General features: G+C 69.4%; 94 protein-coding genes and 3 pseudogenes (1 of these 97 running past the window's edge). 52 read left to right on the top strand and 45 right to left on the bottom strand.

What is annotated here, in order from left to right:
- Both AC07DC_RS00485 and AC07DC_RS00480 read left to right on the top strand, forming a co-directional pair.
- A protein-coding gene (locus AC07DC_RS00485; RefSeq protein WP_478910432.1) for a TetR/AcrR family transcriptional regulator crosses the window boundary here: on the top strand, positions 1-376 show its 3' portion. Its footprint begins 236 nt before the window's first position; the window shows 376 of its 612 coding nt (coding positions 237-612); its start codon lies off the left edge, out of view; it ends in the stop codon at positions 374-376.
- On the top strand, positions 373-720 hold the full coding sequence (locus AC07DC_RS00480) for a nuclear transport factor 2 family protein (RefSeq protein WP_478910430.1): 348 nt from the start codon (positions 373-375) through the stop codon (positions 718-720). The genes AC07DC_RS00485 and AC07DC_RS00480 overlap by 4 nt, the downstream gene beginning before the upstream one ends.
- A 68-nt stretch (positions 721-788) precedes the next feature.
- Here the strand turns inward: AC07DC_RS00480 and AC07DC_RS00475 are convergent, their stop codons facing one another.
- The 4 genes from AC07DC_RS00475 to AC07DC_RS00460 form a co-directional block, all read right to left on the bottom strand.
- On the bottom strand, positions 789-1,490 hold the full coding sequence (locus tag AC07DC_RS00475) for a tetratricopeptide repeat protein (RefSeq protein ID WP_478910428.1): 702 nt from the start codon (positions 1,488-1,490) through the stop codon (positions 789-791).
- 1,108 nt (positions 1,491-2,598) lie between these two features.
- Positions 2,599-3,096 carry a GNAT family N-acetyltransferase gene (locus AC07DC_RS00470; RefSeq protein ID WP_478912552.1) on the bottom strand — a complete coding sequence of 166 codons (498 nt, stop codon included), beginning with the start codon at positions 3,094-3,096 and terminating at the stop codon, positions 2,599-2,601.
- A gap of 154 nt (positions 3,097-3,250) precedes the next feature.
- Positions 3,251-4,741 carry an endo-1,4-beta-xylanase gene (locus AC07DC_RS00465; RefSeq protein ID WP_478910426.1) on the bottom strand — a complete coding sequence of 497 codons (1,491 nt, stop codon included), beginning with the start codon at positions 4,739-4,741 and terminating at the stop codon, positions 3,251-3,253.
- Between the two features lie 266 nt (positions 4,742-5,007).
- Positions 5,008-6,108, bottom strand: coding sequence for a LacI family DNA-binding transcriptional regulator (locus AC07DC_RS00460; protein WP_478910425.1), 1,101 nt, complete (start codon positions 6,106-6,108; stop codon positions 5,008-5,010).
- Between the two features lie 99 nt (positions 6,109-6,207).
- On the opposite strand from AC07DC_RS00460, the gene AC07DC_RS00455 reads away from it, so the two are divergent.
- The 4 genes from AC07DC_RS00455 to AC07DC_RS00440 are packed head-to-tail and all read left to right on the top strand — an operon-like array spanning position 6,208 to position 11,664.
- Positions 6,208-7,536, top strand: coding sequence for an ABC transporter substrate-binding protein (locus AC07DC_RS00455; RefSeq protein WP_478910423.1), 1,329 nt, complete (start codon positions 6,208-6,210; stop codon positions 7,534-7,536).
- A 14-nt stretch (positions 7,537-7,550) separates the two neighbouring features.
- Entirely contained in the window at positions 7,551-8,477 is a 927-nt protein-coding gene (locus AC07DC_RS00450) for a carbohydrate ABC transporter permease (RefSeq protein ID WP_478910421.1), read from the top strand.
- Entirely contained in the window at positions 8,477-9,295 is an 819-nt protein-coding gene (locus AC07DC_RS00445) for a carbohydrate ABC transporter permease (RefSeq protein ID WP_478910420.1), read from the top strand. The genes AC07DC_RS00450 and AC07DC_RS00445 overlap by 1 nt, the downstream gene beginning before the upstream one ends.
- Complete coding sequence (locus AC07DC_RS00440; RefSeq protein ID WP_478910418.1) at positions 9,292-11,664, top strand: beta-xylosidase/alpha-l-arabinosidase; 2,373 nt, start codon at positions 9,292-9,294, stop codon at positions 11,662-11,664. The genes AC07DC_RS00445 and AC07DC_RS00440 overlap by 4 nt, the downstream gene beginning before the upstream one ends.
- A 67-nt stretch (positions 11,665-11,731) precedes the next feature.
- Here AC07DC_RS00440 and AC07DC_RS00435 read toward each other — a convergent pair whose 3' ends face one another.
- Positions 11,732-12,640, bottom strand: coding sequence for a GlxA family transcriptional regulator (locus tag AC07DC_RS00435; RefSeq protein WP_478912550.1), 909 nt, complete (start codon positions 12,638-12,640; stop codon positions 11,732-11,734).
- Between the two features lie 139 nt (positions 12,641-12,779).
- Between AC07DC_RS00435 and AC07DC_RS00430 the strand changes: the two genes are divergently transcribed.
- Entirely contained in the window at positions 12,780-13,373 is a 594-nt protein-coding gene (locus AC07DC_RS00430; RefSeq protein WP_478910416.1) for an MBL fold metallo-hydrolase, read from the top strand.
- Positions 13,374-13,409: 36 nt separating this feature from the next.
- Here AC07DC_RS00430 and helR read toward each other — a convergent pair whose 3' ends face one another.
- Both helR and AC07DC_RS00420 read right to left on the bottom strand, forming a co-directional pair.
- Complete coding sequence (gene helR / locus AC07DC_RS00425; protein ID WP_478910414.1) at positions 13,410-15,566, bottom strand: RNA polymerase recycling motor ATPase HelR; 2,157 nt, start codon at positions 15,564-15,566, stop codon at positions 13,410-13,412.
- A 424-nt stretch (positions 15,567-15,990) separates the two neighbouring features.
- On the bottom strand, positions 15,991-16,638 hold the full coding sequence (locus tag AC07DC_RS00420; protein WP_478910412.1) for a TetR/AcrR family transcriptional regulator: 648 nt from the start codon (positions 16,636-16,638) through the stop codon (positions 15,991-15,993).
- A 150-nt stretch (positions 16,639-16,788) separates the two neighbouring features.
- On the opposite strand from AC07DC_RS00420, the gene AC07DC_RS00415 reads away from it, so the two are divergent.
- Together AC07DC_RS00415 and AC07DC_RS00410 are read left to right on the top strand one after the other, a co-directional pair.
- On the top strand, positions 16,789-17,820 hold the full coding sequence (locus AC07DC_RS00415) for a medium chain dehydrogenase/reductase family protein (protein WP_478910410.1): 1,032 nt from the start codon (positions 16,789-16,791) through the stop codon (positions 17,818-17,820).
- Between the two features lie 65 nt (positions 17,821-17,885).
- Positions 17,886-18,464: an ester cyclase gene (locus tag AC07DC_RS00410; RefSeq protein WP_478910408.1), complete on the top strand. Its 579-nt coding sequence runs from the start codon at positions 17,886-17,888 to the stop codon at positions 18,462-18,464.
- Between the two features lie 43 nt (positions 18,465-18,507).
- On the opposite strand, the gene AC07DC_RS00405 is transcribed toward AC07DC_RS00410, so the two are convergent.
- A complete protein-coding gene (locus AC07DC_RS00405) occupies positions 18,508-19,011 on the bottom strand; it encodes a hypothetical protein (protein ID WP_478910407.1) in 504 nt (167 codons plus the stop codon).
- 270 nt (positions 19,012-19,281) lie between these two features.
- Between AC07DC_RS00405 and AC07DC_RS00400 the strand changes: the two are divergent.
- Positions 19,282-19,530: pseudogene (locus AC07DC_RS00400) on the top strand (SLC13 family permease); the annotation flags it as partial.
- A gap of 69 nt (positions 19,531-19,599) precedes the next feature.
- Here AC07DC_RS00400 and AC07DC_RS00395 read toward each other — a convergent pair.
- Positions 19,600-20,109, bottom strand: coding sequence for an SRPBCC family protein (locus AC07DC_RS00395; protein WP_478910405.1), 510 nt, complete (start codon positions 20,107-20,109; stop codon positions 19,600-19,602).
- Positions 20,110-20,342: 233 nt separating this feature from the next.
- On the opposite strand from AC07DC_RS00395, the gene AC07DC_RS00390 reads away from it, so the two are divergent.
- Positions 20,343-21,242, top strand: a complete 900-nt coding sequence (locus AC07DC_RS00390) for an aminoglycoside phosphotransferase family protein (RefSeq protein ID WP_478910403.1) — start codon at positions 20,343-20,345, stop codon at positions 21,240-21,242.
- An 81-nt stretch (positions 21,243-21,323) separates the two neighbouring features.
- Here AC07DC_RS00390 and AC07DC_RS00385 read toward each other — a convergent pair whose 3' ends face one another.
- From AC07DC_RS00385 to AC07DC_RS00375, 3 genes are all read right to left on the bottom strand, one after another.
- Positions 21,324-21,701 carry a VOC family protein gene (locus AC07DC_RS00385; RefSeq protein ID WP_478910401.1) on the bottom strand — a complete coding sequence of 126 codons (378 nt, stop codon included), beginning with the start codon at positions 21,699-21,701 and terminating at the stop codon, positions 21,324-21,326.
- A 128-nt stretch (positions 21,702-21,829) separates the two neighbouring features.
- Positions 21,830-26,686 carry a caspase family protein gene (locus tag AC07DC_RS00380; RefSeq protein WP_478910399.1) on the bottom strand — a complete coding sequence of 1,619 codons (4,857 nt, stop codon included), beginning with the start codon at positions 26,684-26,686 and terminating at the stop codon, positions 21,830-21,832.
- Entirely contained in the window at positions 26,676-27,521 is an 846-nt protein-coding gene (locus AC07DC_RS00375; RefSeq protein WP_478910397.1) for a lipase family protein, read from the bottom strand. The genes AC07DC_RS00380 and AC07DC_RS00375 overlap by 11 nt, the downstream gene beginning before the upstream one ends.
- 290 nt (positions 27,522-27,811) lie before the next feature.
- Between AC07DC_RS00375 and AC07DC_RS00370 the strand changes: the two genes are divergently transcribed.
- From AC07DC_RS00370 to AC07DC_RS00360, 3 genes are all read left to right on the top strand, one after another.
- The gene (locus AC07DC_RS00370) at positions 27,812-28,426 is read left to right on the top strand and encodes a glyoxalase (RefSeq protein ID WP_478910396.1); all 615 of its coding nucleotides are present in this window, start codon (positions 27,812-27,814) and stop codon (positions 28,424-28,426) included.
- An 81-nt stretch (positions 28,427-28,507) separates the two neighbouring features.
- The gene (locus tag AC07DC_RS00365; RefSeq protein WP_478910394.1) at positions 28,508-29,422 is read left to right on the top strand and encodes a hypothetical protein; all 915 of its coding nucleotides are present in this window, start codon (positions 28,508-28,510) and stop codon (positions 29,420-29,422) included.
- Positions 29,423-29,838: 416 nt separating this feature from the next.
- Positions 29,839-31,611 (top strand): fatty acyl-AMP ligase, encoded by a 1,773-nt coding sequence (locus AC07DC_RS00360; RefSeq protein ID WP_478910392.1) that lies wholly within the window; start codon positions 29,839-29,841, stop codon positions 31,609-31,611.
- 106 nt (positions 31,612-31,717) lie between these two features.
- On the opposite strand, the gene pdxR is transcribed toward AC07DC_RS00360, so the two are convergent.
- Positions 31,718-33,127, bottom strand: a complete 1,410-nt coding sequence (gene pdxR, locus AC07DC_RS00355; protein ID WP_478910391.1) for a MocR-like pyridoxine biosynthesis transcription factor PdxR — start codon at positions 33,125-33,127, stop codon at positions 31,718-31,720.
- 122 nt (positions 33,128-33,249) lie between these two features.
- On the opposite strand from pdxR, the gene AC07DC_RS00350 reads away from it, so the two are divergent.
- Complete coding sequence (locus AC07DC_RS00350) at positions 33,250-34,005, top strand: metallophosphoesterase (RefSeq protein ID WP_478910389.1); 756 nt, start codon at positions 33,250-33,252, stop codon at positions 34,003-34,005.
- 88 nt (positions 34,006-34,093) lie between these two features.
- On the opposite strand, the gene AC07DC_RS00345 is transcribed toward AC07DC_RS00350, so the two are convergent.
- Complete coding sequence (locus tag AC07DC_RS00345) at positions 34,094-35,017, bottom strand: DMT family transporter (RefSeq protein WP_478910387.1); 924 nt, start codon at positions 35,015-35,017, stop codon at positions 34,094-34,096.
- A gap of 39 nt (positions 35,018-35,056) precedes the next feature.
- Here AC07DC_RS00345 and AC07DC_RS00340 point away from each other — a divergent pair, with 39 nt between their 5' ends.
- The gene (locus AC07DC_RS00340) at positions 35,057-35,566 is read left to right on the top strand and encodes a MarR family winged helix-turn-helix transcriptional regulator (RefSeq protein ID WP_478910385.1); all 510 of its coding nucleotides are present in this window, start codon (positions 35,057-35,059) and stop codon (positions 35,564-35,566) included.
- Positions 35,567-35,653: 87 nt separating this feature from the next.
- Here AC07DC_RS00340 and AC07DC_RS00335 read toward each other — a convergent pair whose 3' ends face one another.
- Positions 35,654-37,111, bottom strand: a complete 1,458-nt coding sequence (locus AC07DC_RS00335) for an MFS transporter (RefSeq protein ID WP_478910383.1) — start codon at positions 37,109-37,111, stop codon at positions 35,654-35,656.
- A 195-nt stretch (positions 37,112-37,306) separates the two neighbouring features.
- Here AC07DC_RS00335 and AC07DC_RS00330 point away from each other — a divergent pair, with 195 nt between their 5' ends.
- Positions 37,307-38,329: an Lrp/AsnC family transcriptional regulator gene (locus AC07DC_RS00330; protein WP_478910381.1), complete on the top strand. Its 1,023-nt coding sequence runs from the start codon at positions 37,307-37,309 to the stop codon at positions 38,327-38,329.
- A 518-nt stretch (positions 38,330-38,847) separates the two neighbouring features.
- On the top strand, positions 38,848-39,252 hold the full coding sequence (locus AC07DC_RS00325) for a DUF5958 family protein (RefSeq protein WP_478910380.1): 405 nt from the start codon (positions 38,848-38,850) through the stop codon (positions 39,250-39,252).
- Positions 39,253-39,266: 14 nt separating this feature from the next.
- Here the strand turns inward: AC07DC_RS00325 and AC07DC_RS00320 are convergent, their stop codons facing one another.
- Positions 39,267-39,569 carry a hypothetical protein gene (locus AC07DC_RS00320; RefSeq protein ID WP_478910378.1) on the bottom strand — a complete coding sequence of 101 codons (303 nt, stop codon included), beginning with the start codon at positions 39,567-39,569 and terminating at the stop codon, positions 39,267-39,269.
- A 134-nt stretch (positions 39,570-39,703) separates the two neighbouring features.
- Positions 39,704-40,516: a uracil-DNA glycosylase family protein gene (locus AC07DC_RS00315; protein WP_478910377.1), complete on the bottom strand. Its 813-nt coding sequence runs from the start codon at positions 40,514-40,516 to the stop codon at positions 39,704-39,706.
- A 145-nt stretch (positions 40,517-40,661) separates the two neighbouring features.
- Between AC07DC_RS00315 and AC07DC_RS00310 the strand changes: the two genes are divergently transcribed.
- The 7 genes from AC07DC_RS00310 (at position 40,662) to AC07DC_RS00280 (ending at position 48,346) form a co-directional block, all read left to right on the top strand.
- Positions 40,662-42,293 carry an amidohydrolase family protein gene (locus AC07DC_RS00310; RefSeq protein ID WP_478910375.1) on the top strand — a complete coding sequence of 544 codons (1,632 nt, stop codon included), beginning with the start codon at positions 40,662-40,664 and terminating at the stop codon, positions 42,291-42,293.
- Positions 42,294-42,632: 339 nt separating this feature from the next.
- Positions 42,633-43,082 carry a hypothetical protein gene (locus AC07DC_RS00305; protein WP_478910373.1) on the top strand — a complete coding sequence of 150 codons (450 nt, stop codon included), beginning with the start codon at positions 42,633-42,635 and terminating at the stop codon, positions 43,080-43,082.
- Positions 43,083-43,441: 359 nt separating this feature from the next.
- Positions 43,442-44,059, top strand: a complete 618-nt coding sequence (locus AC07DC_RS00300) for a hypothetical protein (protein WP_478910371.1) — start codon at positions 43,442-43,444, stop codon at positions 44,057-44,059.
- A gap of 341 nt (positions 44,060-44,400) precedes the next feature.
- Positions 44,401-45,648: a PucR family transcriptional regulator gene (locus tag AC07DC_RS00295; RefSeq protein WP_478910369.1), complete on the top strand. Its 1,248-nt coding sequence runs from the start codon at positions 44,401-44,403 to the stop codon at positions 45,646-45,648.
- Positions 45,649-45,979: 331 nt separating this feature from the next.
- Entirely contained in the window at positions 45,980-46,192 is a 213-nt protein-coding gene (locus AC07DC_RS00290; protein WP_478910368.1) for a hypothetical protein, read from the top strand.
- Entirely contained in the window at positions 46,192-47,805 is a 1,614-nt protein-coding gene (locus tag AC07DC_RS00285) for a sodium/solute symporter (protein ID WP_478910366.1), read from the top strand. The genes AC07DC_RS00290 and AC07DC_RS00285 overlap by 1 nt, the downstream gene beginning before the upstream one ends.
- A gap of 118 nt (positions 47,806-47,923) precedes the next feature.
- Positions 47,924-48,346 carry a hypothetical protein gene (locus AC07DC_RS00280; protein WP_478910364.1) on the top strand — a complete coding sequence of 141 codons (423 nt, stop codon included), beginning with the start codon at positions 47,924-47,926 and terminating at the stop codon, positions 48,344-48,346.
- Here AC07DC_RS00280 and AC07DC_RS00275 read toward each other — a convergent pair.
- The 3 genes from AC07DC_RS00275 to AC07DC_RS00265 form a co-directional block, all read right to left on the bottom strand.
- Positions 48,343-48,576, bottom strand: coding sequence for a hypothetical protein (locus tag AC07DC_RS00275; protein ID WP_478910362.1), 234 nt, complete (start codon positions 48,574-48,576; stop codon positions 48,343-48,345). The two genes, AC07DC_RS00280 and AC07DC_RS00275, sit on opposite strands and share 4 nt — an antisense overlap.
- A gap of 276 nt (positions 48,577-48,852) precedes the next feature.
- On the bottom strand, positions 48,853-49,362 hold the full coding sequence (locus AC07DC_RS00270) for a GNAT family N-acetyltransferase (protein WP_478910360.1): 510 nt from the start codon (positions 49,360-49,362) through the stop codon (positions 48,853-48,855).
- A gap of 145 nt (positions 49,363-49,507) precedes the next feature.
- Positions 49,508-49,639, bottom strand: a complete 132-nt coding sequence (locus tag AC07DC_RS00265; protein ID WP_478910358.1) for a hypothetical protein — start codon at positions 49,637-49,639, stop codon at positions 49,508-49,510.
- A gap of 281 nt (positions 49,640-49,920) precedes the next feature.
- On the opposite strand from AC07DC_RS00265, the gene AC07DC_RS00260 reads away from it, so the two are divergent.
- The gene (locus AC07DC_RS00260; protein ID WP_478910356.1) at positions 49,921-50,451 is read left to right on the top strand and encodes a GNAT family N-acetyltransferase; all 531 of its coding nucleotides are present in this window, start codon (positions 49,921-49,923) and stop codon (positions 50,449-50,451) included.
- A gap of 32 nt (positions 50,452-50,483) precedes the next feature.
- On the opposite strand, the gene AC07DC_RS00255 is transcribed toward AC07DC_RS00260, so the two are convergent.
- The 4 genes from AC07DC_RS00255 to AC07DC_RS00240 all read right to left on the bottom strand — a co-directional run bounded on the left by AC07DC_RS00255 (position 50,484) and on the right by AC07DC_RS00240 (position 57,371).
- On the bottom strand, positions 50,484-51,056 hold the full coding sequence (locus AC07DC_RS00255; protein WP_478910354.1) for a GNAT family N-acetyltransferase: 573 nt from the start codon (positions 51,054-51,056) through the stop codon (positions 50,484-50,486).
- A gap of 58 nt (positions 51,057-51,114) precedes the next feature.
- Positions 51,115-51,672, bottom strand: coding sequence for a DUF7158 domain-containing protein (locus AC07DC_RS00250; protein ID WP_478910353.1), 558 nt, complete (start codon positions 51,670-51,672; stop codon positions 51,115-51,117).
- Positions 51,669-55,916, bottom strand: a complete 4,248-nt coding sequence (locus AC07DC_RS00245; RefSeq protein ID WP_478910352.1) for a glycoside hydrolase family 38 N-terminal domain-containing protein — start codon at positions 55,914-55,916, stop codon at positions 51,669-51,671. The genes AC07DC_RS00250 and AC07DC_RS00245 overlap by 4 nt, the downstream gene beginning before the upstream one ends.
- Before the next feature lie 126 nt (positions 55,917-56,042).
- Positions 56,043-57,371 (bottom strand): ricin-type beta-trefoil lectin domain protein, encoded by a 1,329-nt coding sequence (locus AC07DC_RS00240; protein ID WP_478910350.1) that lies wholly within the window; start codon positions 57,369-57,371, stop codon positions 56,043-56,045.
- Positions 57,372-57,774: 403 nt separating this feature from the next.
- Here AC07DC_RS00240 and AC07DC_RS00235 point away from each other — a divergent pair, with 403 nt between their 5' ends.
- The 7 genes from AC07DC_RS00235 (at position 57,775) to AC07DC_RS00205 (ending at position 68,932) form a co-directional block, all read left to right on the top strand.
- Complete coding sequence (locus tag AC07DC_RS00235) at positions 57,775-58,866, top strand: LacI family DNA-binding transcriptional regulator (protein WP_478910348.1); 1,092 nt, start codon at positions 57,775-57,777, stop codon at positions 58,864-58,866.
- Positions 58,867-59,332: 466 nt separating this feature from the next.
- The gene (locus tag AC07DC_RS00230; RefSeq protein ID WP_478910346.1) at positions 59,333-60,631 is read left to right on the top strand and encodes an extracellular solute-binding protein; all 1,299 of its coding nucleotides are present in this window, start codon (positions 59,333-59,335) and stop codon (positions 60,629-60,631) included.
- 77 nt (positions 60,632-60,708) lie between these two features.
- Entirely contained in the window at positions 60,709-61,584 is an 876-nt protein-coding gene (locus AC07DC_RS00225; protein ID WP_478910344.1) for a carbohydrate ABC transporter permease, read from the top strand.
- A gap of 179 nt (positions 61,585-61,763) precedes the next feature.
- Positions 61,764-62,570, top strand: a complete 807-nt coding sequence (locus AC07DC_RS00220; protein ID WP_478912548.1) for a carbohydrate ABC transporter permease — start codon at positions 61,764-61,766, stop codon at positions 62,568-62,570.
- A 77-nt stretch (positions 62,571-62,647) separates the two neighbouring features.
- The gene (locus AC07DC_RS00215) at positions 62,648-63,970 is read left to right on the top strand and encodes a glycoside hydrolase 5 family protein (RefSeq protein WP_478910342.1); all 1,323 of its coding nucleotides are present in this window, start codon (positions 62,648-62,650) and stop codon (positions 63,968-63,970) included.
- 80 nt (positions 63,971-64,050) lie between these two features.
- On the top strand, positions 64,051-67,098 hold the full coding sequence (locus AC07DC_RS00210; RefSeq protein ID WP_478910340.1) for an alpha-mannosidase: 3,048 nt from the start codon (positions 64,051-64,053) through the stop codon (positions 67,096-67,098).
- A gap of 226 nt (positions 67,099-67,324) precedes the next feature.
- Complete coding sequence (locus AC07DC_RS00205; RefSeq protein ID WP_478910339.1) at positions 67,325-68,932, top strand: alpha-amylase family glycosyl hydrolase; 1,608 nt, start codon at positions 67,325-67,327, stop codon at positions 68,930-68,932.
- A gap of 34 nt (positions 68,933-68,966) precedes the next feature.
- Here AC07DC_RS00205 and AC07DC_RS00200 read toward each other — a convergent pair whose 3' ends face one another.
- The gene (locus tag AC07DC_RS00200; RefSeq protein WP_478910338.1) at positions 68,967-71,423 is read right to left on the bottom strand and encodes an ATP-binding protein; all 2,457 of its coding nucleotides are present in this window, start codon (positions 71,421-71,423) and stop codon (positions 68,967-68,969) included.
- Between the two features lie 181 nt (positions 71,424-71,604).
- On the opposite strand from AC07DC_RS00200, the gene AC07DC_RS00195 reads away from it, so the two are divergent.
- Together AC07DC_RS00195 and AC07DC_RS00190 are read left to right on the top strand one after the other, a co-directional pair.
- Positions 71,605-72,060, top strand: coding sequence for a carboxymuconolactone decarboxylase family protein (locus AC07DC_RS00195; RefSeq protein ID WP_478910337.1), 456 nt, complete (start codon positions 71,605-71,607; stop codon positions 72,058-72,060).
- Positions 72,061-72,208: 148 nt separating this feature from the next.
- The gene (locus AC07DC_RS00190) at positions 72,209-72,688 is read left to right on the top strand and encodes an iron chaperone (RefSeq protein ID WP_478910335.1); all 480 of its coding nucleotides are present in this window, start codon (positions 72,209-72,211) and stop codon (positions 72,686-72,688) included.
- Positions 72,689-72,787: 99 nt separating this feature from the next.
- Here the strand turns inward: AC07DC_RS00190 and AC07DC_RS00185 are convergent, their stop codons facing one another.
- Positions 72,788-73,612: a methyltransferase domain-containing protein gene (locus tag AC07DC_RS00185; RefSeq protein WP_478910334.1), complete on the bottom strand. Its 825-nt coding sequence runs from the start codon at positions 73,610-73,612 to the stop codon at positions 72,788-72,790.
- A 223-nt stretch (positions 73,613-73,835) separates the two neighbouring features.
- Between AC07DC_RS00185 and AC07DC_RS00180 the strand changes: the two genes are divergently transcribed.
- Positions 73,836-74,507 (top strand): RlpA-like double-psi beta-barrel domain-containing protein, encoded by a 672-nt coding sequence (locus AC07DC_RS00180; protein ID WP_478910333.1) that lies wholly within the window; start codon positions 73,836-73,838, stop codon positions 74,505-74,507.
- A 429-nt stretch (positions 74,508-74,936) separates the two neighbouring features.
- Positions 74,937-76,406, top strand: a complete 1,470-nt coding sequence (gene rox, locus AC07DC_RS00175) for a rifampin monooxygenase (RefSeq protein ID WP_478910331.1) — start codon at positions 74,937-74,939, stop codon at positions 76,404-76,406.
- A 124-nt stretch (positions 76,407-76,530) separates the two neighbouring features.
- Here rox and AC07DC_RS00170 read toward each other — a convergent pair whose 3' ends face one another.
- The 4 genes from AC07DC_RS00170 to AC07DC_RS00155 all read right to left on the bottom strand — a co-directional run bounded on the left by AC07DC_RS00170 (position 76,531) and on the right by AC07DC_RS00155 (position 79,430).
- Complete coding sequence (locus tag AC07DC_RS00170; RefSeq protein WP_478910329.1) at positions 76,531-77,004, bottom strand: carboxymuconolactone decarboxylase family protein; 474 nt, start codon at positions 77,002-77,004, stop codon at positions 76,531-76,533.
- A 278-nt stretch (positions 77,005-77,282) separates the two neighbouring features.
- Positions 77,283-78,215 carry an RNA polymerase sigma factor SigJ gene (sigJ, locus tag AC07DC_RS00165; protein ID WP_478910327.1) on the bottom strand — a complete coding sequence of 311 codons (933 nt, stop codon included), beginning with the start codon at positions 78,213-78,215 and terminating at the stop codon, positions 77,283-77,285.
- Positions 78,216-78,219: 4 nt separating this feature from the next.
- The gene (locus tag AC07DC_RS00160) at positions 78,220-78,972 is read right to left on the bottom strand and encodes an SDR family oxidoreductase (protein WP_478910326.1); all 753 of its coding nucleotides are present in this window, start codon (positions 78,970-78,972) and stop codon (positions 78,220-78,222) included.
- 32 nt (positions 78,973-79,004) lie between these two features.
- Entirely contained in the window at positions 79,005-79,430 is a 426-nt protein-coding gene (locus AC07DC_RS00155; RefSeq protein WP_478910324.1) for a hypothetical protein, read from the bottom strand.
- Between the two features lie 389 nt (positions 79,431-79,819).
- Between AC07DC_RS00155 and AC07DC_RS00150 the strand changes: the two genes are divergently transcribed.
- The 5 genes and pseudogenes from AC07DC_RS00150 (at position 79,820) to AC07DC_RS00130 (ending at position 83,843) form a co-directional block, all read left to right on the top strand.
- Entirely contained in the window at positions 79,820-80,479 is a 660-nt protein-coding gene (locus AC07DC_RS00150) for a DUF4360 domain-containing protein (protein WP_478910322.1), read from the top strand.
- A gap of 327 nt (positions 80,480-80,806) precedes the next feature.
- Positions 80,807-81,511, top strand: coding sequence for a VanZ family protein (locus tag AC07DC_RS00145; protein WP_478910320.1), 705 nt, complete (start codon positions 80,807-80,809; stop codon positions 81,509-81,511).
- A gap of 68 nt (positions 81,512-81,579) precedes the next feature.
- Positions 81,580-82,273, top strand: a pseudogene (locus AC07DC_RS00140) (response regulator transcription factor).
- Positions 82,266-83,363, top strand: a complete 1,098-nt coding sequence (locus AC07DC_RS00135) for a sensor histidine kinase (RefSeq protein ID WP_478910318.1) — start codon at positions 82,266-82,268, stop codon at positions 83,361-83,363. The pseudogene AC07DC_RS00140 and the gene AC07DC_RS00135 overlap by 8 nt, the downstream one beginning before the upstream one ends.
- Positions 83,364-83,666: 303 nt before the next feature.
- Positions 83,667-83,843, top strand: coding sequence for a hypothetical protein (locus AC07DC_RS00130; protein WP_478910317.1), 177 nt, complete (start codon positions 83,667-83,669; stop codon positions 83,841-83,843).
- A 34-nt stretch (positions 83,844-83,877) separates the two neighbouring features.
- On the opposite strand, the gene AC07DC_RS00125 is transcribed toward AC07DC_RS00130, so the two are convergent.
- A complete protein-coding gene (locus AC07DC_RS00125) occupies positions 83,878-84,003 on the bottom strand; it encodes a hypothetical protein (RefSeq protein ID WP_478910315.1) in 126 nt (41 codons plus the stop codon).
- 44 nt (positions 84,004-84,047) lie between these two features.
- Between AC07DC_RS00125 and AC07DC_RS00120 the strand changes: the two genes are divergently transcribed.
- Positions 84,048-85,751 (top strand): FAD-dependent monooxygenase, encoded by a 1,704-nt coding sequence (locus AC07DC_RS00120; RefSeq protein WP_478910313.1) that lies wholly within the window; start codon positions 84,048-84,050, stop codon positions 85,749-85,751.
- Positions 85,752-85,957: 206 nt separating this feature from the next.
- On the opposite strand, the gene AC07DC_RS00115 is transcribed toward AC07DC_RS00120, so the two are convergent.
- Together AC07DC_RS00115 and AC07DC_RS00110 are read right to left on the bottom strand one after the other, a co-directional pair.
- The gene (locus AC07DC_RS00115) at positions 85,958-86,692 is read right to left on the bottom strand and encodes a class F sortase (RefSeq protein WP_478910311.1); all 735 of its coding nucleotides are present in this window, start codon (positions 86,690-86,692) and stop codon (positions 85,958-85,960) included.
- Complete coding sequence (locus AC07DC_RS00110) at positions 86,689-87,516, bottom strand: hypothetical protein (RefSeq protein WP_478910310.1); 828 nt, start codon at positions 87,514-87,516, stop codon at positions 86,689-86,691. The genes AC07DC_RS00115 and AC07DC_RS00110 overlap by 4 nt, the downstream gene beginning before the upstream one ends.
- 357 nt (positions 87,517-87,873) lie before the next feature.
- Between AC07DC_RS00110 and AC07DC_RS00105 the strand changes: the two genes are divergently transcribed.
- Both AC07DC_RS00105 and AC07DC_RS00100 read left to right on the top strand, forming a co-directional pair.
- Positions 87,874-88,671 carry a transglutaminase domain-containing protein gene (locus AC07DC_RS00105; RefSeq protein WP_478910309.1) on the top strand — a complete coding sequence of 266 codons (798 nt, stop codon included), beginning with the start codon at positions 87,874-87,876 and terminating at the stop codon, positions 88,669-88,671.
- A gap of 245 nt (positions 88,672-88,916) precedes the next feature.
- On the top strand, positions 88,917-90,005 hold the full coding sequence (locus AC07DC_RS00100; RefSeq protein ID WP_478910307.1) for a PAS domain-containing protein: 1,089 nt from the start codon (positions 88,917-88,919) through the stop codon (positions 90,003-90,005).
- A gap of 7 nt (positions 90,006-90,012) precedes the next feature.
- Here the strand turns inward: AC07DC_RS00100 and AC07DC_RS00095 are convergent, their stop codons facing one another.
- From AC07DC_RS00095 to AC07DC_RS00080, 4 genes are all read right to left on the bottom strand, one after another.
- Positions 90,013-91,236: an MFS transporter gene (locus AC07DC_RS00095; RefSeq protein WP_478910305.1), complete on the bottom strand. Its 1,224-nt coding sequence runs from the start codon at positions 91,234-91,236 to the stop codon at positions 90,013-90,015.
- A gap of 165 nt (positions 91,237-91,401) precedes the next feature.
- On the bottom strand, positions 91,402-93,417 hold the full coding sequence (locus AC07DC_RS00090; protein ID WP_478910304.1) for a PEP/pyruvate-binding domain-containing protein: 2,016 nt from the start codon (positions 93,415-93,417) through the stop codon (positions 91,402-91,404).
- On the bottom strand, positions 93,414-94,787 hold the full coding sequence (locus tag AC07DC_RS00085) for an ATP-grasp domain-containing protein (RefSeq protein WP_478910302.1): 1,374 nt from the start codon (positions 94,785-94,787) through the stop codon (positions 93,414-93,416). The genes AC07DC_RS00090 and AC07DC_RS00085 overlap by 4 nt, the downstream gene beginning before the upstream one ends.
- A 374-nt stretch (positions 94,788-95,161) precedes the next feature.
- A complete protein-coding gene (locus AC07DC_RS00080; RefSeq protein WP_478910301.1) occupies positions 95,162-96,646 on the bottom strand; it encodes a cellulase family glycosylhydrolase in 1,485 nt (494 codons plus the stop codon).
- A 298-nt stretch (positions 96,647-96,944) separates the two neighbouring features.
- On the opposite strand from AC07DC_RS00080, the gene AC07DC_RS00075 reads away from it, so the two are divergent.
- Positions 96,945-99,833 (top strand): glycoside hydrolase family 48 protein, encoded by a 2,889-nt coding sequence (locus tag AC07DC_RS00075; protein ID WP_478910299.1) that lies wholly within the window; start codon positions 96,945-96,947, stop codon positions 99,831-99,833.
- A gap of 134 nt (positions 99,834-99,967) precedes the next feature.
- On the opposite strand, the gene AC07DC_RS00070 is transcribed toward AC07DC_RS00075, so the two are convergent.
- Positions 99,968-100,849, bottom strand: coding sequence for a LysR family transcriptional regulator (locus tag AC07DC_RS00070; RefSeq protein WP_478910297.1), 882 nt, complete (start codon positions 100,847-100,849; stop codon positions 99,968-99,970).
- Positions 100,850-100,981: 132 nt separating this feature from the next.
- Here AC07DC_RS00070 and AC07DC_RS00065 point away from each other — a divergent pair, with 132 nt between their 5' ends.
- Complete coding sequence (locus AC07DC_RS00065) at positions 100,982-102,355, top strand: MFS transporter (protein WP_478910295.1); 1,374 nt, start codon at positions 100,982-100,984, stop codon at positions 102,353-102,355.
- Positions 102,356-102,551: 196 nt separating this feature from the next.
- Here the strand turns inward: AC07DC_RS00065 and AC07DC_RS00060 are convergent, their stop codons facing one another.
- Positions 102,552-102,920, bottom strand: coding sequence for a nuclear transport factor 2 family protein (locus tag AC07DC_RS00060; RefSeq protein WP_478910294.1), 369 nt, complete (start codon positions 102,918-102,920; stop codon positions 102,552-102,554).
- A gap of 88 nt (positions 102,921-103,008) precedes the next feature.
- Between AC07DC_RS00060 and AC07DC_RS00055 the strand changes: the two genes are divergently transcribed.
- Positions 103,009-103,809, top strand: a complete 801-nt coding sequence (locus tag AC07DC_RS00055; protein ID WP_478910292.1) for a helix-turn-helix domain-containing protein — start codon at positions 103,009-103,011, stop codon at positions 103,807-103,809.
- Between the two features lie 239 nt (positions 103,810-104,048).
- On the opposite strand, the gene AC07DC_RS00050 is transcribed toward AC07DC_RS00055, so the two are convergent.
- From AC07DC_RS00050 to AC07DC_RS00030, 5 genes are all read right to left on the bottom strand, one after another.
- Positions 104,049-104,972 (bottom strand): carbohydrate ABC transporter permease, encoded by a 924-nt coding sequence (locus AC07DC_RS00050; RefSeq protein WP_478910290.1) that lies wholly within the window; start codon positions 104,970-104,972, stop codon positions 104,049-104,051.
- Positions 104,969-106,321: an ABC transporter permease subunit gene (locus AC07DC_RS00045; RefSeq protein WP_478910289.1), complete on the bottom strand. Its 1,353-nt coding sequence runs from the start codon at positions 106,319-106,321 to the stop codon at positions 104,969-104,971. Before AC07DC_RS00045 ends, AC07DC_RS00050 begins: the two co-directional genes overlap by 4 nt.
- Before the next feature lie 11 nt (positions 106,322-106,332).
- On the bottom strand, positions 106,333-107,655 hold the full coding sequence (locus AC07DC_RS00040) for an ABC transporter substrate-binding protein (protein WP_478910287.1): 1,323 nt from the start codon (positions 107,653-107,655) through the stop codon (positions 106,333-106,335).
- A 113-nt stretch (positions 107,656-107,768) separates the two neighbouring features.
- On the bottom strand, positions 107,769-109,448 hold the full coding sequence (locus AC07DC_RS00035) for a glycoside hydrolase family 13 protein (RefSeq protein ID WP_478910285.1): 1,680 nt from the start codon (positions 109,446-109,448) through the stop codon (positions 107,769-107,771).
- A 340-nt stretch (positions 109,449-109,788) separates the two neighbouring features.
- On the bottom strand, positions 109,789-111,069 hold the full coding sequence (locus AC07DC_RS00030; protein WP_478910283.1) for an ABC transporter substrate-binding protein: 1,281 nt from the start codon (positions 111,067-111,069) through the stop codon (positions 109,789-109,791).
- A 163-nt stretch (positions 111,070-111,232) separates the two neighbouring features.
- Here AC07DC_RS00030 and AC07DC_RS00025 point away from each other — a divergent pair, with 163 nt between their 5' ends.
- The 4 genes from AC07DC_RS00025 (at position 111,233) to AC07DC_RS00010 (ending at position 115,204) form a co-directional block, all read left to right on the top strand.
- Positions 111,233-111,739 (top strand): PadR family transcriptional regulator, encoded by a 507-nt coding sequence (locus AC07DC_RS00025; RefSeq protein ID WP_478910281.1) that lies wholly within the window; start codon positions 111,233-111,235, stop codon positions 111,737-111,739.
- A complete protein-coding gene (locus tag AC07DC_RS00020; protein ID WP_478910279.1) occupies positions 111,736-112,503 on the top strand; it encodes an ABC transporter ATP-binding protein in 768 nt (255 codons plus the stop codon). The genes AC07DC_RS00025 and AC07DC_RS00020 overlap by 4 nt, the downstream gene beginning before the upstream one ends.
- A 4-nt stretch (positions 112,504-112,507) precedes the next feature.
- Positions 112,508-114,817, top strand: coding sequence for an ABC transporter permease (locus tag AC07DC_RS00015; RefSeq protein WP_478910278.1), 2,310 nt, complete (start codon positions 112,508-112,510; stop codon positions 114,815-114,817).
- Positions 114,818-115,003: 186 nt separating this feature from the next.
- Complete coding sequence (locus AC07DC_RS00010) at positions 115,004-115,204, top strand: hypothetical protein (protein WP_478910277.1); 201 nt, start codon at positions 115,004-115,006, stop codon at positions 115,202-115,204.
- On the opposite strand, the pseudogene AC07DC_RS00005 reads toward AC07DC_RS00010, so the two are convergent.
- Positions 115,185-115,343, bottom strand: a pseudogene (locus tag AC07DC_RS00005) (ABC transporter permease); the annotation flags it as partial. The gene AC07DC_RS00010 and the pseudogene AC07DC_RS00005 overlap by 20 nt on opposite strands.

The following is a 115,343-nucleotide window of genomic DNA, read 5'->3' as shown; positions in this document are numbered from 1 at the left end:
CGACCCGGTGGCCGGCATCCGCTCGTTCTTCACCTCGGCGTTCGAGGCGCACCCCGGCCCGGAACCCGATCCGGGGTGCCTGCTCACCAACACCGCGGTGGAGTCGTTCACCGTTGTGCAGGCCTCGGCGGGCGTGCGCCGGGGGCTGGAGACGATCGAGTCCGGTTTCGCCGACGCTCTGACGCGCGCCCGCGCCCGGCAGCTGCTGCCCGCGGAACTCGATATCGAGGTGTCGGCCGCCCAGCTGCTGGCCCTCTACCAGGGGCTGCTGGTTCTCGTCCGGTCGGGGACCGCCACCACCAAACTGCACACCATCACCGACGGGGCCATGGCGTCGATCGGCGCCGAGCAAGTCAAGGAAGAGGAACAGCAATGAGTGATCAACAGCAGCTCTGGGAGAACTACGCCGCGTGCTGGTCGGCCGACCCCGCGATACGGCTCACCGCGCTCGGCGCGGTCGCGGTCGAGGACGTCACCTACCGGGACCCGGGGACCGAGGTCGGCGGCGTGGCCGAACTGGACGCCTACATGAACGGCTTCGCCGGGGCGTTCCCCGGACACTGCTTCCGCATCGACGAGGTCCTCGACCACCACGACCGGTCACTGGCCCGCTGGACCCAGGTCGGCCCGGACGGCGAGGCCTTCATGGCAGGCGTGAGCAGCGCGGTACACCGGGACGGTCTTCTCGCCGATGTGACCGGGTTCTTCCTCCCCGCCTGAGCACCACCGGCAGGCTCGCCGGACCATTCGCTGACTAGCCCACCCCTTCCCTGCGCCAGCGGCCGGCTTCATCGGATCGTCCCTGGTCGTTGAGGAGGTTCAGAAGCAGTTCCAGGACCTGTCTGCCGCCTCCCGAGGCCAGGTTCCGGCGCCACAGTTGCTCGATCTCCGCGGCGGCCCGACTGTGACAGCAGCTTCGCCAACTGATGGGTGGCATGCCATCTCGTGCTGGGGTCGCCGTGCTCCACCAGGCGTCGCCAGAGCTCCTCGCTCTCGGCGGCGCGCCGGTGGGTCTTCAGGAGGGCGGTGAGTTCTTCGGTCGCCGCCAGGTTGCCGGATGCCGCGATCGTCCGCAGCAGCGATTCCGCCTCGTCGGGTCGTCCACGCTTCAGCAGGTCTTCCACGAGGCGCCTGCGCGAAGTCCATGCCTCCTGGGATCCACGCAGGGCCGAACGCAGCAGCACGGCCTCGGCTTCGTGCGTGCGGCCCTGCTCCTCCAGGAGAATGGCCAGCCAACCGGTGCCGGTGTCGCGGGTTGTGGAGACCTCTTCGAGGATGCGTTCGGGCTCGGCGAGTCTGTCGTGCCGTTGGAGCAGGATGGTGAGGCTGCACAGCGAACCCTGTTCGGCCGCGTGGGCGCCGGCCAGCAGGACGTCGACCGCTTCGTCGATCCGGCTCTGCCTTTCGAGGACATCGGCCAGGCCGGAAGGTGAGTCGTGTTCTCCCGACGACAGTCCGTCCTGCCAGAGTCGTTCGGTCTCGGCGACCATCCGGTGCTGTTCGAGGAACCGGATGAAGGCGAACCACGCGGTGGCGTCGGCGGAGTGGGCCGGTCCGCGAGGTCGATGACCTCGGCGAGCTTGAGCACTTCGCGCTCGCGTCGGGAGAGGTTGTCGGCGTCCGCTCCTGGCTTCGCCGTGAACCGGAAGTAGTGGTCGGGCCAGACCGTATCGATGATCACCGCCCCGGACCCGCCCGCCAGCAGCGCGCGGACCGGCGCGGCCGTCAGGCCGTCGCTGAGGTAGTGCTGGAACTCATCGAGCCACACCACCGTCCGGGGAAGCCGAGGAATGATCCCGCCTGAGAGTGTGCCGTTGGTTCGGCGGCCTGGCGGGCCCTCATCGCGGAGCACGAGGCGGGAAGCATTGCCTGTGGCACCGACAACCGCGCCAGGCGCTCTGAGCGGGTCAGGACTCCTCACCCCCAAACGGCTGTCCTGGGCATGCCGAGCTACCGGTCCTTCCGTAGCGTGAGAGCGCGAGGCCGCGCCCCGAGGGGTCTCGTATGTCGCGCCTTCGTCCCGCTTCGCACGCCGACGAAGGCGTGACCCCCCCGCTCCACAGCTCGGCCCCCAACGTCTCTGCCCGTCCAGCGATCCCTGGTCGAGACCGCTGGAGGTTCCGTGATCCGTATCTTTGCGGGATGGTGTTCGGGGAAGAGCCGAAGCTCTATGTGAACCGCTGGGGCGACACGTCGAATCCGGATCCTCAGGGGTCGGGACCCTACCGTGACAGGTGCTCGTGTTTCGATCAGTACACGGCGGCGCATCCGCGTGCCCGCGTCGGTTTCCACTCCGAGCTGCAGGACACCTCCTCGGCGGGCTGGCGGCATCTGCTCGCGCTGATCGACGAGGCGGCCGCCGACGGCCGGGCTGAGTTCCGTCCGCTGGTCGAACTCAGCCCGTCAGAACGACGACAGATCGTCACCCTTCCGTCGTCCATCTCCAGGCTTGGTCATGGCGCCGATCTCGGGTGGGACCCGGACCAGGTTGCTGCCGTAGAGCTCGAAGTGCTTGACCGCCGTCAAAACAACAAAGGGCGGCCGCCGTCGGTGGGGATCGATGTGACCTTCTCCTCCAACATGACCGGGGCGCTCCCGTCACGCCGGGGCGGCATAGCAGTGCACGTTCACGGTCTGGGTCGGCGTCCACTGCTGGTCGACGGTGGCCAGCAGGCTCCAGCCCAGGCGTTCGTACAGGGCTGCTGCCGACGTGTCGGAGGCGACGACGTCGAGGACCGGATGCAGAGCACGCTCCTGCGCGTCCTGCACGGCCCGCGCCATCAGCAGAGCGCCGATCCCGTGGCCGCGAGCTGCGGGTGCGACGAACAACCGGCTGATCACAGCGGTGGTCTCGACGGGCACACCCGCGCGGCGGCTCCACAGGACCGGCGCCGCATCTCCCTCTTCGCTGCTGGACAGACCGATGTGGCCGACGACCTGCCCGTCCAGTTCCGCCACCCAGGCCGCGAGCTGCGAAGGCTGCGTCAGCCACTCACTGGGGCGATCGGGCCAGTTCACCGGATAACCGTCGCTGTCATGGACCTGGGTGAGGACCTGGACGCATCCATCGAGATCGGAGGCATCGCGCCGTCGGATGCGGCAGGTCGAAGGGTCCTCGGCGGTGGGAGAACGGTGTCGATTCACCGGAGCATGCAAGCACAACACCACCGACGACGCACGTTTGCGAAGAGCCTTCGCGACGCTCCGGATCGGCCGACGGCCAGGTCGACCGACCCGCGGGAGATCTCCGTCATCCCGTGCAGGTGACCCCGTTGAGGGTGAAGGTGGCCGGGGCCGCGGTGTTGCCGGTGTGTGTGGCCTGGAATCCGAGGTTGGTGCCGGCGCCAGCGGCCAGAGTGCCGTTGTAACTCATATTGGTAGCGGTGACGTTGCCGCTGCTGGGGCTGAATGTGGCGTTCCAGCCCGAGGTGATGGTCTGGCCGCCGGGGAGCGTGAAGGCCAGTGACCAATGGGTGAGAGCGGTGCTGCCGGTGTTGGTGATGGTGATGTTCTCGGTGAGCCCGGTGTTCCACGCGTTGGTCGTGTCGGTCACCTTGCACGAGCCGCCCGGCCCGTTCGTTCCGGTCGGGGTGGGCGTGGGGGTGGGCGTGCCGGTGGTGCCGCCGAGGGCGGTGACGGCGGCTTCGTAGGCGGGTTTGGGCTGGTAGGAGCTGTCGTACATGGTGGCAGCGCCAAATCCGGGGAACGCGGCAGGGATCCAGGAGTCGGCGTCCCCGACGCCCCATTGCGAGACGCCGACGCAGCCGGTCACCGCGAGGCAGGCCTTGACCACGGTGCTGTAGTCGGTGGCCTGCTGGGCCAGGTTGGCGCTGCCGGCGGGGAGTTGGATGCGGTCGTCCAGTTCGGTCACCGCGACGTTCACGCCCAGGGCGGTGAAGCGCTGGAGGTTGGTGGTCAGGGTGGAGGGGACCTGGCCGAGGATGAAATGGCTCTCGAAGCCCACCCCGTCGATCGGGACTCCCTGCGACTTGAGCGACTGCACAAGGCTGTACATGGCGTTGCTCTTGGCCCCGACGCCTTCGATGTTGTAGTCGTTGAGGTAGAGCTTGGCGTTCGGGTCGGCGGCGTGCGCAGTGCGCAGGGCGTCGGCGATGTAGCCGGTGCCCATGGCGGCGGTGAAGGCGTCCTGGCGCAGGGTGCCGTCCTCGTTGAACGGTTCGTTGACCACGTCCCAGGCGTAGACCTGGCCCTTGTAGTGGGTGGCCTCGGTGGTGATGTGCGCCTCCATGGCTGCCTGTACCTGACTGGTCGGCAGAGTACGCACCCAGGAGGGGAGCTGGTCGTGCCAGACCAGGTTGTGTCCGCGTACCCGCATGCCGTGGGCGGTGGCGAAGGAGACGATCCGGTCGCCGGGGCCGAAGTTGTACGTTCCGTTGGACGGCTCGGTGGTGTCCCACTTCATCTCGTTGCCCGGGGTGACCATGTCGAACTGGGCTCCGGCGACGGCGGTCAGTGTGGCGTTGCTCAGATTGTCCTGGGTCAGGGCGGTGCCGAAGTAGATGCCCTTCGCCTCGGCCAGGGTCTTGACGCTGGTTCCCGCCGCGCCGGCCTGGGAGCCGAGGCCGGCGACCAGAAGGGCGCCGGCGGCGAGTGCGGCGGTCGCGGCGAACAGGCCGTGCCGGGCATGGCGGGGGACAACCGCTCGCCCGAGATGCTGCGCGTCGCTCTGCGGCAGGGGACAGGAGGTGGTGCGGCGGATGCGGCGTAACCGGTCTGACACGGTTCTTGTCCTTTCGCTGGGGCGGGGCAGCGCGTCATGCGGGCATGGCTGACCGAGGGCACGGGTGGCGCAGCGCTGTTTGCCGGGCGCCCTGGACCCGTTCCGCAGGTGAGGTGGATCAGTACGCTGCTCAGGCCGGCGGGGTCGAAAGTTTCGATGTCTGTTCCGAATGCCAGCGGTGACCCTAGGCCGAGCTTGCCGGTCCGTCAACGGTCCCTGCGGACTTCATGTCGCGCAGAGGTGGCAAAGGACTCGCCGCCAGCGACTCACCGACTCGCGTGGGGCGGTGCGGTGCTGCTGCGTTCGATCAGGGTGGTCGCCAGGTCCACCCGCAGGGTGTTGGGGCGGTTTCCGCGGGCCAGGTCGATCACCATGCGGGTGGCGACCTCGGCCATCTCGGTGAGCGGTTGGCGCACGGTGGTGAGCGGCGGTCCGACCCAGCGGGCCAGGGGCAGATCGTCGAAGCCGACCACGCTCAACTCCTCGGGGATGCGCAGGCCGTGCTCGCGGGCCGCCTCGTACAGCCCCAGGGCCTGCAGGTCGTTCCCGGTGAACACCGCGGTCGGGCGGTCGGGTAGGCGCAGCAGTTCGAGGCCGGCGCTGTAGCCGGCCTCGTGGTGGAAGTCCCCTTCGCGGACGAGTTCGGGATCGTAGGCGATGCCGGTCATTTCCAGTGCCGCCCGGTAGCCGTCGACCCGGGCGCGGCTGCACATCATCCGGCTGGGACCGGAGATCACCGCGATCCGCCGGTGACCGAGCTCCAGCAGGTGCCGGGTCGCGGCCAGGCCACCCTGCCAGTTGGTGGCACCCACCGCGGGGACGTCCTGGCCGGGATCGCCGGCCGGATCCATCACCACGAAAGGGATCTTGCGGCTGGTGAGCTGCGCCTGCTGGTCCTTGTCCAGCCCGGAGAGCACCAGCACCACCCCGGTCGGACGGCGTGCGAGCACGCCCTCCATCCAGGACTGCCCCAGGCTCAGGCGCCCCGAGGACTCGGAGAGCACCACCGTCAGCCCTTCCTCGCGCACGACGTTCTCGACGCCGCGGATGACCTCCATCGCCCAGGAGCTCTCCAGCTCGTGGAAGACCAGCTCCAGCAACTGCGTGGACTGGTGACCGCGACGGCGCTGGTAGCCGTGTCGGCGCAGCAGCGCCTCGACCTTCTCGCGGGTCGCGGGCGCCACATCCGTCCGACCGTTCAGAACCTTCGAAACAGTCGGAGCCGACACTCCTGCCTCATGCGCGATCTCGGCCAGCGTTGCAGCCACCGTCACCGGGACCACCTCTGCCGATCGTTCCTGCGGATTCCTTGCCGCCGAAGAGTTCACGGCACGGATGGTAGCCCCTGGATCAAGGCGCCGCTCCATGAGGTGTGACCGTCCAGACCCTTGACGGCTCCAGGGGGTCTGCATAGATTCCCTCACGACATTCGAGATTATTACCGAAACTTTCGATCGAGGCAGGCCATGAGACACCATCTGTCCGCTGTTCGTAATGGCGCGTCCCGGAACAGGCTCGGCGCCATCGCCGCAGCATCCGCCCTGGTGATCGGCACCGCAGCCTGTGGTGCCGGCGGCGGCTCGTCGTCATCGGGCGACTCCGGGACCGTCCACGTGCTGGTCTACGGCGACGCCACCAACAAGGTCGAGAAGCAGCTCGTCGCGAACTTCAACAAGACCTCCGCGGTCAAGGTCGTGCTGGACACCATCCCGGGCGCGGACTACCAGACCAAGCTGCAGACGATCATCAACACGCCCCAGGCGCCGGACGTGTTCTTCAACTGGGGCGGCGGCAGTATCGCTCCGTTCGTCAAGGCCGGTCTGCTCAGGCCACTGGACGACCTCATCGCGAAGGATCCCGGGCTGAAGGCGAACTTCCTGCCCTCGGTGTTCAACACCGCGGTGATCGACGGCAAGTCCTACGGCATCCCCATGCGCGGCACCCAGCCGGTCCTGCTCTTCGACAACAAGAAGGTGCTCAGCGCCAACGGGCTGACCCCGCCGGCCACTTGGGACCAACTCCTCGCCGTCGTGCAGACCCTCAAGGCGAAGGGCGTCACCCCGATCGCACTCGGCGGCGCCGACCAGTGGCCGACCCTGATGTGGTTCGAGTACGTCTTCGACCGGGTGGCCGGTCCGGGTCTGTTCCAGAAGGCGCTGGGCGGCGACACCGGTGCCTGGGACAGCGCGGACAGCCGTAAGGCACTCGGGATGCTCAAGCAACTGATCGACGCCGGGGCGTTCGGCACCAGCTTCGACTCCGTCAAGTTCACTGACGGCGGATCCCCGGCACTGCTGGCCAAGGGCAAGGCGGCCTTCGAGCTGATGGGCTCGTGGGAATACTCCACCGAGAAGTCCAACAACCCGGACTTCGCCAAGAACGACCTGGGCTACAGCGCCTTCCCCACCATCGCAGGCGGCGCGGGCGACCCGAACGACATCGTCGGCAACACCAACAACTTCTACTCGGTGCTGAAGAAGACCAAGCACCCCGAGACCGTCGCGGCCTTCCTCAAGGTCATGTACTCGGACGAGTTCGTGAAGGCACAGCTGGACATCGGCAACCTGCCGACCACCACCAACACCCCGCAGTTCCTGGCAGCCTCCGGCGCCCCGGACTACTCCACCTTCCAGTACAACCTGGTCAAGCAGGCGCCCTCGTTCCAGCTCTCCTGGGACCAGGCATACCCGCCCTCGGCGACCACCAAGATGCACACGGCCGTGCAGGAGTTCTTCGACGGCAAGATCGACGCGGACGGCTTCATCAAGGCCATGCAGGGCCTGCCCACCTCGTGAGTTCGGACGCACACATGACCGGCAACACCACCGTCATCCCCGCCCCCCGCCGGGCGGCCCACAGCAGCATCGCGGTCGCCCGCCCGGGCATGTCCTGGGCGATACCCGCCACGCTCTTCTTCGTCCTCTTCGCCATCGTCCCGCTCGTCCTGGTCGCTGTGCTCTCCTTCACCCAGTGGAACGGGTTGGGCTCGCCGCAGTTCGCGGGACTGTCCAACTGGACAGCGCTCCTGCACGACCCCGTCATGATCAACAGCCTGTGGCTGAGCCTGGCGCTCACCAGCCTCGGCGTCCTGATCCAGACACCCCTCAGCATCCTGCTCGGGGTCTGGGCGGCGGGACAGCAGCGCAACCGGGCGATCCTGTCCGCGATCTACTTCGTGCCCCTCCTGCTCTCGGCGACCGCGGTCTCCGTGCTGTGGCGGGCACTGCTCGACCCGAACTTCGGCGTCCCGGCCCAGGCGACGTGGCTGTTCGGCGACGGCAACCTCTTCGGTTCGCAGAGCGGAGCCATCGGCGTGCTGGCCTTCGTCGGCGCATGGCAGTGGACCCCACTGCACACCCTGATCTACCAGGGCGGTGCCCGCGCGGTGCCGCAGGTTCTCTACCAGGCCGCCGCCATCGACGGCGCCGGCACGGTGCGGCAGTTCTTCCACATCACCCTGCCGCAGCTGCGCAACACCATCATCACCTCGACGATCCTGATGGTGGTCGGCGGGCTCACCACCTTCGACACCGTGCTGATCCTGACCCAGGGCGGCCCGGGAACGGACACCACCATCAGTGCCTATTACATGTACCAGCAGGCATTCAAGGGATTCGACTTCGGCGGCGCATCCGCCATCGCCCTGGTCCTCGTGGTGGCCTCCACAGTGATCTCACTCGTCATGGTCCGGCTGTCCGGCTACGACAAGATGCGCAGCACCGCGGAGGGACTCTGATGCGCAACCGCCCCAACTACCTCGCCGGTCTGGGCTCCCTGATCTGGCTCTTCCTGGTCGGCCTCCCGCTGTACGTGCTGTTGGTCTCCACTCTGCGCACCCAGTCCGACTACGCGACCGCGGGGCCGCTCGCCTTCCCCACCCACCTCACCGTCCAGAACTACCTCGACGACTTCAGCAACGGCTTCGGGCAGGACTTCGCGAACACCCTGATCGTCACCGCCTCCGTGGTCGGCATCGTGCTGCTGCTGGTACCCCCGCTGGCCTACGCCATCGTCAGAAGCCGCAACCGGACGATGGCCCTGGTCTTCCGGACCTTCCTGCTCGGTCTCGCCATACCGGCGCAGGCCGTGATCGTGCCGATGTTCTACGTCATCAGCAAGGCCGGGCTCTACGACAACCTCATCGGTGTCATCCTCCCCACCGCAGCCTTCTGCCTTCCCATCTGCACGCTCATCCTGACGGGCGCGATGCGGGACATCACCTCGGAGCTCTACGAGGCCATGGCCGTGGACGGGGCCGCCCCCTGGCGGGTCTTCCTGCAGCTGGTCCTGCCGCTGTCCCGAGGCGGGGTGTCGACCGTCGTGGTGTTCTCCGCCCTCCAGGCGTGGAACGGATTCCTCTTTCCCCTCGTCCTGACCCAGTCCGAATCAACCAAGGTGATCACCCTGGGCCTCTACAACTTCCAGACCGAGCACGGCGTCGACGTCCCCGGACTGCTCAGCGCCGTCGTGCTGTCCATGCTGCCGATCCTGGTCGTCTACCTGTGCGCCCGCCGCACCCTGGTGCAGGGGCTGATGGGGGTTGGCGGCAAGTGACGAACAACCCGAACGTGGCCGTGGACACCGATCCCGGCACTCCTGTCTGGCAGAACACCTCCATCGACGACGGCGCCCGAGCCGACGCCCTGATCCGCGCCATGACGCTGCCGGAGAAGATCGCCCAACTGGCGGGCGTGTGGGTGGGAGCCTCCAACGAGGGCGGCGACGTCGCCCCACACCAGCACGAGCTGGAGGAGAAGACCGACCTGGACGCCCTCCTGCCGCACGGACTTGGCCAGCTGACCCGGCCCTTCGGCACCGTCCCGGTCGATCCCGCGCTCGGCGCCCTGTCCCTGCTCCGCACGCAGCGCCGGATCGCGGCCGCCAACCGCTTCGGTATCCCCGCCCTGGCACACGAGGAGTGTCTGGCCGGGTTCGCCGCCTGGGGTGCCACCGCCTACCCCGTACCCCTGTCCTGGGGCGCCACCTTCAACCCCGATCTGGTGCGCTCGATGGCGGCCGCGATCGGACGGGACATGCGCTCCGTCGGCGTGCACCAAGGGCTCGCCCCCGTCCTGGACGTGGTCCGCGACGCCCGCTGGGGCCGGGTCGAGGAGACCATCGGAGAGGACCCCTATCTGGTCGGTACCGTGGCCACCGCCTACGTGCAGGGCCTGGAGGGAGCCGGGATCGTCGCCACGCTCAAACACTTCGCCGGATACTCGGCGTCCCGGGCGGGACGCAATCTCGCCCCCGTCAGCATGGGCGTGCGAGAACGGGCCGACGTGATTCTTCCGCCGTTCGAGATGGCGCTACGTGAGGGCCGACCGCGATCGGTCATGCACGCCTACACCGACACCGACGGAATCCCCTCCGCCGCGGACGAGGAACTGCTCAGCGGACTCCTGCGGGACACATGGGGCTTCAGCGGCACCGTCGTCGCCGACTACTTCGGCATCGCCTTCCTGAAAACCCTGCACGGCGTCGCCGACGACTGGTCCGGGGCTGCCGCACTGGCCCTCTCCAGCGGCGTGGATGTGGAACTGCCCACCGTGAAAACGTTCGGACAGCCACTGTTGGACGCGGTGACCTCAGGCACCGTCCCGGAGCGGCTGATCGACCGCGCGCTGCGCCGCGTCCTGCTGCAGAAGGCCCAGCTCGGACTGCTCGACCCGGACTGGGACCCGGTGCCGGCCGGTCTGGCGGGAGCCGACCTGTCGGACCCCGAAGCGCTGCGCGACAGCCTTGACCTCGATCCCCTCGCCAACCGGGAACTGGCTGCGAGCATCGCGGAGCAGGCCGTGGTGCTCCTGCGCAATGACGGCACACTGCCGCTCACCCGACCGCAACGCATTGCTCTGATCGGCCCCAACGCGGACACGGCACGCGCTCTGCTGGGCTGCTACGCGTTCCCGGTGCACGTCGGCGACCAGCACCCCGACGTACCAGTCGGCATCGAACTGCCGACGCTGGCCCAGGAGTTGGCAGCCGAGTTCCCGGACAGCGACCTGATCACCGCACTGGGAACATCGGTGGACGGGACCGACACCGCCGGTTTTGCCGAGGCCCTCGAGTTGGCGCGCGGCGCGGACGTCGTGGTCCTCGCTCTCGGGGACCGGGCCGGGCTCTTCGGCCGCGGCACGAGCGGTGAGGGATGCGATGTCGAACTGCTCCAGCTCCCGGGCGTCCAACAGCAGTTGCTCGACGACCTGCTCGGCGTCGGGACGCCGGTCGTGGTCACGCTCTTGGCCGGGCGCCCCTACGCGCTCGGTCGAGCGGTGAAGGAGGCGGCCGGCATCGTGCAGTGCTTCTTCCCGGGTGAGGCCGGCGCCCGGGCCGTCGCCGGTGTGCTCAGTGGCAGGGTGAATCCGTCGGGGAAACTGCCGGTCAGCGTGCCAAGTCGCCCGGGAGTGCAACCATCTACTTACCTGGCGGCGCGGCTGGCCCAGGCAGGCGAGGTGTCCAGCACCGATCCGACCGCGGCCTACGGATTCGGCCACGGCTTGGCCTACACCCACTTCGCCTACTCCGATCTCGACGTGGCGGAGGGCAGTACCGGTACCGATGGCGAGTTCCGGTTCGGCTTCAGCTTGAGAAACGCGGGCGACCGCGAGGGAACCGAAGTCGTCCAGATCTACCTGCACGACCCGGTCGCTTCGGTCGTGCAACCGGTGCAGCGGCTGATCGGATACCGGCGAGTCCCGCTCGCTCCGGGCCAACTGGTCCGGATTCAGGTCACCGTTCCGGCCGACCTCGCCTCCTTCACCGGTCGCGAGGGCCATCGCATCGTCGAACCCGGAGCGTTGGAGTTGCGTATCGCAGCATCCAGCACCGACACCCGGCTGAGCGTCCCGCTCACGCTCACCGGCCCGGTCCGTCCACTCGACCACACCCGTCGCCTGCATGCGACGTTCACGGTGGCCTGAGCATGAACCGGCCGCCGGCCGCGGCGTCTTCCCGCGGCCGGCGGGCCGCCGCGGCTCGCCCGGATCGCTACGGCGTGCGGGTGAAGGAGCGGCGGTAGGAGCGGGGTGGCACTCCGCGGCGGCGCACGAACTGTTCACGCAGGACGGCCGCGCTCCCGTACCCGACCCGGCGGGCGATCTCCTCGACCGGTAGGTCCGTGGTCTCCAGGAGCTCCTCGGCGCTGCTCAGTCGCAGGCTCCGCAGCCAGGCGTGCGGGGTGGTACCGGTCGCGGCGGCGAAGCGGCGGGCGAAGGACCGTTTGCTCATCATGGCGCGCCGGGCGAGTTCGGCGACGGGAAGCGGCGCGTGGAGGTGCTCGCGGGCCCAGGCGATCACCTCGGTCAGGCGCTCGTCCTGGACGTCCTCGGGAACGGGGGCGGCCAGGTACTGGGCCTGCCCGCCGTCCCGGTGGGAGGGCAGCACCATGTCGCGGGCGACGGCGTTGGCCATCGCGGCCCCGTACTCCCGCCTCAGCAGATGCAGGCACAGATCGAAGCCGGCTGCTGCTCCCGCCCCCGTGGTGATTCGCCCTTCGTCGATGTACAGGGCGTCGGGTTCGACGACGATTTCCGGGTGGCGCCGGGCCAGCAGTTCGGCGAACCGCCAGTGCGTGGTGGCCCGTCGGCCGTCGAGCAGCCCGGCGGCGGCGAGCGCGAACGTGCCGACGCAGTGGGCGGCGACCAGCGCGCCGCCCTCGTGTGCGGCCGACAGCGCGTCGAGCGCAGCGGGAGCCAGTGGCGTGCGGAAGCCGGCCCACGGCAGGGCGATCACCAGGTCGGCGGTGGCCAGCCTCTCCAGACCGTGCTCGATCATGAGCGGCACGCCGAGGTCGGTGGGCACCGGGCCGGGCCGGTCGGCGCACAGGGCGAAGTCGAAGCCGGGCAACCCCTCCCCATGCGGGCCGAACACCTCGGTGACGATGCCGAGGGCGAGCATGCCGACACCAGCCGGGACGTACGCGGCAACGGTCACAAAAGGCGGCACGGGAGCAGTCTCGCACGTCTGGCACGAAACCTGCGATCAACGGCAGAAGTGCCACTCGTGAGCGGTCCGCCCGCCCGGAAGTATTGAAGCCATGACAGACGCACCGCTCGGCCGCAGCGCCGCATACACGATTCTGACCACGGGCTACACGGGCTCCACCGGCCCCGGGGTGGCCGCCACCGTCTCCTACATATCGGACGCCGGCCTCCATGTGATCTTCGACCCGGGCATGGTGGCCGATCGCGACCGCATCCTCGGCCCGCTCGCGGAGTTGGGGCTCGGCCCGGACGACATCACCGACGTGGTGCTCAGCCACCACCACCCGGACAACACCATGAACGTGGGCCTGTTCGGACGGGCCCGGGTCCACGACCACAAGGTGGAGTACCGCGGCGACCAATGGAAGAACCGGGACGCGGAGGGGTACGAACTCACCCCGGCTCTGCGGCTGATCCGCACACCGGGGCACAGCGCCGAGGACATCACGCTGCTGGCCGGTACGGACTCGGGTGTGGTGGCGTTCGCAGGCGACCTGTGGTGGCACTCGGACGGCCCCGCGGACGACCCCGTGGCCCCGGACCGCGAGGTGCTGCGCACCTCGCGGCTCCGGGTCCTGGCCGCCGCGGATCTGATCGTGCCCGGCCACGGCGGCCCGTTCACGTCCGACGACACCGCGCCGCGCTAGGCGTTCTGCCACGGTGTCCTGGGTGACGTCAGGACGTCAGGAGCTTGTGAGGATGACGAGTTGCTGGGTCGCCCGGGTCATCGCAACATAGCGGTCGACAGCTCCTTCGATGTCCTTGCCGAACGCCTCGGGGTCGATGAGCACGACCAGATCGAACTCGAGCCCCTTCGACAGCTCCGGGGTCAGCGACCGGACGCGGGACGTCGCCCGGAACGTTGGATCGCCGATGACGCAGGCGATGCCGTCGGCATGGGCGGCGAGCCACGTGTCGAGGACCGAGTCCAGATCCGCGACGGACCCGTGGACGACGGGGATGCCGCTGCTGCGGATCGAGGTCGGTACGTTGGCGTCCGGGAGCGCTGCGCGGATGACCAGTTCGGCTTCCGCCATGACCTCCTCCGGTGTCCGGTAGTTGATGCTCAGGGAGGCCACGTCGATCCGGTCGAGACCGGCCCGCTCCAGCCGCTCCTGCCACGATTCGGTGAACCCGTGCCTGGCCTGGGCGCGGTCCCCGACGATGGTGAAGCTCCGGGACGGGCAGCGCTGCAGCAGCATCTGCCATTCGGCGTCGGTCAGTTCCTGTGCCTCGTCCACGATGACGTGGGCGAACGGGCCGGCGAGCAGGTCCGGTTCGGTGCCGGGCAGTGCGCTCTCGTCGATCAGGGTGTCCTGCAGGTCCTGTCCGTGCAGCATCCCCACCGCGCCTTCGCTCTCGTCGATGAGGACGTTCTGCAGCAGGCTGTCGATGGCGTCGGACCTGCGGGCACGTTCGGCGGCGACGGAGGCCTCGTGCCGACGCTTGCGTGCCGACGCCTCCGCGTCGCCGAGCCGTTGCCGGGCCGCGTCCAGGAGCGGCAGGTCGGACACCGTCCAGGCCTGAGGTGCGTCCTTGCGCTGCAGTTTGCGGACGTCATCCGGGCCGAGCCACGGAGCGCACCTGCGCAGGTAGGCGGGGACCGACCACAGGTCGCCGACGAGGTCGGTCGCTTCGACCATCGGCCACGCCCGGTGCAGGGCCTTGATCAGTTCCCGGTTCTGCAGCAGCGACCTCCTCAGCAGCTCGGGCGAGGCGTCGCTGTCGTCCTTGCCCGTCAGGATCGTGACCAGCTCCTCCCGGATCTGGTCATGTGCCTCGTTGTGCGGAGTGCCCGGTTCCACCGCGTCGAACGCCGTCGCCCAGTCGGCGGGGCTCAGCCAGAGATCGGACCAGTGGGTCTCGACCTCCATCCCTTCGGTGGGCGGCTCCTCATAGATGCCGATGGCCGGCTCGATCGCCTTCACCAGGTCCGCGGACGACTTCAGCAGGGCCACGTCCGGGTCGGTCTCGACCACCGCTCCGGCTCCCTCGGTGACGAGGTCGCGCAAGGTGCAGGTCTGCACGCCCTCCTCGCCGAGGCTGGGCAGGACGTCGGCGACGTAGGCCAGGTAGGGCTGGTGCGGACCGACGAACAGCACGCCGCCCCGACGGTGACCGAGGCGGGGGTCGGAGTAGAGGAGGTGGGCGGCGCGGTGCAGGGCGACGACGGTCTTGCCCGTACCCGGACCGCCGTCGACGACGAGCGTGCCGCGGGATCCCGCCCGGATGATGGCGTCCTGGTCGGACTGGATGGTGGCGAGCACGTCCCGCATCCGGGCCGACCGGTTGCCGCCGAGGCTGGCGATGAAGGCGGACTGGTCGTCGAGCGCGGCGTGCCCTTCGAGCCCGTCCGCGGTGAACACCTCGTCCCAGTAGTCGCTGATCCGGCCGCGAGCCCAGCGGTACCGGCGACGGCTCATCAGGCCCATCGGGTTGGCATGAGTCGCCGCGAAGAACGGCTCGGCGGCGGGGGAGCGCCAGTCGAGCAGCAGCCGACGACCCGTGCTGTCGGTGAGGCCGAGCCGTCCGATGTACACCGGCTCGGGGGCGTCCGCGCTGACGATGTGGCCGAGGCACAGGTCAAGACCGAAGCGGCGCAGGGTGCGCAGGCGGCTGGTCAGCCGGTGGACCTCCATGTCCCGGTCCATGCCCTGCCGGCCGATGCCACCGGGTGCCTTGAGTTCGGCATCGAGGCGGTCGGAGAGTTCGGCGATCGTCTGCTCCAGGCTCTCCGCGATGGCCGCGAAGTGCCGCTCGTCGCCGGCGATGAGCGTCGGGTCGGCCTTGGGGGCGATCTCGTCGGGGAGTTCGAACGCGCTGGTGGTCACGGGGTTCATGTCAGCGGCTCCGAACCGAGGTCGTTACTACGAAGTCCGGCGGCGCGCACACCCGCACCTCGGTGCTGAGCGCCCGCAACCGCGGTGTGAGTCCCAACAGCGGCTCGACATCACCGCACGACCCATGAATCGACAACACAAAACGCACTTCGTGAATCTCCCATTCCCGCAGCTTCTGGCCTCGGCCAGCGATTCTGCAGCACGACCGGGGCCTTGCCGCAAGCCCCCCGGTGCGCTATAAGTTGAGAGTGGCAAGGGACGGGTCTTCTCCCTTGCCTTTTTTGTGCGCTGTGGCCGGACAAGTCCTTCGCGAGACGACGTGACGTGCTGACTCACATGTGACTCCGGGCCGATGCGGCGAGCCGGTTGCCCGGGGAGGGCCGGCTCGGCCCGCCGGGTGAGGGTCGTTGGGCATCGGGTGCGGTCAGCGGGCCAGTAGGTCGTCCAGTTCGGCTGTGAAGAGCAGGCCGGGGTCGAATCCCATTCCGGTGAAGTGCCCGGCGAGCTCCAGGGACAGGACGCCGTGCAGCCGGGTCCAGAAGGTCAGGGCCCGGTGGAGGACGGCGGGCGGGGCCGGGTGGTCGTTCGCCCACTGCCGGTGGTCTTCGAGGTGCGTGTCGAACGGTGTCGCGGGGCTGTCCAGGGGCAGCGCGCCGCAGGCGTCGAGCACGGTCGTCATGGTCGCGGACGCGATCGCGGTGATGTCGTCGGGTGCGTGGTAGCCGGGGACCGGTGTGCCGTAGACGAGGAAGTACCGCTGGGAGTCCTCCAGTGCCCATCCGCGCAGGGCGAGCGCCAGCGTGGCCGCGTCGGGACCGGACTGCGACGCTGCGCGGAGCGTGTCGGCGAGGCTCTGGTATGCGTCCCTGATGAGTTCGGTGATCAGCTCGTCGCGGCCGGCGAAGTATCGGTAGAGCGCGGGTCCGCTCATGCCCAACTGCTTGGAGATCGCGTTGAGGGAGAGCGCGGTCGCGCCAGACGTGGCGATCTGCTCCCACGCGTGCTTCTTGATGTCCGCACGCACCTGGGCGCGGTAGCGCTCGCGCGGGGTCGTCGTGCCCGTTTCCGTCATGGCCTGCCATCCGTCCCGCACTGTCGCAGTTACATACTCATCGTTTAGTTAGAACCTATCACGAACGCTCTTGACTCTACCCATTCGCTTGCGTTACAACTTCTAACGAACACGAAAACATGTAACCGACGAAACGCAGTGGAGGTCGTCATGAACGCCGAAGGACTCGTCGAGGTGGTTCTGCCGGGCAAGGTGGAGCCGGAAGGGCTGCAGATCCGGCACGGAGTCGTCCCCGCCGCGGGCCCCGGCCAGGTTCTGATCCGGATGGAGGCCACCGGGGTCTCCTTCGCCGAGCAGCAGATGCGCCGCGGCCGGTACTACGACCAGCCGGCATTCCCCTTCGTGCCCGGCTACGACCTGGTCGGCACCGTCCTCGCGACCGGTGAGGGTGTCGAGGCGACCCTGATCGGCACCCGGGTGGCCGCACTGGTCAAGGTCGGCGGCTGGGCCAGCCACGTGCTCGTCGACGCGGCGGACACCGTGCCGGTGCCTGACGGAGTGGACGCGTCGCAGGCGGAGACCGTCGTGGTCAACGGCATCACCGCCTGGCAGATGCTGCACCGCAAGGCACGCATCCGTTCGGGGCAGACGATTGTGGTGCACGGCGCCAACGGCGGTGTCGGCTCGGTCCTGGTCCAACTTGCCCACGCCGCAGGCGTGAAGGTGATCGGCACGGCCTCCGCGCGCCACCACGACGCCCTGCGGGAACGCGGCGTCACCCCCATCGACTACCGCACCGAGAACGTTGCCGCACGGGTCCGCGAGCTCGCCCCCGGCGGAGTGGACGCCGTCTTCGACCACGTCGGCGGCCGAAGCGCGGTCGACTCCTGGAGCCTCCTCGCGCCCGGCGGCACGCTCGTCGCCTACGGCAGCGCCTCCACCCGGGACGACGAGGGATCCAAGCAGTTGCCGGTGCTCAAGCTGCTCGGCCGGGTGTGGCTGTGGAACGCGCTGCCCAACCGCCGCAGCGCCTACTTCTTCAACGTCTGGGCCGGGCGGGCGCTGACCAAGAACCGGTTCCGGGCCCGGCTGCGTGCCGACCTCACCGAGGTCTTCGCAGCACTCCAGCGCGGCGATGTCAGCGCCCAGATCGCCGCCCAACTGCCGCTCGCCCGCGCCGCCGACGCTCTGCGGCTGGCCGAATCCGGCAACGTCGCCGGAAAGATCGTACTGAACCCCTAGCGCATCCCGTCCGCAGCCGCTGACCACACGCCCTTGTCCCGCCACCGGAAACACGAGGACCTGCCATGACCGCCACTTCCGTCATCAAGCGCCACCGGGCGCGCCTGCTCATCCCCGCGGCGATCGCCGCCCTGGCCTTCACCGCCACGACCGCCGCCGCGGACACCTCACCGACAACAACCGTGGCCGAGCAGACAGCCGCCGACCGGCACCACGGGGCGGCCGTGAAGAAGCCGAAGGCGATGCTCGACGCATGGCTCCGCCTCTGGAACGGCGATTTCACCCAGGCGCCGCGCATCATCTCTCCCGGCCTCCGGGTCCACGCCGCCCTGCTCGACGGGGGTGACGGCAGCTCCATCCGAGGCATCGACGGCCTGGTGGCCTGGATCACCCAGACGCGCGCGGCGTTCCCGGACCTGCACTTCGCCGTGGAGGTCGACCCTCTGGTCGACGGCCGCTACGGATCCGTGCGTTGGAAGGCCACCGGCACCTACGCCGGCGGCTTCCCCGGCGCCAAGGCTGCACCTGGCACCGTTGTCACCTTCACCGGTACCGACACACTTCGCATACAGGACGGCAAGTTCGCGGAGTACTGGGTCAATACCGACACTCTGCAATGGCTCACCCAGTTGCAGGCACTCTGAACCACGCACCAGAAACGGCTGACGTCCGGATTCGCCTCCGGATTCACGCCCAGTAGGCGGACATTTTCAGTGTTTCCGCAAGGGCGAGCCACAGCGCCTTCCCGAATGCCGCATTCGGGATGTTGCAGAAATCCCCTTCGGCGCATCCCGAGGGATTGTTTTCCCAGGCACGTACGCCCATGACATGGAACCCAAATGTCTGCCAGAACGAGAAGCGAATGTGCAGTCCCTCTCCCAGGGAGTGGCCCGGTAGAGAGACGATCTGGAAGTAGTCACTCCCGACGGCCTCGACCGTGACCGGGTTGTCGCCCAGAAGCACGCATCGCTGACCCTGGTCGATGGTGCCGAGACAGTCGTTTCCGCTGACGGGGAAGAGCCAGAAGTTCGTCGCCAGCTGACTGCGGATGTCGCGCGGGGTGACGAAGGGGTGGAACCCAAGAAAGTAGCCGTATTGGTAGAGCGGTTTCCCTTCCGATGCATTCGCGGGAGCGGCTTTCCATTCCTTCGGCATCGTCGGCGCGGCCCCCACGGCGGTGCCCACCGTCATCGCGAAACAGAGGGCAAGGGTGACGGAACGTGCCGTGAACCGGGTTTCTGGAAACGCATGCGAACGCCGCCCGCGTCCGTTACGTCTGCCGGGAGGTGAGCGCCTGCGAAGAACAAATCGACCCATGGCGTGCCTCCCTGCTCAGTGCGGTGAACGGGCAGCCCGCCATGGCGGACGCCGTCACGTTCATCCTGCGTGAAGTGATCGTCCGCTGCCAGGCGGACGCCGGAGCGATGTCGGCGACCCGATGGAGTCAACGCCGCGAGTGGAAGCGCCTACCTGCTGCTGCTCGCGGTGTTCGTGCTCACCTCGACGCTCGGCCAGTTCATCAGCAACATGGCCACCACCCTGATCCGCACGCCGATCGCCGTCTCAGCAGCCCGGGACGCCGGGATCTCCGTCCAACCGATGCTGATGTGCGTGGCCGTCGCCGCAGCGGCCGCGCTGCTCACCCCGGTGGCGACCGCCGCCAATCTGATGGTCATGGGCCCGGGCGGCTACCGCTTCGGCGACTACTGAAAGTTCGGCGCCCCCATCCTGCTGTGGGGACTCGCGGTGACCCTGGCCGTGGCCGCTCGCCTGGGAGTTCTAGGCGTGGGCCGAGGTGTCCAACTCGCGCTTCAGGTTGCGCAGCGTCCTGTCGATGTTGCGGACCTGGAACGCGGCGAAGGTATGGCCGCCCGTGGCGATACGGTCGAAGGTGTTGGCCACGAAGGTGGGCCACGAGCGGCGGTCGTCCGTCCAGGTCTCCGTCACCTTGGTGCCGGTGCCCGTGTCCTCGAAGCGGTACTCCCAGGAGGCGATGGGGGCGGACAGACGGGGACGGCGCAGCCCTATCGCGTGGACGCGGAAGGCGAAGAGGCGGCCGGGATCGGAGGCGGTCACCGTGCAGCGGGTGGTCCAGCGGAAGGGACCGCGCCTGTTGTGCCCTTCGAAGACGAGACCGACACCAGCGCACTCGTCGTCGCCCGGGAGGGTCGCACCGAGGTTCTCGGGGCTCCACCGCCCCATCTGCGCGGGCCGGCTGACCTGCTCGTACACGGTCGACGCGGCGGCCTCGATCAGGATGCTGCGGGACACGGTGAACGTACGGGCCATGGGAACTCCATTCCTCGGACCACGACCCTACTAGCCAGTAGCGACAGTGTCACCGGTGCCTGGCGTGCACGTTGGGTCCGCTGAACGGAACAGGGCACGACACCCGGTCCCGGGCCTACCGAGCTGGATGTGGCAGGGGGCAGCCGGGAAATACGGTCGACAGGCGAGTCCGCGATGCACTGTGATTGCTGCAACCGCCCGCCGCACGGTGCGGGCCGACGCAGGGGCTGCTCTTGGTAACCGAGAGGACCGCGAACGCCCGTCCGGCGATCGATGTGGCCCTGGTCAGACATCTGGTCGATGCGCAGTTCCCGCAGTGGGCCGAGCTGCCTCTGAAGTTGCTCGACCCGGCCGGTTCGGACCATGCGATCTATCGGCTGGGCGAGGAGCTGTCCGTCCGGCTGCCCCGCCATGCCGGGGCCATCGGGCAGGCGGAGAAGGAGTTCGAGTGGCTGCCCCGGCTCGCCCCGCACCTGCCGCTGGCCATCCCCGTACCGGTGGGGGTGGGTGAGCCCGGCTTCGGCTATCCGTGGCCGTGGGCGGTGTCCGGCTGGTTGGACGGAGAGGTGGCGACCGTCGAGGCATTGGCCGGCTCGTCCGGAGTGGCCGTCGAGCTGGCGGAGTTTCTGACCGCCCTTCAGCAGTTCGCGCCCGCGGACTTCCCGGTCGGGGACATCCGAGAGGCCCTCACCGACCGGCCGCTTGCCGATCGGGACCGCGCGACGCGGGCCGCCATCGCGGAGGTCGACGGCGTGTTCGACGCCGCGGCCATGACCGAGCTGTGGGACGCGGCGCTGGCCGCGCCCGGATGGGATCGCCCTGCGGTCTGGTTCCACGGTGACTTCCACACCGGCAACCTGCTGACCGTCGACGGCCGTCTCAGTGCGGTCATCGACTTCGGCAGCCTCGGCATCGGCGACCCGGCCTGTGACCTGACCATCGCCTTCACCCTGATGTCGGCCGGGAGCCGGGCTGCCTTCAGGGCCGCCCTCGGCGTGGACGACGCCACCTGGGCCCGGGGCCGCGGCTGGGCCCTGACCACCGCTCTGAACGCCTACACCTCCTACGCCGCCGTCAACTCCCGGGTCGCGGCGCAGACCACCCGGCAGATCGCCGAGGCTCTCATCGGGTGAGCAGCCCGGTCGAGTGATGGACGTGTGAAGTCATGTGGCGGACAGGCTCCGGGTTGCGACAAGGAGCGGAACAAGCTCGGATCAATGACGGACCAGGCAGAACGGGTGCCCTGCCGGATCGGCATAGATGCGCCAGCTCCGCCCGTCGGAACCGTCGTCCAATATCGTCGCTCCGCAGGCCAGCACCTGCTCCTGGGCCCGGTCCAGGTCCGCAACACCGAAATCCAGATGGAACTGCTGGGGCCGGGACGGGTCGGGCCACAGCGGCGGCCGGTACTCCGCCGCGCGCTGGAAGGCGAGGACGAGACCGGACGGCGTGTGCAGCGTCGCCCATCCATCGCCAAGTGCCCACCGCTTGTCCTGCTGGTTGACGGTCCCACCGAGCACCGACTGGTAGAACGCGGCAAGTTCCGCGGGATCCGAGCAGTCCAGCACCACGCATTGCAGGTCAGCGATCATGGGCAGATCCTAAGCGGCCTCGATAGTGCCCCGGCCCTCGGTACCGAAGATCGCAGGAACGGAACCTGGTGTCGAAGCTCCAGAAGAGGAAGTACATCGTCGGCGCCTGCGCGGGAAGCAACGACCCGTCACGTGCCGGCCGGCCAGGACGACACCGCTCGGTGGCGCATTCGGCGTTCCTGAATTCTCCGGCCGGCCCGACTACCGTGACAGACCGTGCCTCTGCGCCGGTGGTGGCGGCGGAGCCGGACCGAATGAAGGCAGCAGCGATGAGCCCCGACCGTGCGAACAGGGCCACTCAGGCGGCGGCGCGCTACTACGGCACGAGTGACGTCGACGCCTTCTACGACACGGTGTGGGGCGGCGAGGACATCCACACCGGCGTCTACGCCCACGAGCACGAAGCGGTCGCCGTCGCCTCCCGCCGCACAGTGCAACTGGCCGCGGCGAAGGTCACCGGACGTGTCGGTCCCTGCTGCACGGTGCTGGACCTGGGCTCGGGATACGGCGGGCCGGCCCACTGACTGCGCCTCACCGCGGAAACCACACAGCGTGCCGAGGAACTCCGGCATCTGATCAGCCCCGATTACCTGGAGGGGCTCCTGAGCAACCTGCCGCTCTGGGTGGATGCCTGCCGTAAAGGTCTGACCAGCTGGGCATCTTTCACGGCCGTCGCGCCTGAGCTTGTCCTGATCGTTCACGCGTGGGTCCGATCCGGTCCATCGCAAGGAGGCGCTACGTCGCGGGTACGGGACGCCCCCGGCCTGCTGAGCGTCGGCCGAAGACGGCGAAGTCGCCGGCGAATGCGCAGATGAGCCACTCGGGGTCCGATACGGCCAATGCCAAGCACGGCGCCGGCACTTGGAGAGCTGCCACTTGAGCAGGTCCCAGATCCGCACGGTGTTGTCCTCGGAGCCGGTGACGGCGACGGGCCGCCCGTCCAGGATGGTGCACGCCACCGCTGTCACCGTATCCGCATGGCCGGTGAGGGGCCGACCGAGCGGTTGGCCGTTGGCCAGGTCCCAGATCCGTACGGTGCTGTCTGCGGAGCCGGTGACGGCGACGGGTCGTCCGTTCACGACGGTGCACGCCACCGCCTCCACCCATCGGGTGTGGCCGGTGAGGGGCGGGCCGATGGGTTGGCCGGCGCTCAGGTCCCAGATCCTCAGGGTGTTGTCTCCGGAGCCGGTGACGGCCAGGGGCCGCCCGTTTACGACGGTGCACGCCACCGCCTGCACCCATCGGGTGTGGCCGGTGAGGGGCCTTCCGTTGGGTTGGCCGGTGGCGAGGTCCCAGACCCGGATCGTGCGGTCGACGGAACTGGTGACGGCGACAGATCGCCCGTCCACTACGGTGCACGTCACCGCTCGCAACTCTCTGGTGTGCCCGGTGAGGGGTCGTCCGATGGGTTGGCCCGTGGCGAGGTCCCAGATCCGCACCGTGTGGTCGATGGAGCCGGTGACCGCGACAGGTCGCCCGTCCAGGACAGTGCATGCCAGCGCCCGTAGCTCTTCGGTGTGGCCGGTGAGTGGCTCGCCGATGGGTTGAGCGGTGGTCAGGTCCCAGATGCGGACGGTGCGGTCGTCGGCGCCGGTGACGGCAATGGGTCTGCCGTCCAGGGTGGTGCAGGCCAGTGCCCTCACCCAAAGGGTGTGGCCGGTGGGGGATCGGCCGTTGACCTGGGTGGTGGTGAGGTCCCAGACCCGCACGGTGCGGTCCCAGGAGCCGGTGACAGCGATGGGTTGTCCGTTCAGGACGGCGCACGCCACCGCCCCCACCCACACGGTGTGGCCGGTGAGAGGCTGACCGACGGGTTGGCCCGTGGTCAGATCCCAGACGCGCACGGTGCGGTCGTTCCCGCCACTCACGGCAACCGGCCGCCCGTCCAGAACGGTGCACGTCAGCGCGAGCAACCCGCTGGTGTGGCCGGTCAGGGGACTGCCGACAGGTTCGCCGGTGGCGAGGTCCCAGACCCGCACCGTGCAGTCGATGGAGCCGGTGACGGCGACGGGCCGTCCGTCCAGCACGGTGCACGCCACCGCCATGACCGAGTCGGAGTGGCCGGAGAGGGGACGGCCGATCGGTTGGCCCGTGGTCAGGTCCCAGATGCGCACGGTGTGGTCGTAGGAGCTGGTCACGGCGACAGGTCGCCCGTCCAGGAGGGTGCACGCCACTGCTGTGACCGTGTCGGTGTGGCCGGTGAGGGGACGGCCGACGGGTTGGCCTGTGGTCAGGTCCCAGACCCGCACCGTACGGTCCCAGGAGCCGGTGACAGCGACGGGTCGCCCGTCCAGGACGGTGCAGGCCACCGCCCACACCGTGTCGGTGTGGCCGACCAAGGCCCGGCTCAGAGGTTGGCCGGTGCTCAGGTCCCACACGCGCACGGTGCGGTCGTCGGAACCGGTCACGGCGACGGGGCGCCCGTCCAGAACGGTGCACGCCACCGCCTTGACCGTGTCGGTGTGGCCGCTGAAGGGTTGCCCGATCGGTTGACCGGTGGCCAGGTCCCAGACTCGCGCGGCGTCTCCGCAGCCGGCCACGGCGATGGGCCGTGCGTCCAGGACGGTGCACGCCACGGCCATCACCGCGTCGGTGTGATCGGTGAGTGTGTTGCGCAAGGCGGAGGAGACCGTCGTGCCGGTGGCGTGCAGGGGAATCCAGGTTCCCGCGTGGGCCCGGCTGTTGAGGGATGCGAGGAGCGCCGGGGCTCCGTAGCGGGCGGCGTCAAGGGCCAGGATCTGGCGCCGCTGTTCAGGGGAGGCATGACGGTGGGCGCCGATGGAACTGCGGTGGACGGCAGCGGTGAGTCGGGCGGGTTCGGTCTGCGCGGTGTGCAGGTGGCGGGCGAGTGCGTCGGGGTCAGCGTGGACGAGGTACTCGGCGTCGGCCAGGAGTTCGTCGAGGATCCCGCCCTCGGCGGCGTGGTCGGCCAGGTAACGCCGGGTGTAGGGGTGGGCGCGGGCCCAGTCGGGAATGCCGTCGGAGCCGTAGGGGACGTGCTCGGTGAGGGTACGGGCGATGGCGGCATGGACAGCGGCCCCGTCCGCTCCTTCCCGCAGATGCTCGACGAGGGCCTGGTGGTAGAGGCGGTAGGCGGAGCGGTCGTCCTCGACGGCCTCGACGATGTATGACCCGGCGTGTTCGCGGAGCCAGGCGATGTCCGCGTCGCCGTACGTGCGGCCGTTGATGCTGCCGGCGAGGTCCGCCCACAGGTCCTCCCAGGGCAGCCCCTGACCCTGGGCGTAGGCCAGCGGGCGCAGGAGGTCCGCGGCGCGGGCGGCGTCGGGCCCCAGGCGGGTGGCGAGGTCATTGGCCATGGCCTGGTCGGCGTGGCGCGGCAGGCTGCGGCGCCACTGCGGATCGTGCGGGTCGGGGAGGTCGGGCAGAGCGGCCAGGGTTCCGGCGGCCAGGCGGGCGACCAGGAACGAACGGCCGGCTGCTTCGGCGACCGCATCGGCCACCGCCTGGGTGAGGTGTCGGGGACAGGTGCGGTAGGGCGAGGCGGGGTGGGCCAGTAGCAGGTTGCGCACGGTGTAGGTGCGTACCGCCTCCGGGTCGGCGTAGCGCTCGTCATCGAGGTCGACCTGCTGGTCGCGGTCCAGTCCCAGGCGGGGCAGCAGGTGCGGACGGGTGCCGATGAGCAGGCGGACGCGGCCGCGGGCGTGGTCGATCAAGGGGCGCAGAACGCCGGTGCACAGGGTGTCCGGCGTGGCGGCCTCGTCCAGGCCGTCGATCAGGACGGTCAGCGGACCGGGGCGGCTGACCGGGCCGGTCAGCCCGGTCAGGAGTTCCCCGACGGTGTCGGCGCGGATCTTGGCGCGGGCGGCCAGGGCAGCCAGGACCTGCTGGTCCGTCAGGTTCTGTGCGTAGACGGCGATATCGATCAGCCGAGCCGCTTCGACCGTGGTCCGGCTCAGGCTCAGGGAGTCCGCGGGTACGGTGCGGCGCACTTCCGGGTGAGCCAGTGCGGCGAGGATGCCCAGGACGGCGGTCTTGCCGGACCCGGGCCCGGCGGTGACCGCGAGCGCGGGTCGCCCTGGCAGGGGCTCGTTTCCTTCGGTGAGCCAGGCGGTGATCTCGGTGAGAGCGGCGCGCCGCCCGGCGAACCACCAGCCCTTGCCCGGCCCGGTGTAGCCCATGGCCCGTACCAGCAGCCGCGTGTTCAACTCGATGTCGCGCCGGTCGGCCTGGAGCTGCCGGGCGGCCTCCTGCTGGACCGCCAGGTCCACATCGGTCAGCTGCGGGTCGTGGCGCAGGTTGGGGAGGAACGCCGGGGCCTGCCCGGTCAGACCGACCTGGGTCAGTCCGACGCGCTGGTGCCCGCCGGCGGCGTTCATCCGTTGGACCACGGCCTCCAGGGCCAGGGCGCGCGGCCCGTGTCCGGCGGTGGCCTCGTCGGTGACCGCCTGGCGCAGCCTCGTGGCGAAGGCCCCGGTGGCGGCCTGTTCGAGCGGCTGCGCGGAGGAGAGGATCACCAGGCCGGAGCCGGGCGATGCCCCCCAGCGCCGGCTCATGCGCTCCAGCGCGGCGGCGGTGATCTCGTTGCCGCCCTGCCCCGAGTAGCAGGTGTCCAGCATCAGCAGCAGCCGGCGAACCCGGGTGCCGGCCAGCATCTTGCGGGCCAGCACTTCGGTGGGCAGAGCGTCGGCGATGTCCTCGGGGTCGGTGTCATGGGTCAGCAGGACATGGCCCCCGCCCTGGTCCTCGTCCAGGACCTCGCCGTGGCCGGCCACGTAGACCGCGAGCAGGTCGTCCTCACGGCGCTCGGTGGACTTGCAGAACGCCCGCAGCCGCTCGGTGAGCTGTTGCTCGGTGGGGTCCAGGCCCAGTTCGCTGACGTGCTGGTAGCCGAACCTGCCGGTGAAGAGGTCGACGACCTCCTGCCGCGCCTCGACCAACCCCGGACGGTCCCAGACCGGGGCGTTCTTGTAGCGGGCGACGGCGGTGGCGATCAGAAACCGCCGCGGCTGCGCCTCAGCGCCCATCCAGACCCCCGGCGATCGCCGCCCCGGTCATCGCGTCGGTCAGATACGAGGCGGCGTCGTGCGCGTGCGCACCGTTGATCACCACCGCCGAGCGCAGCTGCGGCCCGAACAGCGGTCGCAGGTCCTCCACCAGCGCCACCACGTCACCGCGGTCCGCGACGTTGGTCCACACCAGCCCCGGCCCGCCCGGCCAGCGGCCCGGCTCGGGGACCAGCCGCTGGTGGACCATCGGTATCCCCAGTGGCGAGCCCAGGGTCACCAGCGCCCGCACCCGGTGCCCGGGCAGGGCGCACAGGGCCTCGTAAGCCACGACCGACCCCAGCGAATGCGCCACCACCACCCGGGTGTCCTCGCCGATGAGTGCGGTCACCCGCTGCATCGCGGCCTGGCGCAGGTCCGGGTCGGTGAGGTAGCGGCGGACCTGTTTCAGGTCAAACACCAGTGCCCGCAGTGCCAGGTCGGAGAAGAAGGGGAAGGCCGCCAGCGCGCGCAGCGCGGCCTGCACCGAGCGCGGGGTCCGGGCCAGGGTGTCGGCGCCCGGCGGCACCACACGATCGTCCGCCCGCGCCGCGGCCTGCCACCACGCGAACAGCAGCTCCTCCTCGAACCCCTCTTCCACGTCCTCGGCCGTGTACCGGGGATCGCCGACCGCGAGCAGGCTCCCGGCGGGTCTGAACAGGTCCCCGTAGAAGCCCATCGCCACATCACCCGCCTCCGGCACCGGACGGCCGGCGCGACGTACTCCGTCGCACAACCCCGGAAGCCAGTCCTTCAGCAGGCTGTCCTCGCCCATGGCCTGCTTGCCGACGCCATGCACCGCCACCACCAGAGCCACGGTCAACTCCCCGCCTCGCCGGGCCACTTGCCATGCCCGCCCACTCTAGGACGCCGGCGACGACTCCCACCGACCATCCGGACGATGCGCCTGACCCAAGGCCACGGCGGTGCCTCCGGCTGCTGGGCTGCGCCAAGGGAGCAGGAGGAGTGCCTCCGTCGCGGGAATGCCTGCGTAGCTCATCGGGTGATGGGCGCTGCGGCGCTCGTGCACCGTGTGGGGGAACAGGTGACCAAACCGATCAGGAATCGAGAAGCGCCGGCCACCGAGCCGGAACTAGCGTGACCACTATGTCTTCCATCGAATCAGTCACTCTCGACGTGGCCGACCCCACGGCCGCCCACCACTTCTACTCCGCCGCCTTCGGCCTGGACACCCAGGTGCGCCTGCGTGCCTCGGAGGCACCCACGACCGGATTCCGCGGGTTCACGCTCTCACTCACGGTGTCCCAGCCGGCCACCGTCAAGGGCCTCATCGACGCCGCCGTCGACGCCGGTGCCACGCCGCTGAAGCCTGTCTCGAAGTCGCTCTGGGGCCACGGCGGCGTCGTGCAGGCCCCGGACGGGACGATCTGGAAGGTCGCGACCTCCGCGAAGAAGGACACCGGCCCGGCCACCCGTGACATCGACGACATCGTGCTCCTGCTGGGAGTCGAGGACATGGTCGCGAGCAAGCGGTTCTACCTGGACCGTGGCCTCACCGTGGCGAAGAGCTTCGGCCGCAAGTACGTCGAGTTCGCCACTCCGTCCAGTCCCGTCAAACTGGCCCTTTACGGGCGCCGCGCCCTCGCCAAGGACGCCTGCGTCCCGTCCGACGGCACCGGATCGCACCGGCTCACGATCGGCACCGATGGCGGACCTTTCACCGACCCGGACGGGTTTGCATGGGAGGCCGCATCGCAGTGAGCCGGGCGGCGCAGCACACCCCACGACGTGCATCTCATTGACCGGGCGGGAGCTGCTTGTCTTCACCGCTACGTTGTTCGCATGGATCAGGATCAAGAGCAGGAGTGTGCCGGCGCTCGACAGCTCTACGAGGCGCTGCTCGACCACACCGGTCCGGACGCGCAGTCGGCGGTCGTGGATCCCTGGCTGCGTCAGGCCGAGGCCGGATACCGCTCCGAGCTGGCGGAAGCCGCTGGCAGCCTCGGCCGACCGATCCTTGACGGGTCTGCCGCGATGCGGCAGGAACTTATCTGGGAACTGTATGCACTCAGCAGGGTCAGCGACATGCTGCTGTGCGCCTTCCAGCCGCCCGCCGACACCATGGGAGACGATCCCTGGGACCCGCGCGACCACTGGCCGGCCCTGACGATGGACCAGTATCGACAGCTGTTCAGTCGTCTGGGGATGGTGCCGTTCGAAGAGACCGCGGTCTTCGACCCGTTCCTCCACGAGATCGTGGATGTCGAGCAGGCCGCAGACCCCGACGAGCCTCTGCAGGTCACCGAGGTCGTCTGGCCGGGGCTGTGGCTGGGCCCGCTGCTGTTCAGCCGCTCCGGCGTGCGGGTCCGCGCCGGGGTCCGCCACGCCGAGCGTGGCGTGGCCGATCGCTCCCCGCTCTACTGGACCTTCCGGCGCCGCCATCGGCCCACGGTCGACCAGTCCCTGGGCTGGGGCCACAACTCCCAATGGCGCACCGACTTCCGCCTCGACTGTCGCACCGCAGCGGTCCAGCATGTCCACGTGGGCGGATACGCCGACATCGACAGCACCGACGGGGAGCTCGACCCCGCCGGCGCACTGCTGACGCCGACCGAGCGGCGTGAACTCATGCGGCACCGCTGCCTGTTGCGCACACCGGTCAACTCCGACGCTCTCGCCACGATTTCCTCCTGGCAGTCGGAGCTCTACCCGTTCGAATGGCAACTGCCCGCTTCAGAGGCTGAATCCCTGGCCTGATCAATTCCTCGGCTCCGTCCGGATCAGCCCCGGTTTCGGATGGCCGTGACGTCGATGGCGCGAGTGTTCCTTCCTGGAGAGGCCTCTGCCGCACCGCGGTTTGGCACGACACCATATTCGCCCGTCGGGACTTCTGGTCAACTTTGTCACTACGCGATACATCGCTGGCAGATTCATGCCCGCACCGGGATTCTTTCAGCAGGCCACCGCCCCGGCCACGCTCCGCTTGTCGTCGCCGCAAGGGCAAGTACTCCGGTGTGTATGCGCACTCGTCGCGGCTACTCCAACGGGAGCCCGGACGACCATCGGCCGGCGGTACGCGGCCGCATCGTGAGGCGGGCGCGGCAGCAGCCTGCTGTGACCTGTCCGATCCCGCTCTTCGACCTGTCGGCTGAGGGAGCATGATGACTCATCACATGTCGCAACCGCATGGACGCCCAGTCCTGCCGGGCCCGTTGCTCACCGACTACCTGCGCCACTGGGCTCACTTCACACCGGCCGAACCGTCGTTCTCCTTCGTCCAATACGCCGATGACCACCTCCGTGGGCAGCGCCACTCCCTGACCTGGTCGCGGTTGCACCGCCATGTCCGTGCGGTGGCCGCGGTCATTGAGCAGAGCATCGGGTGCTCGGGCCCCGTCGCCATCCTGGCCCCCCAAGGGCTGCAGTACGTCGTCGGATTCCTCGCCTGCCTCTACACCGGGGCCATCGCGGTTCCGCTCTTCCCCCCGGATCTGCACGGCCATGGAGACCGGCTGGCAGCCATCCTGGACGACTGCCGGCCCAAACTCGTACTGACGACCCAGGAGTACCAGCAGCAGGTCGAGGAGCTCCTCGAACGCCGTGGGGGCACGGTTCCCCAGCTGGAGGTCATCGAGCAGGCCCCGGAGGTCAGCGCCGGCTGGTCACCGCCGCGCCCGGACCCGGGGGACCTTGCCTATCTGCAGTACACCTCCGGTTCCACCCGCGCCCCCGCCGGTGTGATGGTCAGTCATCGCAATGTGGTCGCCAACGCCAATCAGGCCATGGCTGCCTACACGGTCTCCGACGGTCCGAGCCATTCCGTCGGCTGGCTGCCGCTCTTCCAGGACATGGGCCTCGTCCTGTCCGTCGCCGCGCCCGTCGTCGCCGGCATCACCTCGGTACTCATGGACCCGGTTTCGTTCCTGGTGCAACCCGTCCGCTGGCTGCATCTGCTCGCTGAACGGCCCGGCGCCATCAGCGCCGCACCGAACTTCGCCTACGACTACTGCGTGGACGGCGTCGACTCCGAGGTCAAACGCTCCCTGCGCCTCGATCAGGTCAAAGCGCTGATCAACAGCAGCGAACTGGTGAGGCCACACACCCTGGACCGGTTCACCGCCGCGTTCGCCGAATGCGGGTTGCGCCCGGAAGTCCTGTGCCCCTCCTACGGGTTGGCCGAGGTCACTGTGCTGGTCGCGGCCGCCGACCCCAGGCGACCCCACCGCACCATCTCCGTTGACCGCACCGCGCTGACGGAGAACCGCCTGGTGTTCTCGGAGCTGCCCGACGCCCAGCGTCTGGTCTCCTGCGGTCCTCCCGTGAACCAACGCGTGCTGATCGCGGATCCCTTGCTCGGCACGGAGTGCGCACCGGGAACCGTCGGTGAGATCCGCGTCCAAGGACCCAACGTCACGTACGGCTACTGGGGGTGGGAGAAGCTGAGCCGTGCCACCCCCCATGTGGAGATCCCCACCGTGGACAGCGCCGCCGGTACCCCGCCCGGTGGAGCACCGTGGCTGAGCACCGGAGATCTCGGGTGCCTGTACGGGGGTGAGCTCGTGGTCACCGGCCGCCTCAAGGACCTCATTGTCATCGACGGCCGCAATCACTACCCACAGGATCTGGAGGAGGCCGTCCACTGCGCACATCCGGGTGTCCGCCACGACCGGGTAGCGGCCTTCACCATCGACGACCAGCGAGGCCCGTTCCTGGTCGTACTGGCCGAGCGGGAACGCACCGCACCGCCCATCGACCCGCTCATCATCGAGCACGCGGTGCGCTCCGCACTCTGGGCGCGCTTCGGCCTGTTCCTGGCCGGCTTCCGCATCGTGCCGTCGGGCCGGATTCCCCGGACTTCCAGCGGCAAGATATCCCGGCGCGCCTGCCGGAAGCTCTACCTCCTCGGCCGCTTCGGTGAGTCCGCGCAGCCGCAAGGCAGCATCTGAGTCCCTCAAGTCTTGGCGATGAGGCCATCGCGGTCATCAGCGTCCCCTGGATCACCGCTCGCGAGGCGGCTGCCGCCGTCGGCCAGGTCGGCGTTGCTCCGGGCGGTCACACGCCGACACCACGACTCGCGGCCAGGGCGGTGAACAGCGTGTCGAGGGCGGTCGGGTAGGTGTGTTCGGACGGCGCGGCGAAGCCGATCAGCAGGCCTTGGGGGCGGTCGGCGGAGTCGTGGTGGAGTTCGGTGAGCCCGCGCAGTGCGACGCCGTGGTCGGCGCAGCGGGTCAGGAGTTGGTGTTCGGTGGGGCCGTCGGAGGGGAGGGTGAGGAGGGTGTGCAGGCCGGCGGGGACGCCGTGGGGGGTGAGGCCGGGGGTGGCGGCCACCCGGTCGAGGAGGAGTTCGCGTCGGCGGCGGTAGCGCAGGCGGGTGGCGCGCACGTGGCGGTCGTAGGCGTGGGTGGTGATCAGGTCGGCCAGGACGAGTTGGCCTAGCGTCTCGGTGTACAGGTCGGCTGCCTGTTTGGCTTGCACCACGGGTGCCACGAGGTGGGGTGGTGGGACGATCCAGCCCAGGCGGAGGGCGGGGCCGAGGGTCTTGGACGCGGTGCCGCAGTAGAGGACCTGGTCGGGGGCGATGCCCTGGAGGGCGCCGATGGGTTGGCGGTCGTAGCGGTACTCGCCGTCGTAGTCGTCCTCGATGATCAGGCCGCCGGTGGTTCGGGCCCATGTGCACAGTTTCTGGCGGCGGGCCGGATGCAGCGGGACGCCCGTCGGGTACTGGTGCGAAGGGGTGAGGATCGCAGCCCCGACGTGCGATGTCAGTGCCTCCACGCGGGCGCCGTGGGCGTCGACGCGCAGGGGGAGGGTGGTGAGCCCGGCGTGCTGGACGACTGCGCGAAAGACGTTGTGGCCCGGGTCCTCGACGGCTGCGGTGGCGGTACCGGCTGCGACCAGCACGCCGCAGAGCAGGCCAAGGCCCTGGTAGTACCCGGAGGTGATCACTATGCGCTCCGGGGTGGCGATGACCCCGCGGGTGCGGCCCAGGTACTCGGCGAGCGCGTTGCGCAGCTCGATGCGGCCCTGCGGGTCGCCGGCGCCGAACACGTCGGGGCGGGCGCGGGTCAGAACCCGGCGGGTGGCGGCGAGCCAGGCTCGGGTGGGGAACGCGCTGACGTCGGGGAGCCCTGGGCGGAGGTCGTGGCGGGGGATCGCGGGTGTGGCTGCGGGGCGCCCGGGGGCCGGGGTGTGTTGCGGCGTGTCGGCGACGGTCGTCCCCGATCCCGGGCGGGTGGTCAGGTGGCCCTCCTCGACCAGTTGGTCGTAGGCGGCGCTGACGGTGCCACGCGCGATCCCGAGTTCCTGGGCCAGCCCGCGAGTTGACGGCAGGAGCGTCCCGGCGGGCAGGCGCCCCTGCCGGATCGCGGTCCGGAGCGCGGACTCCAGGCCGGCGCGCCGCCCACCGGCGGCGTCGAGGTCGATGTGGAGGTCGAGCCGCGAACTGGACCAAGAATTCGGCATGAGACTGGATCTTAATCCTGGTCCGATGCCCCTCTAAGTTCGAGGTGCGCGCTCGCGCCGGGCCAGGACTCCTTGGCCGTCCTCGTTCCTATCCTGTACGCCGCGACGAAGGGACCCCAGCGGTGATCGTGATCGCCCACCTCAGCGACATCCACATCGACTGCGGACAGCGCAGCATCGAGCGCACCCAGGCTGTCATGGACTACCTGGAGGACCTCCCCTACGACCTGGATGCGGTTCTGGTCACCGGAGACATCGCCGACCATGGCCTGCCTGCCGAGTATGAGCAGGCCCGCCGCCTGCTGACCTCCCGTCATCCGGTCATGGTCTGTCCCGGCAACCACGACGAGCGCACCGCCTTTCGGCAGCACCTGCTCGGGCAGCCGGGCTCGGCGGCACCGATCAACCAGGTGAGCCGCGCCGCCGGGTTCGTCATCGCCCTGTGCGACTCCTCGGTGGACGGCAAGGACGAGGGCTTCCTGGACGACGAAACGCTGGTGTGGCTGGAGGAGACCCTGGCCCTGACCCCGGACGAGGTGCCGGTCCTGGTGGGGTTCCACCACCCACCGACCACCTTGCATGTGCCGTTCATCGACGGCATCCGGCAGTTCGGGGCCGAGCGGCTCGCCGCGCTCACCGACCGGCACTCCAACATCGCGGCCATCCTGTGCGGTCACGCCCACACCCCGGCCGCGACCACCTTCGCCGGGCGCCCGCTGCTGGTGGCGCCAGGAGTCGTCTCCACGCTCCGCCTCCCGTGGGAGCACCGGTCCCACCCCCAGGACCACGTCCACCTCGACCGGTCGCCGGCCCTCGCCTTCCATGTCCTGGACGACGAGGGACGTTTGACCACCCACTACCGGTTCATCGACAACTGATCGACACGGGTCCAGTCATCTCCGGCACATGGCCGCAGTGGCCGCCGGTCGTTGCGCAGCCTGAGCTGACCGGCCGATTTCGTGTCGATCAGTTGCGTTGGCCGGTCGGCAGAGCAGGAAGGCAGGTCCCGTCGGCAGATGTCGCGCCCTTGGAGCGCCGCCATCTTCTGAGCGCCGGCTGACCGAGGAGGATGCCGACTGTCACCAGAGCAAGTCCGCAAAGCTGCTTGACGGTGAGCGCCTCACCGGCGATCACGGTGCCCAGCAGTACGCCAGTTACCGGGTTCAGGAGGCCCACCAGCCCCACGGTGGCGGCGGGCAGATGGCGCAGGCCGGCGAACCAGGCAGCGAAGGCCAGTGCGGTGGCCACGACGGTGACGTAACCGAAGCCGAGGACGGCCGGTCCGTCGAGGTGCGGCGGGGCTCCCTCGGTGGCGGCGGCGAGAGGGAACAGGAGGAGACCTCCGGCAATGAGCTGCCAGGACGTCGAGGCGAGCACCTCGACCTCGGCGCTCCATCGCTTGGCGAGGATGTAGCCGCAGGACGACATGAGCATGGCGGCGCAGGAGGCGCCCACGCCAAGAAGATCGATCGAGGTGGCTCCGGTGAACAGCATGAGGTAGACGCCGCCGACTCCGATCCCCGCGCCCATCAGGTACGCGGGGCGTGGGCGCTCAGCGATCAGTCCCCAGGCGATCAGCATCATGACCATCGGAGAGGTCGCCATGACGGACGAGGCGACGCTGGTCGGGAGTCGCTGCGCCGCGATGTAGATCAGGGTGAAGAACCCGCCCATGTTGAGGATGCCGAGGACGAGCGACTTCCACCACCACGAGCCGCGGGGTCGGGCCCGGCATGCCGCCAGGAGTAGCAGTCCGGCCGGCAGCGCCCTGAAGGCCGCGCCGTACAGCGGCTCGTCGGCGGGCAGAAATTCGCGGGTGACGTAGTAGTTCGTGCCCCACGCCACCGGCGCGATCATCGTGATCAGCGTCCATCGCAAATTACCTTCCATGGAAGCCACTATACCTTCCGTGGAAGGTATAGTGGAGTCATGCCTGAACCGCTCGACCACGTCGCCCGCATCCAGGCCGAGTGGGCCCGCGAACGTCCCGACGTCGACGTGAGCCCCCAGGCGGTGATCGGGCGATTGCATCGCCTCGCCGGGCTGCTCACCGAGGAGCTGTGCGTCGTCTACCGGCGATACGGACTGAGCGAGGGAGAGTTCGACGTCCTCGCCGCATTGCGCCGCGCGGGCGGGCCGTACGAAAGGGCTCCTGGCGAACTGGCCGCACACACCATGGTCACCACGGGCGCGATGACCAAACGGATCGACCGCCTAGAACGTGAAGGGCTGGTCACCCGCCGCCGCTCGGCGAGTGACGGCCGCGGGCGCGTGGTCGCCCTCACGCGCGCCGGACGTGAGCTGATCGACGGCGCGTTCACCGAGCACATGGGCAACGAACGACGCCTCATGGACCGTCTCACTCCGCAGGAGGCGGCGCACCTTGAGGTGCTCCTCACCTCGTGGCTCTCTCGCGTCGAGCCACCGCTCAGCTCGTGAAGACCGCTCAGCGTGTGAAGACCTTTCAGCTGGAGTGAGGTCCGGCGGCGCCTTGGTTGATACCTGCCACATCACACCTGCAAGTCTTCACGACCGGTCACGTGGCCGTCCCGTCATTGCGGCCGCGGCGATCGCGGTCGCCGCCAGGATTGCCCCGGCCGTGCCGAGCGCGGCCTGCGCGGCGCCGCGCGGGGTGCCGTCTCCGGCGAGGTAGACGCCGCCGACCACCGCGACCCCGAGCGTGCCGCCGAGTTGCTGGACGGCGTTGAGGAGCCCGGCCGCCGAACCGGTCTCCTGCGGACCGACGCCGCGCAGCGCGGTCGTGAAGAACGGCGGGGTGAACAGGCCGGTGCCCAGGCCCGCGACGGCGAGCGCGAACGGCAGCGCCGCCGGGTAAGCGTCCGGTGCGGCGGTCCGGTAGGCGAGGATCGCGGCCGCAAGCCCGACGGCGAGGGTGGCGATCCCGGCGTGCATGACGCGCGTCCCGTGCCGCGGGACCAGGTACGCGCCTGCGGCCCACGATCCGGCGGCCAGCCCGGCGGACCAGGGCAGCAGGGTCAGGCCCGCGGTGAGCGGGCCCCGGTGCAGGCCCAGTTCCAGGTGCAGGACCACGGTGATCATGACGCCGTTCATGACGGCGAAGAACAGTGTGGAGGTGGCCAGCGCGGCGGGGAACGCGCGGCCGCGCAGCAGAGCCGGTTCGATCAGCGGCGCCCGGCCGCGGCGCGCGGTGCGGCGCTGGTGGGCGACGAACAGCACCAGGACGACCGCGCCCGCGCCCGCCGCCACCCAGCCGGCCGGTCCCGGCGTGCCGGTCGCCAACGGGCAGACCACCAGCGCGGTGCCGGCCATCGCCAGCGCCGTTCCCACCGGGTCCAGACGCGGCCGGACCGGCGCGCGGTCCTCGCGCAGTCGCCGTGCGATGACCAGGACGACGCCGGCGAGGGGGAGGTTGACCAGCAGGCAGGCGCGCCACGACGAGCCGAACAGGTCGGCGTGCGTCAGGACCCCGCCGAGCACCGGGCCCAGGACCGCCGACAGGCCCATGACCGGGCCGATCGTGCCCAGCGCCTTGGGCAGTTCGTCGCCGTCGAACATCGCCCGGATCAGGCCGAACGTCTGCGGGATGATCAGCGCAGCGGCAGCGCCCTGCAGCGCGCGCAACCCGATCAGTGCCTCGGCGGTCGGCGCGAGCGCGCACGCCAGGGACGTGGCGGCGAACGCGGCGACGCCGATGCGGAAGACGCGGCGGCGCCCCGCGATGTCGCCGAGCCGGGCGCCGGTCAGCAGCCCGAGCGCGAAGGCGAGGGTGTACGCGGCGCTGAACCACGGGATGGCGGCGTCCGCGCCGCCGAGATCGGTGTGGATGACCGGGCCGGCAACCTGGACGATCGTCGCGTCCAGCAGGTTCATCGCCTCGGCGACCAGCACCGCGGCCAACGCGAGCCATCGCCACCGGTATGCGGGCGGTGGTACGGGGCCGCCGCCCGTTTCCGGATGCGGATCGGTACTGATCGGTGTGCCGTGGTCGGTGGTGCGGGACATACGTTTCCCCCTGGGTTTGCGGTGCGTGGTTTGCGGTGCGCGCTGTGCGGTGCGTGGTGTGCGGTGTGTCCGGGACGGTGGCTCAGCCGGGCGATCCGTGACCGGCGACCACCGTCCCGCCCATCAAGCCCGCACTTCCATTTCTTTGGCGCGATTCCGTGATTACTGCCATGGGGGTGGGCTAGCTTGGTGGATATGCTCGTACTGGACGATCTGGATCGCGGCCTGATCCATGCCCTGCAGGTGGACGCGCGGGCGCCGTTCACGCTCGTCGCCGACGTCCTCGGCTCCTCCACCCAGACCGTGGTGCGCCGTTACCGCCGCCTGGACGCGCATGCGGGCCTTCGCGTGGTCGCGCTGCCCGCGCCGCGCAGTTCGGGAACCCACCAGTGGTTCGTGCGGCTGACTGCCGCGACGCGCACCGCGCACGACATCGCGGTCGCGCTCGCGCGCCGCCCCGACACCTCATGGGTGCGGCTGACCTCCGGCGGCACCGAGATCGTCGCGATCATCCACACCACACCCGCGGGCCCCGACGCGCACGCGCTGCTGCTGCGCGACATCCCGCGCACCGCCGGGATCACCGCGGTGTCCGCGCACTACTTGCTGCACACCTACCTCGGCGGGCCGACTGCGTGGCGCGGACGCGTCGACGCCCTCGACGCCACGCAGCAGGCGCGGTTGCGCGCCGAAAGCGCCACCGGCACGAGCACCGGCACGGGCGCCGGCACCGGCACGGGCACAACGGAAGGCGAGTCGGACGCACCCGCGTACCTGCTCACTGACGCCGACCGCCTCCTGCTGGACGCGCTACGCGACGACGCGCGCCTCAGCTACGCCGAGCTCGCCGCCGCGATCGGTTCGACGCCGTCCACGGTGGCCCGCAGACTGGCCGAACTGCGGGCGCGCGGCGCGCTGTTCTTCGACGTGGACATCGATCCGTCGATACTGGGCGTGACCGTGTCGGCGCTCCTGTGGATGCAGGTCGCGCCCTCGCACCTGGACGCCGTCGCCACCGAGCTGGCCGGGCACCAGGAACTGGCGGTGGTCGCGGCAACGACCGGCCCGACGAACCTGGTCGCGCACGCGCTGTGCCGCGACGCGGAGGAACTGCACCGCTACCTGACCCGCAAGGTGGCACTGGACGCAATCGCGCGCATCGAGACCGCCCCGGTCCTGCGCACCTACAAGGCCGCCGCGACACTCCGCATCAGGTGACGGGCCGGACCGAGTTCCGGCGCGTCGTTCGCACTGCGACTACATCCTGCGACCCATCCAGGTAGCGACGGCATCGGAAGCGCAGGACCCAGGAGGCAATGCGCTATGCGCTCGGCATGGGCCGTTCAGGAGTCAGGAGGACCTGCTGCGATACAGGACACCGCCTTGCCCCTTGTGCAGTTGATCCCCATGCTCAAGCTCATGACGACGCAACCTTCGACGCCGTGCCCCTGGAGGCTCTCTTCCCGCACGCCGGAGCCGACGATTTGGACCGCATGCGGCGTTCGGCGGAAGAGATCGATGGCGTGCGCGTATCGGAGAAGCCCCACGCCTTCGAGGCCGCCGCAGACCGGTTCATCCAGTGGCTCGGAGGACCACGTGATCCTGAGTTCTGGAGAGCCCACGCGGGCCTTCAACCTCGGAGCATGGATGAGGAGTAGGAGCGTGCGACTGCGTGTGCCGGCAGACCGTCTGCTTCGATGACTTCGAGGGGGTGCGCAGGAATGGATGGCTCGGTCGTGATTCTCAACGAACTCGCTCAGGGGCTGCGTCCGATGTGGCAGGGCGTCGAGTGGTTCGAGGACCTTGACGATGTGGAGCGGTCAGCTGTACTGCGGCTTCTCTCCCACTTCTGCACTCAGGCTCGCGCTGTCAGTGAAGACGGTCCGGAGAGCATTCGACGTGCCGGACTCCGTACGACGCACACTCCTGCGGTTCTGGTCGCCCGGGGAAGGATCAACGAGCAGCTGGGGAAGATCGCCGGTCTCACTCCCGAGCACGAACGCCTCAAGGCGTTCCGGCTTCTGATCGCGGTGTTGGGGGTCGCAGACGGACGCCGCCGGCAGCAATTCTGCGCTGACGGCTGCGGACACTATTGGCACCGGTTGTCTGCTCTTGGCCCGGCAGATCTACGCGACGCGTAGCCGCCTGCTGCGTCTCAGTGGGGAGGTGCTGGGGCGCGGTTGGGTTTGAGCGCGAAGTGGTTCAGCACGGTGGAAGTGATCATGAGGATCACCGAGAGGGCCAGAACGCCCATGAGCGGGAACCGCAGTCCCAGGCCATAGTGCAGTGCGTACATCGTGAGCATGGCCGCTCCGAGGAGTTGAGCCCAGCCCCAGGGCCTCGGCCGCAGGACGCGGTGGCGGCCCCAAAGTGCCCATACTCGGCCGGTGGCGATGGCGGCGATGCCGCAGCAGTATTCCGCCGCCGCCACCACGCCGAGCAAGACCCATAGACCCATACGCATAGCGATCCTTCGCCCGACTCCGACCCGACGCGGCACGTCGGGGCATGATCATGCCAGGTTCTCCGGTCGCTGGGGCTACCGGGTCCGGGTGGGGGAGACGGCAGGCGGGGCGCGGTCGCGCGGCTGCGTCAGAAGGGCCTGAGGTCCTCCGGGATCCGCACGGTGATCGTGGCGCGTTTCTCGGCGGAGGTGGCTCCCTGGCGGGCGGCCCACGGCTCGTCGGAGCGCATCCATTCGGGTAGGCCGGGTGGCAGATCGGCTTCGGGGATGGTGCCGAGGTCCGCGCCGGTCAGGGCGCCGCCGTAGTGGACCAGTGGGCGGTCGGTGTCGGCGGTGACCGTGCCGTGGAGAGCGTCGAGAGCGGTGTTCCAGTTGGTGACGAGCTTGGTCATCGCTTGGACCGGATCGGTGCCGGACGCGGCGGCGCTGTCGGGGTAGGTGGGGTGAAGCACGTGCTGGTAGGCACCGCTGTAGGCGGTGCCGGCCGGGGTCTTGCGCCAGGTGTGGAAGGCGGTGTCGGCGAGGCTGCCCAGCGAAATGACGGCCTGGACCGGGTTGTGCGCGGTCAGGGCGTCGAGCCAGGCGTGCCGGTGGAGGGCGATGTCCGGGTCGGTGGCGTGCGCGTTGCCGGCGTGCTGGCCGTACACGCTGTACAGATACGTGTTGACCATGACGTAGCTGGTGTCGATGCCGAGCTTGCCGAGGAAGCCCTGGAAGCGGCGGCCGGCGGTGCCGACGAGGATGCGGCGGGCGATGGCTTCGTGGGCGGCGGGGTCCTGGCCGATGACCAGGACGCGGGCGGTGCCGTCGAGGCGTCCACGGTGGAAGATCGGGCCCCACTCCACGCGGAAATCCGTGGCTGGGTAGATGTCAGGGCCCGGGTAGGAGCGCGCCAGGGTCGCGTAGGGCTCGAAGGCGTAGCCCGGGTCGAATTCGTGCACGTGGGGCTCCTACTCCAGGTGAGCGAATGGATATGACAAATAATGACATCTCGGTGAACTCACGGCATTCTGGAAACGAGGTCATGGTATTGGCCTGAACGCTTCGACGGCCGTCCCTTGTGGGGCGCAGCGAAGGGACGCACATATGCCGCCCCCAGCAAACGCCTTGGACGCGCCACAGTTCGCACTGCGAGGGCGGATCGTCACCCTCGACCCGCACAACACCGTCGTTGCCGATGGTGTCCTGTACGTCAAGGACAGCGTCATAGAGGCGGTGCAGCCTGCCGGGGCGCCGGCACCGCCGGGGTTCGAGCACATAGTTCCGGTCGACAGCGGCGGCACGATATACCCCGGCCTGATCGAACTGCACAATCATCTGCCTTACGACGTCCTGCAGTTGTGGCCGGTGCCCAAGAAGTACAGCAACCGGTCGCAGTGGGGCGGCAGCCGGAATCCCGCGTACCACCGCCTGGTGACCGGTCCGATGACGGTGCTCGGTGAGGATCCCTTGCTGATGCCCGCCGTGGTGCGTTACGTCGAGGCCAAAGCCCTGATCAACGGGACGACGACGAGTCAGGGCATCGCCCTGTTCAGCAATGCCGGGGCGCGCCGGATGTACCGGGGGATCGTTCGCAACGTCGAGCAGACCGACGATCCCGCGCTGCCCGAGGCCGGCTCCCGGATAGCCGATGTCGAGGCCGTGGACGCGGCGCGATTCCTGGCCCGGCTGCGGCAGCCGCACCGGCTCCTGCTGCATCTGGCCGAGGGCACCGACGCCTCCGCTCGTGCGCACTTCCAGGCTCTGGAGTTCCAGCCGGGCCAATGGGCCATCACGGAGAATCTGGTCGGCATCCACTGCACCGCGCTGACTGCCGAGGACTTCCGGGTTCTCGCCGACCACGGCGGCTCGATGGTGTGGTCGCCGCTGTCGAATCTGCTGCTGTACGGGAAGACCGCTGACATCGCGGCCGCCAAACAGGCCGGCGTCCTCATCGGACTGGGCTCTGACTGGGCCATCTCCGGCAGCAAGGGCCTGCTCGGCGAACTCAAAGCCGCCCGCCTGTCGTCCGACGGCGCCGGGGGAGTGTTCTCCGACCGCGAACTGGTCGCCATGGCAACCCGGGACGCAGCAACGATTCTGCAGTGGGAACGGACCCTCGGCTCGTTGCAGCCAGGGATGCGCGCCGACCTCCTCACCATCGCCGGCGCTGCCGGTGACCCGTACGGTTCCCTGATCGACGCAGGCGACGCGGACATCCTCCTCGTCACCGTCGACGGGGTCGCCCGCTACGGCACCCGTGAGCTCATGGAGCCCCTGGCCCCCGGAGCGCCGCTGGAAGACGCGGCCACTGAAACCCCTGCCGATCGCGTGCTCAACCTCCAGCAGGCTTCCGCCGACCCGATCGTGGCCGGGGTGACGCTGGCCGAGGCGACCAGCCGGCTTTCCGAGGCACTGCACGACCTGCCGGCGCTGGCCGCACGAGCCGCGCAGCCGCAGTTGACGGCCCGGTCGGACGGCGAGCTGCACTGGCAGCTCGCACTCGACGAGATACAGCCCACCGGCGCGGAACTGCGCCCGCGCCTGGCACTGCGCGGCAACGGCGGGCAGTCGACGGGGCCGGAGATCGCAACACCGCTTGCGCAGCAGGACGGTCTCGTCCCGCTGTCCCTCGACGGCTTGACCGCATCGTCCGACGCGGCCTTCCTTGCCCTCCTTGCCAGCGAGGCGAACCTGCCCGACCGCTTCGGAGCCCAACTCTCCGAACTCCTGACCTGACCGGGCCTGCCCGAAGGAGCCGGCGGTACCAGAGCAGAAAGCACAGGGCAGGGCACGGAGCCCGGACGCGTGAACTTCCACCTCAACGCCGTGTTGTGTCCGCCTGTCGCCTATGCCCCCGGTCTACTTTCGGTCCGTCCGTCCCCTCAGCATCGGAGGCCAATGGACTGGTCCTGGCAATCGACGGCGGCGATCGGCAGGCGATCCCTGGCAGTGGTCCCACTGCTCGGCGCAGCGGCCCTACTTCTCCTCGGCTGTTCGGGGGGCGGTGGCAACGACAGTCCCTCCGGTGGGACGTCTGCCACGGAGCAGCCGCTCGACCCGAACTCAACCCCACCGGTGGAGGGCTCGGAAGAGTCCAGCCCGGGTCAGAACAAGACCGCGGGGCCCAACGGCGGCTTCAAGAACGGTCCCAAACCGTCCGCCAACTTCTCCGGGCAATGGCCTGACGTGATCAACGTGACTGTGGTGAACACCACCGGAGCTGCCTACGACGCGCAGTTGGAGATCCACGACTGCACCCCCGGGCAGCCGGCCCAGTCGCAGGGGGGTACGCACATCTCGCTGGCGCCCGGGGAGGAGTACGACAACCAGTTCTCGTTCGCCGCCCATGAGCCGCGCATCCCAGCGCACATGGTGTGCGGCACCCTGGTCCAGGACGGCGGCGGCCCCGTCACCACGTTCAGCGGAGCCATTGAGGATCCCACGGGCACGACTGAAAATCCTGATACCCCCGACAGCCCAGACGTCGCCGATGGCCCCGCGACGTCCGACGCGAGCACACCCTGAGCCCAGCCGATCCGGTCCCAGATCCGGCCCCTGCTCCCGATCCGGTCCCAGATCCGGCCCCTGCTCCCGACCCGGGCGCCGATCCCGGCTCCGGCGGGAACGGGGGCGATGCCGGTGAGCCCGACGCGGGTCCTTCACCCTGGGCCGGCTGGCTGGGCACGCTCACCACCCTGATCGCACCCACCACATTCATCGGCGCGCTGCTGCTGTACTTCGGTTTCGCCTACACCGACGCGCTGTACGAACAGTTCGGGATCGACGCGGCCACCCTGGGCTTCTCCACCCAGGACTACGCCCTGCGCAGCGGGGGCGCGCTCTTCCTGCCCATCGGGGCGGCGCTGGCCGTCGGGCTGCTGGGGGTGCTCGCGTACTACCTGGTCTGCTCGCTGGGCCGATCGGATGCGCCCACCCCGCCGTTCGTCCGGTGGGCTTCGCTCGCCCTTATCGCGTGCGGGCTGCTGCTCTTCCTCATCGGGCTGCTCTGCGGGTTCGAGGTGCTGGACGCCGGCTCACTGGGGACACCATTGTTCCTGGGCGGCGGCCTGCTGGTGCTGCTGTACGGGAGACTGCTCCTCGTCAAGAGCTCCGGCGGACGCTACCCGGTCCTACGGGAGAAGGTCGCGCTGGCGATCGTCGCCGCGCTGATCGTGCTCTCGTCCTTTTGGGCGGTGAACGTCTACGCCCAGGACCACGGCAGAAGCGATGCCGCCTATCTGACGGACCGTCTGTGGCTCAGACCGCAGGTGGTACTCGACACCACCGAGCGGCTGTACTTCCAGTACCCGGGGGTACAGGAGACCGTCCTTCCCGAGGGCACACCACAGCAGCACTTCAGGTTCCGCTACCGGGGACTGCGCCTGCTGGCCCAGTCCGGCGATCGGATGTTCATCATTCCGCACTCCTGGACGGTGGATCGGGGAAACGTGCTGATCATTCCGCTTGACGCCAGCATCCGGGTCTCCTTCCGTCCCGGCTGAGTCCCTGAGGAAACCGGCGGCGATTCATCACGATTTGGCTGAGCCCTCGCTCTCGGCTGACCAACCGCTTAGTATGAGGGTTTTCCTGGAACGAGGCGCCGGCCCGCACATGCCGGCGGCCGACCTGGTGGAGGAACCGCACTCCGCGCAGCTCACGACATGGCAACTCGCCGTGGTGTTCTCGCACGCCCCATCCACCTGGAGGGCCCATGCACACCAGCCCCATCCCCGGCAACGTTCGCCCTGGCGCCGACGCCGGCAAGAGCCGCGGAGGCGAACCCACCCCGGCAGCGACCGGGAGGCCCCTGCCCCGGGAGCGAGCTCGCGGCCATGGCACAGCCGTGAGCGGTCCGCCGCCCGACGGCGTCGCGGATCCCTCGCCTCTCGGGATCTTTGACCGTGCCTGCCGTCGCCTTCTGGGGCGCGGCGCGGAATTCTCCGACTCCGTGGTGGAGCAGATCCGCGCCGAAGTGCCGTACTACTCCGACCCGGTGCTCGCGCCGCCCGACGCGCGCCACTCCGTGGGCGAGGGCGTCCGGCACGCGCTGGAAGCCAGCCTGGATCCGAGCAGAATCGTGGACGTCGAGCGGTACACCCGCGAGCTGGGCATAAGGCGCGCGGAGCAGGGCCGCCCCCTCGACGAGGTGATGCATGCCTACCGCGTCGCCGGCTCGGTCGTATGGAACGGGATCATCAGCGCGGTGGAGCAGGACGGGCTCGGCGACATGCGCCAGCTGGTACACGTGGCCGAGCTGGTGTGGAAGAGCAACGACCGCGACGCCGTCCTGGTCGCCGACGCCTACCGGCAGGTCGCCAAAGGCGTCGCCAGCCGGCACGGTGAACGCATCCGCCTGATCCTCGCCGCCGTGCTGGAGAGCCGCAACGAACCCCAGTTCACGCGGGAGGCGGCGGCGATACTCGATCTGCCGCTCGACGGCCGTTTCGCGGTGGCTGTGGTACGGGCCACGCCGCCGTACGGCCGCATGCCGGAGACCATTCCGCAGGTTAGCGGCATCCGGATACTGCGCCACCCTTGCGGACAGCGCGATGTGCTCGTCGCCCATCTGGGTGACCGTCCCCTGGACGCGCTCGCCTCCGGCCTGGACGCCGGTCCCGGGCTCCGTATCGGCATAAGCCCGGTCGTCCAGGGCCTGGACGGCCTGCGCCGAGCGCGTGACATGGCGGAACTCGCCCTTCGCACGTGCCGGGCCGACGGTGAGATCGCCCGGCTCGACTCCTGCCTGCCCGATGGGCTCCTGATCTCGCGTCCCGACCTCTCCGCCGAACTGGCCCACCAGGTGCTTCGGCCCATGTACGACCTGGAACCCGCCGACCGCGACACGCTGTTCGACACCCTCAGCGTCTGGATCGACAACGGCGGCTCGGCCGTCCAGGCCGCTCGGCACATGCTCTGCCATCGCAACACCGTGCTGAACCGTCTGCGCCGCTTCGAGCAGATCACCGGCCTGACTCTGTCCCGCCCGCGCGACCTGGTGCAACTCACCCTCGCGCTCGACGCCCACCGCCTGCTCGGACCGGCCGCCGCACTGGGTACCACGTCCGACTGGACCCCCTCGTCGACGACCTGAGGCCTTGACGACCTGAAGCCTCGACCACCTGGCAACTCGGCGACCTGACACCTGGCGACCTGACGGACTGGGCGACCTCACGACGTGTGCCTCCGCCGATGCCGATGTATCGTCGCCGGCCCGGCGGAATGGGCAGCAGCACAGTCACCCCATGCCGGGATTGGGAGCGGACAACGGCGAGAGCACAGCCCATGGACGGGCCGGATCGCACGTGCTCTGGTGAGCCCCGCAGCAGAGGCAACCCGCCCGCATCCCGGCCCGCCAGGAGACCGCCATGGCCCAACAGCACGCCCCCCGGCTTCATCATCGACCACAGCCGCATCGCCCAGGTATGTCCTTCGCCATGGTCAACGGACTGGCCTTCGGTGTGCACCTGCTCCTCGCCTGCTCCGCCGCTGACTTCATGGCCACCCGGATTTGGGGAGAGACCACCGTCGGCGTGCTGGCACTCCTCCTTCAGGGCTCCCTCCTGCTGGGCACAGCGGTGCGGTACGACCGCCGTGCCGGCGAACGTGACGCGCACGAACAGGACTTGGACTACTGATGCTTCCTGAGATCCTGCTCGCCACGCCCCGCGCCCTGGACACCGGCACGCGCTCCCTGGTTCTCGTCGGCTTTCTGACGATCATCGTCCCCATACTGTTCGTCTGCGTGCTGAGCAGCCCCGAGATGGACAGGGTCAACGACTTCTACACAGCAGGCCGCAGGTTGCGGCCGATACGGGGTGCCCTCGTACTGTCCGGCGTGTACCTGTCCGCGGCCACGGTGCTCGGCACCACGGGAAGCGTCTCGGTCTTCGGCTACGACGGTCTGTTCATCGCCCTGTGCACCGTGCTGTCACTCGGTGTGCTCCTCCTGCTGGCCGCCCCCCTGCGCGAGCGCGGCAGCTACACGTTGGGTGACACCTTCGCCCTGCGGGCCCCAGGGCCCGCGGTGAGGATCGCGGTCGCCGTCGTGACCCTGAGCGCATGCGTCCCCTATCTCGTCGTGCAGCTCTCCGGTGCGGGAGCGACCACGGCGATGCTGCTGGGGCTGTCCGGCCCGGGCGCCGAACAGACAGCCATCATCATGACCGGCGCGCTGGTCGTCTGCGCCACAGCGTTCGGCGGGATGCGTGGCACGATCGCACTGCAGGTGATCAAAACGGTGGTCCTGCTCTGCATGGCGCTGGGTGTAACAGCTGTGCTGCTCCATCGTTTTCACTGGAGCACCGACTCCCTGATCGATGCCGCCGCGAAGGGCAGCGGTCGTCCCGCCGCCTTTATGCGTCCCGGGCTCCGGTTCGCCGACCGAGCCGCACCCGAAGGCACCCTCGACTTCATCGGCCTGATGATCACCATCGTGCTGGGTGTGGCGTGCATGCCACACGTTGCCATGCAACTCAACACCGCTCCGGACGCGGCCGCCGCGCGCCGTACGGTGCGCCACACCATCGGCATCGTGGGCGCTGTCTGCCTCACCACAGCGGCGGCGGGCTTTGCGGCCGCCGCGTTGATCGGCGCCCCGGCGATCCTGGCCGCGGACCCGGGAGGCAACAGCACCCTGCTGCTGCTCACCGGCGAACTGGCGGGCGGCTCGTCCATCACCGCGGGCGGGGCCGTGCTCGTCGTCCTGGTTTCCTCAGCGGTGTTCCTCACCACGCTGGCGGTCGTGGCGAGCGTCACCCTGGCGGCCGCCGGGGCGGTCGCCCACGACCTGTACACCCATGTCCTGTGCCGTGGGCGCACGAACGAGGGCCGAGAGGTGGCCGCCGCGCGCTGGGCGTCCGCCGGGGTCGGAGCACTGAGCATCGGGCTCGCGGTCTGGGTCCAGGGATGGAATGTCAGTTTCCTGTCGGCCCTGGCCCTGGCGGTGGCGGCCTCCTGCCTGCTACCGGCGCTGGTGTACTCCCTCCTCTGGAACGGCTACACGCGAACCGGTCTGCTCTGGACGCTGTACGGAGGCCTGGGCTGCGCCATCGGACTCCAGATCTCCGGCCCGGTCTTCTCCGGCACCCCCTTGGCATTCTTCCCGGACTGGCACCTCAACTGGTTCCCCCTCCAGACAGTCGTCCTCGTATCAGTGCCCGTCGCTTTCCTGCTCGGCCGACTGGGCAGCGCCGTGGGAAGACGGCGGCCGTCGGCAGTCCCGGAGCGTGCGGGAAGCGTGGGCCGGTAACGGGCAAGCGGCCGGCCGTAGTCGACGGGGCCACTCGCGGTCGCGAAGCGGTTGGCTGTCAGTGCGGGCACCTAGGCTCAGCCACTGATCGAACGGTTCGGATGGGGAGGCACAAGAGATGGGCGGCAGCGCGTGGTGGCAGACGGGCCCGTATCAGCATGATCTGACGGCGGCATTCCGGCAGGCTCAGGAGCAGGAGTTGGCGGAGGACGACCACGGTTTCGAGGGCCGGACCATGGAAGAGTTGTGGGAGGACGAGGACTGGCAGGAGTACATCCTCACGGGTGGCACAGGCACGGTGCTCGATCTTGTCCGGGTGATCGACTCCGCGAAGGCCACGGAGGGTCCTTTCCTGCGGCCGTTGAGCGACAGCGAGGTGCGGGCGTGGGCTCCCGGCGGCCGGCCCACGGGCGCCGAGTGGGTCGCTGCCCTCGATTCCGGACAACTGCCCTACCCCGGGCGGGCCGCCGGGAACTGCACGGTGCTGTACCGCGACGGCCAGCCTGCGGAGATCGGCTACTGGGGCGTCACTGCGGACTAGCTACCAGTTGCGCATTGGGAGGCGAGGCTCACTCGGGCCGCGGTCATGAAGGCGGTCTTGTGTTCTTCAAGGTGCTCGTTGACCTCGGTGTCGCCGATCTCGCGCCACACCTCCTGGTTGAGTGCCCGGCCATAGGCGTGAACCGGGGCGTGCAGGGCCGGATCGCACAGCAGCACGAGGTGCCGTTCAGCGACCCAGAGGCCGGTCATGGCGGCACCAGCCGGTGCCATCCAGCCCTCGTCCTCGCCCCACGCCTCGGGGCGGCTGTAGGCCGCCCGTTCGGCATCTTGGGCGCACGCGATGAATTCTTGATCGCCTGCATCTGCTCTGCCCGGCGCGCCTCGCCGGTGGCCACTGCCTGTCGGCGTACTTCCGACCGTTCGGCGGACCGCAAGGTGGCGCGCTGGGAGAGCGCCGTCAGTCCACCGCCGAGAGCGACACCCGCGAGTGAGAAGACCGGTGCCACACGTCCAGCGCCACTTGAGCGTCCCCCTACGACTTACGACCTACGACAAGTTCTTACGCATCAGCGTGCACATGGTCTCGTACCGGCGCAGCGAGCCGTCCGGAGCCTCCTCGTCCCAGGCGTCCGGGCGGCGGCCGTGGGCCGTGTACCCCAGTCGCTCGTACAGGGCCCGAGCCCGCGGATTGCTCTCCTCCACCGCGAGCTCCGCCCGATGCAGGCCACGTGACCTGATGCGCTCCTCTGCGGCCCGTATGAGGACGGTGCCCAAACCGCACGACTGCAGGGCCGGGAGTACCCCGAGCTGCCACAGCGTGCCCGCGCCGACCGCGACCTCGTAGTCGACGCCCCCGATCGCCACCGGAAGGCCGGCCGGGGTGCACACCGCCAGGTAGTCCACTTCCCCGGCCGCCGCGCGTTCCAGTTCCCTCTCCACGTACAGCAGATGGGTGGCCGAGCCGGACCATGTACAGGCCGGCAGATCAGCGGACGTCAGATCACGGACGAGGACCGGCACGACGATCTCGGCCGACCTGGTGCTAAAGAGGCTCATCAAGTCATCCCATCATTTCAGGGATTCCCGGGGTCAGGGAGTTGGCCAGGAGGGCCGCCCGCCCGCGGCATGGTCCGGCGGGCGGGCGGGCGGGCGGGCGGGCGGGCGGGCGGGCGGTCCCGGGCTCACGTTGGCCGGTACCGGGTCAGCTGTGCAGGCTGTCGTTGACCAGCCGGATCGCTTCGGGCAGTTGCAGTTGGCTCGCCCCGGTGCTGGGGAAGTGGCCGCCTGTCGCGGTGACCGTGGCCGTGGCGCCCAGCCGGCTGACGAACCGCATGATGTGCTCGCTGGTTGCCGCTCCGGTGACCGGGTCGTCTGCGGCGTGCAGGATCCGGAACGACCTGGCAGCGGGCCGGCAGTCATGTCGCGCAGTTGCTCAACGGCCTGCGAGGCAGTTGACGTCGCGGCGGCGGCCAACGCCGAGGCCTTGACCCATAACGGCCAGACCAGGCCAGGCAAGCCCCACAGCTCCCTGCTGACTCATGCCCCGCACAGCACAGGCTCCACTCGGCTTCAACCCTCCGAAGGACTTCCGGAGCCGACCACTAAGCTTCCGCTGTGAACGACACGACACAGGGCATACACATCAGACCGGGCAGCCTGGCCGACGCACCAACCATTCTGGACATGCTCGACCTGGCAGTGGTCTGGATGAACGATCGCGGCAACACCGAGCAGTGGGGCACGACACCGTATTCGCAGAGGTCCGGCGGGGTGGCGCGGGTCGAGGGGTACACGACCGAGAACGCCCCGTACATCGCGGAGTTGGACGGAACACCCGTCGGAGCCATGGTGTTGGACTCCGGGCCCAGCCCGCACGTGCCGATCGCGCCGGCCGAGGAACCCGAGCGGTACGTGCGGCTCCTGGTCACCGACCGACGGTACGCCGGTCTCGGCATCGGGGCGGCGCTGCTGGCCCATGCCGCCGAAGAGACCCGGCGGGCGGGCGTGGAGCTGCTGCGGGTCGACTGCTGGGCGGGCGGCGGGGGCGAACTCGTCGCGTTCTACGAGCGCAACAGTTTCACTCCCACCGACCGATTTGTGCACAAGGACTGGCCAGGACAGGTGCTGGCCCGTCGGGTCGGCTGACGGCACGGGCGGCGCACCCGGCGATCGACCGCTCAGCGCAGGTCGAGCCGCATCAGGACCCGGGGATGACCGGACAGTACCGAGGTGGTGTCGGCGGCGTGGGTGAACCCGGCGCGTTCGAAGTTCCTCCGGATCCCGGCGTACGCCATGGTCAAGTCGACTTTGGCGTCACCGTTGTCCAGCGGGTACGCCTCGATCGCCGGTGCGCCGTGGGCGCGGGCGAATTCGACCGCGCCGGCGATGAGGGCGTGCGAGATACCTCTCTTCCGATAACCGGGGCGTACCCGGATGCGCCACAGGGACCAGACCGGCAGGTCGTCGACGTGCGGGATCTTACGGTTGCGCGCGAAGGACGTGGCCGAGCGCGGTGCCACGGCGGCCCAGCCGACCGGCTCGTCGCCGTCGTAGGCGAGCACCCCGGGCGGGGGATCCGTACGGCACAGCTCGGCGACGTGCTCACCGCGGGCGGGCCCGCGAAGCTCGTTGTTGAGCTTGGACGGAATCCGGTGGCTCAGGCACCAGCAGACGTTTGCGCCGGGCGACTTCGGGCCGAGCAGGGTACGGACATCCTCGAAGGCCGAAGCCGGCCGAACCTCGATGGTCACGCCACCACTCTGCCACGGCAGGCGTCGCCACGCCGCTCGGCCTTCGGCGGCCCCGGTGTCAGTGTTGGTGATGGTTGTCCGGCTGGCGCGGGTCGCCGGGGTGTTCGAGCCCAGGGAGCAGGGTCAGGCGCTTCGTGCGGGCGTGGTCGAGCCAGCGCACGAACACGATGCGGCGGGAGGCGTCGAGGAGGCGTACGGCCGGGTCACCTTCGGAGCTGTTCGCCTCACGGCCGACGAGGCGCAGGGATTCCTTGTAGTAGGCGAGTTCCTCGGCGGGGACGGTGACCTCGGCCGTGACGTCGGCATAGACCGCGCGTACGGCGGCGCAGCCTTCGAAGGCCGCCGTCGCGATCGATCCCATCTCCACGGCCGCTCGTGGGTCGAGCTGGATCGGAGGCGAGTCTTCGTAGAACAGTCCGCGCTCGGCCGCCATGGCGATGCACAGCTCCTCCGTCAGCACTACTTGAGCGACCCAGCGCGTCAGTTGCCTGTCTTCGGCAGTGCCGGGCTTCGGAAGCGCCGAGGAGCGCGGACCCTCGCGCAAGGCGGCGAGCCTGCGGTCGAGCTTGGCTCGCTCCAGAGGCCGACCGTCGAGCAGACCCATCAACGCTGTCACGGCGCCACGACCAGTTCGACGGTCGGCGAGTACTGGCAGCGGCCGAACCACATGACCTTCGCCAGTGCCCAGTACGCGCCCGGATCGGTGTCCGGTGGCACGGCGACATCGAAGGCGACGACTTCTTCGGCTCCGCCGGCCAGAGCGAACCCGCGAACCGGCAGGTCAATGAAGTGCCATGTGCCCCAGGGCGAGACCACCTGCAGCTCGCCGCGGATCTCGCCCCTGGTCCGGTTGGTCAGCACCAGTTCCAGCTTCGTCCGACGTCCCGGCGCGACCCGGATCGATGAGGCGACCACATCGACGGACAGGCCCGTGTCGCGGCCGACTTCGGCTCTGGTGCCCTGCGCCTGGGCCCACTCCTCGAGAGCGTCGCCCGGCACGGGCAGCATCGACGGCGCTTCGCCGACGGCGATGGTCGTGACGTCCTCGATCACTTGGCCGTCGTGCTCGACCTGGACGGCCGCGAAGTACAGACCCGGCTCGATCCCGTCCGGCGGGGTGAGCACGACGGGAAAACGTACATGTCCCGAGCTTCCGACCCGGTACTGCCGACGTCGCACGCTGACCTCCCACCCGTCGGGTGCCAGGACCTCGACCGTCCCCTCGACATCGGCGTCCACCAGATGCGACGCGAGGACCACCGAAACTTCGACCGACTCGCCGGTCGTCCGCAGCAGCCCCGGCACGACACCGACGGATACCGGTAGATATCCCAAGGGGGCAGGCCCACGATTGTGCAGCCAGTACCGCGCGTACACCGGCTGAGCTGCCTCGGCGGTCGCGCCGAGTGCTGCACCGCCGGAACGGGCGGCCGCCGGCGCAGCCGTCACGGTGACCACCTCCGAGCCGGCCAAGTCCAGGTCGGCAGGCCGGCCCGTGGGGCGTTCCAGCAGGTCCGCAGCGTAGATGGGGCCGAGGCCGAGCGCGCCGTCGACTGTGACGGTGCGTCCGAGCCCGGTCGACTCCATGAGGCGGAGTGTGATGCCGGACGCCGGGTCCGAGGGATGGGCTGATCCGTGGGCGATCGGGTTGCCTGTCGGCTTCAGCGCGCCGAGCAGTACGTCGCGGGCCGGCTCGACGCGCAGCCAGCTGTGCCTGGCGGGAAGCGGACCGTCATGGGCCGGAGTGACCCGGGCATACAAGGGGTGGTTGAACTCCTGGCCCTGGGAGGGAAGCGCGAGGGCACGCCAGTCTCCGTCGCCCGAGACCAGCGAATAGCAGAAGTCATGAGTCCAGTGCTGGAGTTGGAACGAGGCGCCGTCCGGCAGTGCGCGCCGGGGCGGGTCGATCCAGACCCCGGACGGCCAGCCGGTGCACGACCGCATGAGTGACAGATGGAGCGCGCCGCTGGAATCGACGGCGAATCCTGGCAGGCCGTAGGTCAGCAGCGCGGCGGTGTGGTCGGTGAGCAGCCCTTCCTCGGGGATGGAGGTCGCACACACGGCGGTCGCGCGGGCGTCGGTGAAGTCCTCGGCCAGGGCGGCGGCGTCGTCGACGACGAGGGCGGGCAGCGAGCGCAGGTCGCGCAGGTCGGCGTTGGGCTGCCAGACCTCCTGGAGCGATTTCTCGGCGGGGACCCATACGCGACCCTGTGCGGCGAACGCGGCGGCATGCTCGTTCCCGGCGCGTTCCAGCACCTCGCGGGCGGCGGGGTTGGATTCGGGGCCGCCGACGATGATGCGGAAGTCCGGCAGGTTGGAGTCGACGCTCAGCCAGCCGTAGCGGGAGCGTTCGGCGCTCGCCGTGGTCGCGGTGACACCGACGCGCGCGAGTGCGATCACCAGGTCGCGGGCGTCGGCTGCCGAGTCCTCGCTGGGCACCACGATCTCCGCGACGCCCAGCGCTCGGTCTCCGATCACCGTGCCGGACGGCGAGGTGAGTGTCACGCGGGCCGTCGAGCCGAGACCGAACCAGGTGTTGGCGGGATTGTCGAGGGTCCACGGTGCCTCGGCGGAGTCGACGTCCGGCAGTGCGAAGCCGCGTCCGATCACGGCGCCGGCCACTTCGCTGACCGGCAGCGTGCCGGGCAGGTCGACCGGGAAGCGCAGTCGCACCAGGCGGTCGGCGCCGGCGTAGTCGACCAGGCGGGTTCGGCAGTCGACCCGGTCCGTGCCGTGCCACAGCGTCACCGTCTGTTCGAATGCGAGGCCGTCGACACTTCCGGTGACGACCAGGCGCTCGCCCAGCGGGCCCGTCTCCCGGCGCACCGTCGCCGTGCTTGCGCCGGCGCCGATGACGGGCCCCTTGGGCACGAGATGCCAAGGCCCCTCGCCGAAGTCGGGGTGCTGCGGGTACTCCTCGTAGACCCGCAGTTCGTTGCCGACCAGACCCTCGCGGATCAGTTCCCGTCCGCTCCGTCTGTCGTGGACGCTCGACAGTCCACCGCCGCGCAGCGGGTCGGCAGTGACGCGATAACGCGCGTTCTCGATGGTGATGCCGTCGGCAGGCCGCCACAGCGGATCCGCCGCTGCGGCGGGCTGCCACAGGGGATCCGCCGCACCGTCGACCAGCCGCCACGTGCGCCACCCCAAGGCCGGCACGTCAGCGGCGAAGAAGTGCAGGACGCCCCGCTCGATCGCGCAGGGCACCGCGGCTCCGGAGTCGTCGACCACCTGACCGGCGTCGACACCGTCGGGCATCGGAACCGACACCACGCCGGAGCGGTCGAAGGACAGCGTGTTGGCGGCCACGATCGCCAAGCCGTCGCCGGACGTGTTGTCGCCGGACCTGGCGGTGGACGTGTCGATCTGCCCGACCAGAGCGTCCAACGCGGTGTCCCGGACCTCGGCCGCGAGATCGAACGCCTCACGCCAGCCGCTCAGCAGGTCGATGTAGATCTGGTCCGACTCCGACCCGGTGATCGCGTCGTGGTGCGCTCCGTACACGAGCTGCCGCCACACCTTGTCCATCGCGGCGTCCGGATACTGTCCGAGGCCCTGCAGCACGGCCAATGTCGCCAGTTTCTCGGCGTCGACGGCCGCGACCTCGCCGGCCCGCTGGGCCTGCTTGGTGTCGATGTAGGAGACGTCCTTGCCGGTGTAGACCGGGTTCATGTCACGGGTCTGCGGACTGGGCCGCCGCCCGGACTCCGCGAGTTCGGCGCGGACGTTCGTCAGGAAGTCGTGCGGGGTGCCGCAGACGAAGCGCGGCCACACGTACTTGGCGGCCCAGGACCGGTGGATCTCGGTCACCCACTTGTTCGGCGGCGTGTAGTCGGTGCCCACCGGCAGGAGGAGGTTCCTGGTGGCACCGACCGGCTTGAGCTTGCGGTAGAGCTCGTACACAGCTTGTTCGGCCGTCGCGAGATCGGGGGAGGAGTCCATCCACCAGCCGGCCGAATAGTGGTGCGGCATGTAGTGCGTGAGCACGCCGCGGCCCGACGGCGACAGCCATTCGAACTCACTCGGGAACTGCATGAGGGTCGCGTCGTCGTGGGCGGCGCGGAAGTTCTTCTGGATCGGACCCCACTGGTGGAACGGGCCTCTGGCCCAGGCGCTCCCGGTCAGTCCGGCCGAGTCCAGGTAGCCGGGAAACTGCGGGTCATGGCCGAAGACGTCGAGCTGCCAGGCCGACCGCGGTTCGCCGCCGAGGATGTCGCGCTGGTAGCCGATGCCGTAGACGATGTTGCGGATCGTGGCTTCGGCGCCGGTGAGATTGGTGTTGGGCTCGTTGTAGGTCCCGCCGACGAGTTCGATCTGGCCGCGCTCCATCAGCAGTCGCAGATCGGCGCGGCGCTCCGGATGCAGGTCGAAGAAGGGCTTGAGGTAGTCGACCTCCGCGAGGACGAACTTGTAGACGGGATCACGCAGTGCGAGGTCCAGGTGCGCTTCGACGAGTGAGAAGCTGTTGCGCTCGAACAGCGGCCGGGTCGTGGCGTCACCGGACAGCAGCTCCCACGGAGAGGTGTAGGCGGCCTGGGTGTTCCACCAGACCGGGTCGTAGTGGAAGTGCGAGACCAGGAACATCGTCCAGCCCGGCTCCGCGACGACCACGAAGGCGTCGGCTCTCGCTTCGTCGGCCCGGACCACGACGGGCAGCGTCGCGCCGGCCGTCGAACCGGTGATGTCCAAAGGGACCTCGACGGTCCCTGCGCCCGTCGCCTCGCCGTGGACGCCCGGTCCGGTGACGGTGACCTGGGCGGGCGGACCATCGAGCGTCACCCGCAGGATCTGCCGCGGTGACTCCTCGGTACCGACGAACAGGTCGGTGCATTCCACGGCTGCGATGGTGACTGACGCCATTCTTGATCTCCTGATGGTTCGTACAGCAGTCCGCCCGTAGGCCTCCTCGGCGGAGTGATCCCCACGCGGTCGGCCTGTCGAGCCGGGGTGGCTCGGCAGGCCGACGTGGTCATGCCGTTGTTGCGGTCAGGGCAGGTGCCACTTCTGGGCGTTGGTTCCGTTGCACGCGTAGATCTGCAGTTGCGTGCCGTTCTGCGTCGTACTGCCGGGGTCGTCGAGGCACTTGTTGGACTGCGGGTTCAGCAGGGAGCCGTCGGACTGCTGCCGCCACTGCTGTGCGCCGGTGCCGTTGCAGTCCCACAGCTGGACCTTCGTTCCGTCGGCCGTGCCGCTCTGGGCCACGTCCATGCACTTGCCCAGGACGGTCAGGCTGCCGTTGGCGTTGACGGTGAACTGCTGGGCGGTCGAGCCGTTGCAGTCGTACAGCTGGATGTGCGTTCCGTTGGCGGTGCCGCGGGCCGCGTCGTCCGCGCATTTGCCCGCGATGCCGGAGGTGATCGGGCCCACGTGGCCCGTGCCGCCACCGCTGCCGCCGCCCAGCGCGTTCGCCACGTTGGCGTACCACGACGCGGGTCCGGTGCCGTACGCGCTGACGGGCGTCGCGTTGAAGTACTCCCACCCGGCGGCCCCGGCGAACGAGGGGTACTTGGCGGTCAGCGACTTGAGCGTCGACGCCAGCGTGGCCGGGTCGACGTATCCCGAGCACGACGACGGGTTGGTGACCGCGCCGGCCGCGACCCTCGACGGCGAGAAGCCGGCGTTGACGATCGCGTCGTAACCGCCCGTGCCGCTCAGGGACCCCCACCCACAGTAGAACTGTCCGGTGTACCAGGAGATCTTGCTGCCGAGGTCCGCTTCCAGCTGGGCGTAACGGAAGCCCCCGGAGAAGTTCGACGTGCCGGCCAGGTCGGTGGCCACCGGCGTCAGCGTGATGATGAACCCCGAGCCGAAGTCCGTGCGCAGCTGGTTGATGAGGCGCTCGGTGTCGGCGAGGGAGAACGTCTCCTCGATGTCGAGGTCCACGCCGTCGAGCTTGTAGGTCTGCAGAGTGCTCTTCAGCAGGCCGTAGTAGAGCGAGAAGTTGTTGTGCAGATTGGCGTAGCTGCCGGTCCCCGCGCCGCCGAGCAGCGCCTCGACCTTGACTCCCGACGCCTGGAGCGTGGCGATGTCGGCCCACATCCGGGTGAACTTCGCCGCCGACGGCGGGTCATCGTTGAGGTGGACGGAGCCGTCGGAGTTGAGGTGGAACGAGGCGAGTTCGACGTCGGTCGCGATGCCCTTGAGCGGCAGCGGCGAGACGTACTGATCGGAGTCGTAGATGGTCTGGTAGTAGGCCAGCGTGTGGCGGCCGGACGTGGCCGCGTGCGCGGGCGCTGCTCCCAGGCCGATGACGGCCAGAGCTGTCGTGGCGACGCTCAGGACCGCGGTCCAGGCGCGTAGTAGGGATCGTGACATTCTGCCTCCCCAGGCTGGGGTTGGGGGGATGGCGGAGCCGGCGGTGCACTCGCATGTGCTCGGTGGGGCCGGACGGTGCGCTGGGCGAGCGGCTGGTGGTGGGGCTTCCCGCGGAGTGCGTGCGGCGGCCCGGTCGCACCCCGCCGTGCGGGCGACGGAGCCGAGGACCCACCAGTCGGGTGGATCCCGCAGAACCGGCGGTCCGCCGACCTGGTGCGGGTGAGCCGCACGTCAGATTGGCGGCTTCCACCGGGGGTGTCAACGGTTCCTCCGGCACCATTTCGCCGACGCCGGCAACAGTGCAGGTGGCGAAGGCGCAATCGATCAACTAATTCGCATTAGTGCATCCCAGCTCAAGCGCATTACCTCGGTTCGGTGACTCATCTGGGGTACGATCCGCGCCATGGATGACACAGGCCCGCCGGAGCCCGGTCCCCGGAGGCCGGCCCGCCGTCCCACGATGAAGGACATCGCCCGGCGGGCGGGCGTGTCGGAGAGCGCGGTCTCCTTCGCACTCAACGACCGTCCCGGGGTCTCACCGGCAACCCGTGACCGGGTCCGCCGGGTGGCCGAGCAGCTCGGCTGGCGGGCCAGTACCGCGGCCCGCGCCCTGTCCGGCGAGGGCTCGGCCACCGTGGGCCTGGTGCTGGCCCGACCCGCGCGGACGCTCGAAGTGGAGTCCTTCTTCCTGCAACTCGTCTCCGGTATCCAGGAGGCGCTCGCCGTCCGCCACCTGGGACTGCTCTTCCAGGTCGCGGAAGACGTGGCGGAGGAGTGCGCGGTCTATCGCCGCTGGTGGGCGGAGCGCCGGGTGGACGGTCTGCTCGTCGTCGACCCCAGAGTGGACGACCCGCGGCCGCAGCTGCTCGACGAACTCGGCCTGCCCGCCGTCATCATCGGGATGCTCGCCGCGGACACCCCGGCCTACTCGGGCATCTCCACGGTGTGGGCGGACGACGCCGCCGCGATGGCATCGATCGTCGGCCACCTGTACGGGCTCGGTCATCGCCGGATCCTGCACATCGCGGGCCTGCCCGGACTGGTGCACAGCCGGCGCCGGGTGGAATCCCTCCAGGTCGAGGCGGCCCGGCTCGGTCTGGTCGACGTCACCACGGTGCCCACGGACTACTCGGAGGCGGAGGGCGCCGAGGCCACCCGCAGGGCGCTCAGCCTGCCGCTGCCGCCGACGGCGATCATCTACGACAACGACATTCTGGCCATGGCGGGCCTCGCGGTCGCCGTCGAGAGCGGGCTCGCGGTGCCGCGCGACCTGTCGATCGTCGCCTGGGACGACTCCGTCCTGTGCCGCACCGCGCATCCGCCGCTGACCTCCCTGGTCCGCGACACCGCCGCCTACGGCCGCCACGCGGCCGAGCAGCTCCTGCACCTGCTGGACGGCGGCCCGGCGAGCCGTGTCCCGGACGCCCTTCCCACCCTGGCGGCCCGGGGCAGCACGGCAGCGCCCGCAGCGCAGTGGGCCCAACCGCGCGCCTGAAGCCGGGCCGGGCGCCCGGGCCGTAGGTTTGGGGCCGACCGGGCCCCGCCTGCGCGCCTGGGTCGGGCCGCGGCCCTGACCCGTGCCCAACGGCCGGATGGGCGACCACCCCGGCGGCCCCGGGAAATCAGCTCAAGCGCTTTACCTTCCTGCGTCGGCGCGGCTCTGCGCGCCGGCATCCGGGCTTCGCCATGCCTCCGGCGAAGGATCCGCCGCATCGGGTTGCTTGCACGCTTTCCCCATGGTCCGGACTTGTTCGACGAAATAGATTTTCCTGTAGTCGCGTCTTGACAGGCCTTCCGGGGCCGATCCATAGTTCCGTTCACCGACTATAGCGCTTTAGTTCATTCCCGGAGGCGCTCTGCACACCCCGCGGACCTCGCAGTCCGCGCCACCCGCAGCTCCTTCGGGCACCACCCGGCATCTCATGCACCGCTCTTTCGGACCGACGAGAAAGTTGGCGTTCATGCACTCCAGACTGAAGTTCGCGGGGGCGCTCGCCGCAGTCGCCGTCCTGCTGCCCCTCACCGGCTGTGGTGTCAGCGGCGACGACAAGCCGGCCGACCAGAAGACCGTCGCCGCGAACGCCCCGCTCAAGGGCTCGGTGACGTTCCAGACCTGGTCACTGAAGAACGACAAGTTCACGCCCTACTTCACCGCGCTCATCGCGGACTTCCAGGCGAAGAACCCCGGCACCACCATCAACTGGATCGACCAGCCGGGGGACGGATACGCGACCAAGGTCAGCAGCCAGGTGACCAGCGGCAGCCTTCCGGACGTCATCAACCTGCCGCCCGACATCGCGCACTCGATCGTCAAGGTGGGCGCCCTGCTCGACCTGACCAAAAACGTGCCCACGCTCTCCGCCGACTACGTCAAGAGCGGCCTGGACGCGTACACGTACGCCGACCTGGGCAACGCCGCCTACGGACTGCCCTGGTACCTCGGCACGGATGTCAGCTACTGGAACAAGGCCATGCTGACCCGCGATGGGCTCGACCCCACGAAGCTGCCGAAGACCTTCGACGACCTGGTCGCCCAGGCCAAGATCATGCACGACAAGTCGGGCGGCAAGGACTTCCTGATGAGCCGCGCGCCCGGCCTCTCCGACATCGTCAACTCCGGCACCAAGCTGATGACCGCGGACGGGAAGAAGTTCGACTTCAGCACCCCCGCCGCCCAGGCGATGCTGGACCAGTACACCAAGGCGTTCAAGGCGGGATACCTGCCGTCCAACGTGCTCACCAACACCTACGAGGGCAACTCGACGCTGTTCTCCAAGCAGCAGGTGGCGTGGACGACGGGCGCGGGCAACTACATCAACAGCCTCGCGCAGACCAATCCCACCCTCGCCGCCCAGGTTGTCCCCTCGGCGGCCCTGGACACCGCGCCGCTGTACGTGCAGGGCATCTCCGTCGCCGCGAAGAGCAAGAACCTGCCGCTGGCGCTGGCATTCGCCAAGTTCGCGACGGACAACGCCAACCAGACGGTCTTCATCAAGCTGGCCCAGGGCTTCCTGCCCGGCACCACCGCCGCGGCCGCCGACCCGGCGTACAGCAAGAGCGACGGCACCTCCCAAGGCGACGCCACGGCCCTCGCGTACCAGGACATGCAGCACGCGGTGAACTTCACGCCCCCGCTGTGGACGGACGCGATGAGCACCTACCTCAGCCAGCAGATCGCACTCGCGATGACCGGGAAGCAGTCGTCCAAGCAAGCGCTTGACAACGCTGTCAAGAAGGCCAATCAGCTGCTCAGCGACTGATCGTCCTCCCCTCTACGCCGTCGGCGGGTAACTCCCATGCTGCCCGCCGGCGGTCCCGGACCATGCAAGAGGAGATCATGAGGTCCCACCGCTGGTACACGCCCTGGCTGCTGATCCTCCCCGCGTTCGCGTTCCTGGCCCTGTTCAGCCTGTGGCCGGCGGTCAACACCGGGGTGCTGTCCTTCACCAATGTCCACACATTGACCGGCGGACACTTCGTCGGATGGCGCAACTACCATCGGATGCTCGACGACCCGCAGTTGCGGGACGCCGTCGTCAACTGTCTCGTCTACATCGCGGTCTGCGTGCCGCTGCTCACCATGCTGCCGTTGCTGCTCGCCCTGCTGGTGGAGCGGAACCTGCCGTTCATGGCCTTCTTCAGGACCGTTCTGTACTTCCCGGTCATCGCCTCGGCCGTGGTCGTCGCGCTCATCTGGCAGTGGATCCTGGACGACCGAGGAATCGCCAACGGGCTGGCGCAGCAGTCACATCTGATCCACTCCACGATCCCGTTCCTGACCGGAAGATGGCTGCTGCTCTTCAGCGCCATCGCCCTGACGGTCTGGAAGGGTCTTGGCTACTACATGATCCTCTACCTGTCGGCGCTGGGAAACGTCCGTCGTGAGCTGCACGAGGCCGCGGCGGTCGACGGCGCGGGGCCGGTGCGGCGGTTCTGGTCCGTCACCGTTCCCGGGGTCCGGGGCACGATGCTGCTGGTGTCGATGCTCATCGCGGTGTCGGCCATGCGGGTCTTCACCGAGTTGTACATCCTCGGCGGCAGGAGCGGTGGCGTCGGCGGCCAGGACGTCTCCGTCGTCATGTTGATCCAGCAGTCCGTCTCCGGCAGCGACGGTCAGCTCGGTTACGCCTCCGCGCTCAGCGTCCTGCTGTTCGTGATCACCATCGGGCCGATGGCATTTCTGGCCCTGCTCAACCGGAGGGCAGAGCGCTGAGCACCGTCCACGATCACGCGGATCACGCCGATCAGACCGATCACGCCGGCCGTGCCGACGCCGCCCGGGCCACCGGGCCCGGGCACCGCCCGCGGTTCACCGGTCCCGCGAGCCGCCGCCCTCAGGGCCGCCGCCAGGGCCGGCGCTCACGCCCCTTCGGCCGCAGCACCCCGGCCGGCCTGGTGGCCCGCTACACGACCCTGCTGCTCGCCACCGCCATCACGATCGGCCCGCTGCTGTGGGAGCTGTCGACCTCGCTCAAGAGCAAGGGCGAGGACGTCTACGCAGCCACGCCGCAGTTCCTGCCGCACTCCGCGACGCTGGGCAACTACGGTGAGGTGGCCCGTACGATCCCGGTCTGGCACTTCGCCTCCAACTCCTTGGTGGTGGCCGTTCTCTGCGTGGCCGGGAACCTGATCGGAGCCACCATCGCCGGGTTCGCCCTCGCCCGGCTACGGTTCCGCGGCAGGGGACTGATGTTCGGGCTGTTCCTGTCCACCCTGTTGCTGCCGGGCGAGGTCACGATCATCTCCCAGTTCCAGACCATCACCCGGCTGGGTCTGGGTGACTCACTGCTCGGGGTGGCCCTGCCGGGCATGATCGGCGCGCTGAACGTCCTGCTGATGCGGAACGCCTTCCTGTCGATACCCCAGGACATCGACGAGGCTGCGGTGATCGACGGTGCGACCGTCCTGCAGCGGATCCGTTTCATCGGCCTGCCGAACGTCAAGGGCACGCTGGCCGTGATCGCGATCCTGACGTTCATCGGCGCATGGGACGACTTCCTGTGGCCTCTGCTGGTCCTGCAGACGCCGTCCAGCCTGACGCTCACCGTTGGCCTGTCCTACCTGAAGAGCACCTTCTCCGCCGATCCGCGGACCATCGCGGCCGGCGCGATGATCGCGCTGGTGCCCATCCTCGTCCTGTTCGTCTCCCTGCAGAGGCTCTTCTTCAAGGGCGTCGGGGAGGGCGCCGTGAAGGGCTGAGCCCCAGGTCCGCGTAGGACTCTGCCCACCGCCCCCGGCGGCCACACCGCCCCTTGCACCGAGGAAGCTTCGCACGTATGCCCGAGTCCCAGAACGTCCCCACAGGGCCCGCCCGACCCCCAGCCCCCAGTACGCCCACAGCTCCGGCCACTCGCAGGGCCCCGCGCTTCGGTGTCAACTACACCCCGAGTGCCGGCTGGTTCCACCACTGGCTGGACTTCGATCTGGACGCCGTGCGGGCGGACCTTGACTCGATCACCGCGCTGGGGATGGACCACGTCCGGGTCTTCCCGCTGTGGCCGCTGTTCCAGCCGAACCGGACGCTGATCCGGCCACGTGCCGTCGAGCAGCTGGTGGCGCTGGCCGACGCGGCCGCCGAGCGTGGGCTCGACGTGAACGTGGACGGTCTGCAGGGGCACCTCTCCAGCTTCGACTTCCAGCCTTCGTGGACCCAGACCTGGCACCGGCGCAACATGTTCACCGACCCGGAGGTGCTCTCCGGCGAGGAGGAATATCTGCGGACCCTGGCAGCCGCGCTGGCCGACCGCCCGAACTTCCTCGGCATGACGCTGGGCAACGAGACCAACCAGTTCTCCGGCGACCCGCATCCGGACCCGGACCGGATCAGCTCGGAGCAGGCCGCGGCGTGGCTGGAGCGCATGCTCGGGGCATGCGAGGCCGGAGCGCCGGGCCGGTTCCATCTGCACTGTTCCTATGACGCGGCCTGGTACCTGGACGACCACCCCTTCACCCCGGCTCACTCGGCCCGCATCGGAGCCGCCACGGCGGTCCATTCCTGGATCTTCAACGGCACGGCGCAGCGCTACGGCGCGAAGTCGACCGCTTCCGACCAGCACGCCGCCTACCTGATCGAGTTGTCGAAGGCCTGGGCGGCCGATGCGCACCGGCCGGTGTGGCTTCAGGAGGTCGGCGCTCCAGCGCCGCACGTCACCGCCGACCATGCCGCCGACTTCACGCGCAGGACGATCGAGAACGCGCTGGACTGCGAAGACCTGTGGGGGGTCACGTGGTGGTGCTCGCACGACGTCGACCGCTCGCTGGCGGACTTCCCCGAGGTGGAATACAGCCTTGGACTGCTGACGAACCACCAGGAGCCGAAGCCGGCCGGACTGGAGATCGCCAAGATCGTGGGCGAGGTGCGCGAACGCGGCTACCAGCCGCAGCCGCGTACCACCGCCCTGGTCCTTGACCTCCCCGACGCGGTGACCGAGCGTTCGACCTGCGGCCCCGGCGGTGCGTATTTCGAGGCGTTCATGCGATTGGCCGAAGACGGCGTGCGGCCCACCACCGTGCTTGCCGAGCGGGTATCGGATCAGAGCTACTTGGACGCGCGAGGAGTTACCGACATCGTGAGGGTGGGGGATGTCGCCGCAAACTGACCGCCGCGGACAAGCCCCGAAGCGTCCTTGCCCGCCACACGCCCAGCCACAGAGCCACCACCGATCTCGGAGTCACAGCGATGCATGATGACCGGCCTCTCGTCGAAAACCGCCTCAAGCGCGTCCTGGAAGAGCGCATCATCCCTGCGATCTACCCGGAATCGGTGCCGCTCCAGGCCGGAATCTGGGTCGCGCCCGGCGAGCCGGTGCCGGTCGCCGAGGGGCTGGCCGCGCCGCGCACGCCCATCGAACCCGGCGCGAAGTGGGGCGCGCCGTGGGGGACGAGTTGGCTGACGGTCTCCGGGACCGTGCCGACCGAGTGGGCCGGGAAGACCGTCGAGGCGCTGATCGACCTGGGCTTCGACAAGAACATGCCCGGATTCCAGTGCGAGGGCCTCGTCTACCGGCCGGACGGGACGCCGGTCAAGGGTCTCAACCCGCGCAACCAGTGGGTGCGGATCGCCGCTCCGGCGGCGGGCGGCGAGAAGGTGCTGCTGCATGTCGAAGCCGCCTCCAACCCGGTGGTCCTCGACTACCACCCCTTCCTGCCGACCCTGCTGGGCGAGAAGGAGACCGCCGGGGACGAGCCGCAGTACCAGTTCGAGCGGATCGACCTTGCCGTGTTCGACGAGGAGGTCTGGAACCTGGTTCAGGATCTGGAGGTGCTCGGTGAGCTGATGGTGGAGCTGCCCGAGGACAGCGCTCGCCGCTACGAGATCCTGCGCGCGATCGAGCGGTCGCTGGACGCGATCGATCTGCAGGACGTGAACGGCACGGCCGTCGCGGCGCGGTCGCAGCTCGTCGAGGTCCTGTCGGCACCGGCCGTCCCGTCGGCGCACCGCCTGAGTGCGGTTGGGCATGCGCACATCGACTCGGCGTGGCTGTGGCCGCTGCGCGAGACGGTCCGCAAGGTCGCCCGGACGGCGGCGAACATGACCGCGCTGCTGGACGATGAGCCGGAGTTCATCTACACGATGTCGCAGGCCGCTCAGTACGACTTCATCAAGGTGCACCGGCCCGAGGTGTACGACCGGGTGAAGAAGGCGGTCGCCGCCGGCCGGTTCGTGCCGGCCGGCGGGATGTGGGTGGAGTCGGACACGAACATGCCCGGCTCGGAGGCGATGGCGCGGCAGTTCGTGCACGGCAAACGGTTCTTCATCGACGAGTTCGGCATCGAGAACGACGAGGCGTGGCTGCCGGACACGTTCGGGTTCGCCGGCGGCCTGCCGCAGATCATCAAGGCTGCGGGCAGCAAATGGCTGCTGACGCAGAAGATCTCGTGGAGCCAGATCAACAAGTTCCCCCACCACACGTTCCGGTGGGAGGGGATCGACGGAACGCGGATCTTCACGCACTTCCCGCCGATCGACACCTACAACTGCTCGATGCAGGGCCGCGAGATCGCACACGCGGCGCGGAACTTCAAGGACAAGGGCGTCGCCAAGCACTCGCTGGCCCCGACCGGCTGGGGTGACGGCGGGGGCGGCACCACCCGGGAGATGATCGCGAAGGCCGCGCGGATGCGTGACCTGGAGGGCTCCGCGAAGGTCGTGTGGGAGAAGCCCGCGGACTTCTTCGCCAAGGCAGAGGCCGAGTATGCGAACCCGCCGGTGTGGGTCGGGGAGCTGTACCTGGAGCTGCACCGCGCGACACTGACCAGCCAGGCCAAGACCAAGCAGGGCAACCGGCGCAGCGAGCACCTGCTGCGCGAGGTCGAACTGTGGGCCGCGACCGCGGCGGTGAGGACCGGGTTCGCCTACCCCTACGAGGATCTGGACCGGATCTGGAAGACGGTACTGCTGCATCAGTTCCATGACATCCTGCCGGGCTCGTCGATCGCGTGGGTGCACCGGGAGGCGGAGGCGACGTATGCGGCGGTCGCCACCGAGCTCAACGCCATCATCGAGGCGGCGCAGCGTGCGCTGGCCGGCGATCCGGCTTCCGGCGGAGAGGTCGTGTTCAACGCCGCTCCGCACCAGCGCGACGGTGTCGCCGCGGGGGCCGGCAGCCGGGTCGGGGGCAGGGCGGCCGGGTGTGCTCTGTCGGCGAGGAGCGACGGCGGGTTCGTGCTGGACAACGGCCTGATCCGGGTGACCGTGGACGAGCGCGGCCTGGTGATGTCGGTCTACGACATCGCGGCCGGGCGCGAGTCGATGGCTCCGGGCCGGCCAGGCAACCTGCTCCAACTGCACCCCGACTTCCCGAACATGTGGGACGCGTGGGACGTCGACGAGTTCTACCGGAACACCGTGACGGACCTGACCGAAGCCGACGAGGTGTCGGTCAGCATCGATTCGGAGGAGGCCGTCACGGTCCGGGTGGTCCGTTCGTTCGGATCGTCGAAGGCCGTCCAGACCCTCACGCTCGCCGCCGGGGCCAAGCGTCTGGACATCGAGACCGAGGTCGACTGGCACGAGACCGAGAAGTTCCTCAAGCTGGCGTTCCCGCTCGACATCCACACCGAGCGCTACGCCGCCGAGACGCAGTTCGGGCACCTCTACCGGCCGACGCACACGAACACGAGCTGGGAGTACGCCAAGTTCGAGGCCTGCAACCACCGATTCCTGTGCTTCGAGGAACCGGGCTGGGGCGTGGCCCTGGTCAACGACTCGACCTATGGCCACGACGTCACCCGGACCGTGCGTGAGGACCACGGCACCACCACCACGGTGCGGGCCTCACTCCTGCGCGCGCCGCGCTTCCCCGACCCGGAGACCGACCAGGGCGTGCACCGCTTCCGGCACGCGCTCGTGCCGGGTGCCGTGATCGGTGACGCCGTCCGCGAGGGCTACGCGATCAACCTGCCCGAACGCCGGATTCCGGGTGACACGGAGGTCGCGCCGCTGGTGGGTGTGGACAACGACGCCGTGATCGTCAGCGCCGTCAAGCTCGCCGATGACGCGAGCGGCGACGTCGTGGTGCGGGTCTACGAGGCCCACGGCGGCCGTGCCGAAACCCGGCTGACGACGGGATTCGCCTTCGGCGACGTCACCGTCTGTGACCTGCTGGAGCGCCCGCTGGCCGACAGCGAGGGTCCGGAGCTCACGGCGGACGGCGCCGTCCACCTGAAGCTGCGCCCCTTCCAGCTGGTCACGCTGCGATTCACCCGCCGCTCGACGGGCGCCTGAGCCGCCGTCGAGCCGGACAGCATCCCTGAGCATCCGGCTCGACGGCCCACCCCGGCCGGTCCGGGGAACGGTGAGCGGCTCCGCCGTTCCCCGGGCCGGTCACCTCCCCGATCCGAGCAACGTCTCAAGGACGACGTCAACGCAGGGGCGACGTCCATGCAAGGACGACGTCAACTCAAGGTCGACGTCAACCGGGTCGGACCGAACGCACTCTGGAGCCACCGCCATGCACAACGAGCCGAACTGGCTGCGCGACGCTGTCATCTACCAGATATATCCGCAGTCGTTCTCCGACTCCGACGGCGACGGCATCGGCGACCTCAACGGCGTTCTCGCCAGGCTGGACTATCTGGCCTGGCTGGGAGTGAACACGGTCTGGTTCAACCCCCTGTTCACGTCCCCCTTCGCCGACGCCGGCTACGACGTGTCCGACTACTTCGCCGTTGCACCGCGCTACGGGACCAATGACGACCTCGTCGCGCTCGTCGCGGCGGCCCGGGAACGCGGCATCAGGGTCCTGCTCGACCTGGTCCCCGGCCACACCTCGGACCAGCACCCGTGGTTCCGCGCCGCGGCCGACAACTCCGACGACGACCGCTACATCTGGTCACCCATCCAGCCCTCCGACGCCTGGGTCCCGTCGCCCGGCACGCGAGCGGGGTTCTACCTCCCCAACTTCTATCCGGTCCAGCCCGCCCTGAACTTCGGGTATGGGCGAACGAACCCCGCCGAGCCGTGGCGGCAGTCCGTCGACGCGCCCGGCCCCCGCGCCAACCGCGCCGCACTGCGCGAGATCATGGACTTCTGGCTCGATTGCGGTGTGTCGGGCTTCCGCGTCGACATGGCGTTCTCGCTCGTCAAGGACGATCCCGGACACACCGAGACCCACCGCCTCTGGACTGAGCTGCGTGCCTGGGTCGACGCCGAACACCCCGACTGCGCCCTGCTGGCCGAGTGGGGCAACCCGAAGATCGCGATCCCGGCGGGGTTTCACGCCGACTTCTACCTGCACGCGGTCGGAGACGTGTTGCTGTCACTGTGGGGCAACGCCGAAGGCAGCCACCGCCCCGAGTGGCGAAGCGACCCCTGCTTCTTCGACCCCGACGGTCTCGGCTCGCCGAAACTGTTCCTGGACGCCTGGGACGAGGCGCACCGGGCGATCGACGGTGCCGGCTACGTCGCGCTTCCCACAGCCAACCACGACTTCTCCCGGCTGGTGTGCGGGCGGCGCACCGCGCAGATGGTTCCGCCTGCCTTCGCGTTCCTGCTGACCTGGCCGTCCCTGCCGACGATCTACTTCGGCGACGAGATCGGCATGCGCTACCTGCCGGGGCTGCCGGACAAGGAGGGCAGCCAGTGCGGCCCCGAAGCACGGCAGGGCTCACGCACACCGATGCAATGGGACGACTCCGTCAACGCGGGATTCTCCACCGCCTCTGCCGAGGCCCTCTACCTGCCCATGGACCCGGACCCGGCGCGACCCACCGTCGCCGCCCAGCAGGCCGCTCCGGCTTCGCTGCTGCACCAGGTCAGAGCCTTGATCACCGCGCGCCGAGCCACGCCTGCGCTGGGAACGTCCCACTCGGTTCGTGTTCTGCACGCCGGATATCCCTTGGTCTATCTGCGGGGCGATACACACCTGGTCGTGGTCAACCCCCGGAGCGCCACCGCGACGGCCGATCTCCCACCGGACATCGACGTCTCGGCGGCCGGCAGCGTCGTGGGAGGCGACGGCGTGACGTTGACCGCAGGCAGGGTGACCGTTGACGGATTCGGCTACGGGGTGTATCAGATTCGTCAGGTTGGGGACTGCCAGGGGCAGGGGCATGAGTGACGTCCTGTCCTGTGCCCCTCCCATTCCGGCGCGATCAGTGATCTCCGGGGCTGAGCGCGTGCAGGACGGCCTGCCCCGCCGCACGGTGCTCGGCGGCTGCGGTCGGGTCCGTCTCGTCGAGCACGATCGCGATCCCCTCGTGGGCCAGCGCTTCCTCGTACCGGTATCCCAGGCCCGGGGCCAGCTCCAGCGCCTGCTGGTGCAGCCGTAGAGCCTCCTCGGGCAGGCCCGCGAGCCGGCAGGTCTCGCCGTAGCCGTTGAGGAAACGGATCTTCCAGTGTCCCTCGAACAACTCGTCCAGCAGCGCGAATGCTTCGCGATGGCTGGCCAGTGCCTCCTCGTAGCGGCCCATCTGCCGCAGCGCGACGCCGAGGCAGTTGAGGCACCACGCCTCGTTGTTCATGTGCCCGTCCTCGCGGGCCAGCGCCAACGCCTGATGCAGGTGCTCCGCCGCCTCGTCGGGCTCTTCGCGGGCGATGGCCACGCCGAGGGTGATCCGAGCCGTCAGCTTGGGCGCCCATGCGGGGTCCGCGTGGGGAATGCTCAGCACCTCGCGGGCCCGCTGTGCCGCCTCTTCGCGGTGTCCCAGCTGCAGCATCGCCCAGGCCTCCGACGCGGCGGCATGGGCCGCGCCCGTCGGGCTACCGGCTTGTTCGTACAACTTCCCGGCCAGCTTGAAGAGTTCCAGCGGCTCTTCGACGTTCCCCTCGTCCCACCGCAGACAGCCGCGGCGCATCGCCAGCTCGGCTTCCGCCCGCAGGTCCTCCGTCCGGGACAGCTGCAGCGCGGCCGCCTCATAGGCGGCGCCGGCCTCCGCCATCCGGCCCGCGTTGTAGCGCGCGAAGCCCAGATCGCTGTATGCCTCGGCCAGTTGCAGCGGATCGCCCAGGCGTTGCGCGGCGGCCAGCGACCGCTCGAAGAGGAAGTTGAGGTGCGTCGTGCCGCAGCGCCGCGCGAAGTAGGCCCGCAGGAAGCGCGGCAGCTCGCACACATGCACATCGGCCCCGACGGCGACCGCCGTCTCGAAGGCGGCAACCATGTTCTCGTACTCCGCGACGAGCCAGGCCAGGGCCGCGTTCTTGTCCGCGAACTGCGGCAGCTCGGCCGGGGGCTGCCCTGCGGAGGCCGGCCGGCCGGGCGACAGGAACGGCATCGCGGCGTCGGCGGCGGCCGCCGCGTGCACGTAGTAGTCGAGCATCCGGCCCAGCGCCCGTTCCCGCTCGGCTGCAGAGTCCTGCTCCGCTCCGGCACGGCGTGCGTGCTGGTGCACCAGGTCGTGGAGCCGGTAGCGGCCGGCCGTCGGCTGCTGGATCAGGTGCGCGTCGAGCAGGTCCTCCAGCATCGCCTGGGCGCTGCCCAGCGGCACGTCCGCCAGCGCCGCCGCCAGGTACTCGTCGAAGTAACCCCCGGGCAGCAGGCCCAGCATCCGGAACAGACGGGCCTGGGCCCGGTCCAACTGCCGTACGGACATGGCGAAAGCGGTGTCGAACTCGCTCGCGCCCTGCGCCAGCCGCTCGACGAGGATGCCCACGGTCCAGCCCGGTCGGTGTCGCAGCCGGGCCGCGGCCAGCCGCACGGCCAGCGGCAGATGCCCGCACAGTCGCAGTACCTCGGCGGCGGACTGCGGATCGCGGGCCAGCCGGCCGTCGGGGCCGCTCGGGTCGCCGCTGGCACGGGCCAGCAGCTCCGCGCTCTCCTGCGGGCTCAGCACGTCCAGCGACACCGGGGGCACCTCGTCCAGGCCCAGCAGCCGGTTGCGACTCGTGATGAGGACGACGGAGGGGCCGGCGCCGGGCAGCAGCGGGCGGACCTGGTCGGCGTCGGCGGCGTTGTCGAAGACCACGACGGCCCGGCGGCCGGCCAGTTCCGACCGCCAGCAGGCGGCCAGCTGTTCCAGGCCCTCCTGCGGGACCCGTTCGGACGGGACGTCGAGCGCGCCGAGCAGCATCCGCAGCGCGGAGTCGGGATCGAGCGGTTCCCGGCCCTCGGTGAACCCGTGCAGGTCCACATAGAGCTGGGCGTCCGGGTAGTCGTCGGCGAGCCGGTGCGCGGCGTGCACGGCCAGACAGGTCTTGCCGACGCCCGCCATGCCGTCGACGGCAACCACCCGATGGCTGTCCACCGCGGTGAGCACGGCGGCGAGTTGGGCCTCGCGTCCGGTGAAGTCGGGTACGTCGCGCGGGAGATCGTTGCGAGGCCTCGGCCGGCCCTGGCGGCTGGCCTTCGGGGGCGCCGGCAGCGGATTCGAGGACCGTTCCCACAAGGGGCGCAGCGGTCGGGGGTCGCGCTTGACGAGGCGGCACAGGGCGACCACCGCAGGCCAGGGCGGCACGGTTTGGCCGCTGAGATAGCGCGACAGCGACGAGGAGCTCAGCCCGGTGTCCCTCGCGAGGGCGCGTACGCCGAGCCCGGACAGCTCCTGGAGCAGGCACAGCCGGGCGGCCAGCTCGTCCTGCGGGTCGGCCTTCGCCGACCGCTGTTCCACGTCCACCGTTCCCCCACCTCCCTGTCCCACCCGGGTAGAAGTATTCCGGCCCAAGTCTGCGCAGGTCAAGGCTGTTTCAACTGTCCCAGGCCGTCCCATCGCCGTCGTCGTGGCAGGCGGGAACGGCTGTTATGGAGTCACACCCCGGGGAGAACGGGGCACCGAACCACAAGAGGAGCGAACCGAGATGCAGTCTCGTATGCAGAACCCCGCCGTCGTCCTGTCCGGCGCGATGCAGCCCATCCAGGAGATCTTCAAGGCCGCGCACACCGGCGGGGTGGATGGACAGACTTTGGAACTGGTGCATCTGCGCGTCAGCCAGATCAACGGCTGCAGCGCCTGCATCGACGGCGGCGCCAAGACGGCCCGCAAGGCCGGAGTGAGCGACGAGAAGTTGGCCACGGTCGTCGCCTGGAGGGAGACCCCGTACTTCACCGACGAGGAGCGGGCGGCCCTCGCCCTGGCCGAGGCCGCGACGCGGCTGGCCGACCGCTCCGACCCGGTGAGCGACGAGGTCTGGGACACGGCCGCCACCTACTTCGACGAGAAGCAGCTGGCCGCGATCGTCCTGATGATCGGCGTCACCAACATGTTCAACCGGCTCAACGCCACGACCCGCCAGATCGCGGGCGCGTGGGGATGACGGGTCCTGGCCGGCGGGCCCGACCCGCCGGCCACCCTTCAGCTGCGAAATCGCCCCGCGAACGTCCGTTTCGCCGAGCCACCGCCGCGGCGGCTCTCCTAGCATGACGATGCTGTCCATCAAGCCACGTACCAGGAGGAAACCCGCAATGAAGGACACCCAGAAGCCCGCCAAGAGCACCACCACGACCCGCAAGACCTTCGAGGGATTCACGGACGAGGAACGAGGCGCGATGAAGGAACGCGCCAAGGAGCTGAAGGCGTCCGCGCGCCGCGGATCTCGCGCCGACAAGGCGGCGGAGGAAGAAGCCGCGGTGGTCGCGAAGATCGCCGAGATGCAGGATTCGGACCGGGCCATGGCCGAGCGGCTCCACGCGGTCATCAAGGCCGGCGCGCCGGAGCTCTCGCCGAAGCTCTGGTACGGGATGCCCGCGTACGCCAAGAACGGCAAGGTCCTCTGCTTCTTCCAGAGCGCTCAGAAGTTCAACACGAGGTACGCGACGCTCGGCTTCAGCGACCAGGCGAACCTCGACGAAGGCGCCATGTGGCCGACCTCCTACGCACTGACGAAGCTGACCGCCGCGGACGAGGCGAGGATCGGCGCGCTCGTGAAGACGGCGGCGAACTGAGGCCGGAAAACAACGACGGGTGCCGCAGCCAGATCGTGCAGCAGAGCCGCGCATCCTGCACGGTGACCGCCCGCGAGTTCACCGCTGCCAGGATGCCGACTACTCCTGTGACCGCCGGGGGTCACGTCGCCGGCCCCATGCGGAGATCATCGGGGCGGTGGCCAGGTCCAGCCGCCCGGTGGCGACATTCGCCAAGTGACGGTCGATCTCCTCGTCGGTGGCGATCCCTTCCCCCACCAGACGGCGGCGGATCTGCCGCACCGTCGCGTCCTCGAGCACGGCACACGCCGGCGAGGTGATCGGGAAGTACGCGTCGGCCTGTACATCGTCCAGACCGGCTTCGCGGAGCACCCTGGGCAGGGTCCGCCCGTACGCGAGGTCCGCGCCGCGCGCCGCCATCAGGGTGCGGAAGCCGGACCGCAAGCGGTTGGCGAGCCGCTGTTCGGGACCCGACTCGTCCGGGCACAGCAGCGGTTGCAACGCGGGGTCGGCGTCCTCCAGGAGCAGCCAGCCGCCGGGCCGCAGTGCCTGGACCATCCGGCGCAGCGCCTCGGCGCGGTCGGTGACGTGCACCAGGACCAGCCGGGCGTGGACGAGGTCGAAGCCGCCGGGCGGCGGCGGGTCGGCCGCCACGTCGTGGGACAGCACCTCGATCACGCCGCCGGCGATGTCCCGGGTCCAGGACACGTCGATGTCGGTGGCGATCACCGCTCCCGTCGGGCCGACTCGCTCGGCCAGCCCGAGGGGCACGGAGGTCCCGCCTGCGCCGACCTCCCAGCACCGCATGCCGGCAGCGATCCCGAGCCGGTCAATGTGCCGGAACGTCACCGGATCGAACAACTCAGCGAGAGCACCGAAGCGGATACCCGCCTCGGACTGCCTGTTGTCCAGCAGATAGCCGTGATGCGCATCGTGATCAACCATGTGGCGATTCTGGCAGAAGGGGCGGTGTTGCCCCGGCCGCCGGGGGCTGGTCTTCCGTCGGCCCTACGGAGGCTCAGTAGCGAATTCCGGGACTGCCGAGAATACCGATTGGTCGGCCGCAACCTTAAGAAATGTTAAGGAAGTTGTGGGTGAGTCGGCTGAGACGAACGAGTCCGCTACTCGTACGTAACGACACACGGAACCGACCCCACAGGAGTCCCACGTGTCACGCAAAAGGACGCTCACCACGAAGAAGAAGATTGCTCTGCTCGTCGGAACCGCCCTGGCGATCGGCGGTACGGCAGTAGTCATGACGGGCACCAGTCAGGCAACGGGCGCCTGCGACGGGCTGACCACCGCGCTGCAGAACAATGAGCAGTTCATCGCAGGCCAGCGCGCCACGCCGGACGCCCAGTCCGAGGCGCGGATCGCCAACCGGCAGGCAGTCATCGCGCAGATCCAGCGCATGCAGGCCGCTTCCGGCTGCGAGGTCGGAGGAGGCGACGAAGAGGCCGCGCCCCCAGCCCAGAACCAACCGCCTGCCCAGAGCCAACCGCCGGCGCAGGAACAGCCGCCTGCCCAGGACCAGTCCTCCGCCGGCGCTCAGGCCGGTGGTGGCCAGGCCGGCGGAGACCAGGGCAACGTCGGCCAGGTCGTCTGCGCGGGCTCGACGGTGACTCTCTCCGGCGAGGGCGGCGCCCCGGCCGCCTCCAGCAACCAGTTCCCGGTCGGCACCACGCTCAAAGTGACCAACCTCGACAACAACAAGTCGACGACCGTGAAGGTCACCTCCCCGTCCGGCAGCTGCGCCCTGCTCAACAACGCGGCCTTCGAGCAGGTTCGCGAGCCGGGCAAGTTCCTCATCCGCAAGGCCAGGATCGAGCGCGTCGGCTGACCTGGGACGGATTTCAGGGCGGTGCCGTTCCTCTCCTCGCGGGTTATGGGAATTTCGGCCGAAGGGAATGATCCCCGGAGGAGAGGGCCGTGCCGAACCGGATATTCAGCGGCGCCCACGGCACCGTCCGGGGCGCGTGCTGTGGTCGGGCATCCCACCATCGTCGCGCGCCAGAGGACGACAAAAACAAAGGCAAGGAGTTTTCCCACTCCTTGCCATTCTCAACATATAGCGCATTGGGGGGCTTGCGGCAAGGCCCGGGTCCTGCCGCAGAATGGTCGGCCAAGGCCAGAACCTGCGGAAATGACAGATTCGCGACGTGCGCATGCTGTTGTTGACGTATGGGTTGCGCGGGAACGCCGAACCGCCGGTGGGACTCGCGCGGCGGTGCGACCGGCCGAAATCCAATCTCGTTGAACGGGCGTTCTGATGATTGACGTGATCGTGGCCGGCGGCGGGCCGACCGGCTTGATGCTGGCCGCCGAGTTGCGGCTGCACGGTGTGCAGACGGTCGTGCTGGAGAAGTTGACCGAGCCGACCGAGGAGTCCCGCGGGCAGGGCCTGCACACGCGCAGCGTCGAAATGATGGACCAGCGCGGTCTGCTGGACCGGTTCATCGAGGTGAGTAAGAAGTTTCAGGTCGGCGGCTTCTTCGGCGGCATCATGAAGCCGTGGCCGGACCGGCTGGACACGGCGCACCCGTACGGTCTCTCCACCCCGCAGCCGGTCACCGAGCGGTTGCTCAACGACCGTGCCCTCGAACTCGGTACCGAGATCCGGCGCGGCTGCGAAGTGGTCGGGTTGAGCCAGGACGAGGACGGGGTGACGGTCGAGTTGATGAGTGGGGGCAGCCCCGCCCATGACGGCGTGGCCGGAGGGGGAGTCACGCACCTGCGCTCGCGCTACCTCGTCGGCTGCGACGGGGGCCGCAGCGTGGTGCGCAAGCAGCTCGGCGTCGGTTTCCCCGGCGAGCCCGCCAAGGTCGAGACGCTGCTGGGCGACATGGCGGTGACCGAGGATCCGGCGACGATTGCCGCCGTCGTCGAGGAAGTCCGCAGAACTCAACTGCGGTTCGGCGTCATCCCCCTCGGGGACGGAGGGCGGTGCCGCATCGTCGTGCCCGCGGACGGAGTGGCCGAGGACCGTACGACCGCGCCGACCCTCGAGGAGTTCAAGCAGCAGCTGCGGGCCGTCGCGGGCACCGACTTCGGCGTGCACTCGCCGCGCTGGCTGTCCCGGTTCGGCGACGCCACCCGGCAGGCCGAGCGTTACCGGGTCGGCCGGGTGCTGCTGGCCGGCGACGCGGCGCACATCCATCCGCCGACCGGCGGTCAGGGTCTCAACCTCGGCGTGCAGGACGCGTTCAACCTCGGCTGGAAACTGGCCGCCGCGGTCAACGGCTGGGCACCGGAAGGGCTGCTGGACAGCTACCACACCGAACGGCACCCGGTGGGCGCCGCCGTTCTGGACAACACCCGCGCGCAGATCATGATGCTGGGGACCGATTCTGGTGCGACCGCGTTGCGTGAGCTGTTCTCGAAGCTGATGGACTTCGAGGAGGTGAACCGGTACGTGACCGGGATCATCACCGCGGTCGACGTCCGTTACGACTTCGGCGAGGGCCACGACCTGCTCGGCCGGCGGATGCGGGACGTGCGGCTGAAGCAGGGTCGTCTCTACGACCTGATGCACGGTGGCCACGGCCTGCTCCTCGACCAGACCGGCCGGCTCTCGGCGGCCGGATGGGAGGACCGGGTCGACCACGTCGTCGATGTCAGCGAGGAACTGGACGCGCCCGCGGTACTGCTGCGGCCGGACGGCCACGTGGCGTGGGTCGGCGAAGATCAGCAGGATCTGCTCAGCCAACTGCCCAAATGGTTCGGCGCTGCCGCCGGCTGAGCGTGCAGTGGTGGCCCCCGAATGGCCGCGCCCGCGGCGCGGACCAGAACAACGCCCCGGGCACCGCAAAGGGTGCCCGGGGCGTGCTCTGGTGCCGGACAACACCGGCGGCAACGACCGTCCCTCAGCGGAACTGGCCGGGCTGGTAGTCGCCGGCGGGCTGCTGGGTGATGACGTTCAGGCGGTTGAAGGCGTTGATGAGGGCTATGACGCACACCAGGGCGGAAAGCTGCTCCTCGTCGTAGTGCTTGGCGGCGTTCGCCCACGCCTCGTCAGTGACGCCACCGGCCGCGTCGGCGATGCGGGTGCCCTGCTCCGCCAGCTCCAGGGCAGCGCGCTCGGCATCGGTGAACACCGTGGCCTCCCGCCAGGCCGCGACCAGGTTGAGGCGGACCGAGGTCTCCCCGGCGTGCGCGGCCTCCTTGCTGTGCATGTCGATGCAACCGGCGCAGCCGTTGATCTGACTGGCGCGGAGCCGCACCAGTTCCTGCGTCGCGGCCGGCAGCGTCGAGTCCGCGAGCGGCTTGTTCGCCGCGATGATGTGCTTGAGGGCCTTCGCTGCGACCGGGCTGTTGAGGGGGTTCAACCGAGCTTCCATGATGCACTCCTGTGTCGTTGCTGGTGGTTACACCCCATGGACGAAACAGCTCCCGCGAGTTGTGACACGATCGAATGTGACCTGAGTCTCCCTCCGGCGAGGACGGAATGGTGCCGAACATGACCCGGGCCGCGGCCCGCGAACGCCCCAGAGTGTGAACGGGTACCTCAGCCTCTCCGTATCCACGCCTCCTTTCGTCGAGGCCGGCCCGGAGGACGGATGCCCCCTCCCACCCCGCATCGATCGCCTGATCTGACGGCGGGGTGGGACAGGTGCTTTCAGGAGGTGTCGTCGTCGGTCCATGCGTGGAGCTTGTCCGGGTTGAGCACGAGCCACAGGTTGGTGATCCGACCGGCGTTCACGTCCATGGCGAGGACGGCGATGGTGGCGCCGGAGATGCGGACCGTCACGCCGGGTGTGCCGTTGACGTCGTCCTCGATGAGTTCCACCTCCGGTTCCTTGCGCATGAGGCCGACGAGGAAACGGGCCACCTTGTCCCGGCCGATGACCGGGCGCAGGGCCGCTCGCACTTTGCCGCCGCCATCACTGCGCGATTCAACGCTGGGATCCAGAAGGGCGATCAGGGCGTCGAGGTCGCCGCTCTCGCACGCCTCGCGGAACGCGGAGACGACCTGTCGGTGTTCCTGTGCTGTGCTGTGGCCCGGCCGTTGGTGGGCGAGGTGTCGGCGGGCGGAAGAGGCGAGTTGTCGGCAGGCGGCGGGGGTGCGGCCCACGGTCTCGGCGATCTCGATGAACGGCAGACCGAAGACGTCGTGCAGGACGAAGGCGACGCGTTCCGCGGGAGTGATCGAGTCCAGGACGACGAGCATGCCCATGCTGACTGATTCGTCGAGGGTGATCCGGTCGGCGGGGTCGCCCCCGTTTGTCCCGCCCGTGCTGGTCCACGTGGCGCTGCCCCGGACCGGCTCGGGGAGCCACTCACCGGTGTAGCGCTCGCGGCGGACCCGCGCCGAGGCCAGGTGGTCGAGGCAGATGCGCGACGCGACGCGGGTCAGCCACGCCAGCGGCTGGTCGATCGCCTGCTGCCCTTCCTCGGACAGCGCGTACCAGCGGGCGTAGGTCTCCTGGACGACGTCCTCGGCGTCCTGCACCGACCCGAGCATGCGGTAGCCGAGATTCAGCAGTCTGCGGCGCTCGGCCATGAGAGAGCCGAGGGTGGGGTCCTGCTCGGGACCGGGTGGCGTCGACACGGGTTCATCCCTTCTGTGCGACGTGCTGGGTGAGCCATTCGTCGAAGGTCTGGCTGCCCCGGGCCTCCTGACCGATCGGCAGCAGGCCGTCGCCCTTCATGGCCGTTCCCGTGGCTCCGGGGAGTGTGACCGGCAGCACCAGCCGACGCTGATGGAGGGCCTGCAGCAGTCGCCGCGCCATGTCGACGACCTGTTCGACGTGCGGTCCGGCGAGATCCGGTGCCATGCCCTGCGCCGGGGCGAGGGCGAGTTGCGTCAGGTGCTCGGCCACTTCACGCGCCGCGACCGGCTGGGCCCGCATCTGCGGCACGACCGCGAGTGGGCCAGGCATCCGGTCGAGGAGCTGCTGCGCGAACTCGTGGAACTGCGTGGCCCGCAATATCGTCCACGGAGTCGGCCCGGACTTCACCACTTCCTCTTGGCGCAGCTTTCCCTGGTAATAGCCCAGGCCGACCCGGTCGATGCCGACGATGGACAGCGCTATGTGGTGTCGTACTCCGGCCCGCTCGCCGGCGTCCAGGAGGTTGCGGCCGACGGTGTCGAAGAACGCCCGCGACTTCTTGGCACTCGTGGCCATCACGTTGCTCACGTCGACCACTGTCGTCACGCCCACCATGGCCGCGTCGAGTCCCGCGCCCGTCGTGAGGTCGACACCCCGTGATCTGGCCAGCACCACCACCTCCTGCCCTGCCGCGGTCAGCTCCTCGACCACATACCGTCCGACCATTCCGGTCCCGCCTGCCACCGCAATCCTCATGCCAGGCCCCTTTGCTCTCGCGTTTTCGTAGATCATCGCGTGTCGTCCCGCCGCCCGGGGAACATCGGCACCAGGAGAAGAGACGACACCAGCACCAGCGCGGACAAGGTGACGACGTTGAGCACCTGGTCGCGGGTGTCGTACATGTCGAGATGCTGCATGTGGTAGCTGAAATGCAGCACGTTGAAGACCAGCCACACCGTGCCCGTCGCCTGCACGACCCGATTGTTCCGCACGTGGCGCAACGTGATGATCGTCAGGACGGACAGCGCCAGGAACATGGCCCCGTCGTCCTTGGCGAGGTGCTCGTTGTAGGGCCCCAGCTGAGGCAGCCAGCTCAGTCCAAAGCCGGGGAAATTCTCGTACCAACCATTCGGGGAGAAATAGGCCCAGAAGCCTGTGTACAGCGCCACCACGGCCAGGAGGCCGAGACTGGCCCAGCGGATCTTCGTGTTCATACCTCTATGACGAGACAGCTCCCGCCGATGTGAGGCGCCGTGCCGTCCGACTCGGCTGCGACCCCTCGGATTGGTGTCGGTGGTGAGGGATCGGGCTGCGGGGCTGACACCTGCCGTACCGGCCGCCCGGCCGGGCAGGTTCCGAGTTTCCTCGGTTTTCCGTCGGTTTCCCTCGGCGAACGTGAACTCGGTCCCTCCCCGCCTGTCGCCGCAATGCTATTTCCGGTCGAAGGAAATGTGGCCGGTATTCCTGCGGCCGAATTCCGGGAAACCGTCCGCGGCCGGTTCTCGCTCTGTTCAGCAAGGCATCGAAGGTGTTGGCATATACACGACCTTCACCGGAGGATCACCCAGCCTCCACGACATGAACACGGTCGATTGGAGAATTCATGCCCGGATTCCTTGTCGCAGGCGGAGCCATCGCGGCGCTCATGGCCGCGACCGTCTCCCCCCAACAGGCGTCGGTAGCGGAACCGCCGCCCGACAAGATCGTGATCAAGGTCGCGACCGTCAACGGCTCGGGCTGTCGCGAAGGGACGGCTGCCATCGCTGTCTCCCCCGACAACACCGCCTTCACCGTCACCTACAGCGACTACCTCGCCCAGGTGGGCGCCGGAGCCCAGCCGACCGACTTCCGCAAGAACTGCCAGCTCAACCTGCGGGTCTTCGTACCCCAGGGCTTCACCTACGCGATCGCCCAGGCCGACTACCGCGGCTTCGCGTCCCTGGAGCGGGGAGCCAGCAGCGAGGAACGGGCCGGCTACTACTTCCAGGGCTCCTCGCAGACGGACCGCAAGGTCCACTCGTTCCGCGGCCCCTACAGCGACAACTGGCAGACCTCGGACGTGACCGACGTCGGCGCCCTGGTCTGGGCTCCCTGCGGGGAGATACGCAACTTCAACATCAACACGGAGTTGCGCGTCAATCTCGGAACCGCGGACAAGAAGACCACGAGCTTCATGACGATGGACTCGACGGACGGCAGCGTCAACACCATCTACCGCCTCGCCTGGAAGGAATGCCCGGACAACCCGAACCCCTGGCCCTAACCGGCCCGCGCGACGGCTGACCACCCCCGTTCACGCCTTCGCGGACGCCTTCCCTCGATACGGTCAGGCCCCGGATCCGCTCGCGGACGCACTCCGCCCCCGAGTCCGGGGCCTGACCGCTCGACTACCGGCCACCACCCCGGACCGACGCGGTCCGTCGCCGGGAGGACGAACCGAGGCGCATGGCGGGCTTACGCGCGATCACCAGCGGCGGGACCATCTCACTGTCGGCTTGCGCCAGTTCCTTGATGCCGGGGATTCCGTGTATCGCGGGCGTATCGAAAATCGCATACGCCACCGCAACGGGCCTCCGTCTCCAATGGGGGCATGAACCACAACGCATCCCTGTCAGCACCGCCCCGCCGCATGCGCGGGATCGTGCTCCTGAGCCTCCTGGTCCTCGGCATGGCGAGCGCCGCGTTCATCGTGCGGCGGCCGCTCATGATGTCCGCTCCGATGTGCATGGCCGGGCGATGGCACGGCTGCTTCGACACGTTCAACGGTGTGGTGCTCATGACGTTGGTCACGCTGCCGTTGGCCGCGCTGGTGGTGTGGGTTCTGGCGAGCCGTCGGCGTGCCGCCGGCGTCACATCGGCGTGGCGGATGTCGCTGGCCGAGGTGGGCATGGTCCACGGGACGGTGCCGTTCCTGTGGCTGACCATGATGCCGGGCGCAGGGGCCGGCATCGTCCCCGAGCGGGTGAGCCTGGTACCGCTGCGGGATCTGGTCACGATGGGGGTGCTCGGGATCGTCGGCAACCTGCTGGTCTTCGCGGCGCTGGGGTTCTTCGCCCCGATGCGGTTCGCGGCGCTGGCGTCCGTGCCGCGGATCCTGGCGCTCGGGGCGGCCTGCTCGATCCTGGTCGAAACCGCTCAGTACGTCCTGCGGCTGGACCGGGTGTCCTCCGTGGACGACGTACTGGTCAACACCGTCGGCGCCGTGCTCGCCGCGCTGGCGTCGCGCCCCTGGTGGCGCACTACGGCGGAAGCGCCGTCGGACCAGCCTCGCCCCGCGCTGGCATCGGCAGGATGAGTCGTGCGTCCGGTGAACACACGTCCTTGCATACGTCGGCGACAGGTTGTGCTGCTTAGGCTTCAGACATGCGCGTACTGATCGTGGAGGACGAGCCCTACCTGGCCGAAGCCGTCCGTGACGGTCTGCGGCTGGAGGCGATCGCCGCCGACATCGCCGGCGACGGCGCCTCCGCTCTGGAACTGCTCAGCGTCAACTCCTACGACCTCGCGGTTCTCGACCGCGACATCCCCGGCCTCTCCGGCGACGAGGTCGCCCGGCGCATCGTCGCCTCCGGCAGCGGCATCCCGATCCTCATGCTCACCGCTGCCGACCGGATCGACGACAAGGCTTCCGGGTTCGGGCTCGGCGCCGACGACTACCTCACCAAACCGTTCGAGCTGCGGGAGCTCGTCCTGCGGCTGAGGGCGCTCGACCGCAGACGCGCGTACGCCCGGCCCCCGATCCGCCAGATCGCGGGCCTTCGGCTCGACCCCTTCCGCAGGGAGGTCTTCCGCGACGGACGCTACGTCGCGCTCACCCGCACAGTTCGCCGTGCTGGAAATCCTCGTAGCCGCCGAGGGCGGGGTTGTCAGCGCCGAAGATCTGCTGGAACGGGCCTGGGACGAGAACGCCGACCCCCTCACCAACGCCGTGCGCATCACCGTCTCCGCACTGCGCAAACGGCTCGGCGAACCATGGATCATCGCCACGGTGCCCGGCGTCGGGTACCGCATCGACACGCAACCAGAGGCCGCGCGCGAGGGAGGAGACCGTGGATAGAGCACCTGGGTTGAGCGTTCGCCTCAAACTCACCCTCAGCTACGTCGGATTCCTCATGCTTGCCGGCGTCCTGCTGCTCGCGGCGGTGTGGGTGTTCCTCCTGCGTTACGTTCCCGAGCGTGCGCTCCTCATCACCGCCGACACCTCCGCCCATGGTGTTTTTCCCATCCGGTCCAACCTTCTGCGCGTTTTCGCTCCGCGGGCAGCCGCAGTACTGGCGTTCCTGCTGGTGATCGGCCTCGTGGGAGGGTGGATCCTCGCCGGCCGGATGCTCGCACCACTCACACAGATCACGGATGCGGCACGGATGGCCGGGAACGGGGCTCTGTCCCACCGGATCCGGCTACCGGGCCGCAAAGATGAGTTCCGCGAACTCGCCGATGTCTTCGACGGCATGCTCGAGCGGCTCGAAACGCACGTCGCCGAGCAGCAGAGGTTCGCCGCGAACGCCTCCCACGAACTGCGCACCCCGCTGGCGATCTCGCGGGCGCTCCTAGATGTCGCCCGCAAGGACCCCGCGCGGGACCGGGGCGAACTCATCGAACGCCTGCATGCTGTCAATACGCGGGCGATCGACGTCACCGAGGCCCTGCTGCTGCTCAGCCGCGGCGACCGCGGAAACTTCACCCGCGAGAGCGTCGACCTCTCCCTCATCGCCGAAGAAGCTGCCGAAACGCTGCTTCCCCTCGCCGAACAGCGCCGGATCTCGCTCGACGTCACCGGTGGGGCGGCCCGGACCAGCGGCTCCGCGGAGCTCCTGCTGCGGATGGTGACGAACCTCGTCCAGAACGCCATCGTCCACAACCTCCCCGCCGGCGGCACCGTGACGGTCCACACCGAGGCGCACGGCGACACGAGTGTGCTGCGGGTCGAGAACACGGGTCGTCGGCTCCCACCGGAACTGGTACCGACCCTCACCGAACCCTTCCAGCGCGGAACGGAACGCGTACGCACCGACGAGCACGCCGGCGTCGGCCTCGGCCTGGCCATCGTGCACAGCATCGTCCGCGCCCACGACGGGACCCTCGACCTCGTCCCCCGCCCTGCCGGCGGCCTCCTCGTCACGGTCCGGCTTCCCGGCATGCCGTAGGCGTGGTGCCGGCGCCGCAGCCAGGGTGTCCAGGGCGGCGTCTACAAGGAGCAGGGGCCTCCTCCAACGGGCGTCCTGCAGCCTGGACCGGTCGGGCAATTGGCCCCAAACCCCCTGTGCCGTGGGCCATTTCACGTACATTGCCCTGTGGGGGGCCCGCTCCGCGGGCCGGTAGGCGCAAACCGGGGGAGCAGCAGTTGACCACCTTCATCATGGTGTGACGGCATTCTGGGGCGGGTTCACGACGCCGACATCCGGCTCGCCTTCTGCCTGGGAAAGGCAAGCGAGTCCGGACAGAGCAAGATGACGACCACGTTCCCGGCGACCGGCACCTACGCGGAGCCCAACGCCCACCTGGCACGCTACATCGACCAGGCCAAGGTCTGGTTCGAGCAGATGACGAAGACCCCCGACGTGGCGATCCCCGAATTCCACAAACTTGCCACGACCGCCCCGGGCGCCCGCGAGGCCTCAAGCTGACGGTCGGTGCCATCAACCTCGGCGCGTTCAGGACCTACCTGGCGGGGCCGGCCATGACGCGCTTCACCACGATCACCGTGCAGTAGGGGTTCGACGAGGACTGGCGGCCCAGCTGCGGCACGGGCCCCGGCTCGCCGACCGCGTCCCGGAGGGGGAGCATGGAGGGGAGGGCCGATCCGGGGGCCAAGGACGTGGGAGGCACCCGTGGCGCGCACCCAACCAATCGACGTGCTCATCGTGGGCGCCGGCCCGGTCGGACTGAGCGCGACAGCCGAACTCCGCCGCCGCGGGGTGCGCTGCCGTCTCGTCGACCGGCTGCCGGCTCGCCTCCCGTACGCCAAGGCGGTCGGCATCCAGCCGCGCACCCTGGAGATCTGGGACCGGATGGGCCTGGCCCGCGTCATGCTGGAAGCCGCCGTTCCGATGCGCGGCCAGCTGATCTATGTCAACGGCCGGGAGCAGGCGCGGATCGACCTTGAGCTGCCGCCCGAAGTGCCCTACGGATTCGCCGCGCTCCCGCAGTACGAGACCGAGCGCCTCCTGGAGGAGCACGTCACGGGCCTGGGCACGGCAATCGAACGCTCCACCGAGCTGCTGTCGTTCACCCAGGACGCGGACGGAGTCACCGCACGGCTGGTCACCGTGTCCGGCGCCACCGAGGAGGTCCGCACCCGTTACCTGATCGGCTGCGACGGCGCGCACAGCATGGTCCGTAAAGGGCTGGGACTCGGCTTCGAGGGCGGCGCCTTCGCCGAGGAGTACATGCTGGCCGACGTCGAGGCGGACTGGGATCTTCCGCACGGATACGGCGTGCGCTCCAGCCACCGCACGGACGACGGCTCCACCGACGACGTGCTGGTCTGTATCCCGCTGCCCGGCGCGGGACGCTACCGCATGTCGATGCTGGTCCCGCCCGAACTCTCCACCCAGGCGAACGGTCAGGCACCCGCGCGAACAGACGGCGTAGCGCACGGTATGGAGGGCGGCCGAGTCCCGGAACTGTCCCATATCCAGGCCGTCGCCGACCGCCTGGCCCCCACGCCGGCCACCCTCTCCCGAATGCGCTGGTCCTCCGTCTTCCGCATCAGCCACCGGATCGTCGACCGCTACGCCGACGGCCGGGTCTTCGTCGCGGGCGACGCCGCCCACATCCACCCGCCCACCGGAGCCCAGGGCATGAACACCGGTATCCAGGACGCCTGCAACCTGGCCTGGAAACTCGCCCTCGTCATCAGCGGAGAAGCCGGGCCCGCTCTGCTCACCAGCTACGACGCCGAACGCCGTCCGATCGGCGAGGAGGTCGTCGGTCGGACTGTCCGGCACGCCACCCAGGGCATCGAGGCCGATCCCGACGACCCGCGGACCGTGATGCTCCGCGAGGCTCAGCTACTCGTCGGCTACCGGGACGGCCCACTCGCCGACGGTCCGTACGGGCCGAACGACGCACCCCAGCCCGGCGACCGGGCCCCGGACTGCGCCGGCTTGACCGCCCCCATCGCCACTTACCCGCTGCGTCTGCTCGACATCCTGCGCTGCCGCACGGGGCACGTGCTGCTTCTGTACGCGGCCGATGCAGCCGACCTGGCCGGAGCCGTCGAGGCCGCCGGCGCTGCTGCCGAAGCGCCGCCGATGCCCGGTAGCAGCCCTGACACCTCCGACGGCGCGGGCCTCGGGGCCGGCCTGCAGACCATCGCCGTCCTCGCCCGCGAAGCCGCACCGACCGTTCCCGGAACCCGGGCCGTCCCCGAATACCGGGACGCCGCCGGGGAGTTCGCCCGGCTCTACCGACCCGACGGCCCGACCGGTTTCCTCGTCCGCCCGGACGGACACCTCGGCGCCCGCTTCGCATTCGCCGACACCGCGGCGGCGCTGTCCGGCTATCTTGCAGCCCTGTCCGCACCAGCCTGAACACCGGCCTGACCACCAGCCGGAACATTGCGCCCGGCTGCGCCCGGCCGTTACTCGGCCGCACAGCGCGGAACGTACAGGCCCACCGGCACACGGGCATGGCCCAGGAATTCGCGCGGCCCACGCCTTGCAGCACCGGGTCCAGTCGGAAACGTCTCGTTCGGGCTCGACCCGGTGCGTGTCAGCACGTTGCCCCGCCGTCCTCGCTACGCGGCCCCCGTCATGCGGGCGAAGACCACCACATTGCTGTCGTAGTACCTCTTCTTCGGGTCGAAATCGCCGCCGCAGGTGACCAGGCGGAGGCCCGCGTAGTCGAGGTTCTTGTAGACCTCGAGCGTGGGGAACTTGGCCTTCGGGTACTCGGCGACCCGGTCGACCGTGAACAGGGCCGTCCTGCCGTCCTGCCGGGCCACCTCGATGGTGTCACCGGCCTTCATTGTCTTCAATTTCGCAAACACCGCCGCCGCGCCATTCCATGTGACATGGCCGGCGATCACGGCCGGACCCTTCGAGCCGGGTGTCGGCCCAGGCTCGTACCAGCCCGCGAGATCGGGATCCTTCGGGGCCTTCATGACTCCGTCCTTGTCCTGCCGCAACGTCTCCAGGGTGCTGGAGACGCCGAGCGACGGGATGGTGATCCTCTCCGGCTCCGACCTGGCAAGGGCGGGCACAGCCTGACTCGCACCCGATCCGCTCTGCGAACCGGCCTCCGGCGCCTTGCTCCGGCCGCCGGTGGCGGGCGCCTCGCCCTGTGCGGCGTTCTGGGCCTGACCGGCCGGGGGCGTCGAGGTGCCCTGGCCCGCGCACCCGGCGAGACTCAGTACGGCGAGGGTGAGGGCGACGGCCGCCAGGGGACCGGTGGCCCCTCGGCCGCGAGGCCGCGCGGTGGGTGCGGCCGGTGCAGGATGCGCGGTCGGTGCGGAGGCCCGTCCGGGATTCACGCGGCGCTCCTCATGGACTCCGTCCGGACGACGGCGAGCGCACGCCGTCGCCGTATGACCACCATCGCGCCGACCGTCGCCACGGATATGGCTACGGCTACGGCGCTCCCGGCCACCGTCACCGGTACCTCCGCGCCCTGCGGAGAGCCGCCACCGGTTTCGATGCCGCCGACCGGAATGGATCCCACGGACGCGCCCATGACCATTCCACAGTTGGTCGGGGCTGTGGCTTCCTGAGGGAGCTTCGGGTCGAGCTCGCTCGCGCCGGCGCCTTCGAAGTCGTACTTGCCGTTCCGGTTGCGGTCGATGCCGTGCTGCACGATGTGCAGGTCCTTGATGTGGTCGACCACAGCCTTCGAGACGGTGATCGTCCGCTTGTAGGAGACCTTGCCCTGCTTGTCGGCGACAGGCATGCGGTCCACGGCGAGACCGCTGGTCGCCTCGGTGTCCCCGGAGGTGGTGAGTGAGATGTTGATGTTGCCGTAGTCGACGGTGGCCTCGGTGTTGCTGAGGATCCCGTCGGCGTTGGTGTCGTCACTGGCGTCCGGGCAGTGGAAGTCGTGGCCCTCTGTCGAGCCGTGGAGATGTTGGGCCGAGGGTTGTCCGGGCACCATGCCCTCGGACTCTATTCGCACGGTCAGTTGGTTGCCCTTGATGCTGAGCATGGCGGTGCCCCGGGAACCGGAATCGTTCAGCTGCGCCAGGTCGATCTGGTAGGCGTTGTCGTCCTGCGCGAGAGCTGGGGAGGAGAGTCCCACGGTCAGGAACATGGCGGCGGGCAGGGCGGCGAGCGCCACGAGGCGACCGGTGCGCTTGGCTATCACATTCGCTCCTGTTCCGCGGCTCTCCCAGGGAGGGAACCGCAGATCGTACGGGGGTGAAGCGAGATCCTGGGCAGGGTCTCTCTGCTTCTTCGGAGCGCCAACGCCGTTGGATTGGTGGTTCTTTGAAAAAGTTCCGCAGCAGGTCGCGACCGGCACCGCGATCGGCCACGCCGAGAGCCCAGCGCCCATGCCGAACAGGCCCGCGCGAACAGTAAAGCGGTGGTCGGCGAACAGTCCTGGTCGGTACGGGCGATCGTGCCGAGGGGGCAGAACAGCCCGCCATAGTTGAACGTGTTCAATTTCTCTGCCACGATACGTCTTGCCATCCTGAGGGTGCTGGACGAGAGGACCACGGTCTTGACGAGTTCGCTTCTCATGCCGCGAGGCCGTGCCCGCGTGGGCACGGCTGACCGGGGAACGGCGGCGGGGAGCACGGCCCCGACGCAGATCCTCGACTGGCGGCATCCGCATGTTGCCTCGTTGCTCCGACGGATCGACCTGGCGGCGGATCCGGGGGATACCTCAGGCCCCGTGCACCAGACAGCGGCTCTGCGTCAGGCCCACCGACGGATCGCCGCAGCTGTGCAGCCGGTGTACTCGGTGCAGGACAAGCGGCCCGTGTCGGAGGTGCTTCGCCGAGGCCGCGGATCGTGCAGCCAGCGGCTGGCCGTACTCGAGTCGGTCGCGCGGGCATACGGGGTGGCCACGCGGGTGCGCGGCCTATTGGTGGATGGGACGTTCTGGTATCCGCGCTTCCCCCGGTTGCATCGGATCGTCCCGGACCAGGTACTGCTCGCATGGCCGGAATTCCGCCTTGAGGGCCTGTCGCCGACCGACCACCCCACCGCGCCTTGGTTGACGGTCTCGGAACTCTTCGGCGGTCTGGATGAGTTGAGCGAAGCTCACGGTGGTGGCTTCACCAACGCCGGCGCGGAGACGCTCTTCGAGGCGTTGTCCCGAACAGCGATCGACTGGGACGGCGCGACGGTCTGCCCGGCGGCCCGGGCCGCGTGCGATCTCTCCGCATACGTCCTGGCGGATCTGGGCCACTTCGACTCGCGCGACGAACTCTTCGCCCGGCACGGCCAGACCCTCTGCGGGATGGCGAGGCTGCTGGCCGAACCCGTCCTGGGGCGCCGCCCGGCGGGCGCCTAGCCAAGTCTCGCCCCCGGGGCCGCCGCGTGAAGCCTGGGAGGCTCGGCGGAGGCGGTACAGGCCTCCGCGGCCGGGGTCCTGATCGTTGATCATGGTCTGTGTGGTGGGGAACCCGCCCGCGCTCATCCATCCATGGCATGGGCCACCCATGCCGTCCAAGCCATCGTCGGCGCCAATGGTGCACGAGGTCGTCAAGTGGGGCAGGTGAGGCAGGCGGTGGCGAGAAACAAGGGATCCGATGCCGAATGGGAGAGTTGCGCATGTACGGGAGAGCGGATGACGGTCCGGGTCAGCGGGAGTCCAGCAGTTGGGAGGAGCCGACCCGCAGGCCGCCGGTCAACCAGGACCGTTCGGAGTTCGCGCGGTGGTTCGAGGCGATAGCCGTGTTCGCGCCGGCGCCGGCGTTCATACGGGACGGGCAGGGCCGGTACCTGTGGGTCAACGCCGCCTACGCGCACCTTTACTGCATGGAGCCCGACGCTGTCGTCGGCCGGACCGTCGAGGAGATCGACACACCCGCCGACGCGGCCATGTTCCGCGCGCTCGACCGCGAGGTGCTCCTGTCCGGCCGGCCCGTCCGTCATACCCTTTCGTTTCGACATCCCGACGGGTTGCTCCGCCAGGTGACCGGGCACCGCTTCGTGCTCGATGTCGGCTGCGGACCGCGCGTGGGCGGCATCTACGTCGACCTCACCGACCACAGCCGTGCCCTGGAGGAGAAGACCGTCGCCGACGAGGAACTGCACGCGTTGCGGGAACGCTCGGGCCTCGCCGTCGTGACACTGGACCTGAACGGTCGGGTGCAGACGGTCAGTGGTGGCGCCGCCCAGTTGCTGGGGAGCGGCCGCAGCGCGCTGGAGGGGAGCTTGGCCGTCGAGCATCTGGACGGCGGTTATGACGTCGGCGCGGTGCGGGGATTATGGGCGGACCTCGTCGCGGGAAAGACCTCCCGGTACAGCGGCTCCGTGGTCTGCCGTACGGCCTCCGGCGGCAACCGGGTGCTGCGTACCGACTTGGCGGTGGTCAGGCGCCAAGGAGGGCCCGACCATATCGCAGCCGTACTGACCGCGCTGAGCGCCGAGTTCCACGGCAGGCCGCGCGTGAGCCCGGTGCAGCTCCGCGTGCTCACCTTGATGGCCGGTGGCAGCCCGAACACTGTCATAGCCGCCCAGCTGGGACTGTCCCGGCAGGCGTTGGACTACCACCTGCGGCGGCTGCGCGGTGTGCTGGACGCCGCTTCACGTCCGGCGATGGTGGCACGCGCCTACGCTCTGGGCATTCTCGACGCCACCACCTGGCCGCCGCGGGCTGTCGACGCTCTCTCTCGGAATTGACCAGGTATCACGACTCCTCAGGCGCCGGACGGACCCGGTCGCGACGGAGGAGCCACATGACGACGCTGACGACCAGAAGCAGCAGGCACGTTCCCACAGCCGCGTGCACCAGGAGGGCATCGAGGCGGTCGGCCGCGAGGTAGGCGCCGACGGCGAGAGCCACCAGGGCGCACACCCCGCGGTCGATGATGGACTCCAACGACAGAAGCGTTGCGCGGTAAGGGGTCTGCGGGATCGCCGCGTTGATCAGGTTCCGCTGGATCGGGTAGGCGAGACCGGTGGCCGCCGCGAAGACACACAGCCATCCGATGGTGGCCAGGGCCCCGGCCATCGTGGTGGCTGCCAGGGACAGGGCCATCACGAGGCTCAGCACCGTGACGGCGGCCGTGTCCGACAGCTTGCCGCGGACCCAGCCCGGCCTTGCCGAACCGACGGCCTCGGCCACGGTCATGGCGGACAGTACCGCGCCGTGGTCGGCGACCGGAATGGCCTTGTCGAGGAGCAACGGCTGGAACAGGTTGACCTGGCAGATGCGCGCCAGCGTGAAGATCGCCACGCCCTGCACCATCAAGGGCCCGAGAGACCGCGAGCTCTTGAGCACTGTCAGCGCCTGGCGGGCGGAGCGGAGGAGGCCGGCACGTTCCTCGCGCGGTCGCTTTCCGTCGTGGTCCGCGGCGAGGGCGGGGAGTGCGCCGGCGCAGGCCAGTGAACCGAGTGTGCAGGCGGCTGTCAGCAGGTAGGGCGCTTGGTGCTGGAGGTGCATCAGGACGCCGACCAGCGGCCAGCAGGCGATTTTGGCCCACAGCCCGAGGGACCTCGCGGTGCCCTCCGCCTGGACGTAGTGCTCGCCCGCACCGTTGGCGTGCAGGTACTCGTACAGGTAGGCGCTGGAGGCTCCGGACACCAGGGACCGGGCGGCGGCGATGGCCAGAAAGTGCAGCAGGAAGCCCGAGAAGGAGGGCCAGGCCACCGGGACCAGATTGGCGGCGGTCATCACCGCCGCTCCCAGTTGCAGGCACCGTCGCTGCCCGATGCGGTCCGCGACGAGACCTGTGGGTATTTCCAGCAGGCAGAACGCCACGTAGTAGATGCTTTGGATGCCGAAGATCTGGCTGTCCGAAAGCCCTGCCTGTTTCTGGTACTCGTAGAAGACCGGCATCCACCACAGCAGGTTGAACAGCAGTTGGAAGCCGTTGTTCAGGCGGACCACGCGCAGGACGTTCTTGCGCATGGGGGCACGGCGTTTCACGCGCGCGAGCAGGGAAACAGGCATGGGTGACCTTCGTCGATGTACGGGACGGAGCGGGGCCGGCTACCGCGAGAGTGCGGGCGGGCGACCACCGGGGGCGGGCCCACCACGGCAGAGTCCTGTGGTGGTGCGGCCCGCCGGCCGGAGTCAGGCGCTGTAGGGCCTCAGCTGGAGGATGTGGAGTCGGCCACCGGGTGCGAGGAGCCATTCGATGTCGAGCGGCACCGCGAAGGTGTAGTCGGTGGCGAAGTGGGACTGGAGCAGGCGGCCGGCCAGCGCGAGCCGGCCGAGATGGTCCTGCGTCTGCGGGTCCAGGTCCTCGGATGCCGCACCGAGCGAGATCGTACGGCCGCCGCCTTCCACGGTGTTGTAGAGGTACTGCAGGGGCAGCGTCGTGCCGTCGACGACGTCGGAAGTGGAGCCGTGCGCGCAGTTCAGATAGACGTTGCGGAAGTCGGCCCTGTTGGTCGGATTGCAGGTGACCATCACGCCCCCGAGCGGGGATGCCTCGTAGCGCTGGACGATCACGCCCATGTACGTGTCGTCGAGGGAGATGCCCGCCTGGTGGCGCAGCCTGACGCTGCGGGGGGACAGCAGAGATGCCCACACCTGGCGGATGGCGTCCAGGAGTCCGGGCAGGTCGGTGACCTTGGTGTGTGACTCGTAGATCCCCGCGGCTGAGAAGCCGGGCAGGTCTTCGGCGTTGGAGGAGGAGCGCACCGCGAAGCGGCTCGTTCCGGCCAGGTGCTTGACCAGGTGCGTGTCCAGCGCGCGGACCAGGTCCTCGGGCACCGGCAGGGTGCGCACGAGGTGCTGCAACTGGACGCAGGCGGTGTCCACGGCGTCCATGGCGTCCAGTTCCAGGGCCATTTTCAGCTTGCCGATGCTCTGCTGCACCGCAGGCGAGGAGTCCAGGAACCGCTGCTGGACAGCGAAGGGGACGGCTATCCCTTCTGGTGCGCTGACGCGCCGGGCCAGGAACGCGCCGGCGGCCTCGGCCAGATCGGCGTGCTCGGGCGTCTGCAGGCGGCCCGCCAAGTGGCCGAGAAGGTCGGGCCTGGGCGGACGGGGTACGGAGTAGTAGCCGGTCAGCCGGGCGGAGCCATGGCGCAGCACATGGTGGAGCTCGCCCAGGTTGGCCGCCTTCGTGCCGTAGCTGCGGCGGTCGTGGGAGCGCAGTTCGCTCAGCGGCACGATGGGCACGTCCGCCACCTTGGGGGCGTCGAGCCTGATGCGTTGGGTGTGCCAGGTCGGTTCGGTGAGGTCGGACGGCTGCTCGCCGCGTTCGATGACGGCGGCGTCGGCCATCACGTCGTAGCGGATCCAGGCGCCGTCGAGGTCGTCGGCGGCGATGCGGTCCAGGACACCGCGCACGATGGCGTTGGGAATGCCCCAGCCGGCCGCCAGCATGTTGGTGTGCGACAGCGGGGTCGTGGGCGAGCCGTTGAGTAGACCGGCGAGCCGCGGGATGTCGTCCGGGACCACCGGCATGGCAACGATGTCGTACCACGTGAGTCCGGGGCGGGCGGCGAGGTACTCCTCGGTGGAGGCGAAGGCCCGCAGCCGGCCGACGGCCGAGCCGAGAGTGAGCGGTACGAAGGGGGCGGCTGCGAAGAGCTCGTGGCCCTGGGTACGGGGCAGCACGGTCTCGGGGACGGCCGTGAGAGCGTTCGCCTGGCCGTGGTTGGCCGGTTTGATCAGCAGGGCCAGTGCGCTGTCGAGCTGCTCGCGGACAAAGGAGTAGAACTCGGTGAGCAGCGTCGCGCCCATGGTGTCGGCCTCGGTCGTCTCCAGCACCAGGAACGGCTGGGACTGTTCCTCGGGCCCGCCGAAGTGCAGGGACAGGACGCCGAGAAGGAAACGGCGCTCCGGGTCCTGGTAGACGCTGTGGTTGAAACTGTCGAGCTCGGCGTCGAGTTCCTCCAGGGTCAAGGCCTGGATCTCGGTGGCGATGTAGTTGACGTGGAAGGAGTGCACGGCGCTGTCGAGGATGTGCCAGACACCCTGCTGTCGGTCCACGACGACTTTGACGTAGGCGTGGCCGCCGAGGACGCCGCACAACTGCTCGAACAGGGGCAGGGTGAGCACACTGCCCACGACCGCTCCCTGGTGAGTCTTGCTCGGCGCGCCGGTCCGGGTCAGGGGAGTGCCGGAGTCCGTCATGAGGTGCTCCCGGAGGTCGCACGGGCAGCGGTGAGCTCGCGGGGAAGGGACTCGACGATGCGCCCGCAGTCGGCGAGCAGTGTGGCGCCGGAATCAGCGGCGACGAAGCACAAGGCGGCCATGGAGTTGGCTCCGCCGGCCTCCTCATAGGCGGGCATGACCGTGCCGGGCGGGAGGCTGAGCTCGCGTACGAGCTCGATGCGGGACCCGTCACTGAGCAGGGAGGGCCAGTCCACCGCGTCGAAGTCCCAGCGCGGAAGGTGCTTCCACGGCTCGCCCGCGGGGTCGGCGGCGAGGATGACCAGCGAGCCCGCAGCGCCCGAGCCCTCGGTCAGCATCCGGGGCGGGTACTCGACGCTCTCACCGAGCAACTGCCGCACCAGCATGCCGATCATGTCCAGGCCGAAGACGGTCTCCACCTGGCAGGTGGTCATCACGCCGCCGAAACGGGCCGCCGTCTCGATCAGCCACATCGCGCCGTCCGCACCGAGCTTGATCTCGGTGTGGGTGGCGCAGGTGCCGAGTCCGAGCGCGTCGACCGCGGCCCGGGACACTTCCTCGATGCGACGTTGCAGCACTTCGGGCAGTGCGGCCGGGGTGATGCTGGCGCGCTCCGTGAAGGGCGGGATGGTCGGCATCCGTCCGGTGATGCACAAAGGGTGGTAGACGCCGTCGGCGACGATTCCCTCGACGCTGACGTAGTCTCCCCAGCCGGGACCGTCGAACCAGTCGGTGGCGTCACCGACGACGATCTCTTCGAGGAGGAAGTCGCTCACGCCCTCGTCCGCGCGGTGCAGCTCCGCGTAACCCTCCTCGGACGACGCCTCCATGACGGAGCGTCCGATCTTCCAGCCGCGCTCTGCCTCCTGCTCGTTCCGCACCGTGAGGTGCGCGGTGGAACCCGCGCTCCACGCCGCCTTGAGGAGCAGCGGCGGCTTCAGCGACTCGAAGGCGAGGGCGATGTCGTCGGGCGAGTGGATTTCGGCGAAGCCCGGAACGGGCACCCCGGCGTCGTGCCAGATCTGTCGCATCAGCCGCTTGTCCCGGGCCGCCAGTACCTGCTCGCCCGCACCGGGCAGGCCGAGTCGCAGGCAGGCGTGCGCGACGGCCGCCACCGCGTATTCCGACAGCGTGAGTACGGCGGCGGCTTCGACGCGGGCGGCGTGGGTGCAGATCAGGCTCACCAACTCCGCACCCTCCTGCGGCTGCACGCGGGTGACCGAGGCGCACCATGGCCTCCACGCAGTCTCGGTGGACTGCGGCAGTGGTGCGAGTGCCAGTACGTGCACATCGCCGTGTGCGGCGATCTTCGGGAGTGCGTATTCCAGAGGGGGGCCGCCCTTGGCGTAGATGAACAGGATCGGGCTCACGGCACTCCTGGTGTCGGGCGGAGCGCTGGGCGCGCCGCTGTCGATTCGTTCGGTCGTCGGCCCGGCATGGCGTTGCCTTGAACGGGCTATGAGTAACCAAAACATGACAGAGCGCGATGTGTGGACACTTGTGCGGTCGCTCGACTAGGCGTTCGCCAAACAACCAAAAATCAGGGAACGTTGGAGGAGCGGGAATCGGCCATGGCGGGACACGGCGGCCGCAGAGGCGGAGCAGGCCCATGGGGGGAGCGCTGCGTGACGGTGTGCGGGACGGCGCGCCCGGGCGGCGCCCGCATCGTGCTTCGCATGCGGGTGCCGTCCTGCCGACCGACGTCATCAATCTGCGGTCGCTGCGACGGCGCGGGGTTTCCTGCTCAGGTCAGGGCGCGCAGATGGTCACGCAGCCCCATGCCGAAAGCGGTCGGGGTGCCGTCGTAGTTGGTGATCAGTGAGGGGCCCGAGGAGCAGTCCCAGGTGTTCCATGTCCAGCCCAGGTAGGACGACCCATGGGCGTCGAGCCACTGCATGACGCGGTCGATGTAGCCGTGGCCGCAGGTGTTCTCGCCGATCTCGCCCGCCACGAGGGGTACGTGGGCGGCGACCGGCGCGAGGGTGGAGTCCCAGCAGGTCGTGCTGGAGCAGGTGTTGAAGTTGTAGCTGTGCCAGGCCGCGGCGAGGTTGCCGGCCGGATCCGTGGGTGCGTGCTGCAGCCACTGACTCAGGTCGTTGGAGTAGGCGATTCCGGGGACCAGGACGAGGTTGGTCGCGCCCGTGCCGCGGACCGCGTCCACCAGGTCCTGCATGCCGGCGACCTCGTAGCCGATGCCGGGGCAGGTGCCGCCGTCGCGCCAGCAGGCCCACGCCTGGTCGGTGGTGGAGGTGGCGCGGTCCGGGTAGGGCTCGTTGAACAGGTCGAAGGCGACGGCCGGATCCGCCTTGAAGGTGTTGGCGACCGAGGACCAGAAGGCGGGCGTGTACTGGGCGTCGGGCATCGGCTTCTGGCAGGTGGCGTGGATGTCGGAGCAGCCGGAGGAGTTGCCGGTGTACTGGCCGTGGGTCCAGTGCAGTTCGACGAGCGGGGTGATGCCGTGGGCTTCGAGGCGGGCGACGAAGCCCTTGACGGCGCTGATGTAGGCGGCTCCGCCATAGGCCGGGTTGATGTTGTCCAGGCCCAGCCAGCACTCCTCGTTGAGCGGGATGCGGACGGTGTTGGCGCCCCAGGACGCGATCGCGGCGACCGCCGCGTCGTCGACCGGACCGTCGAAGAACCCGTAGCCCTGGACGCACATGAACTCACCGCCCGAGCGGTTGACGCCGAGCAGGCGGCGGGTGGCGCCGTTCTGGTCGACGAGCTTGTTGCCCGACACGTGCAGCGTGGGCGGCGCACTCGGCGGGGTGGTGGGGGGCGGGGACGTGGTGGGGGAGGGGGACGGGCTCGGGTCGGCGTCCTGGTTGCAGGCGACGCCGTTGAGCTTGAAGGCGGTGGGGGCGGGGTTGGTCCGGGACCAGGAGGCGAGGAACCCTGCCGTGACGCCGGCGCCGGCGGCCAGCGAGCCGTTCCAGCTCTCGTTGGAGGCGGTGACGGAGGTGCCGGACTGGGACCACTTGGCGTTCCAGCCCTGGGTCACCTTCTGGTTGCCGGTGAAGTCGAAGGTCAGCGCCCAACTGCTGAGCGCCGGGCCGGTGTTGGTGATGGTGACGGACCCCTGAAAGCCGCTGTCCCACTGGTTGGTGGCCGCGTACTGCACCGTGCACAGGGGCGTTGCTCCGGAGGCGGAGACGAGCGGGACCAGGGCCGTGCCCGTGAGGACGAGGGCGGCTCCGGCCAGCAGGATCGGCAGGCGCGGGGGTGGTGGCACGAGCGGCTCCTTGAAGTCACAACCACCCTGCTGCGGTGGTTGATTGACGGAATCGCTCCCACTGGTGACGTCAGAATGTAGCGGCGCGGAGCAGAAGGCACCAGGGCCGGCGTTCAATTCATCAATCGAATCAGTTCGACGCGATGGTCTTGTAATTTTCCTTGACAGCAATTGCGCATCACTCGAATCATGGGAGCGCTCCCACTGGTGCAAGGCTTGCCCTCTCCACCCCCCCCCACGTCTCCGAGCCGCCTAGGAGGGATCGACGGCCATGCGCGCGTTGTCAAGAAATAGAGTCATGTGGCGATTACTGACGGCGTTCTCCGTAGCGCTCGCCCTGCCGGCGGCCCTGACCGTCGCCGAAGCCGGTCCCGCGCGGGCCGCCGCCGTGCAGTGCGGCGTCGACTACACCGCCAATGACTGGGGCAGCGGCTTCACCGCCAATGTCACGATCACCAACCGCGGCTCGGCCGCCATCGACGGCTGGACCCTGACGTACGCGTACACGGGCAACCAGCAGCTGTCCAACGGCTGGAGCGCCGCCTGGACGCAGTCCGGCAAGGCCGTCACCGCCAAGAACGCCGACTGGAACAAGACCATCGCCGCGGGCGCCGCAGTGAGCGCGGGCGCCAACTTCAGCTACAGCGGCACCAACGCCGCCCCGACCGCATTCACCGTCAACGGCACCCTCTGTGCCGGGGCCCATCAGCCGCCCGTCACCGTGCTGACCAGCCCGGCCCCTGGAGCGGTCTTCACCGCAGGCGCCACCGTGCCGCTGGCGGCCACCGCCGCGGCCGCCGACGGCGCCACCGTCAGCAAGATCGAGTTCTACAGCGACACCACCCTGCTCGGCACGGACACCACCGCCCCCTACACCTTCGACGCCACGGGTCTCGCGGCGGGCGCCTACTCGCTGTATGCCAAGGCGTACGACAGCCAGGGTGCCTCGGGCGAGTCGACGCCGGTCGGCATCACGGTCGCCACCGGCGCCGCACTGCTCGCCACCCCGTCCCAACTCTCCATCCAGCAGACGAAGTCGGGCTCCTTCGGGGTGAAGCTCTCCGCCGCGCCGTCCGCCAACGTCACCGCCACCGTGGCTCGCACGGCCGGCAACACCGGACTGTCCGTCACCTCCGGCGCGAGCCTGACATTCACCCCGGCGAACTGGGCCACCGCCCAGCAGGTCACCGTCGCCGCCGACGCCTCGGGCACCGGAGCGGCCACCTTCACCGTGACCGCGCCGGGCCTCACCCAGGCCCAGGTGACCGTCACGGAACTGGCGGCCGGCCAGGTCTACGACGCGCGCTTCCTCGACCTCTACGGGAAGATCAACGACCCGTCGAGCGGCTACTTCTCGCCCGAGGGCATCCCGTACCACTCGGTCGAGACCCTGATCGTCGAGGCCCCTGACCAGGGCCACGAGACGACCTCGGAGGCGTACAGCTATCTGATCTGGCTGCAGGCCATGTACGGCAAGATCACTGGCGACTGGTCGAAGTTCAACGGCGCGTGGGACCTCATGGAGAAGTACATGATCCCCACCCATGCCGACCAGCCGACCAACTCCTTCTACAACGCGTCCAAACCGGCCACCTACGCACCCGAGTGGGACCTGCCCTCGCAGTACCCCGCGGCGCTCGACACCTCGATCGCCGCCGGCTCCGACCCGATCGCCGCCGAGCTGAAGAGCGCGTACGGCACGGACGACATCTACGGCATGCACTGGCTGCAGGACGTCGACAACGTCTACGGGTACGGCAACGCGCCCGGCAAGTGCACGGCGGGACCCGCCGACACCGGCCCCTCGTACATCAACACCTTCCAGCGCGGCCCGCAGGAATCGGTCTGGGAGACCGTCCCCCAGCCGACCTGCGACGACTTCCAGTACGGCGGCAAGAACGGCTATCTGGACCTGTTCACCAAGGACGCCTCGTACGCCAAGCAGTGGAAGTTCACCGACGCACCCGACGCCGACGCCCGTGCGGTGCAGGCCGCGTACTGGGCGGATGTGTGGGCCAAGGAACAGGGCAAGGGCGCCGCGGTGTCGACCGCCGTCGGCAAGGCCGCCAAGATGGGCGACTACCTGCGGTACGCCATGTACGACAAGTACTTCAAGAAGGTCGGCAACTGCGTGGGGCCGGCGACCTGCCCGGCCGGCACCGGCAAGAACAGCTCGGAGTACCTGCTGTCCTGGTACTACGCCTGGGGCGGTGCCGCCGACACCTCCGCCGGCTGGGCGTGGCGCATCGGTTCCGGCCATGCGCACGGCGGCTACCAGAACCCGATGGCGGCCTTCGCGCTGAGCCAGTACGCCGACCTCAAGCCCAAGTCGGCGACCGGACAGTCCGACTGGGCCACCAGCCTGGACCGGCAGTTGGAGTTCTACCGGTGGCTGCAGTCCAACGAGGGAGCCATCGCGGGCGGCGCGACCAACAGCTGGCAGGGCCGGTATGCCACCCCGCCCGCCGGGACGCCGACGTTCTACGGCATGTTCTACGACGAGCAGCCGGTCTACCACGACCCGCCGTCCAACCAGTGGTTCGGTTTCCAGGCCTGGTCGATGGAGCGGGTCGCCGAGTACTACCACGAGAGCGGCAGCGCCGCGGCGAAGGCGGTGCTCGACAAGTGGGTGGCCTGGGCGCTGTCGAAGACCACCATCAATCCTGACGGCACCTACCTGATCCCCGCCACCCTGCACTGGTCCGGCGCCCCCGACACCTGGAACTCCGCCAGCCCCGGCGCCAATGCGAGCCTGCACGTCACCGTCGCCGACTACACCAACGACGTCGGAGTCGCCGCCGCGTACGCGAAGACCCTGTCGTACTACGCGGCCAAGTCCGGTGACACACAGGCGAAGACGGTGGCCAAGGCGCTGCTGGACGGCATGTGGGACCACGACCGGGACGCGATCGGCATCGCGGTCCCCGAGACCCGCACCGACTACAGCCGCTTCAACGACCCGGTGTATGTGCCGAGCGGCTGGACCGGCACCATGCCCAACGGAGACGCGATCAACTCCTCGTCGACGTTCTCCTCCCTGCGATCGTTCTACAAGAACGACCCGGCCTGGCCGAAGATCGAGGCCTATCTGGCCGGCGGCGCGGCCCCGTCCTTCACCTATCACCGCTTCTGGGCCCAGGCGGACATCGCCTTGGCCATGGGCTCGTACGCGGAGCTCTTCGAATGACCCTCTGCGGCTAGCCCCGCAGCACCGAGCGTTCCGCGTCCTCGCGGCCGGACGGCAGCCCTCAGCCGGGCTCCGTCCGGCCGCTGCGTTTCCCGGGGCAGCAGTCCCCGTGTCAGTAGAGGGGTTCTCGGCGGTCAGGGGCGGGCTGCGGCGTAGAGGATGTCGCGCAGGCCGGGCAGTGTCTCCTGGTCCTGTCGCCAGATGAGCCGCAGGCTGAGGTCCGGGAGTGGGAGGTCGAGTTGGATCAGGGTGCCGGAGCGGATGCTGTCGGCGACTGCGAACTGGGGGAGCAGGGAGATTCCGAGCCCGTGTTCGGCCCATGCGCGCATCACGGGGACGCCTCCGGCTTTGATCCGGGTGATACGGGTGCCGAGGATCCTGTTCCCAGCCATCCAGAAGGAGCACTCCGGGACGTTGACCAGGAGCTGTTCGTCTTGGAGGTCGCTGGGAGTCAAAGCGGTTCGATTGGCGAGAGGATGGGTTGGTGCGGCCACCAGTGCGAGGGGAACGGGGTCGAGGTCGATGAAGGTGAGCGGTTCGGTGGGTGCGTCGAAGCCGAGTCCGCCGATGTCGTTGCCGGAGTCCAGTAGCAGGGCCGCTTCGAGTCGCCCTGCGGTCACGTCGGCAAGGAGTGCGCCACGGGCGCGTTCGGAGTGGATCTCGACGTCAACGTCGGGTCGGCGTTCGGCGAGCCGAGTGAGGACGTGGGGTACGTGTGAGGCGGCCAGAGTCTCCAGCGCGCCGAGCCGCAGTGGTTGTCGCAGACCTTGGACGTCGCGGGTGGCCTGCTCGGCCTGATCGAGCAGGGATCGCGCCCACCCCTGCAGCCGTTGCCCGGCGGGGGTGAGATCCATGCCCTTGGGGCCGCGCACGAACAGGGTCACGCCGAGGGCTGCTTCGAATGTCCGGATCTGCTGGGACACGGATGAGGGGGCGAGATCGAGCGCGACTGCGGCATCGGTCACGGTCCGATGCCGGACGACGGCCTGGAAGGTCCTGAGTTGACGTAGCTCCACGCGTTGACGAACCACGCCGGGCGTTCGGAAATTCCGAACGCGGCGTGCGGTCGGGGCGGTGGAGCCGCAGATGTTCCGAAACACACAGTGGGTCGCGTCATCCCACCTTCGTCTTCGGAACGGACCTCAGACATGACCCTGCTGAAACCATCTGCGCCTGTGTCGGCGAGCCCCCGTCCAGGCCGGGGACGTGCCCGCGCGCTCGCCGGCATCTCGCTGGGCTACTTCATGGTGCTTCTGGACATGACGGTACTGTCGGTCGCCGAGCCCGATCTCGCGTCGTCCCTGCACACCTCATTGGCCGGGCTGCAATGGGCGACCACCGGCTACACCGTCGCTTTTGCCGCGCTGTTGCTGTCGGCGGGAGCGGCGGCGGACCGCTTCGGTGCCGAGCGGCTCTTCCGGACCGGGATCGCGGTCTTCACGTTCGTGTCGCTGCTGAGCGCCTTCGCTCCGCAGCTGTGGGTCCTGGTCCTCCTGCGCGCAATTCTGGGAGTTGCCGCAGCGGCGTGCGTGCCCGCCTCGATGGCGATGATCGCCCAGCTCTACCCGGGGCCCGCGGCGCGGGCACGCGCGGTTTCGGTGTGGGCCGCGATCAGTGGTGCGGCGGTCGCGGCCGGTCCGGTTGCCGGCGGCGCCTTGGTCGGCGCGGCCGGATGGCGGTCGGTGTTCCTGATCAACGTGCCGATCGGGCTGGGGGTGTTGGCGTTGATGTTGGGCCGGGCGGTGGTGTGTCGGCGCAGTGAGCGGCGGATCGACTGGCCCGCGCAGTTGGCGGCCGCCGCGGTGCTGGCCTTGTTCACGGACACCCTGATTGCTGCCGGCTCGAATGCATGGGTCCACGCGGCGGGGTCGCTGGTGGCGCTCGGCGTGGTGGTGTTGGTGTTCCGGGGTCTGGAGCGTCGCAGTCAGGCGCCGGTACTGAACCGGGTGCTGTTGCGGTCCGGCCGGGTGCGGGCCGCTCTGGTGGCTGCCGCGGCGGTGAACTTCGCGCTGGCCGGTGGCCTGTTCGTGCTGCCCCTGCTGTTGCAGCAGGATTGGCACCTGAGCCCACTGCGGAGCGGACTGTGTTTCCTGCCGCTGACGGTTCCGTTCGCCGTCAATCCGCCCTTCACGGGCAGGATCGTGGCACGGGTGGGGCCTGGCCGTCCCATCCTTGCCGGTCTGGCGCTGCTGGTCGGCGGAAGTGCTGTGTTGGCCGCCGTGGTGTTCACGGACGGGAACTATCCCTGGCTGGCGGTGGGTCTGCTGATGACGGGCTTCGGCGTCTCGTTTGCTTTGCCGGCTCTGGTTGCCGCGATGGTGGGCATCGCGCCGGCGGGGACGGCCGGTGCGGTGGGCGGCCTGCTCAATGCCGTACGCCAGGTCGGAGCCACGCTCGGCGTTGTCGTCATGGGCGCGGCCCTCGCCGCGGGTACCGGATGGGCCCTGCTGCTGTCGGCCGCGGTCTGCGCCGCCGCATGGCTGGCGTTCGCCTTCGGGCTGCGTCAGGAGACAACCGGATGACGCCGGGTCCAGGACCCCGGGTCACCTGCTATGCCCGAGTGGGCCGGGCACGGCTGGTAGAGATCCGCGACAACGTGGCACCACGCAGCGAGGAGGCCGAACCCGAGTGGGCGGCTCGGCGAACGCGACGGACTGTATGTCAGCCTTGCGAATGTGAGTCGCTACCGGGTTCGGGGTATCTGTGGGACGGGTCGGTTCACAAGGTTGCCACCGGGTTCGGGGCGTCTGTCGGGATTGGTTCGACGACTTCCCAGCGTTCGGCGATCAAGCCGTCCTGCAGGCGGAAGATGTCGGCCACCGCGATGTCGAGGTCACTTCCGGGCAGCCATCGCCGGGAGAACATCGTTACATAGTCGCCTTCTGCCACGAGGCGGCGGATGTCGATCCGAATCTGGGTGAGGGGCAGTTTCCGTGCTGCGGCGATCCACTCCGCTTTTGTGGTGGTCCGGAAAGGTAGCCCGTGATCTGTGTAGTCGTCGCGTAGGAGCGGTGCGACGGCCTCGAGGTCGCCCTTGCCGTACAGCTCGAGGCAGGTGAGGACCAGGTCCTTGTAGTCAGTGCTCATGTCCCCGAGTGTGGTGGGGTGGTCCAGGGCTGTCGATGAACTCGCAGTTCATGGACTGTGATCGGAGGGTGCGGCTAGGGTCGGCGCTGTGGAGACGGTGGGCGGGCTGTTGCGTCAGTGGCGGCACAGCCGGCGGCTGAGCCAGCTCGATCTGGCGCTGGCGGCGGGTGTTTCGCCGCGGTACGTCAGTCTCATCGAGACAAGCCGGTCCCGGCCGAGCGCGGAGATGGTCCTGCGGCTCGCGGTTCAGCTTCAGGTGCCGCTGCGGCAGCACAATCGTCTGCTGGTGGCGGCTGGGTTCGCGCCGCGGTATCGCGAGCGGCCGCTTGACGATCCGGACATGTCGGCTGTTCGGGACGCGGTGGCCAAGGTGCTGCAGGCGCACGAGCCCTATCCGGCGTTGGTCGTGGATCGGCGGTGGAACATCCTGATGACCAACGCACCGGTCGGGCACTTCCTCGCCGACGTCGATCCCGATCTGCTGGTCGCCCCGCTGAACATGGTGCGGCTGGGGCTTGATCCGCGAGGTCTGGCATCCCGGATCGTGAACCTGGCGGAAGTTCGCTCGTTCTTTCGTGGCCGCTTGTCGCGCCAGGTCGCCCAGACCGGTGACCCGGTGGTCGGCGCCCTGTATGACGAGTTCTTCGGGGGATGCGAGCCGGACGTGTCTGTTCCTGGGTTGGAGTCGGAGGTGACGATTCCGATGATCTTTCGGTTCGGTGGAGGCGAGGTGAGGTTGTTCTCGACCATCACGACGTTCGGGACCCCTCAGGACGTCACGCTCGACGAGATCTCGATCGAGTCCTACTACCCGGCGGACGCCGACAGCGCCGCCGTCCTGCGCAGCCTCGGCCGTCCGCCGCGGTCCGGGCACGACCCCGGGCAGTAGGTTCGGCCGCCGGTCCCTGTCGGGTCGGAACGCGTCCTACGGATTCGCGCGATCGCATGACGATCATGTGTGGTCGGCGGCCGCCGTCGGCAGGCCCTGCCGGGCGGCCAGTCGGTCGAGCAGGCCGCAGGCCACGGCCTGACCGGCTTCGTCTTCGACTGTTGGTGATCTCCGTTCCGACCACGCCGCCGGCCTGCGATCTCCAACTCGCTGTGTGGAACATGGTCCTTGTCTGCGGGTCACTTCACCGAGCCGGCCATCACCCCCTGAACGAAGTGACGTTGGAAGGCGAAGAAGACAATCAGGGGAACGATCAGCGAGAGGAACGCCCCCGGCGCCAGGACGTCGATATTGGAGCCGAACTGCCGCATCTGCGACTGCAGCGCGACGGTGAGGGGCTGTGAACCGCTGTCGGCGAAGATCAGTGCGACGAGCATGTCGTTCCACACCCACAGGAACTGGAAGATGCTCAGACTCGCGATCGCCGGCTTGGCCACCGGGAGGATCAGCCGCCGGAAGATCAGCCATTCGGAGCCGCCGTCCATCCTCGCGGCCTCCAGCATCTCCCGCGGGATGTCGGCGAAGTAGTTCCGCAGCAGGAAGATCGCGAACGGCAGCCCGTAGGCGACGTGGAACAGGATGACGCCGGTGAGCGACCCGAAGATGCCGAGGGCGCCGAAGAGCTTGGCCACCGGGAGCAGCCCGATCTGCACCGGCACCACGAGCATGGCCACGACCAGCAGGAAGATCACGTCGCGTCCGGGGAACTCCAGCCAGGCGAAGGCGTATCCGGCCAGGGACGCGAGGACGACGACGGCCACCGTGGTGGGCACGGAGATCAGTACCGTGTTCCAGAAGGCATGGGTGATTCCGCTGTCCGCCAGGATCGAGCTGTAGTTGGAGAACCCCAGGCCGCCCGGGTGGGCCAGCGCCGTCCACCAGCCGGTGGTGGCGTTGTCGGTGGAGGGTCGCAGCGAGGAGATGAAGAGGCCGAACGTGGGCACCAGCCAGACCAGGGCGACGACCACCAGGAGGGTCTGGACCAACCCCTTGCCCAGCCAGGCGGTGAGCCGGGAGGTCAGCCGGACGGGGCGGCGGGCCGCCGGGGGCGCCGCGGTCGTTCGCGGCGCGGCTTCGACGGGTGCGGTGTACTGGGTCGTCATGTCTGGCTCCTGCGGAAGCGACGGATGTTGAGGACCATGGCGGGTACCACCAGGAGCAGCAGCACGACCCCGATGGCGCTCCCCAGCCCCTGGTTGTTTCCGCCGCCGAAGGAGACGAGCCACATCTGCAGCGCCAGCACGTTCGCGTCCTGCTGGACCGGCCCGGGGGCGATGATGTAGACGAGGTCGAAGACCTTCATCACATTGATCAGTAGCGTCACGAAGACCACGGTCAGTACCGGGCCGAGCAGCGGCACGGTGATCCGGCGGAAGATCTGCCACTCGCCGGCGCCGTCGATGCGGGCGGCCTCCAGGACCTCGCGGGGGAGCGAGGAGAGCCCGGCGCCGATGAGGACCATGGCGAATCCGGTCCAGATCCAGAGGTAGGCACCGATGATGGCGGGGGTGATCAGTGCCGGTCCCAGCCAGGCCACGCCCCCGTAGGGTGCGGCGAAGTTCCCCGCAGGGAGCCGCACGGTGTAGGAGCCGTCGGGCACCGCGGCGAAGCGGAAGGTTCCGTCGGGACCGGTCGCTGCTTTCCCGACCACCTGCTGGTCTCGGACCAGCTCCACCGTCATCTGCGGCAGTCCGCGTTCGCGGGCGTCGACCGCGTTGGGCTTGCCGCCGCCCCCGGGGACGAAGTCCAGGTAGACGGTGCCGGTGACCGCCCCCGCCGCGGCCGGGGCGGTCACCGCCTGGGCGGCTGTGGCGGGGAGGGATCCCGGCTTGAGGCCGACCAGCCCGAGGGTGAGCGACTCGCCGGGTCGCACCGGTCGCACGGTGCGGTATCCGCCGTCCTTCTGTGTTTCCAGCACCTGGGAACCGCGGGTGCGGGCACCGGGGTACGGGGAGGCATCGGTGAAGGCGTCGTGGGCGCCGACGGCTATGGCGTTGAGCACACCGCGCTGCGGGTCCTGTTCGTAGACGAGTCGGAAGGTGATCCCGGCGGCGAGAAAGGAGATCGCCATCGGCATGAAGATCAGGACCTTGAACGCGGTGGCCCAGCGGATCTTCTCGGTCAGCACCGCCAGCATCAGGCCGAGGCTGGTGAGCAGGGCCGGGGCGACCGCGATCCAGATCGCGGTGTTGCGGATCGCCTTGATCGTTGCTGGGTCACCGAACATCTCGGTGTAGTTGTCGAGGCCGGCGAAGTGCTCGCCCGAGGCGTCGAACAGGGAACGCACGACGGCGAAAACGATCGGGTAGCCGACGAGCGCGCCCAGCAACAGCAGGGCCGGGAGGGCGAAGACCACGGCGTTGATCTTGCGGCGGCGTACCGACCGCTGGCGGGCGGTGCGGCCGCCCCTGGCCGCACCGGCCGGCCGGCCCCGGTGGTTCGTGACGGACATGTCGGCCGCCCTCAGCCCTTGTAGGCTTTGAGCGCGGCCGTCTCGAGGGCCTGGGCGGTGTTCTTCGGGGACGACGGGTCACGCAGGAAGTCCTGCAGGATCTTCCATTCGCCCGAACCCTGGGTGCCGCCGAAGGCCGCCGGGGCCTGGTCGGACATGTCGAAGCGGACGGTTTCGCCCGCGTCGACCAGGGACTTGGCGGTCTGTCGCGTGGTGTCGTCGGTGTAGTTGGCGATGTCCAGCTTCTGGTTGGGGGACAGGAACCCGCCCGCCTTCGCCCACACGGCCGCCGCCTCGGGGGTGGCCAGGTACTCGATGAACTTCATCGCGGCTTCCGGGTTCTTGCCCGCCTTCAACGCCACCGCGGCGTCACCACCGCCGACCACCGGCGCGGTACCGCCCTTCACGGCGGGGAACGGGAAGAACTTGGCGTCCTCACCGACCTTCTTGTGCAGATCACCGGAGATGAGACCGCTGACGAAGTCGCCCTCGTAGACCATCCCCGCCTTCGGCTGCTTGCCGAACACCTGCTCCACCGACTCGGGGAAGTCGGTCTCCAAAGCACCCTTACGGCCACCGGAGATCAGTTGGTCCTTACCGAACAGGCCGGCCAGGGTGGTCAGCGCCTTGACCACGGTGGGATCAGTCCACGGGATCTTGTGCTGCGCCAACTTGTCGTAGTTCTCCGGGCCCGCCTGTGAGAGGTAGATGTTCTCGAACCAGTCGGTCAGCGGCCATCCGGCCTCACCGGCGACCGAGAAGCCGGGGAGCCCGGAGTCGGTGACGGCCGAAGCAGTCGTGATCATCTCCTCGTAGCTCTTGGGCACCGCGGCTCCGGCGTCCGCGAGGGCCTTGGGGCTGTACCAGACCGTCGACTTGTTGGACGCCTTGAAGTACAGCCCGTAGAAGGCGGAGTCGACGGTGCCGTAGTCCTGCCACACCTTCGCGAAGTTCGCGGCTGCGGCTGTGCGGGCGGCGGGGGACAGGGGACGCAGCCAGCCCTTGCGGGCGAACTGCTGGACCACGCCGACCTGCGGGACCATGACGACGTCGGGCGCGTTGCCACCCTCGATCTTGCTGCCGACGACGGTGGAGACATTGTCGCCGGTGGAGATGAAGGAGGTCTTGGCGCCGGTCTTCGCCGAGAAGGCGTCCAGCACCTTCTTGAAGTTCTGCTGCTCCACACCGGTCCACACCGCCGCCACGGTGACGGACTGGCCCTTGAGTTCCTGCTTGCTGTCCTGCGCGGCGGTCTTGTCCTGGCCGCCTCCGCAGGCGGTGGCCGTCATGGTGAGGCCGAGTACCACTGCTGTCGCTGCCACGATGCGCTTCATTGCCGTAGATCCTTTCGTCGGTTCCGCCCGCGGAACCGGGGGCGATGGTGGTGGGGTTGTTCGGCCGGGCGGTCGGCTGGTGCCGGCCGGGGCCCGGCGGACGGGGGGCCGGTTCAGGACGCGGGCAGGTCGCAGACCCACCAGGCGGCGGTGTTGCCCGGCAGCATTCCCGCGGGGCAGGGGGCGCTGGCCAGCAGCGGCAGCCCGGGAACGGGGGCGGGTACCGACTCTTCGCCGAAGTTGACGGCGCAGACCATGCCGTCGCCCCGGACGAAGGCCAGTACCTGTGGTGGTGACTCCAGCCAGCGCAGGCTGCCTTCGCCGAGCTGGGGAAGCTGTTCGCGCAGGTTCAGGCCGTCGCGGTACAGGTGCCAGAACGAGCCGGTGTCACTGAGGGCGCGGTCGGTGGTGTGATCGGCGAACCAGGCGGGCTGCGGCAGCCAGGGCTGCACGGTGGAGCCGGGCGCGGTGAACCCGAACGGCGAGGCGTGTCCGGACCACGGCAGCGGGACCCGGCAGCCGTCACGGACGTAGCGGCGGCTGCCGGTCCTGCGGAAGATGGGGTCGGTCAGCGCGTCGTCGGGCAGGTCGAGAACCTCGGGCAGGCCGAGTTCCTCGCCCTGGTAGATGTACGCGGCCCCGGGCAGCGCCAGCATCAGCAGCGCCGCGGCCCTCGCACGGGTGGCCCCGACCCCGCCGCTGTCGGCGTCGTAGCGGGTGACGGTCCGGACCTGGTCGTGGTTGTTGAGGACCCAGGTGACGGTGGAGCCGGTTCCGGCGATGTCACGCAGCGCCTCGACGATGGTCCCGCGGAAGGCGGAGGCGTTCCACGGGGCGCTGAGCAGGTGGAAGAAGAACGCCTGGTGCAGTTCGTCGGGGCGCACGTACAGGGCCTGATCCGCGGCGGTGGGTACGGAGACCTCGCCCACGAGCAGGCGGTCCTGTCCGTCGCGTGCGGTGTAGGACTCGCAGAGTGCTCGCCAGCGGCGCCACACGTCGTGCACCTCGGGCTGGTTCCAGGCCAGCGGGTTCACCGAGTCGCGGGTGCGTTCGTCGGCTTCCGGGTCGGGGGAGTCCGGCAGCTCGGGATGGCGGAACAGCCCGGCGGCGACATCGATGCGGAAGCCGTCGACACCCCGGTCGAGCCAGAACCTCAGCACCTCCTCGAAGTGGTCCCCGACGCCCGGGTCACGCCAGTTGAGGTCGGGCTGCTCAGGGGTGAACAGGTGCAGGTACCACTGGCCCGGGCTGCCGTCCGCCTCCTGGATGCGTGACCAGGCAGGACCGCCGAACATCGCGCGCCAGTTGTTCGGCGGCAGTTCCCCGTGCTCGCCCCGGCCGTCGGCGAAGTGGAAACGGGACCGGCTCGGGCCGCCGGGGCCGCCGGCGAGCGCCTCGCGGAACCAGGGATGGGCGCTGGAGCAGTGGTTGGGGACGATGTCGATGACCACCTTCAGCCCCAGCCGGTGGGCGTCGGCGACCAGCCGGTCGAACTCGACGAGGTCGCCGAAGAGCGGGTCTACGGCGCGGTAGTCCGCGACGTCGTAGCCGTGGTCGTGCTGGGGGGAGGGGTAGAAGGGGCTGAGCCAGATGCCGTCCACCCCGAGCTTGCGCACATAGGGCAGTCCCACCCGGACCCCCGCAAGGTCGCCGACGCCGTCCCCGGTGCTGTCGAGGAAACTGCGGATGTAGACCTGGTAAACCACGGCGTCGCGCCACCACGGGCGCTGCCCGTCGGCCGGCCGGGCCGCCTGTGTGCGGCCTGCGGGGTTCTCGACTGGGACTGCGAGCATCCCGTCACCATCCTGAATCTGACGCGCGACCGGCCGTCGTTGGAGTTGGAACTGTGAGATCCGATCGGTGCACCGGGACCGGCCCGCGGCACGGCGGGCAGGGGGCAGCGGCGCACACGGTGCGATCGGTGGGGGTGGGGTGGGGCGCGCACCGCCAACGGCAGGCGCCCCCTGTGATGCATGCATGTTAAGTAGGAGAGTCGGGGAGGTGTCAACGCTCTCGCGCCACCTGGCTGCCGTGTAGGCAGCATTCATCCCGAAATGTGCGGTAAATTTGATCGAGTCGCCCCGCAGAGATACCTAACAAGTAACTAGGAGGGAGGCGAATCGGGAAGCGGACTCAGCCGCCCCGTACGACGTCCTGGAGCTCCCGCTGCAGCCGGGCCAGCGCCTGCTCGGGCGTCTGCCGCAGCGCCAACGCGTCATAGGTCACCGCGGCGACCACCAGGCTCACCTGCTCGTACCGCGCGCTCTTGGGGCGCGACCTGGCGGTGCGGACACTCTCCTTGAGGACCGGCAGGTACGGGTAGCGCCGGATCAGAGCCGGATCCGAGTACAGCGATGCCCACACCGGCGGCAACCCGCCGTCGGTCAGGACCTGGCGCTGCACGTTCTCACTGGACAGGTAGGCCATCAGCTCGGCCGCCGACCGCTGATGCCGCGAGTGCGCGTTGACGGCCAGGTTGGAGCCGCCCAGCACGCCGCTGCCGGGCCCGTCCGGGCCGGGCAGCGGGACAACGCCGAACTTCCCCGCCACCGCGGAGCCACCGGCCGAGGCGAGGTTGTACACGTAGGGCCAGTTCCGCAGGAACAGCAGCTTGCCGTCCTGGAACGCCTGCCGCGACTCCTCCTCCTTGAAGGTCAGCGCCTCCCGGGGAATCCAGCCGTCGCGTACGCCGCGGGCCAAGAACCCCAGGCCGTCCAGCGCGGCGGGGGAGTTCACGGTCGCCTGACGGCCGTCACCGTCCAGGATCGACCCGCCCGCCGACTGCACCGCCTCGGCCACGTTCACCGTCAGCCCCTCGTACGGCAGGAACTGTCCCGCGTAGCCGCCGATCCGGTACTTGGCGGCGAGGGCGGAGGCCTCTTTCTCCAGCTCGGCCCAGGTGCGCGGCGGGCGCAGGCCCTCCCGGTCGAGGATGTCCTTGCGGTAGTAGAGCAACCCCGCGTTGGTCACGTACGGCATGGCGTACAGCTGGCCGCGGAAGGTGGCGGTGTCCGCGACGGAGGGCAGCAGCCGGTTCAAAGGCAGACCGCGCCCGTCCACGGGGGCGATCCAGTGGTTCCCGGCGAACTCGGAGGTCCAGGCCACATCGATGTTCAGGACGTCGAAGCGGCTGCTGCCCGATCGCAGGCTGTCCGCCATCTGCGCGTGGACCTCGTCCGCCGCCTCGGGCAGCTCGACCAGCTTCACCGGCTCGTCGGGGTGGGTCCGGTTCCAGCCGTCCAGCACCGGCTGCAGATAGCCGGTGAGGTCCCGGCCGGTGACCAGGGTCATCGGTCCCCTGCCGTCGGAGGCACCCGGCGGTGCGGCATCCGCTCCGGCCCCCGCACCGGCGTAACCTGCCATCACCAGGGCGCCCACGAGCAGTCCTCTGCCCATGATTCGCGCCCAGCGCATCGGTCCCTCCGCTCCTCGCTCCGCCCGCGACATGTTCCGCATGGCCGAGGCGTCATGTATACCTGCTGAGCATGCGCGATACTAGGGGCCGCGGTCAGCTGCCCGTCCGGGCACGGCCAATACCCCTAACAAGCAGGTAGCCGGGGAGGAGGCTCAAACCACCGTGCGTCTTCCGCTGCTCGCCCTGCTCGCCGCGGGCCCCGCTCATGGGTACGAACTGAAACAAGGCCTGGAGAAGCTCTTCGGAGCGGCGTACCCTCAGCCCAACATCGGTCAGATCTATGTGACCCTGGGCCGGCTGGAACGGGCCGGCCTGATCGCGGGCGAGGACATCGTCCAGCCGGACCGCCCCAACAAACGCATCTACGAACTGACCGAGGCGGGCCGCGAGAGCGTCGACGCCTGGTTCGAAGAGCCGTCCCCCACCCCCCGGGCACGGGACGACTTCTTCATGAAGCTCGCCCTGGCCCCCCGGACCGGCAGGGCGGACCAGGTCACGCTGATCAACAAGCAGCGCCGCCACTACCTGAACCTCATGCGGGCCCTGTCCAAGCTGGCCGCAGGGGAGGACCAGGACAACCGCATCGCACAACTGCTGATCGAGGGCGCGTCCCTGCACCTTCAGGCCGACCTCGACTGGTTGGAGCGCTGCCAGGAGGAACTCGAATGACACGAACCGAGCCGGCCACCGCTCCCGCGCCGCACCTGCTGAGCGTGACGGGCCTGACCAAGACCCACTCCACCGACGGCGCCCAGGTACGGGCCGTACGCGGCGTGGACCTGAACGTGGCACGGGGCGAGTTCGTTGCCGTCACCGGGACATCGGGGGCCGGGAAATCCACCCTGCTGCACCTCCTCGGGGGCCTGGAACGCCCCGACAGCGGGCGCATAACCCTCGACGGACGCCGCGTCGACCATCTGAGCGAAGCACGCTGGGCCGTACTGCGCCGCCGCCGGATCGGCATCGTCTTCCAGTTCTTCAACCTCGTCTCCACCCTCACCGTCGCGGACAACATCGAACTGCCCGCCCTCCTCGCGGGCCGCACCCCCCGCCAGGCGCGGGCGTCCCGGGAAGAACTCGTCGGCCGGCTCGGACTGAGCGGCAAGGAGAACAGCCTGCCCGGTGACCTCGCCGGCGGCGAGCAGCAGCGGGTGGCCCTGGCCAGGGCCCTGGTCAACGAACCGGATCTGCTCCTGGCCGACGAGCCCACCGGCTCCCTTGACGGCAAAGGCACCCGGGAGGTGATCAGGCTGCTCACCGAGCTCCATCAGCAGGGCCAGACCATCGTCCTGGTCACCCACGACGCCAGGGTGGCCAGTGCGGCCGACCGCGTCATCAGCTTCTACGACGGCCGGATCACCGACGACACCACCCTCGACACCACCGACCAGCACCGGGCAGCCGCCGCCGACATCGTGAAACTGACGGGCTGACCAGATGCGCGCCATCTCCCGCTGGGCACTCGCCGACCTGCGCACACACCGCGGCCAGGCCCTGTCCATCGTCCTCGCCACCGCCGGGATCACCATGGCCCTGCTGCTCTCCGCGGCGCTGCTGCAGTACGCAGTCAGCCCCTGGCAGCGGCTGTTCACCGAGACCCAAGGCAGCCACGTGTGGCTGCGCACCACCCCCGGCACCGACACCGCGCCACTGAGCGGGCTGGACGGAGTCCAGGCGCTGTCCGGCCCGTTCCGCACCGATTCCGTGACTGTCCGGCTCGGCGCCGAGACGGCCGCGCTCGACCTGCGCGCCACCGGACCCCACCTGCCGGACGTCGCACGGCCCAAGATGGCCGCCGGACGCTGGCTGGACGGCGCCGGAAGCGACGGGATCGTACTGGAACAGTCGGTGGCCGCCGCCTTGTGGGCGCAGCCCGGCGACACCCTGCGGATCGAAACCGGCGGCGCGGGCACCCGCACCCTGCGCGTGGTCGGAACGGCCCGGACCGCCGAACGGCGCTACTCCCGCGGCGACGTCCCCGGCGTGGGCTGGGCCGCGCCCGAACTGGTCGATGCACTGGCGTCCGCGCAGATGCGCCCCGGACAGACCGTTGGACTGCGGCTCGCCGACCCGGGGGACACGGACTTCGTGGTGCAGCGCGCGGTCGCCGCGGTGGGCCCCGAGCATGTGCTCTCCGTCTCCACCTGGCGCGACGCCCGCTCCGCCGCCGAAGGCGACAACCGGCTGCTCGGGTTGCTGCTGCGAATCTTCGGGCTCGGTGCGCTGCTGGCCGCCGCGGTGGCGGTGACCGGAGGGGTCAGCACCCGCGTGCTCGCCCACGTCCGGGACATCTCGGTCCTCAAGGCGGTGGGCTTCACCCCCGGACAGATCGCCGGAATGTTCTTCGCGCAACACGCCGTCCTCGCGGTGCTGGGCGCCGCCGTCGGGACAGCCGCCGTTCAGATCGTCGGCACCGCCGTGCCCGGCCCGATCGGCCAGGCGGTAACGCTCTGGCAGGCTCTGCCCGGACAGAGCTGGTCCCTGGTGTACACCTGCGCGGCCATCGTCTCCGCCATCGCCGCAGCCACGATGTTCGCCGCCTGGCGCGCTGCCCGGATCCCGCCGATACCCGCCGCCCGGACCACCGCCCCGGGCCGGCGCCGATCCGCACACAGGGTGCGGATCGCGTTCCGGTTCAAGACACCCCCGTCGCTCGTACTCGGATGGCGCGGAGCGGTGCACCGCCCGGGGCGCTTCGCGGCGTCCGTGGCCCGGCTCGCGCTGCCCATCGTCATGATCACCGTGGCCCTCTCCACCGCCGCAACCCTGGACCGCTTCCAGCATCCCCCCGATCAGGCCGGACTCGTGGCACAGCTGACGGCCCGCGAGGACAGCGCGCCCTCGACCGGGTTGGAAACGAGACTGGGAAAGCTGCCCGGCGTCACCGACGTGTACCCGGCGACCGAAGTCGCCGCGCTCGTCCCCGGGCAGACCCGCACCATCACGCTGCGCGGGCTCGGCACCGCCGGCCACCCCTACCCCTTCACCGCGGCGCAGGGCCGGGCCGCGACGACACCGGACGAGGCGATGGCCGGTCAGGGGCTCCTCGACGCCATGGACGTCCGGGTCGGCGATTGGGTCCGGATCACCGTGGCCGGGACACCGCACATCCTGCACATCGTGGGACGCAGCATCGAAACCGAACACAACGGGATGATCATCTCCACCTCCCTGGACACCCTCCAGGAAGACCAGGGCACGCTGCGCCCGCAGTTCTACCACCTGACGCTACGGCCAGGGGCCGACCCGGCCGCGGTGTCCCGCGCCCTGCCCCAGGCCTCGGACGGCCGACTGGAGATCCGCACGACGGCCGGCCCCGCCGACGAGCTGTCCCCGATCCGCGGTGTGATCGCCGGGCTCGTCGCCGTACTGGCGCTGATCGGCCTGGTGGACCTGTCCACCTCGATCACCACCGCCGTACGGGACCACACTCGGGATCTGCGGGCTCTGCGCGCCATCGGGCTGACTCCCCGCCAGACGGTCGCGGTCATCCAGGTCAGCGCCGCGGTCATCGCCTTCGCGGCGGCGCTGACCGGCACCGTCGTCGGTGTCCTCACCGCCCACTGGCTGATCGACCTGCAAGGCCGCACCAGCGGCATCGGCGCAGGCATAGCGCAGACACCCGCCGTGGCCACACTGTTCCTGTCCGGAGGAGCGGTGGTCACCGCCGCCGTCGCCATCGCCACGCTGCCCGCACTGCGCGTGGTCCGCGGCCGCGGGGCGGACCAGGGGATCACCATCTACTGACCCGTCGGAAGTCCGCGGCCGACCGCTTGGTGGCATGCGGGTGGTGGCGGTACCGCCGTTGCGACGACTCAGCGCGCGAGGTGGTCGTGCAGATGGTTGTCGGTGCTGCTGTGCTGCAGCACGGTAGTTGGCACGTCAGCAGGATCGTTGTCATCGGGAGCGTCGGCAGGATCTAGGGTGACCGGGTTGAGCGACGATCCCGTGATGATGCGTCCAGCGGTCGAGGACGACCTGTTGGTGCTCGGAGGGTTTCTCACAGATCCGGAGCGCGAGTCCGCCCTGCACGCGAACGGGGCGGCGTACGCCGACGTGGTGTCGGTGTACGCCGCCCCGGGGTGGGACGAGGTGCGGGTGGCAGCCCGCGCACTTACTTCGGGTCGCGGTTGAATTTCGACGTGGACCAGAAGTAGCCGAGGACTGTGAGGCCGAGCGACCAGGTGATGGTGAGCCATCCGTTGTTGCCGATTTCGCTGCCGAGGAGCAGGCCGCGGAGGGTTTCGATGGCGGGGGTGAAGGGTTGGTATTC

It is taken from the genome of Streptomyces sp. NPDC045021, assembly GCF_056432645.1.
Note: the sequence above shows the minus strand (reverse complement) of the source record. Positions and strands in the feature narration are given on the sequence as shown.

Bases quoted from the DNA above. Each gene is read 5' to 3' on its own strand.
- AC07DC_RS00040 (WP_478910287.1), bottom strand. From the start codon at position 107,655: ATGAAGCGCATCGTGGCAGCGACAGCAGTGGTACTCGGCCTCACCATG.
- AC07DC_RS00075 (WP_478910299.1), top strand. From the start codon at position 96,945: ATGTGGCGATTACTGACGGCGTTCTCCGTAGCGCTCGCCCTGCCGGCG.
- helR (WP_478910414.1), bottom strand. From the start codon at position 15,566: ATGAACCCCGTGACCACCAGCGCGTTCGAACTCCCCGACGAGATCGCC.
- rox (WP_478910331.1), top strand. From the start codon at position 74,937: ATGATTGACGTGATCGTGGCCGGCGGCGGGCCGACCGGCTTGATGCTG.
- AC07DC_RS00235 (WP_478910348.1), top strand. From the start codon at position 57,775: ATGGATGACACAGGCCCGCCGGAGCCCGGTCCCCGGAGGCCGGCCCGC.
- AC07DC_RS00050 (WP_478910290.1), bottom strand. From the start codon at position 104,972: ATGACGACCCAGTACACCGCACCCGTCGAAGCCGCGCCGCGAACGACC.
- AC07DC_RS00090 (WP_478910304.1), bottom strand. From the start codon at position 93,417: ATGACGGACTCCGGCACTCCCCTGACCCGGACCGGCGCGCCGAGCAAG.
- AC07DC_RS00100 (WP_478910307.1), top strand. From the start codon at position 88,917: ATGGGAGAGTTGCGCATGTACGGGAGAGCGGATGACGGTCCGGGTCAG.
- AC07DC_RS00335 (WP_478910383.1), bottom strand. From the start codon at position 37,111: ATGTCCCGCACCACCGACCACGGCACACCGATCAGTACCGATCCGCAT.
- AC07DC_RS00145 (WP_478910320.1), top strand. From the start codon at position 80,807: ATGAACCACAACGCATCCCTGTCAGCACCGCCCCGCCGCATGCGCGGG.
- pdxR (WP_478910391.1), bottom strand. From the start codon at position 33,127: ATGCCGAATTCTTGGTCCAGTTCGCGGCTCGACCTCCACATCGACCTC.
- AC07DC_RS00015 (WP_478910278.1), top strand. From the start codon at position 112,508: ATGCGCGCCATCTCCCGCTGGGCACTCGCCGACCTGCGCACACACCGC.
- AC07DC_RS00205 (WP_478910339.1), top strand. From the start codon at position 67,325: ATGCACAACGAGCCGAACTGGCTGCGCGACGCTGTCATCTACCAGATA.
- AC07DC_RS00095 (WP_478910305.1), bottom strand. From the start codon at position 91,236: ATGCGCAAGAACGTCCTGCGCGTGGTCCGCCTGAACAACGGCTTCCAA.
- AC07DC_RS00130 (WP_478910317.1), top strand. From the start codon at position 83,667: ATGACGACCACGTTCCCGGCGACCGGCACCTACGCGGAGCCCAACGCC.
- AC07DC_RS00445 (WP_478910420.1), top strand. From the start codon at position 8,477: ATGCGCAACCGCCCCAACTACCTCGCCGGTCTGGGCTCCCTGATCTGG.
- AC07DC_RS00245 (WP_478910352.1), bottom strand. From the start codon at position 55,916: ATGGCGTCAGTCACCATCGCAGCCGTGGAATGCACCGACCTGTTCGTC.
- AC07DC_RS00455 (WP_478910423.1), top strand. From the start codon at position 6,208: ATGAGACACCATCTGTCCGCTGTTCGTAATGGCGCGTCCCGGAACAGG.
- AC07DC_RS00190 (WP_478910335.1), top strand. From the start codon at position 72,209: ATGAAGGACACCCAGAAGCCCGCCAAGAGCACCACCACGACCCGCAAG.
- AC07DC_RS00290 (WP_478910368.1), top strand. From the start codon at position 45,980: ATGTCCTTCGCCATGGTCAACGGACTGGCCTTCGGTGTGCACCTGCTC.
- AC07DC_RS00345 (WP_478910387.1), bottom strand. From the start codon at position 35,017: ATGGAAGGTAATTTGCGATGGACGCTGATCACGATGATCGCGCCGGTG.
- AC07DC_RS00370 (WP_478910396.1), top strand. From the start codon at position 27,812: ATGTCTTCCATCGAATCAGTCACTCTCGACGTGGCCGACCCCACGGCC.
- AC07DC_RS00065 (WP_478910295.1), top strand. From the start codon at position 100,982: ATGACCCTGCTGAAACCATCTGCGCCTGTGTCGGCGAGCCCCCGTCCA.
- AC07DC_RS00360 (WP_478910392.1), top strand. From the start codon at position 29,839: ATGTCGCAACCGCATGGACGCCCAGTCCTGCCGGGCCCGTTGCTCACC.
- AC07DC_RS00380 (WP_478910399.1), bottom strand. From the start codon at position 26,686: ATGGGCGCTGAGGCGCAGCCGCGGCGGTTTCTGATCGCCACCGCCGTC.
- AC07DC_RS00155 (WP_478910324.1), bottom strand. From the start codon at position 79,430: ATGAACACGAAGATCCGCTGGGCCAGTCTCGGCCTCCTGGCCGTGGTG.
- AC07DC_RS00395 (WP_478910405.1), bottom strand. From the start codon at position 20,109: ATGGCCCGTACGTTCACCGTGTCCCGCAGCATCCTGATCGAGGCCGCC.
- AC07DC_RS00280 (WP_478910364.1), top strand. From the start codon at position 47,924: ATGGGCGGCAGCGCGTGGTGGCAGACGGGCCCGTATCAGCATGATCTG.
- AC07DC_RS00460 (WP_478910425.1), bottom strand. From the start codon at position 6,108: ATGGAGCGGCGCCTTGATCCAGGGGCTACCATCCGTGCCGTGAACTCT.
- AC07DC_RS00320 (WP_478910378.1), bottom strand. From the start codon at position 39,569: ATGGGTCTATGGGTCTTGCTCGGCGTGGTGGCGGCGGCGGAATACTGC.
- AC07DC_RS00210 (WP_478910340.1), top strand. From the start codon at position 64,051: ATGCATGATGACCGGCCTCTCGTCGAAAACCGCCTCAAGCGCGTCCTG.
- AC07DC_RS00150 (WP_478910322.1), top strand. From the start codon at position 79,820: ATGCCCGGATTCCTTGTCGCAGGCGGAGCCATCGCGGCGCTCATGGCC.
- AC07DC_RS00475 (WP_478910428.1), bottom strand. From the start codon at position 1,490: ATGGTCGCCGAGACCGAACGACTCTGGCAGGACGGACTGTCGTCGGGA.
- AC07DC_RS00060 (WP_478910294.1), bottom strand. From the start codon at position 102,920: ATGAGCACTGACTACAAGGACCTGGTCCTCACCTGCCTCGAGCTGTAC.
- AC07DC_RS00285 (WP_478910366.1), top strand. From the start codon at position 46,192: ATGCTTCCTGAGATCCTGCTCGCCACGCCCCGCGCCCTGGACACCGGC.
- AC07DC_RS00430 (WP_478910416.1), top strand. From the start codon at position 12,780: ATGACAGACGCACCGCTCGGCCGCAGCGCCGCATACACGATTCTGACC.
- AC07DC_RS00225 (WP_478910344.1), top strand. From the start codon at position 60,709: ATGAGGTCCCACCGCTGGTACACGCCCTGGCTGCTGATCCTCCCCGCG.
- AC07DC_RS00020 (WP_478910279.1), top strand. From the start codon at position 111,736: ATGACACGAACCGAGCCGGCCACCGCTCCCGCGCCGCACCTGCTGAGC.
- AC07DC_RS00310 (WP_478910375.1), top strand. From the start codon at position 40,662: ATGCCGCCCCCAGCAAACGCCTTGGACGCGCCACAGTTCGCACTGCGA.
- AC07DC_RS00340 (WP_478910385.1), top strand. From the start codon at position 35,057: ATGCCTGAACCGCTCGACCACGTCGCCCGCATCCAGGCCGAGTGGGCC.
- AC07DC_RS00270 (WP_478910360.1), bottom strand. From the start codon at position 49,362: ATGAGCCTCTTTAGCACCAGGTCGGCCGAGATCGTCGTGCCGGTCCTC.
- AC07DC_RS00435 (WP_478912550.1), bottom strand. From the start codon at position 12,640: ATGCTCGCCCTCGGCATCGTCACCGAGGTGTTCGGCCCGCATGGGGAG.
- AC07DC_RS00195 (WP_478910337.1), top strand. From the start codon at position 71,605: ATGCAGTCTCGTATGCAGAACCCCGCCGTCGTCCTGTCCGGCGCGATG.
- AC07DC_RS00045 (WP_478910289.1), bottom strand. From the start codon at position 106,321: ATGTCCGTCACGAACCACCGGGGCCGGCCGGCCGGTGCGGCCAGGGGC.
- AC07DC_RS00030 (WP_478910283.1), bottom strand. From the start codon at position 111,069: ATGCGCTGGGCGCGAATCATGGGCAGAGGACTGCTCGTGGGCGCCCTG.
- AC07DC_RS00450 (WP_478910421.1), top strand. From the start codon at position 7,551: ATGACCGGCAACACCACCGTCATCCCCGCCCCCCGCCGGGCGGCCCAC.
- AC07DC_RS00125 (WP_478910315.1), bottom strand. From the start codon at position 84,003: ATGCTCCCCCTCCGGGACGCGGTCGGCGAGCCGGGGCCCGTGCCGCAG.
- AC07DC_RS00330 (WP_478910381.1), top strand. From the start codon at position 37,307: ATGCTCGTACTGGACGATCTGGATCGCGGCCTGATCCATGCCCTGCAG.
- AC07DC_RS00170 (WP_478910329.1), bottom strand. From the start codon at position 77,004: ATGGAAGCTCGGTTGAACCCCCTCAACAGCCCGGTCGCAGCGAAGGCC.
- AC07DC_RS00035 (WP_478910285.1), bottom strand. From the start codon at position 109,448: ATGCTCGCAGTCCCAGTCGAGAACCCCGCAGGCCGCACACAGGCGGCC.
- AC07DC_RS00480 (WP_478910430.1), top strand. From the start codon at position 373: ATGAGTGATCAACAGCAGCTCTGGGAGAACTACGCCGCGTGCTGGTCG.
- AC07DC_RS00420 (WP_478910412.1), bottom strand. From the start codon at position 16,638: ATGACGGAAACGGGCACGACGACCCCGCGCGAGCGCTACCGCGCCCAG.
- AC07DC_RS00415 (WP_478910410.1), top strand. From the start codon at position 16,789: ATGAACGCCGAAGGACTCGTCGAGGTGGTTCTGCCGGGCAAGGTGGAG.
- AC07DC_RS00230 (WP_478910346.1), top strand. From the start codon at position 59,333: ATGCACTCCAGACTGAAGTTCGCGGGGGCGCTCGCCGCAGTCGCCGTC.
- AC07DC_RS00410 (WP_478910408.1), top strand. From the start codon at position 17,886: ATGACCGCCACTTCCGTCATCAAGCGCCACCGGGCGCGCCTGCTCATC.
- AC07DC_RS00365 (WP_478910394.1), top strand. From the start codon at position 28,508: ATGGATCAGGATCAAGAGCAGGAGTGTGCCGGCGCTCGACAGCTCTAC.
- AC07DC_RS00160 (WP_478910326.1), bottom strand. From the start codon at position 78,972: ATGAGGATTGCGGTGGCAGGCGGGACCGGAATGGTCGGACGGTATGTG.
- AC07DC_RS00215 (WP_478910342.1), top strand. From the start codon at position 62,648: ATGCCCGAGTCCCAGAACGTCCCCACAGGGCCCGCCCGACCCCCAGCC.
- AC07DC_RS00405 (WP_478910407.1), bottom strand. From the start codon at position 19,011: ATGACGGTGGGCACCGCCGTGGGGGCCGCGCCGACGATGCCGAAGGAA.
- AC07DC_RS00185 (WP_478910334.1), bottom strand. From the start codon at position 73,612: ATGGTTGATCACGATGCGCATCACGGCTATCTGCTGGACAACAGGCAG.
- AC07DC_RS00240 (WP_478910350.1), bottom strand. From the start codon at position 57,371: ATGTCACGATCCCTACTACGCGCCTGGACCGCGGTCCTGAGCGTCGCC.
- AC07DC_RS00385 (WP_478910401.1), bottom strand. From the start codon at position 21,701: ATGATCGCTGACCTGCAATGCGTGGTGCTGGACTGCTCGGATCCCGCG.
- AC07DC_RS00265 (WP_478910358.1), bottom strand. From the start codon at position 49,639: ATGCGGTTCGTCAGCCGGCTGGGCGCCACGGCCACGGTCACCGCGACA.
- AC07DC_RS00275 (WP_478910362.1), bottom strand. From the start codon at position 48,576: ATGGCACCGGCTGGTGCCGCCATGACCGGCCTCTGGGTCGCTGAACGG.